The following is a 115,343-nucleotide window of genomic DNA, read 5'->3' as shown; positions in this document are numbered from 1 at the left end:
CAGCGCCCTCACCGCGTGCGATGGCAACCATCGGTACGGGTTGGCTACGAGAAGCCTGTCGACCGCCGGGCTCTCGAGCAACCGCGACAGCAGCCGGTCGGGGGGACGCATCATGCCGCGACTGACGGCATCCGTCCAGGTCTCGTAGCTGAAGGTGAAGACGACATCGTGCGGCGCTGTGCTCACGAGCTGTACTCCGTCGCTGCGACGGCCCCCGGCAGGGAGCGGATGATGCGGGCGGGGATGCCTGCGACAACGGTTCGCGCTGGAACGTCGGTGCGCACAACGCTGAGGGCACCGACGACGGCCCCTTCTCCGATGGTGACGCCAGGCATGATTATCGCGTTCTGACCGATCCAGGCGCCCCGCTTGATGCGGACGGGGGCGACCCGGTCGAGCGGCTGGTCACGGATGAAGACGTCGGGCAGCTCGAAGCCGTGGCTGTGGTCGGAGATATACACCCCGCGCGCGATCGCCACACCATCCTCGATGACGACGCTCGACACGGCAGAGATCTGCGTCTGGTTCATGCGGACCCTGTCGCCGATGACGATCGTCGGGGACGGCGAGTCCTCGACGGGGATCATGAACCACGAGTTGGAGCCGATCAGGCAGCCATCACCGATCGCGATCTTCTCACCGTGCGCCACCCGGAACGGCAGGAGAATACGGCTCCGGCGCCCAAAGCTGTGGAACCCGGAGCGGACGGTGAGGCTGAACAGAGCGTCGCGTATTCGCTGCAGTGCCGTGAGCGCAGTCAACCCGTTCACAATCCTCCTCTGAATGCCTGATGGCGATGAGAACTCACGCCCGCTACCAACATAGCGCGCAGTGAGGATTTGTCACATTCTCCGGTCGGAACTTCACCTGACCGAAACATCCGGGGTACGTGAGGTCGCCGGTGTTGCGCGGTATTGTCAGGTGTCAGAGGGGGAACTCGAATGGTGGCTCCAGATACGCACGCGCGCAATGCGCTCGGCCAGACAACGCCAACGCCAGCGCCGACGGAGCGCGGCGGCGCAGAGGGCAGCCGAACCACACGGCGGTTCTCCCTTGGCACACTCCTTGTCACTGGCCTCGCGACGGCCATCGTGGCGAGCGTCGTGACGGCATCCGTCTTCACTGCCAGCAGCAGGGAGGACGCCCTCGAACAAGAGATCGAGGCGCTCACCGTGCAGTTGGCCGCCGCGGCGCAGACCCTCGAGGACTGCCAGGGTTCACGGCAGGCGATAACGGATGCCGTCACCGAGATTGCGGCCGCCCGCAACGATATGGACAGCGCACTCGGCGCATATGACGCGGGTGCGTCGATCGACGTGACCAGGCAGGCCATCGTCGCCGCGAACGCGCGCTACGCCGGCGCGCTCGAGGACATCGAAGCGATCCCCGGCTGCGGCTAGCGGGTCAGCTCGAGAACCGCTGCCGTTGCGGCGAGGACTTCTTCCGCGCGCTCAGGCTTGTCGTTGAGAGTGACACCGTAGCTCGGGATCATCGACCTGAGCTGCGGCTCCCACCGTTCGAAGTCATCGGGGAAGCAGGTCTTGAGCACATCGAGCATGATCGGGACCGCTGTCGACGCACCGGGGGACGCACCGAGGAGTCCGGCGATGGTGCCGTCTTTCGAGGCGATGACCTCGGTGCCGAACTGGAGGACGCCACCCTTTTTCGCGTCCTTTTTCATCACCTGGGCCCGCTGGCCCGCCGTGATGAGGTACCAGTCCTTCGGGTTCGCGGTCGGCATGAAGGTACGCAGCGCCTGGAACTTCTTCGACTTGCTCGCGACGAGCTCGCCGACGAGGTAGCTGATGAGGCTGGGGTTGTCTTTGGCGACGGCGAGCATCGGGATGAGGTTCGACGGGCGAACCTGCGTGACGATGTCGAGGATGGACCCGTTCTTGAGGAACTTCGGGCTGAATCCCGCGTATGGGCCGAAGAGGAGGCTGGCGTCTCCGTCGACAACCCGCGTGTCGAGGTGGGGCACGGACATCGGCGGCGCGCCGACGGCGGCCTGGCTGTAGACCTTTGCCTTGTGCTCAGCGACGATCGCAGGGTTGTCCGTGCGCAGGAACTGGCCCGAGATCGGGAAGACGCCGTAGCCCTTGATTTCCGGGATCCCCGACTTCTGCAGAAGCTTGAGCGCCCAGCCACCGGCACCGACGAAGACGAAGCGGGCGCTCGTTTGTCCGGGGGTTCGGCCGACGAGTTCGCGGTGACGGATCAGCCACGTTCCGTCCTTCTGCTTCTTCAGAGAGCGCACCTCGGTATTGAGCCGAAGTCTCGCCCCGGCATCCGTCACCGACTCGAAGAGCTGGGACGTGAGCGCTCCGAAGTCGACGTCGGTCCCTGACACCGTGCGCGTTGCCGCGAACGGCTCACCCTTGAGCCGCTTCTTCATGAGCAGGGGTGCCCACTGGTGGATGACCCGCGAGTCTTCGGAGTACTCGATGTCCTCGAAAAGCGGCTGCTTCTTGAGTACCTCGTAGCGGCGGCGGAGGAAGTTCACGTCCTTCTCACCGCGCACGAAGGTCATGTGCGGGGTGGAGTTGATGAAGGTCTTCGGCTCCCGGAGCACGCCCTTCCTGACGAGCGAAGACCAGAACTGCCGGCTCAGCTGGAACTGCTCGTTGATGCTGATCGCCTTGGACGGGTCGATCGAGCCGTCTTTCGACTCCGGCATGTAGTTGAGCTCGCACAGCGCGGCGTGGCCGGTACCGGCGTTGTTCCACGGGTTCGAGCTCTCCTGGGCGACCTCGCCGAGTCGCTCGAAAATCACGACCTTCCAGTCCGGCTGGATCTGCTGAATGAGGGAAGCGAGAGTAGCGCTCATGATGCCGCCACCGATGAGGGCGACATCGACCGAGGCGGAGGAAGTCATGCTTCTAGTTTAGGCGGCAGCGCGGGCCCACTGGCCACGCGCGGCACACGCGAACGGATGCGACGAATGCGCTTTACCCCGATTCTTCCGGCGCCTGACCGAACCGCTTCGCAGCGATGTCCTGGTGGGCGAGCCGCCGCATGGCAATAATCACCGGTTCGTGGAGCGCCGTGCCGAGCACCGCGTACTCGATCGGACTCAGGTCGCTCCCGCCCATACCCGCCATGTCGAACTCGGCAATACCCCTGACCTGCCGGGCGTACAGGTCGAGCCGCTCATCGCTCAGCCCTACCCCGGCCTCTTCCGCAGCCTCGAGCGCGTACTCAAGCTGCGCCGTCGCGGCGTACTCCGGGTCGTAGACCTGGCCGAGGCGCTCAAGCACGGCCCGTGCCCGGGGATAATCGGGACCCGTCTGATCGCGGTAGGGAGGCAGGCTGCCAACCGCGCGACCGAGGGACGAAAAGAGGTCGTCGCCCGGGTTGTCGATGAGGTCCAGAACTATTTTCACTTTGGACAGGGGAAGACCCGCAACCGAGGTCAGTGCCTTGATCACCCGCAGGCGCCGCACATGGTCCTCGGTGTACTGAGCCTGCGTAGCACCGGTGGAGATTCCGGCGGGCAGGAGTCCCTCGCGGAGGTAGAACTTCACTGTCGCGCGTGGCACACCGGTTCGCTCAACGAGAGCAGAAATTTTCACGTTCCCCCTTGTGTTGGATTGCTTCAGTATCCAAAAATGGATACCCCTACTATCCCTCTTGGAGTCTACCGTGCACGCAGCAAACCTCATTAACGCCGGAATCGTCCTCCTCACCGTGGTTGCCATCGAATCCGGAGGCGTGTTCCTCCTCAGGGTGGTGGGAGGACGACAACGCGCGAACGACCTGCAGAAGAGCTTTTACCGGGCCGGCCACGCTCACGCCGGCGTTCTCGTGATCCTCGGGCTCGTCACGCTCCTCCTCGTCGACGGAAGCGGCGCAAGCGGACCTGTGGTGTGGGCCCCGACCCTCGTGCTTTCCGCGGCCATCCTGATGCCCGCCGGATTCTTCCTCTCCGCGATCGGCGATGATCCGAAGAAGCCGAACCGGTTTGTCGTGCTTCTCTTCATCGGGGCGGCTGTTCTCGCCGCTGGCCTCATACTCGGAGGGGCCGGCCTGATCATGGAGGGGGTCGCAAACGTCGGTTGATCCTCACTCGGGTTTCCTTGTGAGCAGCCTCCCCCTCAGCTGGCTACGACGAGGCGCTGCTCGCGGCGGAGGTCGCGACCCGCGAGCCCGCGGCAGCACGCGCTCGAGCGCAGGCAGCGGTCGCAGCCTCGAGCAGCGCATCGAAATTGTGCTCCTCGGAGAAGGAGTCGCTCGTGCCGATGCTGACGCCAAGCCGAAATCCCTTCTTGCCCGCCACGGTCACACCGACGAGAGCGTCGAGCAGTTCGAGTGCACGTCGCTCGCCGTCCTGTGGCTTGGGAGAGATTCCGACGAGCGCAAAGCGTCCGGCCCCCCGGTACCCGATGAGCGTCGTTGGATAGAGCTGCTCTCGGAGGAAATCGGCGAGTGCCCTGATGACGTCATCCCCGAACGCGGCGCCATAGGTGATGTTGATCTCCTCGAGGCCGTTGATCTCCACCACGAGCACCGCTGAGTTCTCGCCGTAGTTTTTCACGCGGGCGACGCGGTCACGAGCGCCGGGGACGAACGCTCGCCAGTCCAGGACCCCCATCGCGAAGGTCGTGACTGCGCTTCGAAGAGCCGCATTCCCCATCCGCGCCGCCGCCAGCATGGCCGTCGTGAACGCGACGATCGTGTAGGTGACGAGGCAGACGAGCGCCGTCGTCGTCGCGTTGAAGTACTCAACGAACACGGGGTGATCAGGGCCGGCGATCGCAAATGTTGCGAGCCTCGCCGCGGTCCAGGCAGCCCCGATCGAGCACACGATGGTGATGACACGGCCGTTCACCCGCTTCGCCAGGTCTCCCCTGAGGCTCTCGATGCCGCTGGCGATGGCCAGCAGGATGATGGCCGCCATCGTCACAGAGGCGCCGGCCCATTCGCCGAGCTCGGGGACCTCAATGGCGGTGACGACCCCGGTCGCCAGGAAGAACACGCCGACGACGAGAAGTCGGGGGCGACGCGCGTTGAAGGCCATGCACCCGCTCCAGAGTCCGCCGACGGCACCGACCGCGGCCACGTTCGGCACGATGTTGAGCGCGGACTCCGGGCTGAGCCACGGGGCGAACGCGGCGGCGACAACGCACAACGCGGCGAAGACATACATCATGCTCCACGCCTGCATGAGCCTCACCTTGGAGGTCATAGCCACGTTGAGCATGGCCGCGGCACCAATCGCCAGCACAACGGCAACGCTGACCACGATTACTGCATCATGCACGGGAGTACTCCTCGGGGTGACCGACGATCACGTTGCCGCCCGCCGCGCGCCCTTCGTCGATGAGCAGCGACACTCGCCGGGCCAGACTGGCGAACCGCTCACCTGGCTCCGGAACAGCGAGCGCGATCGTCACGCTCGCTCTGAGGCCCTGGGATTCATCGATGGGAGTATCGACGAGCAACGAACGGATCTGCTGTGCTCGCTCCAGGGAACGGTCGAGGTCGTCAAACAGGAGACCGTCGAAGCCCGCACGGGTTGTGTGGCCGAGAAGAGCGGATGCCGGGGCGACGGCCCGGAGCGTCGAGCCGACCAGACGTGCGGCTGTGGCGGTGAATGAGTGCCCGAACGCCGTGTTCATCTCCGCCAGGTTGTCGATCTCGATCCGCACGAGCACGCAGGTTTCACCCGGACTCTCGAGACGCTCGAGGCGGTCATCAGCGACGCTGGCAAACTGGTCAGGGGACGCGAAGCTGCCCAACTCGCGGGGGGCGTCGGGGTGTGCTCGCCGCGTTTGAGTGCCTTCGGTCCGGAGCACAGCCATGGAGGTCGACGCCGTGATGACGAAGAGAATAGTCACGAAAGTCGTCACATCAGAGTCGAGATACGTGCGGAACACGAAACTGTCTGGCCCGCTCGAGGCAAACACGACGGCGCGGACGGCATAAAAACCGCCAACCACCGACATGACCACCGCGAGCATCCGTGCGTTGAGGCTCCGTCGCATCCGGCCCGAGAACGACTCGACAGCGGCGAGCAGGGCAAATACCGTGACGCCGAGAAGGAACACCAGACCGCCGGCCCAGCCGCCCGCGGCCGCGTCGACCCAGGCAGCGATGACAACGACGAGGCCGCCGGCGATGCTCACAACGTACAGGGGCCTTCGGCCGTTGAAAGCTCTGCTCCCCGACCAGACGAACCCCATGGACATGGCCAGGGCACCGTTTCCGATACCGACCGAAATCATCGCATCGGGGACCACCGCCCAGACGGCGTAGGACGTCATCGTCGTGACGCCCAGAATGAACGCCGCGGACCATAACCGGCTGGCAACATCGTTGTGCTGCATCACCGTGCTGAGGATGAAGATCGTGCCGCACAGTGTGACGACGAGGCCAGTCGCCAACAGGAGCGTCGGCAGGTCGAGGGAGACCGGACCGCCCATGAACGCGCGCATCACTCGGCCTCCGACGGTACGCGGGGAAGCGTGATGACCATCGTGGTTCCGGCAGGGCTCGACGCAGACATCCGTATGTTCCCGTCGTGTGCCTCAACGATTTCCTGGCTGATGGCCAGCCCGAGCCCGGTTCCATGAATACTCGAGTTACGCACCGACTCCGCGCGGTAGAACCGCTGGAACAGACTCTTCTGCTCCTCGGCCGTCATCCCGCTGCCTGTGTCAGACACGAAGATCTCCACCTCGTCGTCATCCCCGATGACCGCCACGCTCACGCGGCCTCCCGGGTGGTTGTACTTGACGGCGTTCGACAGCAGGTTGTCGATGACCTGGCGGACGCGGAACTCGTCGGCGTAGACGATCGGTGAGCCGATGGAGGTGAGCAGCAGCGAAATCCGCCGCTCGTCCGCCATCGGCTTGAGCGATTGGATTGACTGCTTGGCGAGAACCGCCAGGTCGGTCGGCGCGAAGTTCAGGAGGAACCCGGCGTTCTCGTTCTGTGAGGCGCGCAAAAGGTCGCTCACGATCGACAGCAGCCGATCCGCGTTGTTGAGCGCGACATCCACGTATTCCCTGTCCTGCCCCTTCAGCGAATCACCGTCGAGCACAAGCTCGAGATAGCCGAGGATCGAGGTGAGCGGGGTGCGCAATTCGTGAGAGACGGATGCAACGAGGTCGTCTCGGGCGCGGATCGCGGCGAGCTCTGCGGTGAGATCGCGGGAGACCATCACCGCGCCCTCGCGTTTTCCCTCGGCGTTGGTGAACGGGCGACTGGTCATCCCCAGCGCGAGTCGCTTCTCCCCCGGCTCGCCGTACCAAACGATCAGGTTCTCAAAACTCTCGCCACGCAGCATCCGTTCGAGGGGGCGCTCTCCGACCGGGAGTGGTGTGACGCCGTCCTCGCGATAGCCGACGGCGGGGAAGTACGACGACGATGGCGTCCCGAAATCATCGAGCCAGCGCCGGTAGGTCCGGTTGACTATGGTGTGACGCCCGAACCTGTTGGTTGCGACAACACCGAAAGACACGGTATTCATAACCTGGTCGAGGGTCCGCTCGTCGCGCCGTGCCCGATCGAACGCGCTCTCGAGGAGTTCGGCCTGCTGCCGGAGAAGAACCCGCTGCGCCTGGGTCTTTCGCGTGCCGATATAGGTCGCCGTTGAGACGAAGATCAGCACGACAGGGATGATCAGAGCGCCGATCACTCTCGTGCCGGACGACGGGTCCTGCACGACGAAAAGACCGGCGATGAGCAGGACCGTGGACATCGCCGGTCCGGCGATCGCACCGGCCAGGCCGAAGTATGTCGCCATCCAGAGCACGGGGAAAACCAGGAAAAGCCCTGCACCGAGCGCGGGTTCCGCCACCCGCAGCACGACGATGGCAACGATGTCGAGCAGGGGCACGAGGACGGTCCACTTCTTGCCCAGTCTGCCCCACGGAACCACCCCCGCCCCCGCTGTCGTGACGAAGACAAACGCGACCCCGAGAAAGAACAATTCGGGATTCGAAACGGTGCTGGGGATTGTCAGAGCAATGCCGACGAGCAGGAGGACTGCGCCGGCGAGGAGGAGTTGCCACAGGAAAACGGAACGCTCGAGGTGCCATCGGCTCGACGGCGAAGCCTTCGTCAGGGGCAGTGACATGGCTCTGAGACTAGCAAGCTCCCGCGGTGCTCCCCGACACGAACATGCGGAACCCCTGGTGCGCCCCCGCCATTGGTCTGGGCTGCCGACCAGCGTTGGTCAGGCCCGGGCAGCATCCCCGAGTTTTGCTGCGACGAGTTCGGCGATCTGCACAGCGTTGAGCGCGGCGCCTTTGCGGAGGTTGTCGTTCGAGATGAACAGGGCGATGCCCTTGTTCTTCGGTGCGCTGAGGTCGGCGCGGATCCTGCCGACGAACGAGGGGTCCTTGCCCGCTGCTTCGAGGGGCGTCGGGATGTCTGCGAGCTCGACGCCCGCGGCATCCGTCAACAATTCGGTCGCACGTTCCGGGGTGATCTCGCGCGCGAACTCGGCGTTGATCGACAGCGAGTGGCCGGTGAAGACGGGCACACGAACGCAGGTGCCCGAGACCAGCAGGTCGGGCAGCTCGAGGATCTTGCGGCTCTCGTTGCGGAGCTTCTTCTCCTCGTCGGTCTCGTTGCTGCCGTCATCGACGATCGAGCCGGCGAGCGGGACGACGTCGAATGCGATCGGGCGCTGATAGATCGTCGGAGCGGGCATCGTGACCGCTGAGCCATCGTGCACGAGCTGGAGCAGGTTTTCGTCCTGTACCGCGGTGCGTACCTGGGTGGCGAGCTCGCGTGCCCCGGCGAGGCCTGAACCGGAGACGGCCTGGTAGGTGCTCACGATGAGACGCTCGAGTCCCGCCTCATCGTGCAGCACCTTGAGCACGGGCATCGCTGCCATCGTTGTGCAGTTCGGGTTGGCGATGATTCCCTTGGTCGCTTCATCGATGGCGTGCGGGTTCACCTCGGAGACCACGAGCGGAACATCCGGGTCCATCCGCCAGGCACTGGAGTTGTCGATCACCGTAGCGCCAGCGGCCGCGAACCTCGGGGCCTGGGCGCGGCTGCCTGTCGCTCCCGCCGAGAAGAGGGCGATATCGAGCCCGGTCGGATCCGCGGTTGCGGCATCCTCGACCGTGATGTCTTCGCCACGGAACGTTATCGTGCTCCCGGCCGATCGCGCGGACGCAAAGAACCGGATGCTGGCAATCGGGAACTCCCGCTCCTCAAGCAGCCTGCGCATCACGGCGCCAACCTGCCCGGTGGCTCCGACGATCCCGAGGTTCACTCCGTTGGCCATGGTTCTCTCTCCTGTGCGTGCCGGCTTCTTCAGCCGGGTGTGACGAAAGGACAATTCTCCCAAACCGCGCCGGAAAGAGCGATGCCTGGTGGGTGCAGGGAACGGTCAGCGACCGGTTCCGCCGTGGACGACCGCCTCAGTGGCGCTGTCGAGCCCGAACGCCGCGTGGACGACGCGAGCGGCCTCCTTGACGTTGTCGGCGCGGGTGATCACCGAGATGCGGATCTCACTGGTCGAGATCATTTCGATGTTGATGCCGGCGAGGTGCAGCGCTTCGAACAGTCGAGCTGACACGCCGGTGTTCGCCTTCATGCCGGCTCCGACGAGCACGAGCTTGCCGATCTGGTCGTCGTGCTGGAGCGACTCGAATCCGACGTCGTCCTTACGCTCGAGCAGCGCGGCGATCACCTGTGGCGCTTCGTCCTGCGGCAGCGTGAAGGAGATATCGGTCAGGCCGGTCGCTGCGGCAGAGACGTTCTGCACGATGATGTCGACGTTGGCTTCGGTCGAGGCGATGATCTTGAAGATCTGCGCGGCCTTGCCCGGTACGTCGGGCACCCCGACAACGGTGATCTTGGCTTCCGTGAGGTCGATCGCGACGCCGGTGACGATGGGCTGTTCCATCTCTTCGCCCTCTTTCGGGTTGATGACGAGGGTTCCCTCGTTGTTGTTGAACGATGATCGCACGTGCAGTTTCACGCCGTGCCGACGCGCGTATTCGACGGCGCGAATGTAGAGCACTTTCGCGCCGTTTGCGGCGAGTTCGAGCATTTCTTCACTCGTGATTGTGTCGATCTTCTTTGCCAGCGGAACGACGCGGGGGTCCGAGGTGAAGATGCCGTCGACATCCGTGAAAATCTCGCACACCTCGGCGTGAAGCGCGGCAGCGAGGGCGACAGCTGTGGTGTCTGACCCGCCCCTGCCGAGGGTGGTGATGTCTTCGGTCTCGTCGTTGAAGCCCTGGAAGCCGGCGACGATCACAATTGCCCCCGTGTCGAGGGCCTGGCGGACCCGGACCGGGTTGACGTCGACGATGCGGGCAGAGCCGTAGTGCTTGTCCGTGCGCATGCCCGCCTGAAGGCCCGTGAACGAGCGCGAGTCAACGCCAAGGTTTTTGATGGCCATGGCGAGCAGCGACATCGAGATGCGTTCACCGCTCGAGAGCAGCATGTCCATCTCGCGCGGCTCGGGCGGGAGCGGAGAGACGGCGCTGGCCAGGTCGAGGAGTTCATCCGTCGTGTCGCCCATGGCGCTCACGACGACGACCACTTCGTTGCCGGCCTTGTGCGTCTCGACGACGCGCTTCGCGACACGCTTGATGCTCTCGGCATCCGCGACGGATGATCCGCCGAACTTTTGCACGATAAGGCTCACGTGTACTCCTGGGGGGTGGATCGGACAAGACCGATATCTCATCCTAAAGGCGCTCGCATGCCGGGTTTGCTATGTGACGGATGCCCCGGTGCAATCCTCACGGAATCCGTGCAGCATCCACTCGGCGCACGTGCGCTGGTGCCTCACGGCGCCCGACCGCCTGCGCACGGCAGGGCGGGCGACATCTCGAGGGTCAGCGAGAGACGACAGTGCGGCCCTCGAACGCGCGGCCGAGGGTGACTTCGTCCGCGTACTCGAGGTCGCCGCCGACGGGCAGGCCCGACGCGAGTCGCGTGACGCGAATCTCGAGGACGGTGAGCAGCCGGCTCAGGTAGGTCGCCGTCGCTTCGCCCTCGAGGTTGGGGTCTGTGGCGATGATTACTTCCTGCACGACGCCGTCTGCGAGGCGCTGCATGAGCTGGCGGATGCGGAGGTCATCGGGACCGATGCCGTCGATGGGGCTGATGGCGCCGCCGAGCACGTGGTAGAGGCCGCGGAACTCGCGGGTGCGCTCGATGGCGACGACATCTTTGGCCTCTTCGACGACGCAAATGCTCGCCGGGTTGCGACGGGGGTCACGGCAGATCGAACAGGTGGGCTGTTCGGCGACGTTGCCGCAGATTTCGCAGAAGTGGACCTTCTCCCTCACCTCGACGAGGAGTTCGGCCAGGCGCGACACGTCGAATGTCTCCGTTTGCAGGATGTGGAACGCGATGCGCTGCGCGGACTTCGGGCCGATTCCCGGGAGACGGCCGAATTCATCGATGAGTTCCTGGACTATGCCTTCGTACATGTGTGTTTAGTCCCTGTTGAAACGTGTGGGTGGGGTGTGTGGTTGTTCCTCGATGAAACTGGCCCCGAGGATTTCCCGCACAACCGATTCGCCGTAGCGAGTGGATGCTTTGGGGTGCGCTGGTGTGAAGACCCTCGACTGTGGCTCCGTCTGCTGCTGCGTTGCCCGTTGCTGCGGTTTTTGCTGTGGCGCGGGCGTAGCTGGTGCCGGGCGCGTGACAGTCGGGGCGATCCGTGCCGTGACGTCGCCGATCGCGACCGGCTCCGCGTATGGATCGCCATATCCGTCCGGGTACGGCGGCTCGTCGTCTGCGGGAGGTGCATCGTCGTCGCTGGGGAGTGACGGATCGGTGCTGACGGGGCGCGCTGGCGCCTGACGTGTGGCCGGGGCTGCGGTGGACGGCGCTGGGACGGACGGCGCTGCGGTGCGCTGAGCGGCGGGTGCGGGCGCGGCGGGTGCTTCGACGGGAGCACCTGAGCCAGGAATCGCGACAACGGCCCAGCCGCCATCAGCGTTGAGCGGCGCTGCCTGCGGTTCCGGTGCGTCGGTCTGGACGGGGCCCGGTGTAGCTGGCGGAGTTGCCGGTGCTGCCGGAGTTGGCGGAGCGGCCGGAGCTGCCGGAGCTGCCGGAGCTGACGTCGAAGCCGGTGGTGCCGGTGGGGTTGCAGGCACAGCGGGGGCCGTTGGCGCGGCGGACTCGGCCGAGCGCTGCGGAACTCCCGGAACCACCCACTCCGTGGGGATCGCATCGCGGGCGGCGCGGGACTCGGCGTCTGCACCGACCACCTGACCGACGACGACGGTCGGCCAGGCCGGAGGTGCTGGTGGAGTCTTCGGCGCGACGTCGCTCTCGGCCGTGGTCGACGCAACGGCAGGAACAGTGTCCGTTCCACCGGACGCATCGGTCGACGCCCCATCGCGGGCTTCGGCGACTGCGGTGCCGGTACCTGCTGTACCGGCGACTGCTGTACCGGCGGGCACTGAACCTCCTTGCGAAGCCTCAGTGGCGGACACCATCCCTGCGACCTGCTGGCCCGTACCTGCAGCCGGCGCACCCTCGGTCTCGCGATCGGCGGCTACCCCCTGGGTGACGTTGGCCGAGTCGGCATCTGCCTGTGCTGCGTTTGCCTGTGCTGCGTCGGTTGGGCGATCTTCGGTCGGCGACATGCCGGGTGCGGCGGGCGACGCGGGCGGAGCATCCGTTGTTGACGATCCACCGTGACCATCGCCCGGAGGCGCCACCTGGGCAATGAATTTCACACTGACGCCGAGCACGTCGAGAATCGCTTGCCGCACGTGCGACGAAACGCCCTCGCCGGCGTTGAGCTTCTTGAAGTCATCGACGTCGGTCTGGCTCGGGAAGGCCAGCCGCAGGACGAGGTCGTCGCCGAAACCGCGGATGGATGCCGTTGTCGCAACGAGCCAGGAGGAGCGCTTGGTCTTGGCCACGCGATCCAGGATCTCCGGCCAGGCGTCTTTGAGCTGCTGCAGTGAGACAGGTCCGATGGGGCGGACGGTCACCGGTTCGGCCGGAGCGGGCGTCGCGGCCTCCGCCGCAGGGGCCTGACGTGATGGCGCGGACCCGGCCGGCTCGGCGGCTGTTTCGACCGGGCGCTGTGCCGCTGGCGTTGCCGTGGGAGGCGCGGGCGCCGCGGCCACCGCTGCCGGTTGCGCGGGCGGAGCGAGAACGCTGTCACCCATGCCGACGCGACGCTCGAGCCTCTCGACTCGGGCGAGGGCGCCCCGCGCCGTGTCGTCCATCGACGGCACGAGCACGCGCGCCACCATGAGCTCAAGGTGGAGCCGGGGCGAGGTGGCGCCCGTCATCTCGCTCAGCGCGGTGTTGACGATGTCGGCTGTCCTGCTGAGTTCCGCCTGGCCGAAGCCCGTCGCCTGCACAGACATGTGGTCGAGTTCGTCTTGCGGGATGCCGCGGAGCACGGCAGATGCGTCGGCTCCGGTCGCGCCGACGACGATGAGGTCACGGAGTCGCTCGAGCAGGTCGTCGACGAAGCGCCGGGGATCCTGGCCGGTCTGGATGACCCGGTCGACGGCGGTGAACGCCGCGCCAGAGTCACGGATGGCCAGTGCGTCGATGACCTCGTCGAGCAGGGCCGAGTGGGTGTAGCCGAGCAGCGCGACGGCCCGCTCGTAACCGACGGTGTCGCCCTCGGAGCCGGCCATGAGCTGGTCGAGCAGCGAGAGCGTGTCTCGGGCTGAACCGCCACCGGCGCGAACCACCAACGGCAGCACGCCAGCTTCGACCTTGACCCCCTCGCTCTCGCACAGGGACTGCACGTACTCGAGCATTTGCGCGGGCGGAATGAGGCGGAACGGGTAGTGGTGGGTGCGCGAACGGATGGTGCCGATGACTTTGTCGGGCTCGGTCGTCGCGAAGATGAACTTGATGTGCTCCGGCGGCTCTTCGACGATCTTGAGCAGGGCGTTGAAGCCCTGCGGCGTAACCATGTGCGCCTCGTCGAGGATGAAGATCTTGTACCGGTCGCGGGCCGGAGCGAAGACAGCACGCTCGCGAAGGTCGCGGGCATCGTCGACGCCGTTGTGGCTTGCCGCGTCAATCTCGACGACGTCGAGCGAGCCACCGCCATCACGGCTGAGTTCGACACAGCTCGGGCAGACACCGCACGGGGTATCGGTCGGACCCTCAACGCAGTTGAGGCAGCGAGCGAGGATCCGGGCCGAGGTCGTCTTGCCGCAGCCGCGCGGGCCGCTGAAGAGATAGGCGTGGTTGACCCGGTTAGTGCGAAGTGCAGTCATGAGCGGATCGGTCACCTGAGACTGACCGATCAGCTCGGCAAAGGACTCTGGCCGGTAACGGCGATACAGGGCGGTAACCACCCCCTTATCGTAGTCGCCGCCGCCGACAACAAGCCGAGCTTCTCCACAGTGGCCGTCCCGATCCGGTGGGCCGCACCCTTGCGCGCGCCTCACCACCCGCGCACGCCTCACGCCCCGGGCCCCGCGCTCGTGCCCCGGGAGGAGAAACACAGCCCCCGTCGACGTATCGGCCCCACACCCCAGGGTTCTCCTCCCGAAACGACGACATCCGGTTGTCCGCGGTCCCCCGAGCTCGAGCCTGCGCCCGGCGCTCGTACCCCACGGCGCGGCGCCTCCGCCGTGGCCGTGCTTGACGCCCCGGGCCCGGCGCCCGTGCCCCGGGAGGAGAAACACAGCCCCCGTCGACGTATCGGCCCCACACCCCAGGGTTCTCCTCCCGAAACGACGGCATCCGTTATCCACAGCCCTCCGACGCTGAGAAAGTTCCCCACCGGTTTGGTCGCGGGACGGCGGCCAGCCGCGAGCACGGGCCACCCTCGGGTCATGACCGACGAATTCAGCATCCTTGCCCGGCGCGGCGGACTCGCGCACCTCTCAGTCCTGGAGTCTGACGGCGCCCGCCGCGTGCATCTGCAGCGCATGGTCACCGCCGGGATACTGCTCCGCCCGCGGCGCGGGTGGTACGCGGTCCCCGACATCGACCCACTACTCCTCCGGGCCAGCACACTCGGCGGCATGATCACCTGCGTCAGTGCACTCAGAAGGCTCGGGGTGTGGTGTGAAAACGACCATGCCCTTCATCTTGCTGTTCCAGTCAACGCGGGTCACGGGCCCCATCGAGCCGACGGGCTGGTCACCCACTACTCGCTCCCGGCAACCCAGACTGCGGGGCTGCCGACGGTCTCGGTCCTCGACGCACTCATCGACCAGTTCGGATGCCAGAGCAGCGAGAACGCCATAGTCGCGATCGACTCAGCACTCAATCGGCGCCTGATTGGACGATCCGACCTGCCCGAGCTGCGGTCCCGGGTACCCCGGAGGTACTGGCCGCTGATCGAGTGCGCCGACGGCAGGTGTGAGTCAGGACTCGAGACGAAGGTGCGGCTGAGACTCCGACGCCGCGGCATCCGTTACCGCACGCAGGTGTGGATCCGCGGAGTAGGCCGGGTCGACATCCTGATCGGAGATCGGCTCATCATCGAGACCGACGGCATGGAGTTCCACACCGGCGAGTCGGCGACGAAAGACCGCGAGCGTGATCTTGTGCTCCATCGACTGGGTTACATCGTCATTCGCGTGACCTACGCCATGGTGATGTATCGATGGGCGGAGGTCGAGTCGGTGATCGGCGAGTACGTCTCCCGCCGTGAGCACCTGTGGGCCGCGCGCCACATCCGCGCGGGGTTGGCGCGCTGAGACGGCGGACTCGCAGGTCGGGCCGCCGACACGTCAGCCCGTCGACCCCTTAAACCATCGGAACGGCGTGCGTAGCACGTGTGTTTCGGGCGGAGGATGCGCGGGCCCTGGCCGGTATGGGCGCCGGCACCCACGATTTACCTCCCGAAGCATCTGCACCCGCCCGAGTGTCGGCCGCCGAACCCGAGCGAGAGACACCTCCGACTCCGACACGACACCGCAGGACGCGCGGCGGAACGATCCACTCGGGCGCGCAAGTGCGTCGTCGCGTCAGCACCTCGGGCCGTCGCACGTGAGTTTCGGGCGGAGGATCCGCTGGGCCTGGCCGGTATGGGCGCTCGGACCCACGATCGACCTCCCGAAACATCGAGCCGTGGCACTCGAGTTTCGGGCGGAGGATGCCCGGTCCCTGGCCGGTATGGGCGCTGGCACCCACGATTTACCTCCCGAAACACCAGCACCCACCGAAGTGCGGCCACAGCCACCCGGACGCGATCGAGCGGATGCCGCCCACGCTAGGCGGGGCGGCATCCGCTCCAGGCCGACGCGCTAGAGCGGCGGCCCGCCGGGCGCGCCCGGATCGTCTGTCGGATCGTCCGCCCAGAAACAGGTCAGGACTGCTGAGGTGCGGTAGAACACGATTTTCGCATCGGTCGTGCGTGCCATGTCTCCACCCGGCCAATCTCCGCCCGCGCTCTGGGTGCCCGGCGGAAGACACCCATTGGAAGCGACCGCAAACACCGGTCGCTTCGGGGCGGTCCAGTCCCCTTCCTGGTCGCCGGGACACCCGCTGCAGGGGTCGGGCACAGGAATGAACGCCGGCAGCGAGAAGTAGCAGGCGACGAGAAGTGACCCGCCGTGTCGCACCACCGTGTAGGTCGTCGTGTGAATGTCGACCGGTGGACCCGCGGGCAAGTAGGTCCCGTAGTAGCAGTCACCACCCTCGTCGAGGTCAGCGCCCGCGTTGTGATCCGCGAGCGCCGGGGCAGCTCCCACAAAGACCAGCGCGAGAGCTGCGAAAAACGTCACCAGAATTTTGGTCAGTCTGGACACAGCATGTCCCCTTTACTGAAGGCCGCTACGGAACCGGCGTGACGGGAGGGCCGCCGGGCGCACCGGGGTCGTTGGTCGGATCGTCCGCCCAGTAGCAGGTGAGAACGGCATGGGTCCGATAGAAGATAATCCGAGCGTCAGTGGACCGCGCCGACTCGCCGCTCGGCCACTCTCCGCCAGGGCTCATGGCCCCCGGCGGCACGCATGCACCTTGTGCGATGTACTGGACCGGCCGGCTCGGGGCAACCCAGTCGTCTTCAACATCGCTGCCGCAACCCAGGCAGTCCTCATCAGCCGGTATGACGCGGGGCAGCTGGAAATAGCACGCGACGAGCAGCGAGTCCCCGTTCCGGATCAGCTTGTATGTCGTCGTGCGGATGTCCTTGGGCGGGCCGGGCAGCAACTGACCGTAGTAACAAGAGCCGCCCTCATCGAGGTCCGCCCCCGCGTTGTGGTCGGCGAGCGCCGGGGCTGCGCCCGCAAAGAGCAGAGCGAACGCCGCAAAAAACGTCAGCAGAACTTTCGTGAGCCGTGACACGGAGCACCACTCCCCTACGGCACCGGCGGCCCACCGGGCGCGCCGGGGTCGTTCGTCGGGTCGTCCGCCCAGAAGCAGGTCATCACCGCGTGGGTCTTGTAGAACACGATCCTGGCATCCGTCCACCGCGCGGTGGGCTCGCCGCTCGGCCAATCGCCGCCCGGGCTCATCGCACCCGGTGGCACACAGGCACCCGGGACGTTGTAGTAGAGCGGCCGGGTCGGGGCAACCCAGTCCTCTTCATCACAGCCCATGCAGTCATCCTCAGCGGGAATCTCACGGGGCAACGGGAAATAGCAGACGACGAGCAAGGACTCCCCGTGCCGGATCAGCTTGTACGTCGTCGTGCGGATGTCCTTGGGCGGACCCGGCAGCAACTGGCCGTAATAACAGTCACCGCCCTCATCGAGGTCCGCCCCCGCGTTGTGGTCGGCGAGCGCCGGGGCCGCGCCCGCAAAAAGCAGGGCGAACGCCGCGAAAAAAGTCAGCAGAACCTTCGTGAGTTTTGACATGGAGCACGACTCCTTCGTCGAAATTTGCGCACAAGTTAACCCCTGAGGATTCCTCATGTCAAGGCACCGGACAGCTGCGTCTCCGCCATCGTGCCCCCGACGTCGCTACCGTGGCGCCCGACCCCGGCACCACGAACTCAGCGAGCGCCGGGCCTCATCACAAAACGGCGAGGGTCTGGCGTGCGATCTCAAGCTCTTCGTTGGTGGGGATGACCAGCACATCCACCCCTGAATCGTCGGTCGAGATCCGGCGGGGATCCCGCGATCGCTCCTCGTTGCGGTCATCAGACAGCCGGATGCCGAAAGCCTCAAGCCCCGAGAGCGCCGCCGCGCGCACCTCTGGCGAGTTCTCACCAACTCCCGCGGTGAACGAGATAACGTCCACCCGCCCGAGCTGGGCCATGTAATTGCCGATATACCCCTTGATCCGGTGGGTGTAGACATCGAAGGCGGCGCTGGCAACCTCGTCGCCGGCGTCGGCGCGCTCCTGAAGGTCACGCATGTCGCCGACGCCAGCCATGCCGAAGATGCCGCTCTTGCGGTTGAGGAGGGTGTCGAGTTCGTCGAAGCTCATACCGGTGCGCCTGTGCAGGTGAATGAGCACGGCGGGGTCGAGATCGCCGGACCTGGTGCCCATCACGAGTCCCTCGAGCGGAGTGAGTCCCATCGAGGTTTCCACCGACCGCCCACCCGCGATGGCGGATGCCGATGCACCGTTGCCGAGGTGGAGGACGATCTGGTTCAGCTCGCCGAGCGGGCGGTACAGAAACTTCGCTGCTTCCTCCGAGACGAACTTGTGGCTCGTGCCGTGAAAACCGTACTTCCGCACCCGGTGCCTCGCTGCGAGTTTGGCGTCGATGGCATAGCTGTACGCGGCGGGAGGAAGGGTCTGGTGGAACGCGGTGTCGAAGACCGCGACGTGCGGCACGTCGGGAAAGGCACGCTGCGCGGCCTCAATCCCCTGCAGGTTGGCCGGGTTGTGGAGCGGCGCCAGTTCGGCCAGCTCCTCGATGTTGATCTTCACCAGGTTGTTCACGACAGTGGCCTCGAAGAAGCGCTTGCCACCGTGCACGACGCGGTGTCCGACTGCCCCGAGCGGGTGGCGGCTGAGCGACGGCCCGTGCGTTTCGAAAGCCTCGAGCATGACCCGGAACCCGGCCGTGTGATCGGCGATGGGAAGGATGCGCTCGGTCGTCTGCGGGGCGTTCGAGCGCTCGACCGACGGAACGGCATCCCACGGGATCGTGTGCACCGAGCGTCCTGACGCTTCGCCGATCCGCTCCACCAGGCCGGTTGCGAGCATCTGCTCGGTGTCCATGTCGATCAGCTGGTACTTGAACGACGACGAACCCGAATTGACGACGAGGACGGTGCTCATGCCGAATCGCCCTGGGCCTGGATTGCCGTGATCGCGACTGTATTGACGATGTCCTGCACGAGCGCACCGCGCGAGAGATCGTTGATCGGCTTGTTGAGGCCCTGAAGCACTGGCCCAATGGCCACGGCGCCCGCCGAGCGCTGCACCGCCTTGTACGTGTTGTTGCCCGTATTGAGGTCGGGGAAGATGAAGACCGTTGCCCGGCCAGCCACCTCTGAACCGGGCATCTTCGACGCGCCGACCGCGGCATCCGCTGCTGCATCGTACTGAATGGGACCTTCGACGAGGAGATCGGGTCGGCGAGACCTGACCAGAGCGGTCGCCTCGCGCACCTTCTCAACGTCGGCACCCTTCCCGGACTCGCCCGTCGAATACGACAGCATGGCGACGCGGGGATCGATACCGAACTGGAGCGCCGTCTCGGTGGACGAGATGGCGATGTCGGCGAGCTGCGAGGCATCCGGGTCAGGAATCACGGCGCAGTCACCGTAGACGAGCACCCGGTCCTGGAGCGCCATCAGGAACACCGACGACACCACGTTGACGTCTGGCTTCGTCTTGATGATCTCGAACCCTGGGCGAATGGTGTGCGCTGTCGTGTGCATCGCACCGGACACCATGCCGTCGGCGAGCCCCAGGTGCACCATCATCGTGCCGAAGTACGAGACGTCGGTGACCTGGTCGCGGGCCTGGTCGAGGGTGACCCCCTTGTGCGCTCGCAACCGCGCGTACTCCTCGGCGAACCTCTGTCCGAGTTCCGGGTCATGCGGCGAGAGCACCTCGGCGCGGGAGATATCGAGCCCGAGTTCGACGGCGCGGGCACGCACCTCGGCTGCCTCACCGAGAATGGTGAGCTGGGCAACCTCCCGGGCGAGGAGGGTGTGCGCGGCGCGGAGGATGCGGTCGTCGCCACCCTCGGGCAGCACGATGTGCTTCTGGTGGGCGCGCGCCCGATCGAGCAGGCCGTACTCGAACATCAGCGGGGTGACCACCTCGGTACGGCTGACCTCGAGGAGCTGCAGAAGAGCGGATGCATCGACGTGCTGTTCGAAGAGAGCGAGCGCGGCATCGTACTTGCGCTGAGAATCGGCGGCGAGCCTGCCGCGGGTGCGGGTGATCGCGACGATGGTGTCGTAGGTGCCGAGGCCGGTGCGGATGACCGGGAGTGTCTGCGGCAGGCCGTCGAGCAGCCGCTCGACCGGCTCGGGCAGTTCGAAGCCGCCGTTGAGCACCACGCCGGCGATCGAGGGGAAGGTACCCGAACTCTGGGCCATCATCGCGGCGAGGAGGACCTCGGTGCGATCACCGGCGACGACGAGGACGGCGCCCTCGATGAGCCGGGGAAGCACGTTGACCATGCTCATCCCGGCGACGACGACACCGAGCGCCTCGCGGGACAGCAGCGCGGGGTCGCCCTTGATGAGCGTCCCGCCCGTCGCCGTCATGATCGACTCCATGCTCGGGGCAATGAGGTAGGGATTTTCGGGGATCGCCCACACCGGAACGCCCGGCTCGGTGCGCTCGATCGCGGCCGTAATCTCGGCGAGTTTGTCCTCGTCGGCGCGGTTGGCGATGATCGCCAGGAGCGTCGCGTGGGCGTGCCGGAGTTCGGAGAGCGCGAGTTCAGCGAGGTCGTTCATTTGCGCGGGTGTGCGGGGGTCCGCCTGGCCGAGGCGCTCGCCGGAACCCTGGCTGCTGCGGCCGCCGAGCACGAGGAGGACCGGAGCGCCGAGGTTTGCGGCGATTCGGGCGTTGTAGCTGAGCTCGGTCGGGCTGCCGACGTCGGTGAAGTCGGACCCGAGGATCACGACGGCGTCGCACTGCGCTTCGACTGCCTTGTACCGCTGCACGATGGTCGCGAGGGCAGCGTCCGCGTCGGAGTGGACGTCGTCGTAGGTAACGCCGATGCACTCGTCGTAGTCGAGCTGGACGCTGCTGTGGCCGAGCAGCAGCTGCACCACGTAGTCGCGCTCGCCCGTTGAACGGGCGATCGGGCGGAAGACGCCAACGCGCTCCACCGAGTGAGAGAGGGTGTCGAGCGTGCCGAGCGCGATAGTCGACTTGCCGGTCTGTCCCTCAGCGGACGTGATGTAGATGCTTGTGGCCACGGTCCAAGACTACGACCCAGCGGGCCGGGCCGTAGTCGCGAAGGTCCCACCGCTCAGCTGTTGTCGCCCCCGGTCTCGTCAACCCGTTCCTGCGCGTCCTCCTGCGATACACCGGCACCCTCGCCTGCCCATTGCCACTTCGCAACCTCGGGAATGTCCTCGCCGTGGTCCCTCGTGTACTGGCGCGCGGCGAGCCGCGCATCCTCCATCAGCTGCCGCAGCCCGGCCGAGCGTGTACCGATCCCGGGAACCCGGTCGATCACGTCCATGACGAGCCGATACCGATCGAGGTCGTTGAGCATGACCATGTCGAACGGGGTCGTCGTCGTACCCTCTTCCTTGTACCCGCGCACGTGGATGTTCTCGTGGCCGTTCCTCTTATACGCGAGACGGTGGATCAGCCACGGGTAGCCGTGATACGCGAAGACGATGGGCCTGTCGACGGTGAAGAACGAGTCGAACTCCCGGTCGCTCAGCCCGTGCGGGTGCTCGGACTCGTTCTGCAGCCGCATCAGGTCGACGACATTGATCACGCGCACGCGCAGTTCCGGCAGGTGTTCACGAAGAAGGGATGCCGCCGCGAGCGTTTCGAGCGTCGGAACGTCGCCGGCGCACGCCAGGACGACGTCAGGTTCGGTGCCTGGCTGCTCGGATCCCGCCCAGTCCCAGATCCCGATGCCGCGAGCGCAGTGCGCGATGGCCTGGTCCATGGTGAGCCAGTTTGCCTGCGGCTGCTTGCCGGCGACAACGACGTTGACGTAGTCCACCGATTTCAGGACGTGATCATACGTCGACAGCAGGGTGTTGGCATCCGGTGGCAGGTACACCCTCACCACGTCGGCCTTCTTATTGACGACGTGGTCGATGAAGCCAGGGTCCTGGTGACTGAACCCGTTGTGGTCCTGCCGCCAGACGTGGCTGGAGAGCAGGTAGTTGAGGCTCGAGATGGACCGGCGCCACGGAATCTCCGACGTCGTCTTCAGCCACTTGGCGTGCTGGTTGAACATCGAGTCGATGATGTGGATGAACGCTTCGTAACAGTTGAACAGGCCGTGCCTGCCGGTGAGGAGGTACCCCTCGAGCCAGCCCTGGCACTGATGCTCGCTGAGCATCTCCATCACCCGCCCGGCCCTCGCGAGATTCTTATCGACCGGGAGGATCTCGGCATCCCACTGTTTGTCGGTGTGCTCGTAGACAGCGGGCGCGAGCCGGTTGGATGCCGTTTCGTCCGGGCCGAAGATACGGAAGTTGTCGGGATTGTCGCGAATCACGTCGGCGAGCCAGACCCCGAGCACCCGCGTCGCCTCCGCGGTGGTTCCGCCGGGAACAGGGACGTCGACGGCGTAGTCGCGGAAGTCGGGAAGCTCGAGTTCCCGGCGCAGCACCCCACCGTTGGCGTGCGGGGTCGCGCTCATCCTCAGGTCGCCGGCCGGGGCGAGCGAGGTGACCTCAGCGACAGGACGACCGGTTTCGTCAAAGAGTTCGTCGGGGCGGTATCGCCGCAGCCACTCCTCGAGGATTTTCGTGTGCTCTTTCGTGTCGCGCGCGTTGGCAAGCGGGACCTGGTGCGCGCGCCAGGTGTCCTCCACCAAGAGGCCGTCGATCTCGGCGGGGCAGGTCCAGCCCTTGGGCGTGCGCAAAATGATCATGGGCCAGCGCGGGCGGGTCACGTCCTCCCCCGCGTCGCGCTGCTGCCTCGCGGTGCGCTTGAGCTCGTCGATCTCATCGAGGACCGTGTCGAGCGTTTTTGCCATCCTGGCGTGCACGAGCATCGGGTCTTCACCGTCGAACCCGCCGGAGACGATGTACGGGTTGTGACCGTAGCCGCGCATGAGGGCGAGCAGTTCATCCTCGGGGATACGCGCGAGCACCGTCGGGTTGGCGATTTTGTACCCGTTGAGGTGCAGGATCGGGAGGACGACGCCGTCTTCGAGCGGGTCCACGAACTTGTTCGAGTGCCAGCTGGTTGCGAGCGGTCCGGTTTCGGCTTCACCGTCACCGACGACAGCGGCAACGAGCAGGTCGGGGTTATCGAACGCGGCGCCGTACGCGTGACTGAGCGCATAGCCGAGCTCTCCGCCCTCGTGGATCGAGCCGGGCGTCTCCGGCGCGACGTGGCTCGGGATGCCGCCGGGGAACGAAAACTGGCGGAACAGCCGCTTCATTCCTTTTTCGGTCTGCGAGATACGGGAGTAGATCTCGGAGTAGGTGCCGTCGAGCCAGGCGTTCGCCACCATACCTGGACCGCCGTGGCCAGGGCCCGTGATGTACAGGGTGGACTGTTCCCGCTCGGCGATCACGCGGTTGAGGTGCGCGTACACGAAGTTGAGCCCCGGGGTCGTTCCCCAGTGTCCGAGAAGCCGCGGCTTGATGTGATCCTTGGTCAGCGGCTCACGGAGAAGCGGATTGTCGAGGAGGTAGATCTGCCCGATGGAGAGGTAGTTGGCCGCCCGCCACCATGCATCGATCCGGGTGAGCGTCTCTTCGCTGACCGAGGTTGGTTCTGCCGTAGTCGTGCCTGCCGCTGTCGTGGGTGCCGTAGTCGTGTCTGCCGTTGACGAGGTCATGGGGTCATCCTAGGAAAGGGCACGCCCGTCCGATAGGGGCTGTCCCTCGGGCCAAACGCGGGGGCCAAGCGCGCGGGCCAAACGTAAGAGCCGGCGGGAGCAGTCACTCCCGCCGGCTCGTACGACCGAATTACCTGGCTGCGCGGCGCGACCGGACCAGTGCTGCTCCTCCGAGCAGCAGCAGCATCCCGATCAGTGCCAGAGGGGCGACGTCGGCTCCCGACTGGGAGAGACGGTCAGCGCCTGCACGGTCAGCGCCTGCACCCTGCCCGCCCGCACCGGGCTGAGATCCAGCACCGGGTTGCTGCGGTCCGGCACCCGGCTGCTGCGGTCCAACGGCCGCAACCGTCACGGTGAGAGGAGCCGACGCACGCGCCACCCCATCCTGCAGCGCGGCGATCTCATAAGCGCCGGCAGCGGTGTCCGCCGGGATGGTAACCCGGGCGAATGCCTCGCCAGCGGCATCCGTCGTCACCGTCGCGAGGACTGCCGGGACCTCGAGAGCGAGAACCGAGAATCCTGCCGTTTCAGGTGCGGCTGGCTCCCGCAGCTGGAGCGCAACCTCGACTCCCGGATCGAACCCGCTGAGTTCGACGTCGACCGTGTTGCCGGCGACGACAGACTCGGGCGAAACCGAGATCATCGGCTGTGAGCCCTCGACCGCTGACACGAGCTGAGCCACTCCCCAGCGCGCTGTCGACTGGTAGCCGGCGCCTGACGGGTCTGCCCAGTTGCGGATGCCGGTGCGAGCGCCGTTCGAGGCGTCGTTGACCTGCAGGTCGAGTCCTTGGAAGGACCCGGCCCCGCCGGATTCGAGCAGGCTGACCGCAACTTCAACGCGGTAGCCGGTCTCGGTCCGTGCGGTGGCGGATGTGACCCGGTTCCGCTGGAACGCCTCGTCACCGGTTCCGAACGACACAACGTTCTCTGCGCTGATGCGGATCTGTGTGTCGTCGTAACGGTATGAACCGTTCTTCAGGTTGCCCGGATCCACGTAGATCTCGACCGAGTCCTGGATCCAGGGGTCGGATCCGGACACGTCGACGGTCGGGTCGGTGACCTCGGCGAGCAGATACAGCATGTTGTCGCGCCACAGCGTGCTGAAGACTGCGGATGCTCCCGCGGTGCCCTCTACCTGCTTGAGGGTCTCGACGGTTCCGGCGGAGCTCCACGAGTCGTCGACGACGCCGTCGATCGTGGGAGCGGCGTCAGTCTCGACGACTTCCTGGTACGACAGCGGTTCGAGCAGTGTCAGGGTCCCGACCGTTCCCGCGGTGTTCCACCCGGTCACTGTGCCGTTGTTCTGAACCCGGACATCGAAGGCAACGGTGTCCCCCTGCTCCGCGGCTGTCAGCGGAAGGTGCGCCACGATGCTGTAGCCACCATCGGTCTCGGTGACGACACCCTCGACGTCACCTGTCCCGTCGCGGCCGAACGTCGCGGTCTCCTCGCCCCACGTGAACTGGATCTCGTCAGCGGCATCCGCTGTCGCATCGTCGACCTGGACGAACACGGTCAGGTGATCCGGTTGCCAGCGCAACTGGAACCCGGCGCTCTGCTCGATGGTGTGCAGCGGGAGTTGCTGCCACGCGAGCGCGGTCGTCGCCTCAGCGTCGAGTGGAACGTCGCCCTGGAACACGTTCGCTGTGCGCAACCGTGCGGGCAACTCGCCGTCGACGATGCCGTAGTACGCGGGCTTGGCCGCAAACGCGTCGTTGAACACGAGCGGCGCACCCGAGCTGTTGCGCCAGCTGCGTCCGTCGGTCAACCCCCAAACCGTGACCGAGAACAGGTCAGCGGCGTGTGCGCGGAAGATCCGGAACGCGTCACGGTAGTAGTACCCCTGGTCGACCAGTTTCGCCTGGGTCACCGGGGTGCCCGTTGTCACATCGAGTTCGGTGACCGCCTGGGTGAGCCCGAGGTCGGTGAATGCCGACAGGGCGGTTTCGAGCGCCTCGACCGGGGTCGAGAGGCTCACGTGGAACTGGTGGCCGACACCGTCGACCGGTACTCCGCGCTCCAGCATCCGTTCAACGAGTGCGTGCAGCCGCTGCTGTTTGCCGTCCTGCTCGGTGTTGTAGTCGTTGATGAAGAGCGTCACCGGCCGGTTTGCGCCAGCGGCAGCGAATTCGTCGTTAAAGGCTTCATCCGCATACTGGAATGCCAGGTCGATGAAGTCCTCACCGAGGATGCGGAACCACTCGCTGCGGCGGAGACCGTCGGCGTTTTCGTTGCCGTCCGAGACGACCTCGTTGACGACGTCGAAGGCGTTGAGCGGGTTGGAATCGCTGCCGAATTCGCCGTAGGTGTCACTGAGGTGTTCGGCGACGTTGAAGATGTGCGTGCGCATGCGGTCCCGCAGGATCTGCTGGTCGGCAGCGCTGGTGGTGAGTGCGACGCCCGCTTCGTTCTGGAAGAACCACGCCGGAGTCTGTGAGTGCCAGACCAGAGTGTGACCGTAGACCGCGAGGTCCTCATCCTGGGCGAACTGCATCAGGGTGTCGGCCTCGGCGTGCGGGGTGAACTCACCGTCGGCGTTGTACCAGGCCTCTGGCTTCATGTAGTTCTCGGAGGTGACCTGGTCGAAGTGCCTTGTGAGCAGGTCAGCCGCGGTACCCGTGGTCTCGCGACTGTCGATCGCTGCGCCGACGGGGAAGCTCACGGTGTCCTTGATCGGGGTGAGGTCCTCGACCTCGCCGCCGGTCGCGGGAACAGCGACGCTGATGTCGTCGATCAGGAAGGAGGAGGTGTTGCCGCCGTTGTACGCGGTCTCGAAGTAGAGCAGCGCCGAGTCGGCTTCACCCATCTGGAAGGTCTGGTTCACCTCGACCCAGGTGCTGTTCGACATTCCGGTGAACTGGCCGAGCGTGGCGTACGACGTGGATTCGCCCGTTGTCCTGGCGAGGCTCAGCCAGACGTCTCCGGGCGTCTCGCCCGCGGCGAACTTCACCCAGGCAGAGAGCTCATAGGTCTGGCCAGGGAGCAGGATGCCCGTGACATCGTGCCCGATGCCCTGGCCCTGCGATGTGCGGCCGGACACCAGTGCGGCCTGCGCTCCACTGTGGGCGTCACTGGTCGAGACGGTGACCGAGGCGGGGCCGCTGGCGTCGGCTCGGGGAACCCACCCGCCAAGACCATCCTCAAAGCCCGTGTTGAGCGACGAGAGGTCTGAGTTGCCGGGCGGGGTGGGGTCGGTCGGCGCGTCCACACGCACCGCGGAGACAGAGATGTCGTCGACGAGATAGCTGTAGCTCGACTTGTCGGGGAGGTCGTCCGTACCGATGTACGCCTGCAGCGCCGTGGCATCCGCGCCCTGCGGAATTTCGAAGGTTCCCTCGACCGTCGACCAGGCGTCGGCGGTGAGAGGGGTGTTCCCGATCCAGTTGTAACCCGGTTTCATCACGAATCGGATGTTGACCGGGGCGGGGGCTGGCTCAGCGAGGCGCGCCTTCATGGAGAAGGTCACGGTGTCCCCGGCCTCGAGGTCGGCGAACAGGCCAGCCGGTGTCTGGATGCCGGCGAAGTCGGTCGTCCGATCGCCGACGCGCAGGGCAGTACCGCCTCCGTCGGCTGGCTCGTAGGTGAGAACCGGGGAGCCGCTCGACTCCCAGCCACCGAGCGTGCTGTCCTCGAAGTCGGCGGAGATGAGCGTCTCAGGCTCCGCTGCCGCGGCAGGCGACGTGAGAAGAGGAACGAGCAGTCCGGCGGCGATGGCGCCCACCAGGATTTTGCGGGACACGGGTCTTACTTTCATGACGCTCCTTTGCGCGAAAGTGAGGTGAGCGAGCACGAGTTCGAATTTTTCGAAAACGTTGTCGAAACCGCTCAAGTGCTCGAAGCCTATTCGGGGGGCCTTTTGTTGTCAAGACCTACAAATACGAATTTCGGATGCTGTTCAGCACCGGCGGTCGGACCGCCCTCGCGGTGCGATTTAACAGGAGATCACACGTTTATCAGGACGGGATCAGCCCTCGGCATCCTGCTCTTCGCACGATGTCCTGCGAATCTCGCGGCCCGGCGAGTAGCTGGCAAGGGGCGACGGACCAATCGGGCGAAGGGCCAATGGGGCGAAGGACCCGTTAAAGAGAAAAGACCCCTCGCGCACCTCGGCGAGTGGCGCTGTCCCGGTTACCCGACGGACCCGTTAAAGAGAAAAGACCCCTCGCGCACCTCGGCGAGTGGCGCCGTCCCGGTTACCCGACGGACCCGTTAACGAGAAAAGACCCCTCGCGCACCCGCCAGAGCCCGGTTACCCTTGCTACGTTTCCGTCCTGGGGGAGTTGGCCTGGATGGCGCCACGCGAGGAGCCGTCACCCATTCTACAGACATTGGGCTGAGTTGTTTGCCGCTTGAGCCACACGCGGTCGGATGCCGCCTCAAGGCACGATAGGATAGCTGAGGTTGATTCGCTGCGGCGATGACACCGGCTAAGGAGAATTCGCCTAGTGGCCTATGGCGCACGCTTGGAAAGCGTGTTGGGTTAACGCCCTCGGGGGTTCGAATCCCCCATTCTCCGCCAGACACACAGAATCGCCCGCCCGCCAGGACGGGCGATTTCTGCATTTCCCCACGGTGTCGATTCGCGAATCGGGCACCTGCGAAGGCTCGCTAGCAGAACGCGGCGCCTCTTCGCAAAGCCCCCCGGGTGTCCCCCAAAGAGTGGATAGTGTTGCAGCACCCGACAGGAGAGACTTACTCCCGGGGGACGCGGAGACAATGACGGCGACAACAGATATGACCGGGGTGACGGTCAGAGTTCGCCGAAGTCTTCTGGCGCAGGGCATTATCGCCCTGTTGGCGCTCAGTGTCCCGATCATGATCGTGCTGTACTGGCTGACGATTCCAGCGGGAACCTGGGGCTGGGTCGGTGCCGCCCAGTTCGCCGTGCTCGTCGCCGTTCTCATTGCCGGGTACCGATATACCCGGGTGAGCATCACGGCAACTCCCACCTCACTGTTCGAGGTCCGCTTCTTCGGCGGGGTGACCCGCACGAACATCTCAGATATCGAACGCGTGATCATGCTCGAGATGCACCGCACCATGGCGTCACAGTCGCGACTGCAGATGTTCGTCCTGAACCCGTCCGGAAAGCCCGTTCTCCGCATGCGCGGGGAGTACTGGACCCGCAACAGCATCAACCGCATCGCCGCTCAGTTGAGTGCCGTGCCCGTTGAGCACATCGATCACCCGGTCACGCTCGATGAACTCCAGACCACGCGCCCGGAGATGCTCTACTGGTTCGAGCGTCGACCGATCAGGTTTCCCTGACCACTGGCATCCGCCGGAACAGAAATCGGCATGCCGTACGTCGTCGCTGACGGGGTACTCGAGGCGAGCCTGGTGAAACCCAGCCGCTCGTAGAAGGCCCCGGCGTTCGCGTTGTCCGCGCCCATCGTGAGATGCAGGCCGGGGATGCCGCGTTCGGCGAGGGCGGACCGAAGCGTGTCGACCAGCTGTCGGCCGAGTCCCTGCCCTTGCGCTTCGGGGAGGAGGTCGATGTGCAGGTGCGCCGGGTACTCATCCACCTCGTCGATGAGCATGCGCCCAGGATTCCCGGCGCCCTCGATCACCTGTGCCTCAGCAGGAGCAGCGCCGGCGTACTTCGGTTCCACGGTCGGCCACCAGGTCTCCGCGAACCACAGCGCGAAATCGCGGGTGTCGGCGGTCGCGATGACGTAACCGACCACGCGCTCTCCGTTGTCGACGACGAAGGCCAGTTCTGGTTCGCCGTCGACGTAGGGCAGTGCGTAGATGTCGGGCAGCAGGTCATCGCTGGAGTACAGTCCCGTGGCGTCGAGGCCGGTCCTGCCGGTGCGCACGCAGACATCGTAGATATCGGCCCTGTCGGCGGGGCGGTACGGTCGGATCGTCATCACGGTGCCGATTCTACGCACACCATGCTCGGGCCCGACAGCGGTCACGCTGCACCGGTGTGACCACCTCGATAGGGTGGCGGGATGACCAGCTGGCGCGCGGCATCCGTCGATGAGGTGCTCACCCGCTGGGCGCTGGAACCGCTGGGACCCGCGTTCAGCACACCATCGTCACACCTCCAGCCCGTGCGGAGGCGCGGAGAGCGCGCCATGCTCAAGGTCGCCCGGATCGAGGAGGAAGCGAACGGATGCCGGCTCCTCGCCTGGTGGGACGGCACGGGAGCGGCCCGCGTGTTCGAGCACGACGACACGGCAGCGGTGCTCGCGTGGGGTGGTTCGTCACTCGTCGACGTCGCGGTCGGTGGTGACGACGACCGTGCGACGCGCGTGCTGTGCTCGGTCGCTGAGCGGCTCCACTCCGTGTCCCGCCGGAAGTTCGATGACCGGCCGGACGGATTGATTCCGCTCGACGTGTGGTTCCGTTCGCTGTTCCTGAAGGCCGGAACCGGGGGCTTCTACGGGCGCTCGGTAGAACTCGCCAGGCGCCTCATCTCCGGCGGGAGTGACCTGTCCGAGCTCGTGGTGCTTCACGGCGATCTTCACCACGACAACGTGCTCGACTTCGGTGATTCGGGCTGGCTCGCGATCGACCCCAAGTACGTCGTGGGCAACCGGGTCTTCGACTACACGAACATTCTGTGCAACCCGACTCCGGACATTGCGGAGTCTCGGTTCGATCGACGGGTGAGTCTCATTTCGGAGCTCGCTGGCATCCCGGAGAGGAGCCTCCTTGAGTGGACAGTGGCGTGGACGGCGTTGAGCGCGACCTGGGCCGCTGACGACGGTGACGCTGAAGCCGAACGACGCACCCTCAGGATCGGTGCCATCGCGGAAGCGTCGCTCGGGCGCTGATCCGTCAGCCGCCGTGGTGCGGGCGCGGGAGCGCCGCTGCCGCCGCCGATTCCTCGGCAGCGTCTCGCGCGATCGCCGTGGTCTCGTCGGCTGCGGCCTGTGCGTCGGCGGATGCCGCGGATGCCGCGTTTGACGCGGCATCCGTTGCCTGTTCCTTGGCGGCTGTGGCAGCCGAAGCAGCGGACCGTGCAGCGACCGCCGCGCGGTCGCCGTCCGCCGAGGCGCGGGCGAGCGCCTCGGCGGCCTGCGCCTCGGCCGCGCGCTTCGCTTCAGAAGCGGCGTCCTCGATCCGGTGCAGCGCGGCATCCGCCTCGGCCTGGGCGTTGGCTTGCGTCTCGGCGAGTGTTTCGGCCGCTCGTTCTGCGCCCAGCGGCTCGGCGGGCTGGGCTGGCTGGTCGGTGGCGTCGCTCATGCAGTGAGCCTAGCTCTGCTTCGGGAGGAGAAACGTGGGGGCCGTCTCCGAATAGGGCTTCGGCACCACGATTTTCCTCCCGAAACGCGCGGGTGTGCCACAGCCAGCGCCTGTGCCCGGGTGGGACGCGCGGGCCGGCACCTCTGCTTCGGGCGGAAAAACGTGGGGACCGTCCCCGAATAGGGCTTCGGCACCACGATTTTCCTCCCGAAACGCTCGGGTGGCGAGGACTTAACCCGCGGGAAGCAGCTTCTGCTCGAGGAACTCGTTGACGAACACACGATCGGGGTCGAGCCGCGCGGCGAGCGCCCTGAAGTCGTCAATCCGCGGGTAGAGGCGCTCGAGCGACTCACGGCCGGCAGTGAAGACCTTGCCCCAGTGCGGTCGCGCGTCGAACGGCGCGAGCGCGGCCTCAAGCTCGGGCAGAAATGCCTCCACCTCGGCCTGCTTCTTGAACCAGGTGAAGTGAAGCCCAACGGCATCCGTCTCGAACGCGGAACTCAGCCACAGCGTGTCCGCGGCGATCGTCCGCACCTCGCACACCTGGAGGAGCGGCGCGATCTTATCGGCCAGCCCGCGCACGGCGGCGAGCGCCGCGACAGCGTTACGACGCGGCACGAGGAACTCGGACTGCAGTTCTTCACCGTTCGACGGCGTGAAGTCCAGCCGGAAGTGCGGCAGGCGGTCAAGCCACGCACCGGGCACGCCCATCTGCGCCGTGCAGTTGACGGCGGAGATTCCGGGCAGCGGATGCCGGTCGGCCGGCGCGGGCACCGCACCGAACAGGTCGGCGGGAGGAGCGGCGTCGACATCCGGGCGACGCTTCAGCCAGACCTGGTCGATGACGTCGGGGTTCCGCCAGGTCGTGAAAAGGGAGACGCTGTACGCGGCGCCCGTGATGGCGTCGAAGTTCGAGGTGGCGGCATCGAACGGCAGTCGCTCGAACACTGTCTGCTCGATGTCGTAGGTCGGCTCGATGTCGAGTGCAACCCTGGTCATGACGCCGAGTGCGCCGAGGCTCACCACGGCACCGTCGAAGTCAGCGTCGCCGCGGCGCAGTTGAACGACGTCACCGCTCGCCGTGACGATTTCCACCGCAGCGACGGATCCAGCGAGCGACCGCACGCCGTTGCCTGATCCGTGGGTTCCCGTAGCGATCGCGCCGCCAACGGAGATGTGCGGAAGGGATGCGAGGTTGGCCAGGGCCCACCCTTGTCGCTGCAGTTCGCCGGCAAGCTCCCCGTACCGCATTCCCGCCCCGACCGTCACGAGCCGTTCATGCTCCTGGATGTGCGGCGCGAAGACGAGGTTCGACGTCGACAGCAGAAGGTCTGCCGAATCCGCGATCGGGTTGAACGAGTGCCGCGTGCCGAGAGCACGCACCGCCGTCGCGTCTGCGACCAGCCGCTGCACGTCTTCGACGCTCGACGGCGCCTCGATGCGCCTGGCCCGGTAGGCGTGGTTCGCTGACCAGTTGGTTCCGATTTCGGCAGACATTTCCAGAGACACAGTGCCCTTTCGCTAGCTCGCCGGCAGCCAGACCCGCATGCCGCCGGGGCCACGATTGCCCCAGCGCGCGTACGGCACCGCCGACACGTCCATTCTGCCGGTCACGCCGGAGGGTCCGTCACGCCACTCCGGGTACGGGTCGCCGGGCACGTCGCTCCGCCGACTGCCCCGCAGCGTGACCAGCGGCATCCCGAGCACGGGGTCAACAGCACCGAGGGTGCCGCCAGCGGCAGGGTCGATGACGAGGTCCTCGATCGCGAGGTCGTCCGGCAGGTCACTCTGCTCGACGGCGTACACCACAGGCCCCCGCGTCACGGCAACACAGCCCCTCACCGCGTCGATGAGCGGGTGCGGCTGGTGCACGACGACAGGCATATCCAGGGTCAGGTCGAGCGAACGGATGCCGTCACCGGCGACCCGCAGGTAGCCATCGGTTTCCGTCGCGTGCGTCAGCACCCCATCCACGGCGAGGGTGAACGACTCGGCCCAGCCGGGGATCCGCAGCGACAGCTCACCGCCGGAGAAGGGCGCGTCGAACTCGACGCGGATGCCGCCGTCGAACGGGTATCCCGTCGTGATCGTCGCCGTCGTCGCGTCGCCGCCGACGGCCCCGAGCCGCACCGTGCCCGACTCGTAGAGGTGCAGCTGCAGCCCGCCGTCCGCCGTTGTCGCCGCGTACGAGTGCAGCGACGCGATCAGCCGCGCGAGGTTCGGCGGGCAACAGGCGCAGGCATACCAGCCGACCCGGCGGGCGGGTGCTTGCGCGTGGGCTCCCCCGCGCTCCGTCCGCACCTGCAGCGGGTTCGAGTAGAAGAAGGTGCAGCCGTCGGGACTGGTCGATGTCGCGACAGCGTTGTACAGCGCGCGCTCCGTCTCATCGGCAAAGCGTCCTTCTCCGGTGATCAACAGCATCCGCCAGTTGAACATGACGCTTGCGATCGCGGCGCAGGTTTCCGCATATGCACGGTCGGGTGGCAGCTCGAACGGATCGCCGAACGCCTCGTCGCGGTGCCGTGAGCCGACGCCGCCTGAGATGTACATCTTGCGACCGGTCATGTCGGTCCAGATCCGCTCGAGCGCCGCGAGAAGTTCGTCGTCCCCGTTTTCGACGTAGGCGTCCGCGACCCCGGCGGCAAGGTAGAGCTGCCGCACAGCGTGCCCCGCCGCCCCGTCGACCTCGCGGACGGGAGCGTGGTCCTGGAAGTACTCGAACCCGAAGGGGTCAGACCCGACCAGCTGGTGACCGCGGAGGTCGATCATGCGCTGGGCGAGGTTCAGCCAGCGCTTCTCACCGGTGAGGCGGTACACCTCCACGAGGGCCGTTTCGATTTCGGGGTGGCCGTCGACGGCATCCGTGTGCCCATCACCGAGGGTGTCGTCGACGAGGGAGGCGAATCGGAGCCCGATCTCGAGGAGGTCGCGGCGAGAAGTCGTTCGAGCCCAGGCGACACCGGCCTGCAGGAGGTGGCCGAGGCAGTACAGCTCGTGACTCCAGCGAAGCTCGGCGAACTTGTCACCCGGCTGGGTGATCTGCACGTGCGAGTCGAGGTATCCGTCGCCGTCCTGCGCTGCCTCGAGCATCTCGATTGTGTCGTTCACGAACCCGTTGAACGCGCTGACGTCGCGGCGGCCCGCCTCCCAGCCGATCGCCTCGAGCACCTTGTAGACGTCAGAGTCAGCGAACTGGAATCCACGGAAGTCGCCGGTGATGCGGCCGGCGGCGATGCGCAGGTTGTCGAGGGCACCGGATGCCTCCAGTTGCGACACACAGTGAGCGAGCGTGGAGTCGGCGTTGGTTCGCTGCCAGGCGGTAAGCATGCCGTCGCCGGTGAAGGTCACGGCGTCGAACGGGAGCGGGTCGAGTTTCGTTCGGTCGCCAGCGAGCGGGGCGACAGGACCTGCGGTCACGAACCCTCCTTATTACAACGTTGTATCACCGAGTCTCGAGACCGCGGGCGCGGGTGTCAAGGCTCGCCCGCTCGACAATGACCCGACTGCGGCTCAACAGCGGCTCAAGATCACTCGCCCCGGTCGAGAACACCCGGCATGACGAGTGATCTTGTCCGGGACGAGTGAACCGGGCTTCGGTCGGGCCCCGCACGCACGACGAAGGCCCTCCCTCTGGAAGGAGGAAGGGCCGTTCGTCGAGAGCGGGTCAGCGGGTGGCGGGCGATTCGTCTCCACGAGTCTTGCTGGCGCTGACCGAATCCACGTCGACCGCACCGGCGTCGACCGGGGTAGCACCGACCGGGGCGTCACCGGCCGGGGTATCCGGCGTGTCGGTCGGGGTCATGCCCTCCTGCACGATCGTCGTTGCGAGCGGCACTTCCTTGACGAAGCAGAGCAGCACCGCCGCGACCAGGATCAGCGGCGTCATGTAGAGGAACACCGGCGTGAGTGAGTCGTTGTATGCACCGACCACGATGTCCTTGACCGGGCCGGGAAGCTCCTTGACCATCGTCGGGGTGAACGAATTGGTGTCGGTCTCCGGAGAACCGGCAGCCCCCGGCATCCGCTCGGCCAAAAGGTCGGTGAGGCGGGCGACGAACAGGCTGCCAACGATCGCGGAGCCGAGCGAGGCTCCGATCTCGCGGAAGTAGTTATTCGAGGCCGTCGCGGTGCCGACCTCTGACGCGGGGAACGTGTTCTGCACGACGAGCACGAGCACCTGCATGCTGAGCCCGAGACCGAAGCCCATGATGGCCAGGTAACTGCAGAGCACCCAGATCTCCATGTCAGGAGTCATGGTGGAGAGCAGAACGAGCGAGACCGCGACGATGAGGGTACCGAGGATCGGCATCCACTTGTAACGACCGTACTTCGTGATCAGGAAGCCCGATCCGATCGACGCAACGAGGAGCGCGGCAAGCATCGGGATCATCAGGTAGCCGGCCTGGGTCGCGTTGACGCCGCTGACCATCTGCAGGTAGGTCGGGATGTAGGCGAGCGCACCGAACATCGCGATACCGATGATGAGGCCGGCGATCGTCGTGAGGTTGAAGTTGCGCTCGGCGAACAGGTGCAGCGGCATGATCGGCTCGACGGCCCTGCGCTCGACGACCACGAACCCGACGGCGGTGAGAACTCCACCGACGATGAGCGAGATGATGATGAGCGAGTCCCACTCGTAGGTGTTTCCGCCCCAGGTGGTGACAAGCACGAGGCAGGTCGACGCGATCGCGAGGAGGATCATCCCGGCGACGTCGAGCCGCGGCTTGCCGTTCTCGTTCTTCGGCAGACGGAGGAACAGAACGGCGGCGAGGATGGCGAGACCACCGAGCGGGAGGTTCATCCAGAATGCCCAGCGCCAGCCGATGCCCTCGGTGAACCAGCCACCGAGCAGCGGCCCGGCGATCGAGGAGAGGGCGAAGACCCCGCCCATGACCCCCATGTACTTGCCGCGCTCACGAGCGGGAACGACGTCGGCGATTATTGCCTGCGACAGGATCATGAGTCCACCGCCACCGAGGCCCTGCACGGCGCGACCGGCGATGAGCCAGCCCATGTCGCCGGCGAGGCCGCCGATGACGGAGCCGGCGATGAAGAGGCCGATCGCCGCGATGAAGAGCCCCTTGCGACCGACGAGGTCTCCGAGTTTCCCGTAGACGGGCATCACGATCGTCGTGGCGAGGATGTACGCCGTTGTGACCCAGAGCATGTGATCGACACCGTTGAGCTCGCCGACGATGGTCGGCAGCGCGGTGCTGAAGATGGTCTGGTCGAGGGACGCCAGGAGCATCGTGACCATGAGGCCGATGAACACAAGCATTACGTTGCGCTTGTTCTCACGCAGGTCAGGATTCTCGGTACTCATCCGAATACTCTTGCAGACGGTGCAAGTTTGCACAAAAGGCAAGCTTGCGTTGCGCGATGCTACCCGGCGGCGGTGACGCTACCGGGTGATCACCCGTGTGGGCACGAGTTCCAGTTCGCGAACGAGGTCGGTACGCACGCTCACTCCCGACCCTGGCCCGGTCGGCACCGCGAGCCGCCCGTTCGAGAGCACGAAGGGCTCGGTGATGTCTTCGCGGTAATAACGGTCAGACGCACTGGTGTCGCCCGGGAGCGTGAACCCGGGCAGGGCCGCGAGCGCGACGTTCATCGCGCGGCCGATGCCGGTCTCGAGCATCCCACCACACCAGACCGGGATGTCGCGTTCGACGCACGCATCGTGGATGGCGACGGCCGGGAGGTAGCCACCGACCCGCCCCGGTTTGATGTTGACCACCGACGTCGCCCCGCGCTCGATCGCGTCGATGGCGACGCCGACGGACACCACTGATTCGTCGAGGCAGACCGGTGTCTCAATGGCCTCGGCCAGGGCGACGTGCGAGGCGATGTCCTCCTCGTCGAACGGCTGCTCGATGAGGAGCAGGTTCGCGGCATCGAGTTCCTTCAAGCGCGGGATGTCGTCCCGTACGTATGCCGTGTTGGCGTCGACCTGCAGCGCGGCATCCGCACCGATCAGGTCACGAACACGACGCACAGGCTCGAGATCCCAGCCCGGCTTGATTTTGAGTTTGATCCGCAGGTACCCGGCATCGACGTAGCCCTGCACTTCGTCGAGCAGCGCGTCGATCGAGGTGCTGATGCCGACCGAGACCCCGCAGTCGACCTCCGACCGAACCGCGCCCAGATAACTCGCGAAGCTGACCCCGGATGCCCGCAATTCGGCATCGAGGACGGCCGCCTCGAGCGCCGCCTTGGCCATGCGGTGGCCCACGACCCCGGACAGCAGCCGCCCGAGGTCGCTGGCCACCACATCATCCGCGGCAAACAGACGCGGAGCGAGGTGATGTTCGATCACGTGCGCGCACCCGTCCACGTACTCGGAGCTGTAGCCGGGAGCCGAGCCGGCCACGCACTCGCCCCAGCCATCGCCGGTGTCGGTTTCGAGGTGAACGAGCAACACGTCACGTGCACTCTCGCGGCCGAAGCTGGTTTCAAACGGGCGCACGAGCGGCATCCCGACGCGGTGGAGGGTGATCGATCTGACCTTCATCCGCCGAGACTACCGCTCGCGCCGCCCGCGCGACGCGCTATCGGCCACCGGCGACCGGCCGGTTCCGCTGCTTCACGCCGGCTGTGCCATACGGGTAATCGTCCATCACTGGCGCGCTGGCATCCGTCAACCGGTCAAGCTCCTCAGCGCTGAGCTCGAGGTCGACCGCTGCCATGTTGTCGTTCAGCTGCTTGACGGTGCGCGCACCGAGGATGACCGACGTAACGGCGGGCTGCGCCCCGAGCCACGCGAGGGACACCTGTGACGCACTCACGGAGTGGGCCTCGGCGATCGCGGCCACCGCATCGAGGACCCGCCAGGTGCGCTCGCTCGCGTTCCGCGCCTCCCAGGCCTCCATTCCGCGCTCCGGGTTCTCGCCGAGCCTCGTCGATCCGGTTGGCGGGACGTCCCGCTCGTACTTGCCGCTCAGCCAGCCACCGGCGAGCGGCGACCACGGCAGCAGTCCGATCCCCGCATCGAGCGCAGCGGGCACAACTTCGTGTTCGATATCGCGCACGAGCAGGTTGTATTGCGGCTGAAGCGTGACCGGCGCCGTGAATCCCGATGCGGATGCCGTGTGCACCGCTTTGGTCAGCTGCCAGCCCAGGTAGTTCGAGAAGCCGTAGTAGGAAATCTTGCCGGCAGTGACGGCATCGTCGAGAAAGCGCAGCGTCTCGTCGATCGGCGTCAGGGCGTCCCAGGCGTGCATTTGGTAGAGATCGATGTGGTCCACCTGGAGTCGTGTGAGTGACGCGTCGAGCGCCGCCCGCAGGTGACGGCGAGAGAGGCCGACATCGTTGGGCCCGTCGCCCATGGGGAAACGTCCCTTGGTCGCCAGCACAATCTGTGCCGCCTCGGTGGGGTGCGTGCTGAGCCATCGCCCGATGATCTCTTCTGAGACGCCAGCCGAGTAGACGTCGGCCGTGTCCACGAACGTGCCCCCGCGCTCGGTGAACGCCGTGAGGATCTCTCCAGAGGTTTCCTCGTCTGCTTCTGCGCCGAACGTCATAGTGCCGAGAGCCTGCGCCGAGACGACAGCGCCGGATCGGCCGAGAGTGCGAAATTCCATAGGTGATCTCCTTCGATTCAGCCCCGACATTACCCACGTAGCCGTCAACGCCACAGGGGTTGCGTCAGGGCACATCACGGCCACCGGTTTCGAGGCTCAGGGCTCCGGGGTGCGCTGAACCTCGGTCGGCGGCGTGAAAATGTAGCCGCCGTCCTCGAACGTCACGGTGAGCCCCTCGGCGAACGCCGGCTCGAAGACCGCGCGCGACGCGGCCCGCAGCTCTGCCGCGGCATCCGGGTCGCTCTGTCGAAGCGCCTCATAATCGGGATGCAGTTCCAGGCGGATGCCCGTTGCAGCAGTGCCGAGGTCGGGTTGCGGCCCAGGCGCACCGGTGAGCGCCCGGTCAATGGCCTGGGCGACCTGGAGGGAGTCGAGCTGCCAGCTCACCTCGAAGCGGTCGGTCGAGTCCGTTCCGGAGATTGCGTCATCGAGCACGCCGTAGAAGTCGGGGAGGTACGCCCGCACCGTCGCCCCGAGCTTCTCCAGGTTGAGGTGCGCGTTGCGGCGGATCAGCGGGTCGAACGTCCAGCGCACTTCGGTGACCCCGTGCTCGAGTGCGAGCGCCCGCTGCGCCAGCTTGAGGGCAAAGCCCACTCCCCCTCGTGCCGATGGCCGCACCGCTGTGGAGTGCGAGTGCACGTGGAGTCCATCGTCCCAGCCCAGCACACCGAGAAGCGCCCCGACCACTTCGTCGTCGCGAGAGGCGATCAGGACCGTGTTGCCCGCGTGGGCAACGGCCTGAATGAATGAGGGTTCGGGACCGGTGCCGCGCCCCCAGGTCTCGTCGAAGAGGCTGGCGATTGCCGCATAGTCATCGAGCCCCGACGCCGACCGAACGAGAACGCCAGCGGCATCCGCCGCCGAAGTCGCGTGGTCCGCGGCCTCGGTCACAGAACCGGTTCCTTGCTGTCAGGCACCGCCGCCGATTTCTTGCCTCTCGGTTCACCGGAGATTCGCGACGCGAACGGCGCCCAGAGGATCAGCACAACGCCGGCGCCGAGCAGCGCGCCGCCGACGGTGTCCGTGAGCCAGTGCACGCCGAGATAGGTTCTGGAGAACATCATGAGCGCCACCCAGATGGCGCCGGCGGCCCAGACCCAGACCCGCGGGAAGATGATCCCGAGCGCGACGGCCATGGTCGCAGCGTTGGCCACGTGCCCCGAGGGGAATGAACCGAAGTCGCTCGTCACGAGCATCTCCTCGGGTCGTGCGCGACCAACGAGGCTCTTGAGCAGTTGGGCGACGCCAACGCTCACGAGCGACGCGACGGCGAAGAACAGCGATGACCACGGACGCTTGATGAGCAGCAACACGATCACGATGAGTATCGGAAGGATGTAGGTTCCGAAGATCCCGCCGCCGATCCAGTTCATGCCATACGACAGCCAGTCGAGGAACGGCAGGCGCTCCTCGAACACTTCCTCGCTCCACTCGGAGTCAAGCTCGAAGGGCAGTGTGTTGCCGCGCTGCGCGATGAGGAACGCGAGGACGACACCGAGGGCCAGGGCGATTCCGCCCGAGATGTATGGCCAACGGCTGGTGACGCGTTTCGCCGCGGGGTCTGCGTGTATCTCTGACATTGGTTAATCATGCCCTGCACAGCCCTTTTGCGCGCGGCGCACGCAACCGTTGACTTTCCCACCCACGCTGTGCTTCGCCGGGCGTGGGTGGGAAAGAAGGCAGATTCAGCCCACGGTAGCCGCGAGGGCGAGGGCTGCGACCTCAACCTGGACGTAGCGCGGGGATGCCGTTGTCACGAGCGCCTTGTCCCCCGTGATTTCCAGTCGAGCCTCGGTTTCGCGCGTGTCGCAGGACGGCCCGACCCAGAGTTCCACGGCACCCGGTTCGACGATCCGCTGCATCTTCGCGTCCGAGAACGCGAGCCGTGCCGTCGGCACCTGGAACTCGACACTGACTGCTTCTCCCGGCTTGAGGACGACCCGGGAGTAGCCGAGCAGCTGTGCGACCGGGCGGGTGACGCTCCCGTGCACATCCCGCGCATAGAGCTGTACGACATCCGCCCCCTCGACGTCGCCCGTGTTCCGCACGACGACCCGAGCGGTGAAAGTACCGCCAGCGGCGACGGTTGGCGCGCCAACGGTGAGCTGGCTGTGTTCGAACGAGGTGTACGACAACCCGTGGCCGAACGGCAGCACCGGTGCGCTCGATGCGCTCGTGATCTCCGACGGGCCACCCAGAATCGGGTGGAGGTAGGAGTACGGCTGCGCGCCGGCGGAACGGGGAAGAGAAACGGGCAGCCGCCCGGAGGGCACGACGCGCCCGCTGAGCACACCGGCAATCGCGCCAGCGCCCTCTTCTCCGGGGAAGAACGCCTGAACCACGGCACGTGGGGCCGTCGTTCCACTCACCGCCCAGTCGATCGCGTACGGGCGACCGGTGAGCAGCACGAGAACCACGGGGGTCCCTGTCGCGACCACGCGTTCGATCAGCTCGCGCTGCACGCCGGGGAGCTCGAGGCTCTCCACGTCGTTGCCTTCACCGACGGTTCCTCGACCGAACAGACCGGCGCGGTCCCCGGCGACGACCACAGCGACCTCGGCTCTGCGTGCGGCCTCAACGGCCTCGTCGATCGCCGATGTGTCTCTGCCTTCGACGTCACAACCGCGCGCCAGGACGATGTCGCTCCCGCCCAACTCGACACCGAGTGCCTCGGCGAGGGTGGGGATCTCAAACCCGAGGGGAACCTCGGGATGGTGTGCGAGGACGTGGTTTGCGAAGGAGTAGCAACCCATGAGCGCTTCGGAGGACGCTGCGTTCGGCCCGATGAGGGCAATGCGCTTCGGTGCGTCGGCTCCGCGGCCCAGGGGAAGCGTTCCGTCGTTGGTGAGGAGAACTAGCGATTCCTCGGCAAGCCTCCGAGCAACGTCGCGGTGAGCCGGTGAGTCCAGGTCGACGGCCTCTGGAGGCGAATCGAAGGTCTCATCGAGGAGCCCGAGCTCTTCCTTCTGCGACAGCAGCCGCAACACAGCGCGGTCCACGATTGCGACATCGGTGACGCCGCTCCTGATGCGCTCGGCAAGCGGCTCGAGGAAGGCATCCCCCGTCGGAAGTTCGACGTCGATACCGGCCTTCAGGGCGATCTCCGCCGCGTGGCCGAGGTCTTCGGCGACGGCGTGCATCACCTGGAGGAATGCAACCGAGAAGTAGTCGGAGACGACGACTCCGTCGAAGCCCCACTGCCCGCGAAGCACGTCGGTGAGGTAGGACTCGTCGGCAGCAACGGGGATACCGTCGATTTCGGCGTATGAGTTCATGACCGAACGCACGCCGCCGTCGAGCACGGCCATCTCGAAGGGAGGGAGCAGGACGTCTGCGATCTCGCGCCGTCCGGCATGCACCGGTGCGTGATTGCGCCCGCTCTGCGATGCGGAATAGCCGACGAAGTGCTTGAGCGTGGCGTGCACGCCCTCGGACTGCAGGCCGCGAACGTACGCCGTCGCGATGGTACCGACAACGTACGGGTCTTCGGCGATGCACTCGTCCACGCGCCCCCACCGGGCGTCGCGAATGACGTCGAGGACGGGGGCGAGCCCCTGGTGGATGCCGAGCTCACGCATCGACTGTCCGATGAGCGCGCCCATCTCCTCGACCAGGTCCGGGTCGAATGCGGCGCCCCACGCCAGCGGCGTTGGGAAGGTTGCCGCCTGCCATGCGGCGAGGCCGGTGAGGCACTCCTCGTGGACGAGGGCGGGGATCCCGAGTCTGGTCTCCTCGCGCAAGCGCCTCTGCTCCGCCCACAGCCACCCCGCGCGCTCGGTCGGTTCGACCGGACGGGTTCCGTACACACGGGTCAGGTGCCCGAGGCCGTGCGTCGTCGCATCCGAGTACTTGCCGGTACTCGCCATCTCGCCCTGCATCGGTGCAACGATGTCGTCGCCCTGGTCGACCCAATAGCCGACCAGCTGGGCAAGCTTCTCTTCCAGTGTCATCCGGGCGTGCAGCTCGCGCACGCGCTTCGATGTTTCAGGCACGCCCGAATACTCCATTACTGTCTCTCTTCTGTGTTTCCTGGTGCGAGCGGGTCGTGCGGCGTGGGAATCGAACAGTCGATCATCCCTTGACGGCGCCGGTCAACCCACCGACGATGCGACGCTCGAAGAGGCTGAAGAAGATGAGCGCGGGGATCATCGACAGCGACGTGAACGCGAGAACCTTCGCCGTGTCCACCGAATACTGCGAGGCGAACGACTGCACTCCGAGCGGCAGGGTGAACGACGCTTCGTTGTTGAGGATGAACAGCGGCAGGATGTAACCGTTCCAGCTGCCGATGAAGGCGAGGATGCCCGTTGTGATCACGCCGGGTACGGCGAGCGGCACAACCATGCGCCAGAAGAAACCGATCCGCGAGCATCCGTCAATGAATGCCGCTTCTTCGATCTCATCGGGGATGGCCCGGAGGAACGGCACGAGGATGATGATCGTTGTCGGCAGGGCGAACGCGATCTGGGGCAGGATGATGCCACCGAGGTTGTTCATCAGGCCGAGGTTCTTGATCACGAGGTACAGCGGGGTGATCGCGACCGTCATCGGGAACATCAGTCCCGCAGCGAACAGCGAGTACAGGATGCCCCGCGCGTTGAACTTGTACCGGGCGATGACGTAGCTCGCCATGAGGCCGAGAGCCACGACACCGATGGTGGTGGCACCAGCGGCGATCGTGGAGTTCAGCACCTGGCGCCAGAAGACCGACCCGACGAGCACGTCGATGTAGTTGCCGATGTTCCACGGCGCGGGGAAGCCGGACGGATCCGTCGAGATCTGCGCGTTGGTGCGGAAACCACCGAGGATGATGTACGCAACCGGCGCCAGCAGGAGGACGATGACAACGGCGGCGAGGACGTAAATACCGGGGTTTCCCCACGGCAGCTTCGGCTTCAGCTTCGAGAGGAGAGGACGGGGAGCGACAGCTGTTGTCGTGGTCATTTGCTGCTCTTTTCGGTGAGGGCACCGTCAGTGTCGCGCCGCAGCACGAAACGCTGGTAAATGAGGGCAACGGCGAGTGAGATCAGGAACAGGACGACGGCGACGGCGTTTCCGTAACCGAAGTTGCCGGAGGTCCGGCCGTTCGCGACCATGTACGTCGCCATGGTCGAGGTTCCCGCTGTCGACGCGATGTACTGGCCCCAGATGATGTAGACGAGGTCGAACAGCTGGAGCGAACCGATGATCGAGAGGAAGGCCCAGATACGAAGTGTCGGGCCGAGCAGCGGAAGGGTGATCTGGCGCTGGATCTGCCAGAAGGACGCTCCGTCGATCTGCGCAGCCTCGGTGAGTTCGTCGGGGATTCCCTGGAGACCGGCGAGGAAGAGGATAACGGCGAAGCCGATGTACTTCCAGGTGATGATGAGCATCAGGGTCCACATGGCGATGTCGGGATTCGAGAGCCAGTCCTGCTGGAGGAATCCGAGGCCAAGCTTCTCGAGCATTCCGTTGACGGCTCCGTTTGTCTGGAGCATGAGGCTCCAGCCGGTTCCGACGACAACCTCGGAGATCACGTATGGAACGAAGATCAGGACGCGAATGATCGACTGGCCGCGCATCTTCCGGTTGAGCAGCAAAGCCAGGAAGATCGCGGCTGGTCCCTGAAGGACGAGCGAGAGGACGACGATGATGCCGTTGTGGCGGACCGCGTCGATGAACGTCGGGTCCTGAAGGATCGTGATGTAGTTCTGAAACCCGACGAAGTCTGTTGCGGGTCCGTAGCCCTGCCAGCGGAAGAAGCCGTAGTACGCGGCCATGACGACGGGGAAGATAACAAAAGCGAGGAAGACGATCAGGGCCGGTCCGACGAGAAGGGCGATCTCAATGCGGGTCGCCCAGCTCATCTTCCGCCGGCGAACCGGGAGCGACGTGACGTCGCCCCCGGTTCGACCGTCACCCGCGGTCACCCGAAGTTCTGAGGGTGATTGGGTGCGAGTGGTCATAATGCGGCGAACCTAGCCCTTCTTGGCTGCGTCGTTGACGGCAGAGACGAGGCCCTTGGCGTCGGTCTTGCCGGCGAGCAGGTCGACAACGGCCACGTTCAGCGCGTTACCGATGTTGAGTCCGTAGACGGTGTCGAGCCACTGCGAGACGTACGGTGCTGCGTTGTACGTTTCGAGGATCTGCTTCAGGTACGGCTCAGTAACGGCTTCCTGGGCAACAGTGTTGACCGGAGGAGCGTTGAATGCTGCGTAGTACTCCTTCTGCACGTCAGCCGTAGCGAGGTAGTTGAGGAAGTCAACACACTCGGCCGGCGCGTCAGCACCACACGAGTAACCGTCAACACCACCGAGGACCGAGCCGGGCTCGCCCTCTCCACCCGAAACCTCGGGGAACGGGAACCAGGCGAGGTCGGCAAGCGGCTTCTCGTCGGGGGTGAGCGAAGCGATCACTCCGGGGTTCCATGCGCCCATGAGCTCCATGCCGGCCTGGTGGTTGGCGAGGAGTCCAGCTGAGCTGCCAGCGCCCTGCTGGGCGGAGGTGGTGAGGAAGCCGTCGTTGAACGGTTCGGTTCCGGCGAAGTCAGCCAGCTCCTGAGCTGCGTCTTCCCAGCAGGATGCCGTGAAGTCCTTCTCGTCTGCAGCCTTGGCCAGGGTCTCGGGCGAGCAGGCGCGGAGTGCGAAGTGGTAGTACCAGTGCGCTGCAGGCCATGCGTCCTTGGCGCCAAGGGCGATCGGCTGAACGCCGCTTTCCTTGAGCTTGGTTGCAGCGACCTCGAGGTCTTCGATGGTCGTAGGCGTCTCGGTGATGCCCGCTGCAGTGAAGAGGTCCTGGCTGTAGAACAGACCGCCGGGGAGTACGGCGACGGGCATTGCGTAGATCTTGTCTTCGAGCGTGTTGGCCTTGAATGATCCCTCGGGGATCTCTTCCTTTGCCGTGTCAGACAGCTTGTCGGTCAGGTCCATGAGCTGTCCGGCAGCCACCATGGCGGCCATCTTGCCGCCTCCGCGCTGCAGGAAGATATCCGGAGCGTCGCCCGAGTTGAGCGCCGTCTGGAGCTTTCCGTCGAGGTCTTCGTTCTGGATCGACTGGATCTTGATCTTTACGCCGTCGTTCTCCTTCTCGAAGTCGGCAACGGTCTTGTCCCAGAATTCTTTTCCCGGGCCCGTTGTCGAGTTCTGCCACAGAGTCATCTCGACGGATCCGTCGCTTGACCCGGCATCTGCGTTTCCGCATGCACTCAATGCGAGCGCGGCAGCCATCATGACTGCGGACCCGGCGAGGACTTTACGTGTCTTCATTTCTCACCTGTTCTCTTCTTTGAGCGACGTCCGCCATGGACGCCGTCGGTGCTTCACCGGCTGGGGTTGCCGGAGTTTCTCACTGCCGCGGTCCTTTGCTGTGGATGCGACGAGAGCCCGACCGCCTGGCATGTGGTCGGGATGCCGACGGAATCCCAACGGAAATCACGACGGTCGTACCCATGCTGAAGCGAACGAACCCTCGAAGTTTTGCAAGTCCCGAGCTCAGTGTCAAACGTTTTCGAAAACCTTTTCCACGGGTGCTAGTGTCTGCCCTATGACTCGACGAGCGACAATCCACGACGTAGCCAGGGAGGCAGGCGTCTCGGTCGCAACCGTGTCGAAAGCCGTCAACGGCCGGTACGGGATCGCGGTGGACACGTCGCGACGGGTCATGGATGCCGTGGAGAAGCTGGGGTACGCGTCAAGTCTCGTCGCGAGCAGCATGCGGTCACGGCGCACCGGCGTTATCGGAGTGCTCGTGGCCGACTTCGAGCCGTTCAGCGCTGAGATCCTCAAGGGCGTCAGCATCGCGCTCAAGGACTCCGAACTCGATCTGCTCGCATACAGCGGGTCGCGACAGCGCGACAGCGCAGGCTGGGAGCGCCGTTCACTCTCCAGGCTGAGCGGAACGCTCATCGACGGCGCCATCATGGTCACCCCAACGGTCCTCGGCGCATCCTCCGACATTCCCATCGTGGCGATCGACCCGCACGCCGGTCCCGCTGACCTTCCCACCGTCGAGTCCGACAACTTCGGCGGCGCGCTGCTCGCGACACGGCACCTGATCCAGCTGGGGCATCGGCGCGTCGGGTTCGTCGCCGGCAGGCCCGACCTCCGGTCATCACGACTCCGCGAGGCCGGTTACCGCCAGGGCCTCAAGGAGGCCGGCATCCCGTTCCGGCAGGACCTCGTCCGGGTCGGGTTCTACCAGCAGGACACGGCGAAGGAAAGCACCGCATCGCTCCTCGGCGGTCCGGAGCGGCCGACGGCGATCTTCGCGGCGAACGACCTGTCCGCCATCGCGGTTGTTGAGACGGCCGCAAGCCTCGGTCTCACGGTGCCAGGCGACCTCTCGGTTGTCGGCTTCGACGACATCCCCGAGGCGGCGAGGCTCTCACCGCCACTGACGACGATCCGCCAGTCCATGCAACAACTCGGCGAGGATGCCGTTGGCCTCCTGCTCGCGCTCATGGAGGGTCAGCACCCCGCCGAAATGCACATCAGGCTCCCGACCGCACTGGTCCGACGAGCGACAACGGCTGCTCCCGGCGCGTAGGCCACAGCCACACCGACTGGTCGACCCGAACTCGAGCGACATAGCCGAGCGACATAGTCGATCCCCGACTCGCACGTGTCAAGCCCGCGACATGAGCAATTCTCAGTCGCATACTTGCTGACCACGACCCGTTCAACCCGAGGCGATCCGTGAGTCGCCGTCTTTCCGCACGCAATCCACCCGCGTGCAGGGGAACGTTCGTCGTGCCTTCGCCCAGGCGAAGAACCCTGCCCGGCACCGGGTAGGGACAACGAGGAAATGAGAACGAAAATGATTGATTCGAACGCAACCGGCAGCCTGATTGGCGCAACAGTCCTCGACCCCAACGGGCACAAGATCGGAAAAGTCGGACAAATCTACGTCGACCCGCAGGATGGTCACCTGGAATGGGCGAGCGTCAGCACCGGGTTGTTCGGCACATCTGAGTCCTTCGTTCCACTGGAGGACGCAACGTTCGCTGGTGAACAGGTTCACGTGTCGTACGACAAGGACTTCGTGAAGGATGCTCCGCGCATCGAACCAGAGGGAGCTTTCAGCCCCGAGGAGGAGCAGCAGCTGTACACCTATTACAGCCGGGACTACACCCCGGCGACACAGTCGAACGACACCGAGTCTCGGAACACGGATGCAACGGTCGGGCACGACACCTCGGGACCCAACACCGACTCCGCGATGACGAGGTCAGAGGAGCAGCTCCACGTCGGGACCGAGCAGGTGCAGACGGGGCGGGCGCGACTTCGCAAGTACGTCGTTACCGAGGAGCAGAATGTCACTGTTCCGGTCACACACGAAGAGGTCAGGCTCGAGCGTGAGCCGATCACGGACGCCAACGCGGCCGATGCTCTCTCCGGTCCGGACATCAGCGAGGAAGAGCACGAGGTCGTGCTCACCGAGGAGCGCGTAGTCGTCGAGAAAGAGACGGTGCCGGTCGAGCGCGTAAAGCTCGACAAGGAGCGCGTCACCGAACAGCAGAACGTCAGCGAGAACGTTCGCAAGGAAGAGATCGAGCTCGACACCGACGGTCGCGACACAACGACCAGGTAAGTCACCGCAGGTCGAGCACCTGCCGGTACACACAACGTGGGCTCCAGACCCGGCAGGGTCTGGAGCCCACGTGTGCGGCTACCGATCAGGCGAGAGCCACCGCCGACCACGACACGGGCGGCAGCGTCACCGTGAGAACGCCGTCAGCGAGCACCGCACCATCGAGCTCGCGCAGCCCGACCCGCTCGCGGTCATCGATCGTGTTCTTCGCGTAGACGTCGTCATCGTGGAGCGTGACCGCCTCGGTGATGGTGGCGGCGTTCAGTGACGCGAGGTCGACGCTCACCTCGATCGCCTCGGTCTGGCTCCGGTTGACGAGGAACAGCGCACTCGTGCCCGACTCGCCATCGGCGGTGGCAACCGCGTCGACCAGTGGCGCCGCGCCATACACCTCGGTGTCGTACGTTCCAACGTCGATCCGCGGGCGCAGGACATCACCCTTCGCGAGCCGGGACGTGACGGAGAACGGGAAGAACGTCGTCTGGCGCCAGGCTCCCCCACCCGGCTCGGTCATGATCGGGGCGATCACATTGACCAGCTGCGCGAGAGATGCGGATGCCACGCGGTCGTGGTTCTTCAGGAGCGTGATCAGGAGGTTTCCCAGCACAACGGCATCCGCAACCGAGTACACGTCTTCCAGTTGCCGGGGCGCATAACGCCACTCGTCGTTGACCTCATCCGACGCCTGATGCTCGTCAAGGTACCAGACGTTCCACTCGTCGAAGGAGAGCTTGATCTTCTTCTTGCTGCGCAGCTTGTTGCCGACGTGGTCGGCGGTCGCGACGACGGTTTCGATGAAGTACTGCATCTCGAGCGACGAGGCGAGGAACGAACCGAGGTCGCCCTTGCGCTCCTGGTAATAGGCGTGGCAGGAGATGTAGTCGACGTGCTCGTAGCTGTGCTCGAGAACCGTGCGCTCCCAGTCGCCGAAGGTCGGCATGCTCGAGCCGCTCGAACCGCAAACCACGAGTTCGAGGTCCTTGTCCGCAGCCTTCATGGCCTGCGCGGTCCGTGCGGCGAGCTTGCCGTAATCATCCGCGGTCATGTAGCCGGTCTGCCAGGGGCCATCCATCTCGTTGCCCAGGCACCACATACGGATGTTGTGGGGCTCGGGGGATCCGTTGGCCACGCGCTGGTCGCTGAGCGCCGTGCCCGACGGGTGGTTGGCGTACTCGAGCAGGTCGAGGGCAGCGTCAATCCCGCGGGTGCCGAGGTTCACGGCCATCATCAGTTCCGAGCCGGTGAGCCTGCACCAGCGGGCGAACTCGTCCGTGCCGACCTGGTTGGACTCGAGAGCGTGCCAGGCGAGGTCGCGGCGCACCGGGCGGCTCTCCTTCGGACCGACACCGTCTTCCCACCGGTAGCCGGAGACAAAGTTGCCGCCGGGATAACGGATGGTGCTTGAGCCGAGCTCCTTGACCAGCTCGACCACGTCGAGGCGGAAGCCGTCGTCGTTGGCTGTCGGGTGCCCTGGTTCGTAGATGCCGTCGTACACGCACCGGCCCAGGTGCTCGACGAACGAGCCGAAGATGCGGCGGTTGAGTGGCGCGACGACCGCTGTTCGGTCGATGGCAATTCGTGCGGTGGTCACTGGATGACTGCCCTTCTATACAACGTTGTAAATGCAGTACCCATAGTGGCGGCGCGTGAGCGGATGGTCAAGTGTGCCTGCGGTACTCGCTTGATTCCGGCTGGTGCGCCGCGGAACGCTCACACGGCGGTTGACTCCCGTGGGATCACCCGGAAGTCGGTCAGGTACCGCCGGGGCGTGTGCGGCTCCAGCCGGTTATCGATGCGCTCGGCCAGCACACGCACGGCGGTGTCGGCGATCTCATTGCGACCAGGGTCGATGGTCGACAGCGTCGGCAGCGAGTATTTCGCCTCGTCGAGGTCGTCGAATCCGATCACGGCGACGTCGGCGGGAACCCGGAGCCCCGCCTCCTGGAGCACCCTCATCGCACCGAGGGCGAGCGTGTCATTGAGCCCGAAGACCGCGTCGAAGCGAACGCCGGACGCGAGCATCGCGCGCATCGCCTCCGCTCCATTGCGCCGGTGCCAGAGCCCCGCGTAGCCGATGAGTCCCTCGTCGAACGGGATGCCGGCGTCGGCGAGCGCCTCCCGATATCCCCGCAATCTCAGCGAGGCTGACCCGACCAGTTCCCCCTCGTGCGCTCCGAGAACGGCGATCCTCGACCGGCCGGCGTCGATCAGGTGCCTGGTCGCGGCCTTCGCCGCCTCGACGTTGCGCATGGTGACGTGATCGGCGGGGCCGTCGAAAATCCGCTCGCCGAGCAGCACGAGCGGGTACGGCACATCGAGCAAGGCGAGGTCGTCCGGGCCCATGCCAAGCGGGCTGAAGATGAGGCCGTCCGTCAGCTGCAGCCGGGGGCTCGAGAGCATTTCGATCTCCCTGGTGCGGTCACCGCCGGCGGTCTGTTCGATGAGCACGACCAGGTGGCGACGTTCCGCAGCCTTGATGACGGCATCCGCGAGCTCCGCGAAGTAGCTCAGGCTGAGTTCAGGCAGGGCAAGACCGATGACGCCCGTCCGCCCCGACCGCAGACTACGTGCGGAGAGGTTCGGCTTGTACCCGAGCTCGGCGATGGCCTTGAGGACCCGCTCGCGTGTGGCGGGCCTGACGTGTTCATAGTCGTTGACCACGTTCGACACGGTCTTGATCGAGACACCGGCGAGGGTGGCGACGTCGTGCAGTGTTGTGGCCATCGAAGCCCGCCCTCCCCCGGAACGCTGCCCGTGAACCGTCATCTGCTAAAGAACCTACAACGTCGCACGTCGTCCCGGTGCGTGTACCGTGCCCGGCGGCATCTCCGCAGGCCACAATGGCCCCGGTGAGCGCACGTGCTCAGCAACAGCGCCCCTGCGGCTCACGGTCCCTGACGTCGTCGCGCTCCCGCCAGAACAGCTTCTCCGGCATCGGTGGGACGCCGGGGTGGGCGCTCCGGTGGTGTGCGACGTACACCTCGTATGCGTTATCGCCCATGACCGCGCGGACGTAGCGGACGATCGAGGCCAGGCCGTTGTGCACCATCGCACGCACCGCGGGCGCCCTGGCCACCAGCGAGCCGGCCATCAGTGCTTCGCCTTCTCTCGGCGCTCGGCGGCCGGCAGCTCGTCCCAGAGCTTCTGGATGCGCTTCTCCGGTTTCGTCGTGATCAAGCCGGACGGCCCGAAGATCCTCGAGGGAATGGCGGGGTCCTCGGTGTTGACTCCTCCGCCGTTCTGGAACGCGCGCACCGTCCGGAACACAGCGATCGCGATGACGATGACCGTCAGGACGACGAACAGAATGGACAGGGTGCCCTGGACGACCGTGTTGCGCACGACCGCCTCCATCGCCTCTCGACTCGTCGCCGTTCCGAAGGTCTCCTCCCCCGCGGCGAGCGCCTCCCTGAACGCCGCGTTCTGTGCCCAGTAACCGACGGCGGGGACCGGTGAGAAGATCTTGAACAGCGACGCCGTCACGGTGACCACCGTGGCGAAGGCGAGGGGAAGCGCCACGACCCAGAGGTATTTGAAGTAGCCGCGGTCGGCAACGATGGCGAGGCAGACGGCGAGGGCGATCGCGGCAAGCAACTGGTTCGCGATGCCAAACAGCGGGAACAGGGTATTGATGCCGCCAAGCGGGTCGGTGACCCCCATGATCAGGATCGCTCCCCACGCCGCGACCATGATGGCGGTGCAGATCCACGCTCCGAGCGTCCAGCTCGCGTCCTTGAACTTCGGGAAGATGTTGCCGATCGAGTCCTGCAGCATGAACCGGGCGACCCGGGTGCCGGCGTCGACGGCTGTCAGGATGAACAGCGCCTCGAACATGATCGCGAAGTGGTACCAGAAGCTCATCAGTCCGACGCCGCCGATGAGTTGCTGCATGATGTGCGCGAGCCCGACGGCGAGGGTCGGCGCTCCACCGGTGCGGGAGACAATGCTCTCCTCACCCACGTTCCTCGCGGTCTCCTCGAGCAGCTCCGGCGTGAGGTTCACTCCGGTCAGTCCGAGCGAGTTCACGTAGGCGACAGCCCCCTCGACGGTACCGAGGGTGTTCGCCGCCGAGATGTTCATGGCGAAGTAGAGCCCACGGTCGATCGAGATCGCCGCGACGAGCGCCATGATGGCGACGAAGCTCTCCATGAGCATCCCGCCGTAACCGATGAACCGGCTTTGGCGCTCTTTCTCGAGGAGCTTCGGTGTGGTACCGGATGCGATCAGCGCGTGGAATCCGGAGAGCGCGCCACACGCGATGGTGACGAACAGGAACGGGAACAGCGACCCTGGCACGACGGGACCACCGGCCGGGTTGCTGGCGAACTCGCTGAACGCAGGGACGGTGATCTCGGGGCGGACGATCACGATGGCAAGGGCGAGCATGAGGATCGTGCCGATCTTCATGAACGTCGACAGGTAATCGCGAGGCGCGAGCAGCAGCCACACCGGGAGGATCGCGGCGATGAAGCCGTAGATGATGATGCCCCAGGCGATCGTGGTGCGGTCGAGGGTGAAGACCGCTGCGCCCCACGCGGTGTCCGCGACCATGCCGCCGCCGATGATGGCGGCGAGCAGGAGCACGAAACCGATGATCGAGACCTCGGTGATCCTGCCCGGCCGAAGGAACCGCAGGTACACGCCCATGAAGAGCGCGATCGGGATGGTCATCGAAACGCTGAAGACACCCCACGGGCTCTCGGCGAGAGCGTTGACGACGACGAGCGCCAGGATGGCCACGATGATGACCATGATGACGAGTGTGGCGATGATCGCCGCGGTCCCGCCGACCCTGCCGAGCTGATCGCGAGCCATCTGGCCGAGCGATCGCCCGCCGCGGCGGGTGGAGAAGAAGAGGACGAGGTAGTCCTGCACAGCCCCGGCGAGGATGACGCCGACGATGATCCACAGCGTGCCGGGCAGGTAACCCATCTGCGCGGCGAGGACGGGACCGACGAGCGGGCCGGCTCCGGCGATCGCAGCGAAGTGGTGGCCGAAGAGCACACGGCGGTCGGTCGGGACGTAGTCCTTGCCGTTGGCTTTGTATTCGGCGGGAGTTGCTCGCCGGTCGTCCGGCCTCGTGATCACGCGCTCGATGAACTTGGAGTAGAACCGGTAGGCGATGAGGTAGGTGCACACGGCGGCGAAGACGAACCAGATCGCGTTGACGGTTTCACCCCGCACGATGGCGAGCATCACCCACGCCAGTCCACCGAGCAGCGCAATGGCTACCCAGAGGATGATCTTCGGCGGCGTCCACCTGCGCTCGTCGGCTTCGCGTTCGTCGTCGGGAACGGCGACGGGTGGGAGCGCCGGGTCCTGCTGGAGAACGGCGGAATCCGGCGATTCGCCCGATAGTCCTGGACCGTTGCCCGTGCGGCTTGTCCTGTTGCGCTTGCTCTGGCCGGCGTCGTTGCCCATCGGAACCCCTCGGATCGCAGTGTCGGTGCTCGCCCGTCCCGCACAACGGCGTGCGGATATTCCGATGGTACAACTCGACAGCCCCCGAACGGGTGACTCCCGGCGTGTCTCGCCAAGCCGGTGGCCGACGCGCTAGCCGGCGAGCGCCGGGACCGTCCGTGGGCGCACAATGAGCCACACCGAAGCGACGGACACGAGGGCCGTCGCGAGCATGACTGAGCCCATCGGGACCGCTGAGTCGATACCGAGCACACCGACGATCGGTGAGATCAGTCCGGCAAGGCCGAAGTTGAGAGCACCGAGGAGCGAGGCTGCAGTGCCGGCTTCGTGCCCGTGGTTGACGAGCGCGAGAACCTGCACAGCGGGGAACCCGAAGCCGGCGGCCATGATGAAGAAGAACAGCGGAATCAGGACGCCGAGGAACCCCCCACCGGTCTGTGCCAGCACGATGATGGCGAGGGCAGTCAGCGCTTGAACAGCTGTCGTTACCGCGAGAATCCACTGCGGACCGATGGAGCGCATGAGCCTCGACGAGACCTGCACACCGATGACGATGCCGATCGAGTTGATCCCGAAGAGGAAGCCGTACTGCTGTGGGTCGAGCCCGTACAGGTCCTGGAACAGGAACGACGAACTCGACAGGTACGCGAACAGGCCGGAGAAGCTCATTCCGCCGATCAACGCGACGCCGACGAACACCCTGTCGGTGAAGACCGATCGGTACCGGTCGCGCACCGTCGAGTGGCCCGAACCGTGCCTCTTCTCCGGGGGCAGCGTCTCCACGATGAACACCGTCACAGCGAGGATCACGACGACGCCGTACAGCGCCAGGAAGACGAAAAGACCACGCCAGTCGAGGAAGAGCAGCAGCTGTGAACCGATCACCGGTGCCAGTACAGGAGCGAGGCCGTTCACGAGCGCCAGGCGTGACAGCATCCGTACCAGCGGTTTTCCACCGAACAGGTCGCGCACCATGGCCATGGCGACGACACCGCCGGCAGCGGCACCGGCGCCCTGCAGCACCCGGAAGATGCTGAGCCAGAGGATGTCCGGCGCAAAGGCCGCGCCGACGCTCGCAGCGATGTGCACGCTCGTCGCGAGGATGAGCGGAAGCCGTCGGCCAACCTTGTCGCTCCACGGCCCCATGAACAGCTGCCCGAGGGCGAAGCCGATGGTGGTTCCGGTGAGGGTCAGCTGGATGAGGGATGCCGGAACGTCGAGTTCCGATTCGAGCACGGGGAACGCGGGGAGATACAGGTCGATGGTGAACGGCCCGAGCGCGGTCAGCGCACCGAGAACGACGATGTAGACGAGTCGCTGACGGCGGGTCAGCGCGTCACCGGGATGCACAACGGTAGAGGTCACTTGAGAGGGGTCCTAGATCTTCAGCGGGCCGAGCATCCCACGGGCGAGAGTGCCGGGACCCTGACCGTAACCGCGGCGGGACGGCGGGTTATTCCCAGCGTCGGCAATAATATCGAATCGATTCGATCGGGGGAAACCCTTGACGACGGCGGGTCCGGAATTTATCGTCACGAACGGACACAGGAAGCCCCAGCGTGAGCGGGCCCTTGTGGTCAGGCGGTCCGGGCTGCGAGCCGGGCGGGGTCCTCGATGAGAGGCTCGAAGGCAAGCTGCGCTGCGCCAATCAGCAGCAGGTCCGGGCCCAGTTGCGCGCGCACGATCCTGACCGATTCGTAGGAGGCGGCCAGGGTCTGTTCAGCGACGAGTGCTTCGAGCAGGTCGGGGTCGAACGCGTGCAGCGACGCCAGGAATCCACCGAGCACGACGAGTTCCGGGTTGAGCACATTGATCGCGTTGCGGAGCGCGATGCTCAGGATGCCGAGCTGGCGCACGGCTTCGGTGCGCAGCTCGGGCGACGTCGATGAGAAGAGCGCTTCCTCGAATTGAGCCGGGTCCGCCGACCGCAACTCGAGCAGTTCGAGCAGGCGGGCGCGGTTGACCTCGTCCTCGAGTGCGCCACCCGTTGACGGCTGGCCCGGACCATCCGGCGCCGTGACGAGGTTGTGTCCGAACTCCCCCGCGTATCCGCCGACACCGCGAAGTGGCGCGCCGTTCACGATGACACCGCCACCGATGCCCGAGGCGCCACCGTTGAGGTAGATCAGGTCGTCCACTCCGCGGCCAGCGCCGAAGGTGTGCTCCGCCAGCGCGCCGAGGCTCGCATCGTTGGCTGCTCGCGAGACGTACCCCGTGGCATCCGACAGCAACGACGCGACCGGCTCGTCGACCCAGCCGAGGTGAGGGGCAAGCCGAACGACGCCGTCTCCGGACCTGACGAGGCCCGGGACGGCAACACCGACCCCTGCGACGACGGCGTCCGCTGGCAGGCGCGACCGCAGTTCGGCGATGAGGCCGGCGGTCACGCGCACCGTCTCGTCGACCCCGAGCGGCGCGTCGATTTCGTGGCGGATCCGCTCGACGACGGCACCGTTCATCCGCACGACACCGATGCTGATGGCATCCTGCTCGGGGTTGACCGCGAAAGCAACACAATCGGGGTGCGGGCGAACGACGGGCGACGGGCGCCCGACGCCACGATTGACGTCCGGTTCAGCCTCGACGACCAGCCGCAGTGCGGTGAGCTCCGTGACGAGTGCGGCAACGGTCGACCGGTTGAGCCCCGTCTCGCGGGTGAGCGTCGACCGCGAGAGCGCGCCCTCCCGGTGAACGAGTCCAAGGATTCGCGACAGGTTGTACCGACGGACGGTATCGAGGTTGGTGCCGCGATTATTCACTGTCAGCTCAGGATTCTGTGGCTCCTGCCACGTTCTGCGTACGAGAGCGCGCTGTCGGGAGCGAGCGTCCGAGGTGTCATTCCTTCATCGAACGATACCAACGTCGTGGGATCGCCGGACGCCTGGTCCCCATAGTCGGGAAAATGACCACGCTTCGCGCCATCCGGCGTCGCGGGCGCTCACAGGTCGGCCTGTCGTTCGTTCGCGGTCACCACCTCGCCGCCTGCCCGGCGAGCGCGGAAGGGAGCATCCGCATCGCTTGTCACCGTGAGGGCGTCGCCGCTCGCGGTGACGGTGAGAGCGACGGATGTTCCATCCAGCGGGTTCTGGACGTCGACAGTTGTCGTTCCGGTGAAGCCCGGATACACGGTGACGAGTGCGTCGTTCGTGTAGTCGTAGTCCGGCCGGTCGGAGCGGGATCCGGTGACGAGCACGGCACCGCCGCGCACCCAGAGCGGAATGCTGTCGAACGCGTGGGCCTCCCGACGCCATTCCGGCCCTTCGACGGTTTCGCCGGTGAGGTAGTTCGTCCAGGTTCCCGCCGGAAGGTAGTACTGGACGTCACCGGCCTCGCTGAACACCGGCGCGACGAGCAGGTCTGGTCCGAGCAGGTACTGCCGGTCGAGGTAGTCAACGGCGGGATCGCCGTCGAACTCGAGCTGCATCGGCCGCATGAACGGTGTGCCCGTGCGGTGCGCCTCAAGGCCGACCGAATACAGGTACGGCATGAGTTCGAGCTTGAGTTTCGTGAACCTGCGGGTCACATCGACGGCGCTCTGCCCCTCGGCCTCGGTGCCGTCGTCGAACAGCCACGGCACCCGGTAGCTCGTGGAGCCGTGCAGGCGGGAGTGGCTCGACATCAGGCCGAACGCGACCCAGCGCTTGAAGACAGCGGCGTCAGGCATTCCTTCGAACCCGCCGATGTCGTGGCTCCAGTAGCCGAACCCGCTGAACGCCAGCGACAGACCGCCGCGCAGCGTCTCAGCCATCGACTCGAAACTCGACGAGTTATCTCCGCCCCAGTGCACGGGTTGCTGCTGGCCGCCAACGGTTGCCGACCGCGCGAACAACACGGCGTCGCCCTGTCCGCGGTACTCCTCGAGTACCTCGAACACCGCTTTGTTGTAGAGCTGGGTGTACCAGTTGTGCATGACGTCGGGTGAGCTGCCGTCGTGCCACACCACATCCGTTGGAATGCGCTCGCCGAAGTCGGTCTTGATGGCGTCGACGCCCTGTTCGAACAGGCGGCGCAACTTGGATTGGAACCAGGCCGTGGCATCCGGGTTGGTGAAGTCAACGAGGCCCATTCCGGCCTGCCACATGTCCCACTGCCAGACGTCGCCGTTGGGCTTCTTCACCAGGTAACCGGCGTCGCGGGCTTCGGCAAAGATCGCCGCGTGCTGGCCGATGTACGGGTTGATCCAGGCCGAGACGTGGAGGTTCTTGTCGTGGAGACGCCCGAGCATGCCCTCCGGGTCGGGGAAGACCCGGGGGTCCCACTCGAAGTCGGTCCAGTTGAACTCGCGCATCCAGAAGCAGTCGAAGTGGAAGACGCTGAGCGGCAGGTCGCGGTCGGCCATTCCGTCGATGAAGCTTGACACCGTTGCCTCGTCGTACTGCGTGGTGAACGAGGTGCTCAGCCAGAGCCCGTACGACCAGGCGGGCACCCGTGCGGGGCGGCCGGTGAGGCGGGTATACCGCTCGAGTACCTCTTTCTGGGTGGGTCCGTAGATGACGAAGTACTCGAGGGCGTCGCCCGCAACCGAGAACTGCACCTCTTCGACACTCTCGGTTCCGACCTCGAACGAGACGTGCTCGGGGTGGTTGACGAGCACGCCATAGCCGCGGTTGGTGAGGTAGAACGGGACGTTCTTGTAGGACTGCTCGCTCGAGGTTCCGCCGTCGGCATTCCAGATGTCGATGGTCTGGCCGTTCTTGACCAGCGGGCCGAAGCGCTCGCCGAGTCCGTAAACAAGTTCGCCGACGCCGAGCGACAGTCGTCCGTGGAGGTATTCGGATGCCGGTGCGAGTCCGGTGGTCGTGACGCCGGAGACTCCGGCGGGTTCCGTGGTGACCGGCGCGTCGGTCGCGAGGGTGAGGTGTCCAATCGACTTGTGGCCGCTCGAAGTGAGCGTGCGTCCGTTCGCCTCGAAGCTCAGGTTCCACGGTGCACCCTGTGCGATGCGAGCGGTGAGCGGTCCTGCAGTCAGTGAGCCACCGGCATCCGTCGTCTCGATAACCACCTCAGGATCGGTCGCTCCGACGAGCTCGAAACCGGGCCCTGTTGCGGCCCCCGTGTTCTTTTCGATGCGAACGCGGACAATGCCGTCGAGGGGCGAGGACAGGGTCACGCTCAAAACCGCGCGGTTGAGAACATCACCGCGACGCTCGATCACCTTCGTCGGGGCTGTGATGCGGATGGCATCGCCATCGGCGTCGATGTCGTACGCCTCTGCGGCGTAGAGCGCGGAGACGCCGGGTCGGGTGTGCCAGAATCCGTCGGTGAATTTCATAACTACTTGACTGCTCCTGCGGTGATGCCTCTGGTGAGGGTGCGTTGGAAGATGAGGAAGAAGATGAGTGTCGGCAGCAGGCCGAGGAGCGCCGATGCGCTCGTCGTGGTGACGTCCATCAAGCGGTCCCCCTGCAGGACGGCGATGGAGACGGGAACCGTCTGCGCTACGTTCGACACGAGGAAGGTAAGCGGGATGAGGAACTCGTTCCAGGTCCAGATGAAGAAGAAGATGAGGAGCACACTCAGTGTCGGTCGTGAAATAGGAAAGACAACTCTCCAGAGAATCGTCCACCTGCTCGCACCGTCGATCGCTGCCGCCTCGAGGATCTCCTTCGGAAAAGTGCCGTAAACGGATGCCAGGAGGTACGTTCCAAACGCACTCTGGATCACCACGAAAATGATGATGACCGCCCACTGGTTGTCGTAGAGACCGACCGACTTGAACATGAAGTAAAGCGGGTAGAGCAGCACTTCCTGCGGCAACATGTTGGCGAGGAGCACAACGAGCACGATCCAGGTGCGGCCCTTGACCCGGCCGATACCGAGCGCGTACGCGTTCAGCATCGAGATCCCGACCGCGAGAATGGCGACAACCGACGAGATGAAGAAGCTGTTCCAGAGCTTCTCGGGGAAGTTCACGCGTTCCCAGAAGTTGACTATGCCGTCGACGTACAGCTCGGTAGGCAACGACAACGGGCCGGTTGCGTTGTAGTCGGCGGGCGATTTAAACGAGTTGATCAGGATCAGGAAGAACGGGACGGCGATGAGGAGCCCGAGGGCGATTGCAACGGCGAGGATGAGCCAGTCGGACGGCGTCTTGCGAGTCATCCCACCGCGTGGTTTCGCGGGTTTCTTCGGCAGCAGGGTCTCCTGCGGGATCAGTGTTGTCGACATCAGCGTTCCTCGTCTTTACGCTCGAGCCGGGTCTGCGCGATGATGAAAACAATCGAGACGGCGGCGATGACAATGGTGAGGGCCGTGGCGATGGTTGCGCCGTATCCGACCTGCTGGGACTGGAAGAACTCGCTGTATGCGTAGTACGCCGGAACGATCGTCGATGTGCCGGGGCCACCACCGGTGAGCGCGTAGATCGGGCCGAAGACTTTGAGGGCCGCGATGGTGCAGGTCAGGGTGACAACGAAGATCTCGGGCCGGATGATGCTGACGGTGATGGCCTTGAACCGCTGGAACCAGTTCGCGCCATCCAGTTCTGCCGCTTCGTAGAGTTCAGGGTCGACGCGCTGCAACGCGGCCATGAAGATGACGATGGGGTAGCCGAGCTGCACCCAGATCATGATGACCATGATGCTGGGAAGCGCTGTACTCGGGTCGCCGAGCCAGTTGGAGGCGAGGTTTCCGAGCCCGATGCCCTCGAGCACCTGGTTCAGCGCCCCGTTCTGTGGGCGAAGGATCCACCCGATCACGATCGCTGCGATCACGCCGGGGAGGATCTGCGGGAGGTAGTAGGTGGCACGGAGGAAGCTGGCGAGCTTTCCACCGAACTTCTTGCCGATGAGGTCAAAGAGCATGGCGGCGAGCACAAGACCGAGCAGCGTCGGCACGATCACCATGGCGAGAATCATCGCAATGGAGTTGCCGAACGAGGTCCAGAAGGTTCCATCGCCGGCGAGCTTGATCCAGTTGTCGAGGCCCGTCCACTCCGGTGGGCGGATGCCGCGGTAGTCGGTGAAGGTGAGGTAAACGTTCCAGACCAGCGGAACGAGGATGATCACGGTGAGAAGCACGAGCCCTGGGATGAGGTACGGCCAGAAGGCCGATGATCTGCTCCCCGGGACGAGGCTCTGCGGCTTGTGTTTCGTCCTTGCACGTGCGGGGGCATCGATCGATGCTGTCGCCATGCTGTGTCCTTTCGTGCTGGTTGTGGCAGGGGCCGGGGTCACCGGCCCCTGCCGGAGGGTGTTGCTGTTAGCCGATGATGTCGTCCACACCGGACTGGTAGTTCTCACCGAGTTCGGTCTGAACGTCCTTCGGCGACTTCGATCCGTTGACCAGTTCCTGCAGGCCGGCGTTGAGTTCGTCGTAGAATGTCGCGGTGGGCCAGTCAGGGTAGTAGGCGATGCCGTCCTGCTCGGTCAGCGTGTTGAAGTGGCCGATGAGCTCCTGGCTCTTCGGGTCGGTGATGTCAGCCGTGTCGGCGGCGACAGGGATACCACCGTTGTTACCGATGAGCGCCTGGATTTCCGGGCGCATGGTGATGTCGATGAACTCGTACGCGAGCTCCTTGTTCTTTGCGTTCTCCGGAACAGACCACATGTTGCCTGCGGAGCCCGGGGAGAAGTCAGCCTCGGGGAAGAGGAATGTTCCCCACTCAAAGCCATCGGCCTCCGCGGTGAATCTGCTGTGCCACCAGCTGCCGGAGACGAAGATCGGGTGGGTGCCGTTGATGAATGCCGTACCGGCGTCCTCGGCCTTGAGCCCGGTCGAATCCTTCGAGATATATCCGGATTCGGTCCAGTCAGCGATCGTCTCGGTTGCGTACGAAATTTCTTCGCCCTGCCAGTCGACCTCACCCGTGTAGAGCTGGTAGTCGTCGATCCACGACCGATCGGCCTTGGTCAGCGCAAGCTGGTACCAGAGCTGACCGAGTGGGTACTCCGCAGCCGCCTCGGCGAGGGGTGTGACGCCCTTGTCGACAAAGGACTGCATGACGGTTTCGAGTTCGGCGACCGTTGTGGGCACCTCGAGGCCGTTCGCTGCGAACATGTCCTTGTTGTAATACACCTCGACGAATTCGCCATAGTTCGGAACCCCGTACCACGAGCCGGAGCCCATGATGCCGTCTTCGTCGTAGCGTGCTGTGGTCTGGAGCGAAGGGGCGAGCATGTCGTCCCAGCCGAACTCCTCAACCGCGTCATCGAGCGGAGAGAGCAGCCCCTGGCTTGACAGTAGACCGGCCGTGGCGTTTCCCTTGTTGTACTCGAGCACGTCGGGTGCCTCGTCGGAATTGAGCACCTGGCTAGCGGTCGAACGAATCTGCTCGAAGCTCTTCGCTTCGAATTCGACGGTGGCGCCGGTCTCCTCTTCAAAGACCTTGATCGCTTCTTCCCACGCGATGCCCATCGCGCTGGTGTCGCTCTCGAAGTGCCAGAGCTTCAGGGTGTTTGAATCCTCTTCTGTGGCGCCTGCGGAACAACCGCTGAGCAGCAGCGCACTCATCCCGAGGGCTGCGATGCCACTCAGATATTTCTTGTCGATTTTCACGGGGTACTACCTCCTTGTAGAGCGGGCTCGGCCCGCGGATTCTGGTGCAGGGTAGAAACTGTCGAAACGTTTCGATAGACGTTGCTCGAACGGTCCTTTCGTGTTGGCCTAAGGGGATCTTCGGGGTGACGTTGAGCCGAGTTCGACATAGGTCGGCTCGATGAGCTCCACGTGGGGATCCACATCGCCAGCGAGCTGCGCCATGGTGAGGGCGATCGCGCGGGTGCACGATTTGTCGGCAGGCAGTGGGATGACGTCGAGGGGCGGGTTGAGGTGGTCCGTGTCGAAGGTCGAGCACGCGGAAATAATCGACAGGTCCGCGGGAACACGGATGCCCCGCTGCCGCAGAATCTCAAGCACCATCGACTGCACAGGCTCGTTGCAGTGCATGACGAGGGCGGTCATCCGTGGAAGAGCGGCGCTGATCCGGTCGAAGGCAGCGGCGACACTCGCGGAATCTTCCTCGGTGGGGGCAAACGTGACGTGCGCGCCGAGCCGTTCGCCCGCCCGAGCGAACGAGCTTCGGAACCGCGGAGGAAAGTTCGACCCGCGCTTGTAGACGAGAGGCGCCTGGCCGAGCAGACCGATGTCGGTATGGCCCAGTTCGACGAGACGCTCGACGCTCATTTCAGCCGCACGCTCGAAGTCCAGGTCAACGCAGGTTAGGCCATGAGTGTCAGCTGGCACGCCAATAACCGTCGCTGGCAGTCCCAGCGAACGCACCAGGTCGGTGCGCGGGTCTTCGTTCGACACGTCCAGGAGGATGATGCCGTCAACGAGAGAGCTCTGGGCGACGCGGGTGATGCCGCTCACGGCCTCGTCCTGGGTGAGCAGGAGCACGTCGTAGTCGTGCTCCCGGGCGGCCGTCGCCACCGAGAGCACAAACGTCATGTGCGCCGGCGCGTAGGTCCCCGCGTGGAGGGGGGCGCTCACCGCCAGGATGTTGGTGCGCGAGCCCTTGAGCATCCGAGCACCGGCGTGAGGCAGGTAGTCCAGCTGACGGACCGCATCGTCGATACGTCGACGGGTGGAATCCGCAATCGATCGCTTGCCACTCAGCGCATAGGAGACGGTCGAAATCGACACACCGGCGACACGAGCGACGTCGTGGATGGTGGCCATAGCGGACTCCGTTGTCTGAGGGACATACTCAAGAAGGCGAAACGTTTCGACTACTTCGACGCTTAGCCTAAATCAGCGATTCAACTCACGCAAGAGATATGTGGCGTTTGCCTACAAATCGGCTTCGAACGCCCCTGCTCCTCCCCTGCTGTTCGGGCAACTCGCTAGTCTTGATCCGCTTCCAGCCCCACTCGAGAGGTCCAACGATGTACGTCGACATGCCCGCGTCCGAACTCCCCGATTACCGCAGCAGCCAGGTCGACCCTGACGACTTCGATGAGTTCTGGGACGTAACGCTGACGACCTCGCGTGCCGCGGCATCCGCTGTTCGCATTGAACCGGTAGAATCGGGCTTGACCACGATCGATGTCTTCGACGTGACCTTCTCCGGGTGGAACGGCCAGCCGGTTCGGGCATGGCTGCGGATGCCGAAGGGTGCGACGGGTCCGCTGCCCGCGATCGTGCAGTTCGTCGGCTACGGCGGCGGCCGCGGCCACTACCTCGAGAACCTGCTCTTCGCCTCATCGGGCTTTGTCCACTTCCAGATGGACACCCGCGGACAGGGCAGCGGCTGGTCGCTCGGCGACACACCCGACCCCGACGGCACCGGCCCGCAGATCCCCGGTGTGATGACGCGCGGAATCGACAGCCGCGAAACGTATTACTACCGGCGCCTGTTCACCGATGCCGTCCGCGCCGTCGAGACGGTACGCGAGCTGGCCGAGGTCGACCCGTCGCGCGTCTCCGTCTTTGGCGGCAGCCAGGGCGGTGGCATCGCACTCGCGGTCGCCGGTCTCGTGCCTGGGCTCGCCGCCGTTGCCCCGTGCGTGCCGTTCCTCTGCGACTTTCCCCGCGCGACGGTGATGACCGATGCCTACCCGTACAAGGAGATCCGCGACTATCTGGCGGTGCACCGGTCGAAGGTCGAGGCTGTCGCAGAGGTGCTCCGCTACTTCGACGGCGTCAACTTCGCGAAGCGAGCGACGGCACCCGCCCTGTTCTCGGCGGCCCTGATGGACGCCACCTGCCCGCCGTCGACGGTCCACGGCGCGTACAACGTGTACGGCGGCGAGCGGTCGATGTCGCTGTGGCAGTACAACGGGCACGAGGGCGGCGGCATCATCGATGAGCAGCGCGCGCTCGAGTTCTTCCGCGGAATCGTCGGGAACGCCTGAGCCGGCGCTGCTGAGCCGGGCTGTCGACGCGAGAGCATCACTTCCGGTCGAAACCATCCCGCGCACCTGGTGCGCTGGACCGGAACTGATGTTTTCGCCGCGGCACCCGCATACGGTGCCGGATGCTGCGGCACGGGCAACCCTGACGGCGCACAGGCCGGCTCACGCCGGCGCGGCGGCCCACACACGCGAGAGCATCACTTCCGGTCGAAAACATCCCGCACACCTGATGCGCTGGACCGGAACTGATGTTTTCGCCGCAGCACCCCCGCCGGGCGAGATTCAGCCGCGGTGAGCGCCAGCGCTGCCGCGCACGAAACCGGCCGGATCGTCCAGCAGGCCAGCGAACGCGAGTTCTGCGGCACCGACCAGGAGCAGCCGTGAGCCGAGGCTGGCGCGCTCGATCTGCACAGTGTGCCCGACGCTCGACATCGAACGGATGCTGACGGCATCCACGAGTCGTTCCCGACCGACGGAGAGCAGCGAACCGAGAAAGCCGCCCAGGATCACCATCTCGGGGTCGAACATGTTCACGAAGTTCGAGATTGCCTCCGACAGGAGGTCGAGCTGCCGCTGCACCTCGGCGAGGACAGCGGGGTCGCGGGAGACCCCGAGGGCAATGTCGAGCTCGTCCACGTCGGCGCGCGGCAAGCCGAGCACCGCAAGAAGGCGGAACATGCTGACCTCGGTCTCGAGGCATCCGATACGGCCGCAGTGGCAACGCGACCCGACGCTGTTGACGAGGGTGTGCCCGAGCTCACCGGCGTAACCGCTCGTGCCGCGGAGCGGCGCCCCGCCGATGATGAGTCCGCCGCCGATGCCCGACGCGCTTCCGTTGAGGTACACGAGATCGTCGATGTTCTGGGCGACGCCGAAGAGACTCTCGGCGATCGCGCCGAGGCTTGCATCGTTGCCGGCGTGAACCGGATAGCCCAGCGCCTTCTGCAGCGCCGTGGCGACTGCAGCGTCGCGCCAGCCCAGGTGCGGCGCGACGAGGACCCGGCCGTCGGTCACGTTCACGAGGCCGGGCACGGCGACCCCGACTCCGGCGATGCGGTAATTTCTGTCGATCTCGCCGCGCAGGCCGTCGACAATGGCGCGAACGGCGTTGACCGTCTCGTGCACGCTCGCAATCCGCGTCGTATCGAAGCGGATGCGACGGATCACTTCGCCGCCAAGCCCGACGAGCCCGACGGTGACCGCGTCGATCTCGGGAGTGACCGCGATGGCCGCAATTCCGGGGTTGGGGAACACCTGCAGGCTCGGCCGGCCGACCCGGCCGATGGCGCTCTCCGGTTCACCCTCGAAAACCATGCCGAGGTCGCTGAGTTCTGCGACGAGGGCAGCGATCGTCGACCGGTTGAGCCCGGTGCGCCTCGTCAGCTCGGCGCGGGAGCAGCCGCCGGCGTGGTGAAGCATCGTCATGACCATCGAGAGGTTGTAGCGCCGGAGCTGGTCGTTGCTCGTGCCGCCGCGGATACCGAGGGTGGATGGCGCGATGCTCACCACTCGTCACCACCCCTCGATATTCTCGCTGCGCGGCGCCGCGCAGCGTCAGTTGCCGCCGGAACGTCGCTTGTTGAAGATGTCGAACGCAACGGCGAGCAGGAGCACGAGCCCCTTGATGGTCTGCTGCCATGCGGCGTCAACGGAGAGGATCGACAACCCCATGTTGAGCACACCCATGACAAGGCCGCCGATGACGGCCCCGACAACAGTACCAACGCCGCCCTGAACCGCAGCGCCACCGATGAACACCGCTGCGATCGCGTCGAGTTCGTAGTTTCCACCGGCGGATGCCACTGCGCCGCCCGCGCGCGCCGTTGACACGACGCCCGCGAGTCCGGCAAGCACACCCATGTTGACGAAGATGAAGAAGTTGACCCACTTGGTCTTCACCCCGCTCATGACCGCGGCGAACAGGTTGCCACCCATCGCGTACACGTGGCGGCCGAACACTGTGCGGTTGAGCACGAAGGTGTAGAGCAGAATCAGCACGGCCAGAATAATGAGGATGATCGGCGTTCCGCTGTAACCGGACAGCAGCCAGGCGAACCAGAGAATGGCGACGGCGGCGATTCCGGTCTTGATCCACATCGACGCGATCGGCTCACGCGGCAGGTCGAGTTTTTTGAGCACAGCACGACTGCGAAGTTGCTGGATGATCAGGGCAGCAGCGGTCAGGATGCCGAGGGCCAGCGTGAGCACGTCGCGTCCGCCGATCTCGCCGAGGAATCCCGGCAGCCATCCACCACCGATCGCGAGGTACTCCCGTGGAAGGCCCGAGATCGTGCCACCGGTGAGGAGGACGAGGGTGAGGCCGCGGAAGATGAGCATCCCGGCAAGGGTGACGATGAACGCCGGGATTCCGACGAAGGCCACCCAGAACCCCTGCCACGCCCCGACGGCGGCACCCACTCCGATCGCGAGGATGACGGACAGCCACCACGGCAGTCCCCATGTATTCATACTGATCGCGGCGACGGCGCCGACCATGGCGACCACCGAACCGACGGAGAGGTCGATGTGTCCAGCGATGATCACGATGACCATGCCGATCGCCAGGATGAGAACGTAGGCGTTCTGCTGGATCAGGTTGTTGACGTTTCCCGGCAGCAGAAGTCGCCCGTCGGTCAGGATCTGGAACAGGATGACGATGATCGCGAGGGCGGCCAGAATGCCGTACTGGCGCAGGTTGATCGAGAGCTTGGGGACGCGACGCCTGGGCGGTGCGGCCGGCTCGGTTGGTGTGGTCGTTGTTGTCGTGCTCATCGGGACTCAGTCCTTTCCCGCGGTCATGTAGTGCATGAGTTGCTCCTGGGACGCGTCCTCGCGGGCCACCTCTCCCGTGAGCTTGCCTTCGGAGATGGCGTAGATCCGGTCGGCGAGGCCGAGTAGCTCCGGCAGCTCCGACGAGATCACGACGACGGCCTTACCCTGGGCGGCGAGCTCGTTGATGATGCCGTAGATCTCGTATTTGGCGCCGACGTCGATTCCGCGCGTCGGTTCGTCGAGGATGAGGACGTCCGGGCCGGTGAAGATCCACTTCGACAGCACGACCTTCTGCTGGTTTCCTCCCGACAACTTGCCGGTGATCGACGACACACTCGGCGCCTTGATGTTCATCTTCTGCCGGTACGAGTCCGCGACCTTGTATTCGCGGTTGCGGTCGATAACGCCGAACCTGGCGAGCTTGCCCAGGGCGGCAGCGGACACGTTCACCGCGATGTCACCGATCAGGTTGAGGCCGTACCGCTTGCGGTCCTCGGTCGCATAGGCGAAGCCCTGGGAGATCGCTTCGTCGACGGTGCGCAGCTGGATCTCTTTCCCGTTCTTGAAGACGGTCCCGGAGATGTTGGTGCCGTATGACCGGCCGAACAGGCTCATCGCGAGTTCGGTGCGGCCAGCGCCCATCAGGCCGGCGAAACCGACGATCTCGCCGGCGCGGACGGTGAACGAGGCACCGTCAACGACCTTCCTGCTGGTGTCCACCGGGTGGTGCACCGTCCAGTTCTCGACCCTCAGCACCTCCTCCCCGATCCGCGGGTCGCGCGGCGGGAACAGGCTGCTGAGATCTCGACCCACCATCGAGCGGATGATTCGTGCCTCGGTGGCATCCGGCCCCGCCATGTCAATGGTCTCGATCGTCTTGCCGTCGCGCAGGACCGTCACCGTGTCGGCGACGCGCTTAATCTCCTTGAGCTTGTGGGAGATGATGATGCACGTGATGCCCTGGCCGCGGAGCTGCTCGATCAGGCCGAGCAGGTGCGCGCTGTCCTCGTCGTTGAGAGCGGCGGTTGGCTCATCCAGGATGAGCAGCTTCACCCGCTTCGAGAGCGCCTTGGCGATCTCGACGAGTTGCTGCTTCCCGACTCCGAGCTCGAGGATCTTCGTTGCCGGATTATCACTCAGTCCGACGCGGGCGAGCAGCAGCGCGGCTTCCCGGTTGGTCTTGTTCCAGTCGATCACGCCCCGCTTCTGGTTCTCGTTGCCGAGGAAGATGTTCTCCGCGATCGACAGGTATGGGCTGAGCGCCAGTTCCTGGTGAATGATGACGATGCCGTCGTGTTCGCTGTCATTGATCGATCGGTAGGCGACTTTCCTGCCCTCGAACTCGATGTCGCCGTCGAAACTGCCGGCCGGATAGACGCCGGACAGCACCTTCATGAGCGTCGACTTTCCCGCGCCGTTCTCGCCACAGATACCGTGGACCTCGCCGCGGCGGACGTCGATGGACACCCCGTCGAGCGCTTTGACCCCGTTGAAGTCCTTGACGATGTCGTTCATCTTGAGAATGGTCGTGCCCGCCATAGCCGCCTCCGTTCTTTTGCTCACTGCCGCGCCCCCGGCATCCGGATTCACTGCACAGTGCGGATGCCCCGTCGGGGCCTTGTCTTCACGCCGGTGCGACCGGCCCCACCGGGATGGCGGAGCCGGTCGCGCTCGCGGTGCGGGTCAGAGCCCGACGTCCTCCGCCTTCACGAAGCCGGAGTCGACGAGCTTGGACTGCACGTCCTCCTCGACGACGACCTCTGGCTCAAGCAGGAACGAGGGAACGACCTTCTCGCCGTTGTCGTAGGTCTCCTCATCGTTGACCTCGACCTCGTCGCCCGCGATGATCTGTTCGACCATGGTGAAGACGCGGTCACCGAGCGTGCGGGTGTCCTTCCACACGGTCATCGACTGTTCTCCGTCGAGGATGGCCTTGACGTTGGCTTTATCGGCGTCCTGACCGGTGATGAGCGGGTAGTCCTCACCGGGCACGTATCCCGCCGACCGCAGCGAGGCGATGATGCCGACAGCGAGGCTGTCGTTCGGGGACAAGACAACGTCGACCTTCTCGTCACCGGAGTAGAACGACGACAGGCGGTTGTCCATCTCGGACTGCGCCCGGTCAGACAGCCAGCCCTGGATACCGATCGACGCCCACTCCTCGTTCGAGGCCGGAGCGTTGCCCGACGGAACAACGAGCTGTCCGCTCTCCACGTATGGCAGCAGCACGTCCCACGCGCCGGAGAAGAAGAACTTCGCGTTGTTGTCGTCAGGGCTGCCGGCGAACGGTTCGAGGTTGAAGGGACCTGCGCCACTGGCGAGGTCGAGCTGCTCTTCGATGAACTGGCCCTGGAGCTGGCCGACCTGGTAGTTGTCGAAGGTCGCGTAGTAGTCGACGTTCTCGGTGCCGTTGATCAGCCGGTCGTACGCGATGATCGTGGCATCCTGCCCCTTGGCCTCTTCGAGCACCGGCGCGAGCACCTCGCCGTCGATGGCGGCGATCACGAGGATCTTGGCGCCACTGGCGATCTGATTCTGGATCTGGCTGATCTGCTGGTCTGTTTTGTTGTCTGCGTATTGCAGGTCGACGGTGCAGTCGGCTTCTTCGAGCGCCTCCTGCAACTGCTCACCATCATTGATCCAGCGTTCGAGGCTGCGGGTGGGCATCGAGATACCGACGTTGCAGTCGCCGCCACCGTCGGCAGCGCCTCCGCCCCCGCCACCGCCGGTGTCGTTTGAACATGCTGCGAGCGACAGGACTACCGCGCCTGTCGCCGCGACCGCGAGAATTTTACGGGTCATGGACATGTGGTTGCTTTCCTCTCTGAATGCTTCCGGTTCTGCCAGCGCGCCGGGCAAAACGGGCGGCAGTTACCTCGTCGTGCCTGTGCCGCTGCATGATGCTGCGACGACCCACGACCTTTGTTGACGGAGAGAACATAACCCACTCCCGGCAGCCCGTCCAGCGTTTTCTGAGAAATTCTCGACCGGCGATGGCGGCCCCGGCGAGCGTTCAGATCCGCACGCAGGGGGTCGACCATGTGCCGATTGTGGAATATGTTTTGGGCTGAAACTTTTCACCCGGATGCCGTCGACCGGCTGGCCAAACGGCATCCGTTGTGTAATATGTTTCTACATCCAACAAATCATCAACGATGCTGAATGGGAGCACCACATGAGCCTCACCCCCACCCGCGACGACAAATTCTCCTTCGGCCTCTGGACCGTCGGCTACAACGGCGCCGACCCCTTTGGCGGACCGACCCGCGCGCCGCTCGACGTCGTGCACGCCGTTGAGAAGCTCTCCGAACTCGGCGCATACGGCCTGACGTTCCACGACGACGACCTGTTCGCATTCGGTTCGACCGACGCTGAGCGCCAGACGCAGATCGACCGCCTCAAGAAGGCCCTCGCAGACACCGGCCTCATCGTGCCGATGGTCACCACCAACCTCTTCTCGGCCCCCGTCTTCAAGGACGGCGGCTTCACCTCGAACGACCGCAACGTGCGCCGGTTCGCCCTCCGCAAGGTGCTGCGCAACATCGACCTCGCCGCTGAGCTCGGCGCAAAGACCTTCGTCATGTGGGGCGGCCGCGAGGGCGCTGAGTACGACGCAGCGAAGGACATCCGCGGCGCTCTCGAGCGGTACCGCGAGGCCGTCAACCTGCTCGGCGACTACGTCACCGACAAGGGTTACGACATCCGTTTCGCCATCGAGCCGAAGCCGAACGAGCCGCGCGGTGACATCCTGCTGCCGACCCTCGGTCACGCCATCGCGTTCATCAACACCCTCGAGCGCCCCGAACTCGTCGGCGTGAACCCCGAGGTTGGGCACGAGCAGATGGCCGGGCTCAACTTCACCGCCGGTATCGCGCAGGCGCTGGATGCCGGCAAGCTGTACCACATCGACCTCAACGGCCAGCGGGGCATCAAGTACGACCAGGACCTCGTCTTCGGTCACGGCGACCTGCAGAACGCGTTCTCCCTCGTCGACCTCCTCGAAAACGGTGGCCCGAACGGTGGACCGGCCTACGACGGCCCCCGCCACTTCGACTACAAGCCGAGCCGCACCGAGGATGAGACCGGCGTCTGGGACTCAGCAGCGGCCAACATGCGCACCTACCTCCTGCTCAAGGAGCGGGCCGCGGCATTCCGCGCCGACCCCGAGGTCCAGGAAGCACTCGCCGCTTCTCGCGTGACCGAGCTCAGCGACACCACGCTGAACCCGGGCGAGAGCTACGACGACCTGCTCGCTGACCGCAGCGCATTCGAGGACTTCAACGCCGATGAGTACTTCAACGGCAAGGGCTTCGGATTCGTTCGCCTGCAGCAGCTCGCACTCGAGCACCTGCTGAACGCACGATAAAAAACCGCGGGGCGCGGATGCCGCGGCACTGTACGTTTCGTACCGGGCCGCGGCATCCGCTCTCCCTCACGACCGAGTGGCGGACTCCGACGCATTGGCGAGCACCAGGAGTCGGGGTCCGCGCTCTTTACACGGCATAACTCCCACCGAAAGGCACCCCCATGACCCTCGTCGCCGGCGTCGACTCCTCGACCCAGAGCTGCAAGATTGTGATCACGGATGCCGATACCGGCGAGATCGTGCGCTCCGGCCGCGCACCGCATCCGTCAGGAACAGAGGTGGCGCCATCGGCGTGGTGGGACGCGCTGAACACGGCGATCGCCGAGGCAGGTGGACTCGACGATGTCGCGGCGATTTCGGTCGGCGGGCAGCAGCACGGCATGGTGGTCCTCGACGAGGACGGCCGGGTCATCCGCGACGCACTGCTCTGGAACGACACCCGCAGCGCGGCCGCCGCGCGGGACCTCATCGCCGAGGTAGGCGCCGACGTGTATGCGTCGCGGATTGGCGTCGTCCCCGTGGCGTCGTTCACGGCGACCAAGCTGCGCTGGCTGCGTGATGCTGAGCCGGAGAATGCCGCCCGCGTCGCCGCCGTCGCGCTCCCCCACGACTGGCTGACCTGGCGTCTCCGCGGGTTCGGTCCTGTCGACGAGTCCGAGCTCGGCCCGGTGCTCGAGGAGCTGACGACCGATCGATCCGACGCCTCAGGAACCGCGTACTGGTCGGCCGTCACCGGCGAATACGAACTCGACTTCTTCGAACGCGCACTCGGCCACTCCGCGATCCTGCCGCGGGTTCTCGGGCCTGGCGAACAAGCCGGGCTGATGACAAACGGCACCCTCGTCGGACCAGGCGCCGGTGACAACGCAGGCGCCGCACTCGGGCTTGGCGCGGCATCCGGCGACGTCGTCGTCTCGATCGGCACGAGCGGTACCGTCTTCGCCGTCACCGAAACGCCGGCAACGGATGCCACGGGCACCGTCGCAGGATTCGCGGACGCCTCCGGACTGTTCCTGCCGCTGATCGCGACCCTCAATGCCGCGCGCATTCTCGACGCGATCGCGGGCCTGCTCGGCGTGAGCCACGACGAGCTGGGCGAACTCGCCCTGTCGGCTGAGCCCGGTGCGAACGGCCTCGTGCTTCAGCCGTACTTCGAGGGCGAGCGCACGCCCAACCGTCCCGACGCCACCGCGACCCTATTCGGAATGACCCTCGGGTCGACCACGCGGCCCAACCTGGCGCGTGCGGCGATCGAGGGCCTGCTGTGCGGACTCGCCGACGGGCTCGACGCTGTGCGGGCGCAGGGCGTCGTCGCGGAGCGCATCCTCATCGTCGGTGGGGCCGCCCAGAACCCGGCCGTTCAGCAGATCGCCGCGCAGGTCTTCGACGTTCCCGTCGTCATCCCCCGGCCGGGTGAGTACGTCGCGGCGGGCGCTGCGGCACAGGCCGCATGGGCGCTGACCGGCGAGCGTCCGGACTGGCCGCTGTCGATCACGGCCGAGCCGCCGGTCGACTTCCGCCCGGTGATCCGCGAGCAGTACCGCGCGCACTGAGCGCGGTCGGCGGGCACGCTTCCGCGCGCACGCTTTCCTTCCAGTTGCGCGATTACGTCGAAAGAGCGCGCTATTCCCTGTAATCGCGCAACTGGAACGGCGGCCACGTCGGGCAGGCGCTCTTCATCTGACGCAAAAGCACGGAGGGTGCGATCCCTCCGTGCGTTTGCGTCCACCGAACGGATGCCGTCACGGTGACGTGACCGCGGCATCCGTTCGGGTGATGTGTCTACTTCATGGTCCCCTGGCTGACGGATCCCTGCAGCTGGCGCTGGAAGATCACGTAGGCGATGAGCACGGGCACGATGGTGATGACAACGGCGGCGAACAGCGCGCCGAAGTCGACGGCGTAACCCGCTGACGACGCGAACGACGCCATGCCCTGCGAGAGAACGTAGTTGTTCTTGTCGGTGTTCAACGCCACGGGCAGCAGGAACTGGTTCCACAGGCCGAGGAAGTTGAAGATCGCGACGGATGCCATCCCCGGTTTCGCCATCGGCAGCATCACCTGGAAGAAGGTACGCCACTCCCCCGCACCGTCGATTGCCGCGGCTTCTGCGATCTCATCCGGCAGCCCCTTAAAGAAGGAGTACAGGAAGAACACCGTGAACGGCAGCGCGAATGCCACGTAGGTGAGGATGAGGCCGGGAAGCGTGTTGAGCAGCCCGATGTTGCGGAGTACGAAGAACAACGGAACGATCGCCAGGAACACCGGGAAGGTGAGTCCCGCGAGCATCAGGTAGTAGATGGCCCTGCTTCCGAAGAACCTGTACCGGGCGAGCACGTACGCGCACATCGCGCCGAGGACCATGACGATGACGAGCGCGAACCCGACGACGATCACCGTGTTGAGGAAGTAATTACCGATGCCCTCTCGCGTCCAGGCGGAGACGTAGTTGTTGAAGTTCCAGTCGGCGGGGAGCGAGAACGGCGAGGCGAAGATCTCCTTCGTGGTCTTGAAGCTCGTCATGAGCGTCCACAGCAGCGGCAGAATGACGATGAGCGACCAGATGACGAGCGCGGTGTGGGAGAGAACCCCGACGGCTTTGTCTCCCGGTGTATTCACCGGTTTGCGCGAGAACCCCGGTGAACGGTCGGGGCGCGATACGCCCCGTGTGGTGACGGCTTCGGTTGTCATGCGCGGCCCCTCTCTTCCTTGCCGCCGGTGATGCGGTTGACCGTGAAGACCAGTGCCGCAAAAATCAGGGTCACGATCGCGAGCACAACACCCATGGCACTCGCCTGCCCGAACTCGCCCTTGACGAACGCCGTCCGAAACAGCTGCTGGCTCATCACGAGCGTCGAGTTGTTGGGACCGCCGCCGGGGTTGAGCGCCTGCATGTAGACGAAGGCGTCGAGCGCCATGATTCCGAGATAGATGTACGCGGTCTGGATGTTGTCACGAATGAGCGGGATCGTGATCGAGAAGGCCGTGCGCATGCGCCCTGCCCCATCGATCCTGGCCGCCTCATACGTTTCCGCCGGCACGCCCTTGATCGCCGCGACGAAGAGCACCATGTAGAAACCGACGAAGCCCCACACGATCACGAAGATCGTTGCGCCCATCGCGGTTCGCTCATCGCCGAGCCACGCGAACGACTCGAACATGTCGAGACCGACGAGTCCGAGGAGCCCGTTGAGCAGGCCAGCCGGGTTGTAGATCTGACCCCAGAGGATGCCGGTGACGATGGCGGGGATCACGTACGGGAAGAAGGAGACGACCCGGTAGAAGCTCGAGTTCCGCAGGCCGCGGATGGGACCGTGGCTTGGTCCACCGACGGTGACCATGGTGGCGAGCGCGAGCGCGAGCACGATGGTGACGAGCGGAACGACGATGGCGAGCAGAACGTTGTTGCCGAGCGCCGTGAGGAAGATGTCGTCGCTCAGCAGCCGGAGGTAGTTGTTGATCCCGACGATGTTCATCTCGGGACTGAACCCCGACCAGTCGGTGAGGGAGTAATACACCGCCTGGACAAATGGCCAGATCACGAAGATCACGAAGATTGCGAGGGGCAACCCGAGGAAGACCACCATGAACGACACGTAGTCGAAGGTGGCCTTCCTCTTCCGCGGCCGGGCAACCTTTTGGCTGCCCGGCGTCGTGTTGGCGAGTGCCGTATCGATCACTTGATCTCGATTTTGTCGATCGAGTCGTCGTTCCTCACCCTGTCGGTGATTTCCTGAAGGCTCGAGGTGAGGGTGGCGACATCGGACTTGCCGTCGAGGAAGGAGTTCCAGACGACGAGCTGGTCGGCGTTGGTGCCGTACAGGTCGACAAAGCCCCAGGTGAAGATGTTGTCGCCAGCGGCATCCAGCATCTCGGTCTGCGACACGAGCGCGGTCGATCCGAAACCGTCGGCGGGCACGAGTCCCTTGACGATGGTCGGAGCGAGCTTCGTCTTCGCAAAGTTCGTCGCGGCATCCTTCGACAGCATTGTCCGAAGGAGTTCCTTGCCGCCGGCCACGTTCTTGCCCTGCGACGGAACGATGAACGGCTCGCCCGCCGTTGAGTGCAGCGCCTCGACCGGCATTGCGGAACTCGCCGAGACCACCGGTGCAGGGAAGCCCTTCATGGCGAAGCCCTCCGCGGTGTTGTCCTTCATTTCGTTCTCGATCCAGGACCCTGACGGGTACAGGATCGCATCCATGTCGTTGCTCCACTGCGCCTGAGCCGCGGTGAACTGCGTACCGGCTCCACCGGGCTTCATGTAGCCGGCGGCGACGATGTCGTGCATCGCCGTGAAGACGCTCTGTACCGCCGGAAGTGACCAGCAGCCTTCCTCGAGGTTCTCGAGAGCGAGACGGACCTCGTCTCCACCTTCCTTGATCGCCGACTCGATGGCCATCGTCTGGTAGTAGGTTGCCGCTTCCTTGCCCCAGACGAAGAGGTACTTGCCCTGGTCCTTTGCCTTGGCACCGAGGTCCATCATCTCCGCCCAGGTGGTTGGAACAGTCCAGCCGTTCTCCTCGAACAGGCTCGACGAATACCACGTGCCGTAGACGGTGAGGACGTAGTTGAGGGCGGCGAGCTTGCCGTCGTAGGTGCCCGGGGTGAGCACTCCCCCGTAGAGCGTGTCGCGGATCTTGTCGCCCTCGAGGTTTTCGGCGTCGATGACATCGGTGAGGTCCTCGAGCTGGTCGAGGATTGTGTTCATTCCGATCAGGCCTGAACCTGAATTGTCGACGAGGTCAGGCGGGTTGCCCGCGACGAAGCGAGGCTGGAGTTCCTGGGCGATCTGCGTGCTCGACGCGACCTTGGCTGTCGAGCCCTCGTGGTTCTTCTCGAGGATCTTGGCCGCGTACTCGACGTAGTCAACGCCGTAGCCGCCGTCGAAGATGACCGAGTCGATGGTGGAGTTGTCTGCCATGCCGAACGGGTTGTTGGCCGAGACGGTTCCTGCCGCGCCGCCCGTGCCACCGGGTCCTCCCGTTGCGCAGGACATCAGCGATCCGCCGAGCGGGATCAGTACTGCAGCGGCAATAGCGCCCCTGAGCACATTGCGTCGGTCGATGACCACGTTATCTATATTCATCATTGTGATGTGCCTTCCAATTTGCTGGGATTGCCGAACCGGGTTGGGGCCCCTGATCAGCGGGTGGGGGTTGGGGTTATGCGAGTCTGCGGATTTTTCCGCGGTACTTGTCTTCGAGTGCGCTGTTGTGAGCATCCCCTGCCGGGATATTCGCCGAGATGTACAGGGGCGGAACTTCGTCCCTCTCGGTAAACCGGCGGGAAACCTCGACGGTCAGCATCTGCGCGATGAATGCCGATGTGATCGAAGAGATGGCACCAACGCCGACACCGCCGGGAAGCTCGAGGGTGGTGTCTCCGAAGGGCGCCAGGTTGTCGATGACGACGTCAGCGACGTCGCTGAGCCGCATGCCGCTCGGATGCTTGGGCTCGACTGCGTTCGTGTGCTCGAGGCTCGTCACCGCGATGAGCTTGTGACCGCGTTCCTTCACGGCGAGCGCAAAGCCGACGATGGATCCGTTGACTCCCGAGTTCGACGCGATCAGGAACACGTCCTGCGGGTTGATGACCGACACCTCGATGAGCTCGTCGACCACAGCGGAGTCACGCTCGAGGGTCGATCCACCGAGGTCTCCGACATCCCTCCCTCCGTACAGCACGAGGTCCTGGAGCGAGATGCGATTGGTCGGGATGAGGCCGCCGGCACGGCCGGCGATTTCCATGGCGAATGCCTGCGAGTGGCCGGTGCCGAACGCCTGGAGCACCCCGCCGGCGTCGAGCGCATCGACGCAGAGGTCGACGGCAGCATCGAGTCCGCCGGATGCCGCGAGTTCCGCAAGCCGCTCCAGCCGGGTTGTCGCCTGGATGAGCAGCTGGTGAACAAGGTCCGTCATCGGCCCCCGCCTTTCGTTGTCGTGGTTCGGGCGTCGCGCCCCGCGGGACGGCGGTGTTCGGATACCGCCATGGCGCTGGCCGCGAGCTTTGCCGCGGTTTCGGCCGAATTGTGCTGGGCGACGAGCAGATAGAGCAGGTCGAGCACAAAGAGTTGCGAGTGTTTCGCGGAGAGATCGTCTGGCTGCAGGAACTGTTCGGGCGCTGCGGTGACGACATTCACGTCGGCAACGGTGGCGAGCGGCGACCTGGAGTTGTTGCTCAGGGAGATCGTGAACGCGCCGGACGACTTCGCCTGGGACAACATCTGGATGGTTTCCTCGGTGCGACCGGTGTTCGAGATTCCGATCGCCACAGCCCCCTCGCCGAGAATCGCCGCGCTCGTGAGTCCCGCGTGAACCTCGGACCAGCAGTGGGCGTTGATGCCGATGCGATACAGGCGTCCCTGCATTTCAAGCGCCATGCCGGCGCTCCCGCCGATGCCGTAGATGTCGAGGTGCGGCGTCGTCGCGATCGCACCGGCGATCGCGGTGACGGCGGTGAGGTCCATCTGCCGCGCCGTGGTTTCGAGCGATCGGACGTGCGCGTTGAGGAGGGTACTCAGCACCTCGCCCGGGGTGTCCTCTGGAGCAAAGGCCCGGCCGATATCGGCGCGCCAGGACTCGGCGGCGTCGCCCCTGCCGCTGTCGCTCGCGACGCCGACCCGGAACTGCACGTAGCCGCTGAAACCGATTTGTCGGCAGAACCTGGTCACCGTCGCGGCTGACGTCCCCGCCCGCTCGGCGAGCTCGGTGATCGACAGCTCGAGCGGCAGAGTGGGCTGCTCGAGAAGAAGCTCGGCGATTTTCACCATAACGCTCGACATTTGTGGCAGGTTGGCCTGAATGCGAGTCGACATACGCAATGCCTCTCTGCCAGATGTCATCGTCGACATGAAAATCCGTTTCAGTGGCTTGGAGCTTTGTTGAAAACTATTCTTACCAGCGAGGAAGAGCAATGTTGCAATCATCACGAAGTCGTAACGAATGATTAACGTTCTCGCAATAGACGCCGGTGGCACATCCACGCGTGCCGTCCTGCTGGATGAAACGGGTCATTGCCACGGCTATGGATTCGCCGGAGGTGGAAACCCCGTGTCGTCCGGACCCGAGCGCGCCGCCGCGTCGATCACCGCGGCCGCGGAGGCGGCGAGTGACGCTGCCGGACGGCCGTCGGGCGACATCAGTCACGTCCTCATCGCGATGGCGGGTATGAGCGTTTCCGGGCCGATCGACTGGGTGACCACACCGCTCGCTGCTCGCGGGTTCCCTGCCACCGCTGGCGTGGCATCCGATCTCCTCGCCATCTACTTCTCCGGAACGTGGGAACCGGACGGCTATGCGATGGTTGCCGGCACCGGGTCAGCGGGAATCCGTGTGCGCGACGGCATCACCGAGGCGACCGCCGATGGACTGGGCTGGTTGCTCGGCGATGCGGGCTCCGGCTATTGGATCGGCCACCGGGTTGTCGGTGCCGCCGTCGCGAGCCTCGACGGGCGCGCCGAACCGACGGCGCTCGTGCCACTGGTCCTCGAGGCTGCCGGTATCGAGGAGTCGGGCGAGCGCGGACCGGACGGTCGCCCCTCGTCGCTCCGCGCGCTGGCCGAGGCGCTGTACGGCCTGCGTCCCGTCGAACTGTCGCGGTTCGCCCCGCTTGCCTTCGCGGCGGGGTCGGATGCCACAGCGCGCGCGATACTGGACGACGCGATCGTCGCACTCGCTCGGTTGTTCGACGCGATTTCGGTTCCGGACCTCCCTGGCCCGCTCGTACTCGGCGGAAGCATCCTGACCTCTCAGCCGCTGGTGAGCGACGGCGTAGCCGACATCATCCGCAGGTCGGGGTTTCGTCCGGAGATCAGGACTGTCCCTGACGGCGTCGTCGGCGCCGCGGTACTCGGCCTGCGCTCCGCGGGTGTCGACGTGACCGCCGACGTGTTTGACCGGATCCGGTCGACGCTCAGCCACCTGCGCTGACCGGGATCCGGCTTCCACCGACCTCTGCGGCAGACCCCGAGCGGGTACGCTCGACCCAACCGACGACGAAAGGCACCCAGATGCAGATCCGCTCGACCCCGTCCATCCGGCCCGGCCTGTGCTCGATCACACTGCGCGAGTCGAGTGTCGACGAGGTCATCGCCCTTGCGGCCGCTGCCGGGCTCGAGTCGATCGAGTGGGGCGGCGACGTGCACGTGCCGCCGGGCGACGTCGAGATCGCACGGGAGGTCGGCGAGCGCACCCGCGCTGCCGGCCTCGACGTGGCATCCCTCGGCTCCTACTATCGCTGTGATGAGGTTGGCGACTTTCCCTCAGTGCTCTCCTCGGCCGCGGCGCTCGGGGCCCCGCGCATTCGTGTCTGGGCCGGCGAGAAGGCGTCCGCGGATGCCTCCGCCGAAGACCGTGCGCTGGTCACCGCCCAGCTCGACTCCGCAGCGCTGCACGCATCCGAGTACGGCATCGAAGTCGCTCTGGAGTTCCACGACGGCACTCTGACGGACACCGCCGAATCAACGCTCGACCTGCTCTCCGGCATCACAGCGACCAACGTGTCGTGCTACTGGCAGCCACCGGTCGGCGCTGATGACGAGGCGGCTCTCGCCGAGCTGTCGCAACTGGCCCAGTGGGTGTCGACGGTTCACGTCTTCTCGTGGTCGCCCGAACGCGAACGGATGCCATTGGACAGCCGGGAAGCGCTGTGGACGCGTGCCCTCGCCTTTGCTGGCACCCTGCCAGGCGTCACCGATGCGCTCATCGAGTTCCTGCCGAACGACGATCCGGCGCTCCTGGCCGGCGAGGCCGCGACGCTCGCGTCCTGGCTCGCCTGAACTCTGTCGCTGCCCGCTGAGTCGCACGCCCGCTCACACGCCCGCCCGCCCACGCGCCGAGAGCATCACTTCCGGTCGAGCGCATCAGTTCCGCGGGATGTTCTCGACCGCAACTGATGTTCTCGGTCTGTTCGACCCCGGGAAACCGGGCTCAGCCTGCGACGGCGGCGAGCCGCGCGCCCGCCTCACGGAGCCAGAGCCGCGTGTCCGCCATCGCTGACTCCGCACTCCCGGCGAGCTCGGTGAGCGAAACGACAGCGTCGAAACCGATCGGGTCGGCGGTGACCGCGCCGGCGACGAGCATCGCCCGCGCCGATCCGACCCCGGCGAGAGAGCGGACGTACGACGGGACCTTTCCGGCATCCGACTGTCCGTCAAAACGTCCTTCACCGGTCACGACAATCGAGGCGGATGCCACGGCGTCGGCCGCGTGCACGACCTCACCGACCGCGTCGGCGCCGGCTGCAAGCGTTGCGCCCCAGGCCAGCAGCCCGAACCCGGTGCCGCCCGCGGCACCCGCGCCCGGCGTGGACGCGTCAGCGGGCAGGAGCGCCGCCAGCCGGGCGAGCCCGGCATCGAGCACGGCGACATCGGCGGCGGTCGCGCCCTTCTGCGGGCCGAAGACCGCCGCGGCGCCGCCCGCACCGAGAAGTGGGTGGGTCACGTCGCTGAGAATGATCGCCCCGCCGGTCGGCAGGGTGCGAAGCCCGGTGAGGTCGACCGCGTCGAGGCGTGCGAGCCCACGCCCGCCGTTCGCGATCGGGGTGCCGTCGCCGTCGAGGAAACGGCCACCGAGGGCGGTGAGCGCGCCGACGCCGCCGTCGGTCGACGAGCTGCCGCCGATCGCGAGGTAGACCCGCTCGACGCCAGCGTCGAGCGCGGCGGCGATGGCCTGGCCGAAGCCAAACGTGTGCGCGTCGAATGGCAGCAGCGGATCGAGCAGGGTGATGCCGCTCGTCTCGGCGAGCTCGACCACCGCCGAATTGTCGGGCAGCCGGATCCAGCTCGCGTCGACGCTGCGGCCGTCTGGGCCCTGCACCGTGACGGGCACGCGCACGGCTCCGGGGACGGCGACCTCGAACGCGTCGAGAGTTCCCTCGCCACCGTCGGCGAGCGGCATCCGCACCAGGACATCATCGGGGCGAACGGATGCCCACCCCTCGGCGAGCGCGTCGGTCACCTCGATCGCCGTTGCCGTGCCCTTGAACGAATCGGGCGCGATCACAACGGTGTGGGGTGTCATGGGTCCACTCTGCCAGAGCGACGGCGGACGGCGTGGGCGTGGCGGCGGGGCCGCTCGTGACGGATCGTGGGGCCAGCTCCCGCGTCACGCCTGCCTTAGCAGGGCCGCGGTTGAGTTTCGGGAGGTAGATCGTGGGGCACATGCCGCTCTAGGCCCGCCGACCGCAGGTTCTCCTCCCGAAACGACGACACACCCCGTTCAGCACTCGCGGCGGACTCAACGCGAGAACGGCTGTCGCCAGTCGGCGGCGTCCGCCGGACACGCCCCGTCAACGCCCGGCCCGGCCACCCCGCGGCGGCTCGGGTGCACTTCAGGCGGCAAATCGTGGGGGTCGGGCCCGCACTGCGCGTGGACCCGCCGGTTTTCCTCCCGAAACGACCGCTCACCAGGTTCAGCACTCGCGGCACGTTCAACGCAAGAAACGGATGCCGTCGGCTCGGCTGCATCCGCCCGACACACCCCGTCAACGCCCGGCCGGCCACCCCGCGGCGGCTCGGGTGCACTTCAGGCGGCAAATCGTGGGGGTCGGGCCCGCATTGCGCGTGGACCCGCCAGTTTTCCTCCCGAAACGACAGGCACACGCACCCAGCCCACCGAAGCGGCTAGCCGAGCCGCTGGTGCGTCGCGGCAGCACCGGGCGAGGCGACCACGCGCACAGGCGGCGGCGGGCCAGCCGACTCGCGCACGACGAGGGACGGCAGAATGCGCGGAAGGTCGGCAGCGTCCTCATCGCGGAGCACGGCCAGGAGTTCGGTCATGATGTCACGGCCGAGCCCGTCGAAGTCCTGCCGGATCGTGGTCAGCGGAGGAGCAAAGTGCTCAGCCTCAGGAATGTCGTCGAAGCCGATGACGCTCACGTCGGCGGGCACACTGAGGCCGGCCGAACTGAGGGCGTGGATCAGCCCGAGCGACATTTGGTCGTTGCCGACGAACACCGCTGTCATGTCGCGGTCGGCAGCGAGCGCGAGGCCGTGCCGGTACCCACTCGCCGGGGTCCAGTCGCCGACGAGGTGCTCGCGCGCCGGCAGGCCGGCGGCGGCGAGGGAGTCGCGCCAGCCGCGGAGGCGCTCGGTGGCATCGGTTGAATCGAGTGGTCCGGAAATGTGCCGAATCTCGCGGTGCCCGAGGCCGACCAGATGATCGACGGCCGCACGCGCGCCCGCGTACTGGTCGAGCGCGACAGAGTGAACGCCCGGCCTTCCGCCCGCGTCGACGGCGATGAACGGAACCCCCAGCTCGATGCTCAGGATGGCCTCGAGCGCGCCGGCGTGCGCCGCAATGAGCACGATCGCCTCGACATTCTGTCGCAGCAGCAGTTCGACGGCTGCGCGCAGCGAATCCGGGTCTGAGTCGAGCATGCTCGCCATGCTCACCGCGTACCTGGCATCCCGAGCCGCGTCGTTGAAGTGCAGCGCCGTCGACGACGGCCCGAAGTCCGGCCCGCCCGTCGTGATCAGGCCGATCGTGCGCGACCGCCGGGTCACCAGCGCGCGCGCCGCCTGCGACGGCGTGTACCGCAACTGCTTGATCGCCTTCTCGACGCGCTCCCGGGTCGCGGGCCGCACATTGGGCAGGTCATTGAGCACCCGGGACACGGTCTGGTGCGATACCCCGGCGAGGCGAGCGACGTCGAAGATATTGGCGACGCGCGCCTTCTCATCCTCGTTCGTCACCACGTGGGTCCGCTCCCGCCCGGCGACTCTCGCCCGTCCATTCGATTATCTCGTCACTCTGACCGCACTGTGAACATAAGCCACACCGGTCTCACTGTGTCCCCCGGCGGCATCCGTTCGCCCGTGTGCAACGGATCCCGGGTCATGTCCGTCTCGCGGTCAGCACCTTCTGAAGGAAGATGAACACGAGCAGGAGTGCCCCGATGAAGATGCTGGTCCACCAGGACGTGAGGTTGCCGTCGAAGGTGATCAGGGTCTGGATGGTGCCGAGCACCAGCACGCCGAGCACCGAGCCGAGAACGAACCCGTACCCGCCCGCGAGCAGGGTGCCGCCGATCACCACAGCGGCGATGGCGTCGAGTTCAGTTCCGATGGCTGTCAGCGCGTACCCCGACAGTGTGTAGAAGCTGTAGAGCACACCGGCGAGACCGGAGCAGAACCCGCTGATGACGTAGACGAGCACCTTGGTCCGTGCGACCGGAAGACCCATCAGAACACCGGATGCCTCGCTGCCGCCGATTGCATACACGGTTCGTCCCAGCCGCGAATAGTGCAGTACCACCACGGCAACGATGACGAGCCCGATCGCGAGGATCACGCTCGGGGTGATGCTGAGCCGTGGGGCGAGGGGAATCCGGGTCTGCGCCAGGGCGATGAACACGGGATCGGTGATCGAGATCGTCGTCTTGCTGATCACATAGCAGAGGCCCCTCGCGAGGAACATCGCCGCGAGGGTCGCGATGAATGGCTGGATCTGGAAGTAGTGGATCATCAGGCCGACGGCGAGGCCGAGCAGGGAGGTGGCCACGAGGATCAGCGGGATGATCACCCCGGGCGGCCAGCCGGCCTGGAGCAGGCTCGCCGCGATCATGGTCGACATGGCGAGGACCGCCCCGACCGAGAGGTCGATGCCGCCGGTGAGGATCACGAATGTCATCCCGACGGCGAGCACGATGAGGTACGCGTTGTCGATGAAGAGGTTGGCGATCACCTGCGGGTTCGTGAACCCGCGATACCGGGACGCACCGGCGATGAACATGCCGACGAGCAGCACGGCGGTGACGATGACCGGCCCGTACTTCGGGTTGGTCAGCCAGCCACGAACACGGCCGACTGCCGAGCTGATCGGAGAGCCATCGGTCACGACTGTTGCGGTCATGCCGTCACCGCCCTTTCGCGGCGTCGCGCGTTTCGGCGGCGCGCCGACTCAATCAGCTGGGTCGTCCGTGGCGACTGGAGCAGGCAGACCACGGTGACTACGGCGGCCTTGAACACCATGGTCACAATCGGCGGGATGCCCACCGTGTACACGGTGGTGACGAGGGTCTGGATGACGAGCGCACCGATCAGCGTGCCGAAGAGCGAATACCGCCCACCCGCGAGCGACGTGCCACCGATGACCACCGCGAGGATGGCATCCAGTTCGATGAAGAGCCCTGTGTTGTTGGCATCCGCCGCCGTTTGATTGCTCGTAAGGACGAGGCCGGCGATCGCGGCGCACACCGCGGTGAAGACATAGACGGTGATGAGCAGGCCCCTGGCGCGAACGCCGGCGAGGCGGGATGCCTCCGGGTTGATGCCGACGGCCTCGATCATGAGACCGAGCGCCGTTCGGCGGGTGATCACGAGCGCGAACACGAAGATGACAGCCGCGATGAGCACCGCGATCGGCAGGCCGAGGAAGAACCCTGAGCCGATCGCCTTGAACGGAGGGCTGTTGACCGTGAGGATCTGCCCCTCCGTGATGAGCATGGCGACCCCGCGCCCGGCCGTCATGAGAATCAGTGTTGCGATGATCGGCTGGATGCCGACAACCGCGACCAGGAATCCGTTCCACAGCCCGAGGACGAGGGAGATGAGGAGGGAGACGACCACCGCGACCGCGACGGTGCCCGGGTTGCCGGGATCGGACGAGCCCAGGATGATCGAGCAGGCCACGGCGCCCGAGATCGCGCAGACGGCGCCGACGGAGAGGTCGATACCGCGGGTGGCGATGACGAGGGTCATGCCGACGGCGATCATCAGCGTCGGCGAGCCGTTGCGCAGGATGTCGATGAGGCTGCCGAAGAGGTGACCGTCGCGGACCTGCACCGAGAAGAACCCGGGGAACGCGATGAGGTTGATGCCGAGGAGCACGATGAGCATGACCACGGGCCAGAACAGCCGGTTCGCCATGAGCGTGTTGAGGTTCATGCGACGACCTCCGTTGCGAGCCCGTCGGCAATGATGGCGAGCAGGGTGTCTGTGGTGAGGCCGTCGTTCTCGATGTCGGCCACGAGCCTGCGGTCGCGCATGACGGCGATGCGATGACTCAGCCGAAGCACCTCGTCGAGCTCTGCCGAGATGTAAATCACGCTCATGCCGTTCTCGGCGAGGTTGGACACCAGCTTCTGGATCTCAGCCTTGGCGCCGACGTCGATACCGCGGGTCGGCTCATCGAGGATGAGAAGCCTGGGCGCTATCGCCAGCCAGCGGGCGAGGAGCACCTTCTGCTGGTTGCCGCCCGAGAGATTTTTGAGGAGCGCATCCGGGTTCGCCGGTCGGATGTTGAGCGCCGAGATGTAGCTGTCGGCGAGTTCGTCCTGCCTCTTCTTCGGGATCGGCCGGAACCAGCCGCGGTCGGCCTGCAACGCGAGGGCTATGTTGTCGCGAACCGTGAGTTCGTCGACGATTCCCTCTTCGCGACGGTTCTCACTCGAGTAGATGATCCGTTCGTGAATGGACTGGCGTGGGGTACGGATGCGACGCAGCTTGCCCTCGATCTCGAGCGCACCGGCATCCGGCCGATCAACTCCGGAGAGAATCCGAGCCAGCTCGGTGCGGCCGGAACCGAGCAAACCGGCGAGGCCAACGACCTCGCCCTCGTAGACGTCGAGGTCGGTCGGCAGGACCGAGCCCTTTCGTCCGAGTCCGACGGCGCGCACGTACGGGGTGACTTCGACGTCGTCGATGCTCTGCTGCCTGGTCTTGCGTTCGAGATCCTCGAGCACGGTGAGTTCCTTGCCGATCATCTTCTGCACGAGCTCGATGCGCAGGATCTCCTCGGTCAGGTACTCGCCGACGAGTTTGCCGTTGCGCAGAACGGTCAGCCGGTCGGAGATTTCATACACCTGGTCGAGGAAATGCGAGACGAAGAGGATGGCGACGCCGTCGTCTTTGAGATCCCGGATGATACGGAAGAGTTCCTGCACTTCGTCGGCGTCGAGGCTCGAGGTCGGTTCGTCGAGGATGAGGACCCGCGCGTTGATGTCGGTCGCGCGCGCGATGGCGACGAGTTGCTGCACGGCGAGTGAGTGGGAGCCGAGCCGTGAGTTGGGATCGATGCTGAGGTGGAGTTTCGCCAGAAGCTCTGCCGCGCGCGCCCTGGTCGCTCGCCAGTCGATGAACCCGAATCGCCGTGGTTCCCGGCCGAGCATGATGTTCTCGGCGACGGTGAGGTTGGTCAGGAGGTTGACCTCCTGATAGACGGTTGAGATTCCCGCGGCCTGGGCCTCCGCGGTGGTGGAGAAGGACACCTCGGTGCCGGCGAGCGTAATCACGCCGCTGTCGATGCGATAGACGCCGGTCAGCGCCTTGATCAGAGTTGACTTTCCCGCCCCGTTCTCGCCGAGGAGCGAGTGCACCTCGCCGGGAAACATCCGGAAACTGACGCCGTCGAGGGCCTTCACCCCGGGGAATTCGATGGATATGTTCTCCATGCTGACGGCTGGTTGCTGTTCGGTCATGACCCTGCTCTCTGCGCTGAGGAAAGATGTGTCGGGCGTTCCGGGTCCGGATTCATCGGACCCGGAACGCCCGAGGTGGGTGTGCCTAGTACTTCCTGTCGGGCAGCGCTTCGATCGCCTGCTCCTGGGTGAAGGTCGTTTCCTCGGTGATGATCCGCTTCTCAACGTCTTCTCCCGCGACGACCTTTTCCACAATCTCCACGAGCTGGCTGCCCAGGAGCGGCGAGCACTCGACGATGAAGTTGATCTTGCCGTCGGCGAGGGCCTGCATGCCGTCCTTCACGGCATCCACCGTGATGATCTTGATGTCGGTGCCCGGCACGAGTCCGGCCGCTTCGATCGCTTCGATCGCGCCGAGACCCATGTCGTCGTTGTGTGCGTAGATCACGTCAACGTCGGGATTCGACTTGAGCAGCGCCTCGGTGACCTGCTTGCCGCCGGCGCGAGTGAAGTCGCCGGTCTGGGACGCGACCACCTGGAACTTGTCGTCAGCGGCGATGACATCGGCGAAGCCCTCGGCCCGGTCCAGGGCGGGGGCTGCTCCCGTCGTTCCCTCGAGCTGGATGATGTTCACCGGCTCTGTCGACGAGGAGTACTCCTCGACGAGCCATTCCCCGGCCTTCTTGCCTTCCTCGATGAAGTCGGAGCCGAGGAAGCTCACGTAGAGCGAGTCGTCCTCGCTATCGACGGCGCGGTCGGTGAGGACAACGGGAATCTCGGCGTCCTTTGCTTCCTTGAGCACGGCATCCCACCCCGATTCGATGACCGGCGAGAACGCTATGACATCGACGCCCTGCTGGATGTACGAGCGGATCGCCTGAATCTGGTTCTCCTGCTTTTGCTGGGCGTCGGAGAACTTGAGCTCGATGCCGGCGTCCTTGAACGCCGCCTGGATGTCTTTGGTATTCGCGGTACGCCATCCGCTCTCGGCGCCGACCTGAGCAAATCCGACGATGATCTCGCTCGGGTCCTTGGGCCCGTCTGCCGAGCCTCCGCCCGACTGTGCACACCCGGTGAGCGCGAGGAGCAGGGCTCCAGCAGCTGCAATCGGCGCAAGTATCTTCTTCACAACCAAACCTCCTTGTTCGGCCGGCGCGACGTGGTCCGATGCTGTGTCAGCTGCCGGTTGACCAGTCCGTTCTGGTCATGGCTGTGATGTTAGCGCTCACAATTATGCGAGCACAACGCTTCAATCAAAGTCCGTTACCAAATTGTGAGCGATCACAGTGGGACCCATCTCAATGAGCGGATGCCGTTCGGCTGGCGGCATCCGCTGCGGAGACGTCGGGCACGACCGGTGCCGCGGCGTCGGGCGGTAAATCGCGGGGGCCATGCCCGTAGAGCCCGTCGACCCTGCGAATTTCCTCCCGAAGCAACGCCGCAGCCTGGGTGTCGAGCACCGGCGAGCACGACGTGCACCGGCACCGCGCGTTAACGCGAGAAGCGGATGCCGCCAGCTGGCAGCATCCGCTTCGTGGGTCGCGAGTTGACTCGGCACCGAGAACACCACTTCCGGTCGAGAACATCAGTTGCGCGGGATGTTCTCGACCGGAGGTGATGGTCTCGGCGGGGTGGGCGCCCTAGAACCCCTGCGCGAGCCTGTAGTACGCGTTGTTCCAGCGCACCTCGCGCGAGAACCCGTCGAGTGTTGTGTCGTTGTCGATGACGAGCAGCTCGGTGCCGGCGATCTCCGCGAAGTCACGGAACACGTCGACACCGACAGCGGTCGACATCACCGTGTGGTGGGCCGCACCAGCGGTGAGCCAGGCCGTGGCCGAGACGGCGAACGACGGCTCCGGCTTCCAGACGGCACGACCGACCGGCAGCTTCGGCAGCGCCTCAGCAGGCTCGATCACGTCGACGACGTTGGCCACGAGCCTGAACCGGTCGCGCATGTCGCTCATCGCGACGACGACGGCCGGACCAGGGTCAGCGGTGAAGACAAGCCTGACCGGGTCTTCCCTGTCGCCGATTCCCAGCTCGTGGATCTCGAGCGTCGGCTTCGCCGTCGTGAGACCAGGGCTGACCTCGAGCATGTGGGCGCCGAGGATCTGCTCCTCCCCCGGCACCAGGTGGTACGTGTAGTCCTCCATCAGCGAGGCACCGCCGGGCAGTCCTGCTCCCATAACGGATGCCGCGCGCACGAGAACGGCGGTCTTCCAGTCGCCCTCAGCACCGAAGCCGTAGCCCTCCGCCATGAGCCGCTGCACGGCGAGGCCCGGCAGCTGCTTGAGCGCACCGAGGTCTTCGAACGACGTGGTGAACGCGCCGAAGCCACCCTCCTCGAGGAACGACCGCAGTCCGATCTCGATCGCCGCACCGTCGCGCAGCGAGGAGTGACGGTCGCCACCCTTCCGCAGTTCGGGGACGACGTCGTAGAGCTCTTCATATTCAGCAACGAGCGCGTCGATGTCGCTCTCCGACGCCGCGGCGACGGCATCCGCCAGCTCATTGACGCCCCAGGTGTTGACCTGGACGCCGAACTTCAGTTCGGCCTCGGTCTTGTCGCCCTCGGTGACGGCGACGTAACGCATGTTGTCGCCGAAGCGGGCGAGCTTGAGCTCGTGGGTGGCTGCCCAGCCGGCGGCTGCGCGCATCCAGGTGCCGACCTGTGCGGTGACGGCGGGGTTCGAGACGTGGCCGACGACCGTCTTGCGCGAGACGCCGAGTCGGGTCTGGATGTAGCCGAACTCCCGGTCGCCGTGGGCTGCCTGGTTGAGGTTCATGAAGTCCATGTCGATGCTGTCCCACGGCAGCGCAACATTGGCCTGCGTGTGCAGGTGCAGCAGCGGCTTCTGCAGGGCGTCGAGACCCGCGATCCACATCTTGGCCGGCGAGAACGTGTGCATCCACGCGATGAGGCCGATGACGCGATCGTCGGAGTTGGCGTCCAGCATCGCCCGCCGGATCGACGCGGAGTCCTTGAGCACCGGCTTCCAGACGACCTTGACGGGAACATCGGATGCCGCGCCAAGCGTTCGCGCGATCTCCTGCGACTGCTCAGCGACCTGCTGAAGCGTTTCTTCGCCGTACAGGTTCTGGCTTCCGGTGAGGAACCAGACCTCGTAGGCGTCGAGCGAGGTGGTCAGCTTAGGCATGTGTGTCTCCTTGGGAGTCGGCGAGAGCGCCCTGCGGCGCCTGGCCGTAGACGTTCTGGTAGCGGTCGAACAGGGAATCGATGGCGGGCTGCGGGATCGGAACCGGCTCACCGAGCTGGCGGGAGATGTGCACGGTGCGGGCGACGTCTTCAACCATGACGGCGGCCTTGACGGCATCCTTCGCGTCCTTGCCGATGGTGAATGGACCGTGGTTGGCCATCAGGACGGCGCGGCTGCGGTGGCCGGTCAGCGTCTCGACGATGCCACGGCCGATCGAGTCGTCGCCGATGATGGCAAACGGCCCGACCGGGATCTCGGCGCCGAACTCGTCGGCCATCGCGGTGATGACACACGGGATCGGTTCGTTGCGCGCGGCCCAGGCCACCGCGTAGGTGGAGTGGGTGTGCACGACGCCCCCGACCTCCGGCATATTCCGGTACACGTATGCGTGTGCCGCTGTGTCGCTCGACGGCGACCGATCGGAACCCGGCGTGCCCGGAAGCACGTTCCCGTCGAGGTCGCAGAGGATCATGTTCTCGGGCGCGAGGTCGTCATAGCTGACACCGGACGGCTTGATCACGAAGAGATCGGCGCCTGGGACCCGGCCCGAGACGTTTCCGCCCGTCCAGACCACGAGGCCATACCGCACGAGTTCTCCATGGAGTCTCGCGACATCGGCACGGACCCGCGCGATGGCGACCTCAACCTCGGGGGAATATCCGCTCACGCGAGAGCCTCTCTCTTCAGCTGACGCAACCGGTGCATCACGTCGTTGCCGCCTCGACCAAAGTAGTCATGCAGTTCGCGGTATTCGGCGAACAGCCTGTCGTAGGCCTGGGCCGCCTTCTCGTCCGGGGTGAACACGTTCTTATTGACCTTGCCCATGACCTGGCCGGCCGCCTGCACATCCGGGTACGCGCCGGCTGCGACAGCGGCGTGAATGGCGGAGCCGAGCGCAGGACCCTGGTCGCTCGCGATGGTGGAGATCGGCATCCGCAGGACGTTGGAGTATGTCTGCATGAGGAACGGGTTCTTCTGCAGGCCGCCCGCGACGATGAACTCCGTCACGGGCACGCCGGACGCGTTGAAGGTCTCGACGATCACCCGGGTACCGAAGGCCGTGGCCTCGAACAGTGCCCGGTAGATCTCCTCGGTGCGGGTGGTCAGCGTGGTGCCGAGCACGACGCCGGAGAGTTCGTGGTCGACGAGCACCGAGCGGTTGCCCGACTGCCAGTCGAGCGCGACGAGACCGTGTGCGCCGACCGGCTGGTCCTCGATGAGGCTCGTCAGGTACTGGTGGATGCTGACGTCGGCTTCCTCCGCCGCTTCGTAGTAGGCGCTGGGAACCTGGTTCTTGACGTACCAGGCGAAGATGTCGCCAACGCCGGACTGCCCGGCTTCGTACCCGTAGAGACCGGCGACGATACCGCCGTCGACGACGCCGCACATGCCAGGCACCTCGACGAGCTTGTCGCTGTTCATCACGTGGCAGGTCGACGTCCCCATAATGGCGACCATCTGGCCGGGGAGCACTCCGCGCGCTGCGGGGGCTGCGACGTGTGCGTCGACATTGCCGACGGCGACGGCGATGCCCTCCGGCAACCCCGTCCAGGCGGCTGCTTCCGCGGAAAGCCGGCCAGCGGCATCCCCCAGCTGACCGATCCGGTGCTCGAGCTTCGACTCGACGAAGTCGGCGAAATCAGGGTTGAGAGCGGCGAGGTAGTCGCGGCTCGGGTATTCGCCGTCCTGGTAGATGCCTTTATAGCCAGCCGTGCATGCGTTGCGCACGTACTCACCGGTCAGCTGCCAGATGATCCAGTCGGCTGCCTCGACCCAGTGGTCCATGCGGTCATACAGTTCGGGGTCTTCCTCGAGCAGCTGCAGGCCCTTTGCGAACTCCCACTCGCTCGAGATGAGGCCGCCGTAACGGGGCAGCCAGCTTTCCCCGCGGGATGCCGCGAGCTCGGTGATGCGGTCGGCCTGCGCCTGTGCGGCGTGGTGCTTCCACAGCTTCACATAGGCGTGCGGGCGGTCCGCGAACTCCGGCAGCTCGTTGAGCGGTGTGCCGTCTGCGAGTGTAGGAACCATCGTGCACGCGGTGAAGTCAGTGCCGATGCCGATGACGTCCGCCGGGTCGATCCCGGCGATCTTCACCGCCTCAGGAACCGCTGATTTGAGCACGTCGACATAGTCCTGCGGCACCTGCAGCGCCCAGTCCGGCGGCAGTCGCCTGCCGGTCGCGGCGAGCGTCGTGTCCATCACGGCGTGCGGATAGTCGAGCACCGCACTGCCCAGTTCGGCGCCATCGGAAACGCGCACGACGACCGCGCGGCCGGACAGGGTGCCGTAGTCGACCCCGATCACGTAGCGCTCGGCGGCCTGGTTCTCTGCTCGATCGGTCACCGTCTCGACTCCTTCGTCTGGATTCCGCCCGGTTTCGGGCTCTTGCTGCACTGCCACGTTCTTCTCGATTCTAACGTTGTATATCGGTACGGATGCTGAGGGCCGCGAGGCCGCGAAGCGTCACGTCCCTGCCGGAAAGTTCCGTCGTGAGGTGGGTGCCGTGCTGCGCGAGGATGCGGTTGCTCAGCCCGAGAAGCTGAGTGGGGTCTGCCGCCTCGACGAGCACCGCGGTGCCAGCCGCGGCGATCGCTTCGATGAGCGAACGCCGCTCGTCGCGCTCGGTCGGGCCGAGTCCGGAGAACGGCTCGGTGATCAGTGCCACCCGCGGTGGCGCCGCCGCCCACCCCGCCAGGACCTCGTTCATGTCGCTCGTCGACGGCCGGGACCTGGCGCCGGGAAACGCCTCGAGCAGCATCGACGGTGCCCGTCGCGGGACATAGGTGCGCCGCGGGTCGATCAACCCGGTCCGGGCCAGTCGGGCGAGCGATTCCCCTGACACGCTCGTCGGCATCCCGCCGATGAGGCCGATGTCATAGGCCGGCGGGTGTTCCGAAATGAACAGCACCCGCGCCGCTATGGCTTTCGCCACGGTCGTCAGGTCGACCGGCTGACCGTCGAGCCGGATCGTGCCGGTCACCGACCCGCCCGACGACGCACCGAACACCCCGAGCACCAGCGACTCCGCCCCGGCGAGGCCAACAATTTCACCGGCGCGGACGGTGAGATTCGCGCCTTCGACGACCGCGCGCCGGCGCTGGATCGGATGGGTGACGCTGACCGACTCGAGCTCGAGTACAACCGGCCCGAAGACCCGCTCCACCGGTGCCGGCTCATCGACGTCCCCGGCCAGAAGGTCGAGCAGCGTGGTGCTCTCCTGGGGCCTCGCGACACCGGCGACCGCCCCTTCCCTCATCACCAGAACGGCATCGATGGGCGCGGGAACGAGCCGCAGGTCAGCCAGCGACTGAACGGCGACCAGGATCGGTGTCGCCGCAGAGGCCCTGGCGACGGCGGCATACCAGCGAACGGCCTCATCGGCATCGAACAGCGTCCACCGATCGTCGACCAGAATGACGCCGGTACGCCTCGCCAGTGCCCTGGCGAGTTCAACGACCCGCTGGTCGACGGCGTCGAGATCGAGTATCGACGTGGCGGGCGCGACGTCAAGGCCGACAACCTCGAGGAGTTCGCGCGCGCGGCGCTCGAGTACCCGCCGCCGAGTAAAGAAACCGCTCGCCGACTCCGATCCGAGCAGGACATTGTCGCCGACGGTGGAGAACGGGATGGTGAGCGATTCAGCGCCGATCAGCGGGATCCCGTGAGCCTCGGGCACACCACCGAGCACGGCGACGAGCCGTGCTCCGTCCGGCAACAAACCGACCAGGTGCATCTGGTTCTCCTGAAATGCGGCAGGGGTCGTCACACTGTGACGACCCCTGCGAGGTGCTACTTGCCGCCGGAGCGACGCTTGTTGTAGACGTCGAAGGCGACGGCCAGGAGCAGCACGAGACCCTTGACGGCCTGCTGCCACTCGATTCCGAGGCCGAGGATCGACATTCCGTTGTTGAGGACACCGATGATGAGACCACCGATGATCGCTCCGCCGATGGTGCCGACACCGCCCTGGACTGCAGCTCCACCGATGAACGCCGCCGAAATGGCCTCGAGCTCGAAGCCGTCTCCCGCCTTCGGGCCTGCGAGGTTGAGTCGCGCGGTGAAGATGAGTCCGGCAAGTGCGGCGAGCACACCCATGTTGACGAAAAGCAGGAAGTCGGTCTTCCGGGTCTTGATTCCCGAGAGCTCGGCGGCGTGGCGGTTTCCACCGATCGCGTAAACGTGGCGGCCGAAGACACTCCGGTTCATGATGATGCCGTAGATCAGCACAAGCACAGCGAGCACGATGAGCGTCACGGGAATGCCCTTGTACGACGCGAGTGCGTAGGCGAAGAACCCGATGGCCGCGGTGATGAGCACGAGCTTGGCGATGAACCAGACGATGGGCTCGACATCCTGGCCGTACTTCTGGCGGCCGGCCCGGGTGCGGAACTGGCCGACGATGAGGGCGACGACGGCCGCGGCAGCGACGACCAGTGTCAGCGGGTCAAGATCGAAGTCACCGAACAGGTCGCTCAGGAAGCCGTTACCGAGAGCGCGGTACTCGGTGGGGAATGACCCGATGTTGGCGTTGCCCAGCACGACGAGCGCGAGCCCGCGGAAGATGAGCATACCGGCGAGCGTCACGATGAACGCCGGTATGCCGACGTAGGCGATCCAGAATCCCTGCCACACACCGACGAGCGCGCCGATTCCGAGCGACATGATGATGGCAAGCCACCAGGGCAGGCCCCACGTCACCGCGAAGACGCCGGAACAGGCACCGACGAAAGCGGCCACCGATCCGACCGAGAGGTCGATGTGACCGGCGATGATGATCATCACCATTCCGATCGCGAGCACGAGGATGTACCCGTTCTGGACGATGAGGTTCGAGATGTTCTGAGGACGAAGCAGGATGCCGTCGGTCACGACCGTGAAGAACAGCACCACCGCGAGCAGCGCGATGAAGATTCCGTTCTTGCCGAGATCGGAGAGCAGGTGGCTGAGCCAGCTGGTGAACTTGTTGTCGACCGGGTGGATCGCGCCGCCTGCGGCGGTTTCCTCGGTCACCGGTGTCTGTGTGTTTGACATGTCAGGGTTCTCCTTGGTGGTGCCGGGCGCCCTAGCGCGGCTTTTCCATGGTCATGAGCTTGAGAAGGGATTCCGGGTTGGCGTCCTCGATGGGAAGCTGGCCGGTGATACGGCCCTCGCTGAGGGCGTAGATGCGGTCGCAGATCCCGAGCAGTTCTGGCAGTTCGCTCGAGATGACGATGACGCCTTTGCCCTGGGCCGCAAGCGCGTTGATGATCGCGTAGATCTCGTACTTGGCGCCGACGTCGATGCCACGTGTTGGCTCATCGAGGATCAGGACGTCGGGGTCGGAGTAGATCCACTTCGACAGCACGACCTTCTGCTGGTTGCCGCCGGACAGCTTGCTCGTCTTTGCGAGCACCGATGGAGCCTTGATGTTCATGCTCGACCGGTAGCCGTTGGCGATCTTGTATTCCTCGTTGTCGTTGACGAGGCCGTTGCTCGAGAGCTTGTCGAGGGATGCGAGGGCGATGTTGCGCTTGATGTCCTCGAGCAGGTTCAGGCCGTAATGCTTGCGGTCCTCGGTCGCGTACGCGAGGCCGTTGCCGATGGCTTCCGAAACCGTGCGGGTCTTGATCTCCTCGCCACGCATGAAGACCTTGCCGGAAATCTTGCTTCCGTAGCTGTGGCCGAACAGGCTCATCGCGAACTCGGTCCGCCCGGCACCCATCAGCCCCGCGATGCCGACGATCTCGCCAGCGCGCACGTTGATGCTGACGTTGTCGACAACGACCCGCGTCGGGTCCTGCGGGTGGTGCGCCACCCAGTCCTCGACCCTCAGGATTTCCTCGCCGATGTTGGGCGTGTGGTCCGGGTACCGGTGCTCGAGGTCGCGACCAACCATGTCCTTGATGATGCGCTCTTCGGTGACATCCGTTTTCTGGATCGTCTCGATCGCCTTGCCGTCGCGGATCACTGTGACGGTGTCTGCGACCTTTTTGATCTCGTTGAGCTTGTGACTGATGATGATCGACGTGATCCCCTGCTGCTTGAGGTTCAGGATCAGGTCGAGCAGGTGGTCGGAATCCTCGTCGTTCAGCGCGGCGGTCGGCTCGTCGAGGATGAGGAGCTTCACGCGCTTCGAGAGCGCCTTGGCGATTTCGACGAGTTGCTGCTTGCCGACGCCGATATCGAGGATCTTCGTTGTGGGGTTTTCCTTCAGCCCGACACGGGCGAGGAGGGCCGCCGCCTCCTGGTTCGTCTTGTTCCAGTCGATGAGACCGAACGGGCCGGTCTGCTCGTTGTTGAGGAAGATGTTCTCGGCGATCGACAGGTACGGGCTGAGCGCCAGTTCCTGGTGGATGATCACGATGCCCTTGGCCTCGGAGTCCCGGATGTCCTTGAACTCGACGACGTCGCCCTCGAAGACGATGTCACCGGTGTACGTGCCGTGCGGGTAAACCCCGGACAGCACCTTCATCAACGTTGATTTGCCCGCACCGTTCTCACCGCAGATGGCGTGGACTGTGCCGCGCTCCACGTCGAGGGTTACGTCCGATAGCGCTTTGACACCGGGAAATGTCTTGGTGATGTTGCGCATCTCGAGGATGTTTGTGGTCACTTTCGCACCTTCTCCATACCGAACCTGCTTCATTGCATTCGAGTGCCGGTGGGAGAGAACCTACTCTCCCACCGGCCTCGATTAAGAAGGGGTGTTAGCCGATCTGTTCTTCTGTCCAGTAACCGGACTCGACGAGCACCTCGTTGACGTTGTCCTTGACAACGATCTGCGAGTCGAGGAGGTACGACGGCACAACGAACGTGCCGTTGTCGTAGTCCTCGGTGTTGTTCACCTCGGGCTCGTCCTCGTTGAGCACGGCCACCGTCATTTCGACCGCGGCTGTCGCCAGCTTGCGGGTGTCCTTGAAGATGGTCGCGAACTGCTCACCCGAGTTGATCGCCTTGACCGAGTCGAGCTCAGCGTCCTGGCCCGAGATGGTCGGCCATTCCTCGCCGGTCGTGTAGCCGGCGTCGGTGAGTGCCGAGATGATGCCACGGGAGATTCCGTCGTACGGCGAGAGGATGCCGTTGACCTGCGTGCCGTCCGAGTAGCTGGACGTCAGGATGTTCTCCATGCGCTTCTGCGCGGTTTCGCCGTCCCAGCGAAGCGTCGCCGCCTGCTCGAAGTCGGTCTGCCCGCTCTTCACAACGAGGGTGCCAGCTTCGATGAACGGCGCGAGGGTGTCCTGGGCGCCTTCCCAGAAGAAGGTGGCGTTGTTGTCGTCCGGCGAGCCTGCGAACAGCTCGACGTTGAACGGGCCGGCGGGTGCACCCTCGACGGGCGCGCCCTCAAGGTCGACGAGTCCGAGTCCGTTGAGTACCGAGTTGGCCTGCTGGACGCCGACCTTGTAGTTGTCGAACGAGGCGTAGTAGCTGACGTTCTCGGTGTCGCGGATGAGGCGGTCGTATGCGATGACCGGAATGTCCGCGTCAGCGGCGTCCTGGAGGACCTGCGTGAGCGTGGTGCCATCAATCGACGCGATGATCAGCGCCTCGGCGCCCTTGGTGATCATGTTCTCGATCTGGTTGACCTGGGTGGGGATGTCGTCTTCTGCGTACTGCAGGTCGACTTTGTAGCCCTCGGCTTCGAGCTGCTCCTTGACGGCGTCGCCGTCCTGGATCCAGCGCTCGCTCGACTTGGTGGGCATTGCGACGCCGACAAGCGCGCCTCCGCCTTCTCCGCCTTCTCCGCCGCCCGAACCGCCCGACGAACATGCCGCGAGTGACACGACCATTGCGCCGGCCGCGAGTGTCGCGATGAGTACTTTCTTCACTGTGTTACCTCTCTGTAATCGTGCCATGGACGTCATTGTCGCCTGAGATTCCAGACAGGGGGTGGTGTTCCGCTCGGGCAGGGCTGCGTCCATGAACGCCCTGTTCGCTGCGGCTGCCGAAGCGAACCGCGTACGGGTAACCGCGAAAAACTCGTGAGGGACTTCTTCGTCAGCCGGTTTCGATTTCCGATCCCGGCAGGCAATGTGACCGTTCACATTGTTGTCACATGTTACGCAGAACACCAGCGAAGTTGTCAAGCTCGAAGGTCTCAGTTTGGTAACCACACCGATCCCGCGGGCCGGGAAGCCTCAGAACGCCGGTCTCCCGGTCGACGCACGCACCACGAGTTCGGGCTGGATCCGCCCCGCGTAAGCATCCGGCCAATCACCCATTGTCCCCAGCAGTTGCGCGACGCAGCGGCGGCCAAGCTCCAGGAAGTCCTGCCTGACCGTTGTCAGGGGCGGCCAGAAATGTGCGGCCTCGGGAATGTCGTCGAATCCCACAATCGACACGTCCCTCGGGACATCATGGCCGACGTCGCGGATCGCGTGCATGAGGCCGAGCGCCATCTGGTCGTTCGAGGAGAAAATCGCGGTGAAGTCACGGACGCGCATGAGCTCGCGGCCGGCGTAATAGCCGAAGTCCGCCGACCAGTCGCCGAGGATGGGCGCTGTCGTCGCGACATCCTGCGCGTTCATCTCCTCGAGGAAACCACGCATCCGCGCCTCTGCCTCGATCCAGTCCTGCGGGCCGGCCAGGTGGTAGATGTGCCTGTGCCCCTGTTCGATGAGGTGCCTGGTGGCGAGGCGGGCGCCGGCCACCTGGTCGACGGCGATGGCATGGTCGTCGCCCTCGCTCGTATTCATGGTGACGAACGGAACCCTGAGGTCCAGGCTCGAGATCGCCCGCAACACCCGCACCTGCGGCGCGATGATCACGAGGCCCTCGATCGCCTGCGCGTTGAGATGATCGAGCGCCGTGACGATCGACTCCTCGTCTGTCGCCGTGATGTTCGCGGTCGACACCAGGTAGCCGGCATCCTGCGCGGCAGTTTCGATACTCTGGATGATGCTCGACGGCCCGTACTGCGAGCGCTGCGAGGCCAGCACGCCGAGCGTGCGGGACCGGCTGGTCACGAGGGCACGCGCTGCCCGGTTGGGGCGATACTGCAGCTCGTTCATCACGTCGAGCACGCGCTGCTTCGTGGCTTCCCTGATGCTGGGGTGGTCGTTCAGAACTCGGGAGACGGTCTGGTGACTCACTCCGGCAAGGCGCGCGACGTCGCGGATGTTCGGCGCTCGGCCTTTGTCAACGCTGGGTGTCACCGGGATGCCCCTGACTAATGTGCACGGTCACATCCGCGCTGGTACGTCAATTATGCACACCCCTGCCGACGAATAGCACGCCAGCGAGGGCCGCGGGCTGTGGGGCCGAGGCATCGACGCAGCGTCGGTGCGACGGACGCGCTGATTGCGATGTGACAGCAATGTGACAGGGAGCGGATGCCATCGGAGCGCTGTCACACTCTGTCACATCGCCAGCGCCGCGCTGGCAAACCGGGCGCGGTCAGGATGCGCGCGGGCCGTCGTTGGCGGCAACAGGTCGAACACCGGTGCCGACGCGGGACCCGAGCCCGAGGGTGACCACCGAGATCGCGGCCGCGAGAAGAAAACAGCCGGCGAACGGCCAGGCGCCGCCCAGCCCGAGCAGGGCCGCGAACACAATTCCGGTCGAGGCCAGCGCGAGGGCACCACCGAGAGAGTCCGAGATCGACAGCGCCGAGCTGTTGAAACCCTGGTCGCGATCGCTCGAGTATGACAGCGTCATGACGCTGAGCCTCGGGTACATGAGTCCCATGCCACCTCCACCGAGCAGCCAGCCGCCGATAACAACGAGCGGTGACAGCTCGAACGCGGCGGTCGCCACGGCTGAGAGGATCGCCAGCAAGACGAGGACCGTCCCGATGCGCATGGCGTTCACGGAACTCAGCGTGGAGTCGAGCCTGCCCTGAATCCACGAGGCACCAGCCCAGGTGAGTGCCGCCCCGGTGAGCGCCAGTCCTGAGAGGGCGGCCGAATAGTCGTACCGATCGGTCAGCAGGTAGGGAATGTACACCTCAGTACCGAAGAAGGCCGCCGAGATAAGTCCGCGCAGCAGGATCACGCTCGGCAGCCCGCGCTCCGCGCGGAGCGTACCGGTCGGCAGGAGGGGGCGAACGGCCATGAGCGCGAGCACGACAGCGGCAACCGCGACGATACCAATGAGGACACCGTCGAGCCGGGCCGAAAGATTGAGACCGAGCACAGCGGCCGCGGCGAGCACAGCCCACCCGATCTTGCCGATCGCCCAGGCCGGTCGCCTGGCGAGATCGGTTTGCTCGCCACCCTGCAGCATCCGCAGGGCGGGAACCACCATGAGCATGGCGATGAGGACGAGGACAACGACGCCAAGGAACACCCAGTGCCAGCTCGTGAGTTCCGCGACGACACCGGCGGCGAACGGACCGACGAGCGAAGGCACGACCCACGCCGCGGCAAACCCGGCGAAGATCCTGGCGTGGAGCGCAGCCGGGTAGATCCGCGCCACCACGACGTAGAGCGCGACGCTCATGGCTCCGGAGCCGAGTCCCTGCACGAGGCGCCCGAGAAGGAACACTGTCATGTCGGGCGCGAGCCCGGCGATGATCAGTCCGACGATGAACAGCGCAACAGAGGTCAGCAGCGGCGCGATGGGGCCAATGCGGTCTGACCAGTTTCCGGCGACAACCATGCCGATGACGCCGGTGGCGAGCGGACCGGCGAACGCGAGCGCGTAGAGCGCAGCACCGTCGAGGTCAGCGCTCACGAGCGGCATGATCGTCGTCACCGCGAGCGACTCGAATGCGCTCAGAAAGACGAGCGCACACGATCCGATCGTCGCCCAGAGGTACCCGGCCGAGAAAATCCCGGCTGCAGCGGGACGCCGGGGGTCGTGCGATCCGGTTCGGGGCCCGGCGTCAGAAGTCACGCGAAGAGCCTAGCCCGGCGGTCAACGCTTCTTGAGCGCCTTCCCGATCGCCCGGTCCACATCGGCGAGCAGATCGTCAATGGTTTCGAGTCCGACCGAGAGCCGGATCACATTGGCGGGAACCGCGAGTTCGGTTCCGGCGACCGAGGCGTGGGTCATCTCAGCGGGGTAGTTGACCAGCGACTCGACACCGCCAAGCGATTCGGCCAGCTGGAACACCCTGGTGCTCTCGGCGAATCGTCTCGCCACCCGCTCGCCGCCCGCGAAGGCGACGGACAGCATCCCACCGAACCCCGACATCTGGGTCGCCGCAAGCGCGTGACCCGGGTGAGATTCGAGTCCGGGGTAGTACACGGTCTCGACGGCGGAGTGCTCGGCGAAGTACTCGGCAATCGCCTGCGCGCTCTCGCTGTGTCGCTGCACGCGCACGTCGAGGGTCTTGATTCCCCGCGAGGTGAGGAAGGCATCCATCGGCGATGACACGGCACCGGCGGCGAACTGCATGAAGCGCGCCTTCTCGTGCATGTCGTCGTCGTTGAGGACGAGCGCGCCACCGATCACGTCAGAGTGGCCACCGAGGTACTTCGTGGTCGAGTGCACGACGACGTCGGCACCGAGGACCAGCGGCTGCTGGAGGGCCGGTGACGCGAATGTGTTGTCGACGACAACGGTGAGACCGGCGGCGTGGCCGATTTCTGCGAGTTCCGCGATGTCGGTGATTTTCATGAGCGGGTTCGACGGAGTCTCAACCCAGAGGATCTTCGTGTCAGCGGTGATCGCTGACTGCACCGTGCGGAGGTTCGACATGTCGACGACGGTGTGGGTGACCCCCCACGCGCCGAAGATCTTGTTGATCAACCGGTAGGTTCCGCCGTATGCGTCGTTGCCGAGGACGATGTGGTCGCCGGGCTTGAGGATGCCGCGAAGCAGGGCGTCTTCGGCGGCGAGGCCTGACGCGAATGAGATGGCGTGCTTTCCGCCCTCGAGCGCTGCGAGCTGCTCCTCAAGTGCGTTCCGGGTCGGGTTTCCCGCGCGGCCGTACTCGTAGCCGTTGCGCAGCCCGCCGATGTGCGTCTGGACGAACGTCGATGACTGGTAGATCGGCGGGATGACGGCACCGGTCGTCGGGTCGAATTCCTGGCCGGCGTGGATGGCCCGCGTCGCGAACCCGCGCTTCTTCGTGGTCTTGTCGCTCATTCTCGGTCCTCTACTCGCTCAAAAAGGTCAGGAGGTCCTGACGGGTGATGACGGCGTTCGGCTTGCCGTCGTGCATGACCAGGAGAGCGTCGGATGCCTCGAGTGCTGTACGCGCGGATTCGAGCGATTCTCCGGAGCCGATCAGCGGAAGCGGTGCCCGCGTGAGTGTGGAAACGGCATCCGTCACCGTTGCCGAACCGGAGAGGATGCTCTCGAGGAGCGAGCTCTCCGACACCGAACCGATAACCTCACCGAGAACGACGGGCGGTTCGGCGGAGAGCACGGGCAGTGCGGAAACACCGGTCTTCGACAGCAGGGCCGCCGCGCTCTGGACCGTGTCGTCGGGGCGGACGTGTGGCAGGGACTCTGCGGTGTCGCCCTTCGCCAGGACCAGGTCGCCGACCGTTCGTTCGTCGGTCGTTGAACCGATGAAACCGTGCCTGCGCATCCACGTGTCGTTGAAGACCTTCGCGAGGTAGCCGCGTCCGCCGTCGGGCAGGATCACCACGACGACGGCATCTGCGGGGAGGGAGCGGGCTGCCTTGAGCGCGGCAACGACGGCCATGCCGCTCGAGCCGCCGACCAGCAGGCCCTCTTCGAGCGCGAGGCGACGGGTCATGGTGAACGATTCGGCATCCGATACCGCGATGACCTCGTTGACCACGCCCGGGTCATATGCCCCCGGCCACATGTCTTCGCCGACGCCCTCGACGAGGTAGGGCCGGCCGGTGCCGCCGGAGTAGACCGAGCCCTCAGGGTCTGCGCCGATGATGCGAACGCCGCCGTTGGAGACCTCGCGGAGGAATCGCCCAGTACCCGTGATCGTACCCCCGGTGCCAACGCCCATGACGACGTGGGTCACGGTGCCGTCTGTGTCGTTCCAGATCTCGGGGCCGGTGGTCTCGTAGTGGCTGAGCGGGCCGTTCTGGTTGAAGTACTGGTTGGGCTTGAATGCGCCGGGGATTTCGGCGGCGAGTCGGTCGGAGACGCTGTAATAGGACTCGGGCGAATCGGGCGCGACGCTCGTCGGCGTGACGACGACCTGGGCGCCGTACGCGGTCAGTACGTTGCGCTTCTCCTCGCCGACCTTGTCCGGCACGACGAAGATGCACTTGTAGCCGCGCTGCTGGGCGACGAGCGCGAGGCCGACACCGGTGTTGCCGCTCGTCGGTTCGACGATCGTCCCGCCGGGCAACAGGTCTCCGGATGCCTCGGCGGCGTCGATGATGCGCGTCGCGATGCGGTCCTTGATCGAGCCACCCGGATTGAAGTACTCGACCTTCGCGAGCACGGTGGCGGCGATGCCGTCGGTGACGCTGTTGAGCTTGATCAGCGGGGTGTTCCCGACCAGATCGACGATGGTCTCTGCGTACTTCACGGGTTTGTCCATTCGGGGAGTGCGTGCGTGGCCGGGGTCCGGGTCGGGTCGGTCTCGTGACGGGTTATGGCCGTCTTATCGAGCCTAGCCGCTGCTCCGGGAGTGTTACAGGGCGCGCGTGACGCTCGCGGCGGCATCCTCTTCACATAAAGCTGTGAGGATGCGGGCCATACACTATGAAAGGCAGCCCGGCGCACACTCGTGGTCGACCGCTGACCCCGACGATCACCAACGAGAGGCCCACGTTGACCCCCCGAGACGATTCCCCCACAGGCACCGCGAACAAGAGCGGTAACCCGGCGAAGCAGTTGACCATCAAAGAGCAGCGCGCAGAGCAGCGTGCCGCGAAGGTGGAGGCGTTCAAGCGGGAACAGGCCAGAAAGCGCCGCAACAAGCGCATCGGAATCGGAGCCGCCATCATCGGCGGCATTGCCGTCATTGCCCTGCTCGTTACCAGCATCGTGCTGACGATGCCGAAGAACGCCACCTATGAAGCCGGCGGCTCAGGTGCCGAAATCGAGGGCGTCGAGACCTTCAAGAACACGAACAACCACGTGGAGACCACCGTGGAGTACCCGCAGACTCCCCCGGCCGGCGGCGACCACAACCCGGCCTGGCTGAACTGTGGCGTGTACACCGAGCCTCAGCAGAACGAGAACGCCGTGCACTCGCTCGAGCACGGGGCTGTCTGGGTCACCTATGACCCGTCGATCTCCGACGAGGAACTCGACGCGCTCAAGGAAAAGGTCCCGTCCACCTATGCGATCCTCTCTCCGTTCGAGGGCCTCCCGACGCCCATCGTTCTCTCCGCCTGGAACGCGCAGCTCCAGGTCGACGAAGCCTCTGACGAGCGCATCGGCGAGTTCTTCGAGGAGTACTGGCAGAGCGAGAACGTCCCCGAGGTCGGCGCTGCGTGCACCGGCGCTATCGACGGACCGGGCAAGGCGTAATTTTGGCGGCAGCTGAACTGACTGACCTCGAGACGGATGCCGCGGCATCCGTCTCGAGACCAGATCCGACTCCCCGGCGCCGGTCACCCCTCGCACTGCTGGTCGTCGGTCTCGTCGCGGTTGTCATCGTGGGCATCGTCGCGTTCTCAGTGGGACGGCTGTCAACGCTCGGCGACCCGACCCCGACGACGGAGAGCGCCGAAGCCGGTTTCGCGCGCGATATGCAGACGCACCACAACCAGGGCGTTGAACTGGCGATGATCATCCGTGACCTCACGGATGATGCCGAGGTTCGGTTGCTCGCCTACGACATCGCGACGACGCAGTCTGCGCAGTCGGGCATGATGAAGGGCTGGCTCAACGTGTGGGGGCTGTCCGGGTTCTCGTCGGAGCCCCCGATGACGTGGATGACGACGCCGACGCTGGACGGGGACGGGCACAACCACGGTTCCGGCGACAGCGCGCACAAGCCAGGTGAACCGATGCCGGGGCTGGCCACGCCCGAGCAGATTGCCGAGCTCAAGGGTCTCAGCGGTGTCGCGGCCGAGCGCCTGTTTCTCGAGCTCATGATCGAGCACCACAAGGGCGCCATCGAGATGGCCGAAGCTGTGCTCGACCGGAGCACGAACTCGACGGTGCGGACCTTCGCCACCGGAGTGGTGAAGAGCCAGGACGCGGAGATCGACCTCATGACGTCCATGCTCGAGGAGCGGCCGGCGCCGTAGCTGCCTGCGCCCCGGCGCGCCCGCACCGCACCGCCCGGCATCCGTTCGGCTGTCACAAACGCACGCCATAACGCTCCACCGCGTGCATTTGCGACCACCGAACCGCCGCACCGCCCCACCGTCGTGCCCCTGTGCCCCCGCGCCACGGCATCCGTTCGCGTTCTCGTCGCCGCAGCGCCGCCCTCGTCCGTCACAAACGCCCGCCTCCCTCTGCAAAACCCGACACTCACGCCAGACGAACCCCGCACCCGACCCCGCGGTGCCGGTCATCCGTCACAAACGCCCGCCTCCCTCTTCAAAACCCAACACTCACGCCAGACGAACCCCCGCACCCCACCTTGCAGCGCCAGTCATCCGTCACAAACGCCCGCCTCCGTCTGCAAAACCCAACACTCACGCCAGACGAACCCCGCACCCGCCGTCGCCACCACCCCCGATCGCGTGCTCGCGAAGTGCCGGAGCGCTGCACTAGTCTCTGCTCACAGCGACGGGCGATAGCCGTCGGCCCGAGAGGACTCCGTGGGAACAAAACGTCAGGGCGTCGCCGCCGCGTGCGCGGTGATCGTTTCGTCCGCCCTCCTCCTTTGCGCGTGCAGTTTTGCGAGCGACCCGCAATCGTCACCGGTGGCGCTGGCCTCGCCGAAGACATCCGTTGTCCCCACACCGACGGCATCGACTGCCCCGCCGGAGCTCGAACTCGGAGCGGTGGTCGCAACAGGGCATCTCGTCGGTGACCCGCTCATTTCTGGTGACGTCGACGTCCGAGTCGGGCGCAAAGGGGCGTTCGCACTCCACCTGCTGAACTTCACGTCCGAACATCCCGGCGAAATCTCTCTCGGCGTGTCACCACGGACTGTGGAACCGGGCACCAAGTGCACCAGCTCGATCATGACGATGGACTATGGTAACCCAGCCCAGTACGCGGAACCGGTTTTCCCTCTCCTGGAAGACTTCACACACGGCGATCCGACCTTCCTCCGCACTGTTCTCATCAAACTGTTCGACCCGGTTGCGTTCGCAGACGGATGCTATGTCTCGGTGCTGTCGAGTGCGGTCCTCACGTGGACCCTGCCCGACATGCGCCCCGGCCTGGTTGTGGCAGACTCCGGCAAAACCGGCGGCGCGAACGGCGACGTGACACTCGTCGACGGCATTCCCGTGACATATACCGTCGCGCCCGATGATGTCGCGGCAGAGGTCGCGGCGCGATTAGGCATCACGGTGGACGACCTCTTTTACCTCAACCCGACCCGCACGACGAACATCGAATACCCCCTGTTTCAAATTGGAGAAGTTCTCAACATCAGCAAGGCCCACCGGTAGGCCGAGAGCTGCCTCCCACTTTTCCACAAGCACTTCCCCTCTCCACAGTTCCCGCACATGACGAACTCACTCGTTCATCAGCTGGAACCATGAGCGCATGCGTACCCCACGACCGCTTCCCGTTGAGCTGCCTCCCGCGTTCACGTATGCCCACGCCCGCATGCTGGGCGTCGGTAGATCACGGCTCGAGGCCCACGATCTCGAGCGGCCGTTCCATGGAGTACTGGCGCGAGTGGAGACCACCACAACCGACATGATTGACACCGACCCGGCAGAGCGGGCGCGAACTGACATTGAGCGTCTGGCTCGCGCGTACGCGACACGGATGCCTCCGGTCGAATTCTTTAGTCACCGTACGGCCGCGATTCTCTGGGGCGTGCCACTTCCCGTCAGCGGCGGTGATCAGCTCGTCGATGTGTCCGTCCATCGACCACGCCGGGCCCCTCGCGGTAAAGGAGTACGCGGGCATGAGCTGGACCCACGACTCGTCCACCTCACCGTCCGCGACGGCCTCCGCCTCACAACGCCGGCCTCGACGTGGGCGAGCCTCGGTCGACTCCTTCATCCCTACGATCTGGTCGCGGCGGGTGACGCAATCGTGTGCCAACGCACCTCCGCAGGCGGAAGCGGTTTTGGGCAGGCACCGCTCGCAACGCTGGACCAGCTTCGCGCAGCAATCGATGCCGGTCGACGCCCCGGGGTCGGCGCTCTCCGCGACGCGTTCGGTCGCATCCGCACCCGCTCCTGGTCGCGGCTCGAGACCTGGGTGCGGCTCATCCTGGTCGATGCAGGCCTTCCGGAACCCGCACTCAATTACGACGCATACGACGACGCGGGCAATTTCCTGGGATGCATCGACCTTGCCTACCCGGAACTCAAGATCGCCATCGAATACGAGGGCGCGCACCACTGGCAAACGGCCGAGCAGTTCCACCGTGACATCGACCGGCTGAATCGTCTCATCGAAGCCGGGTGGCGGATCGTGCGACTGACGAGTCGCCACGTCTTCTCTACCCCGTCCGAGGTCGTGCGGCGGGTGTCCCTGGCCCGTGCGCAGCGGGGCGCCACCGCGTGAAACGACGGGCGAACGAAGCGTCGAACCCGCAACGCTGGCCCATCCGACGCAAATGCATGCAACAACCCAAACTTCCGGACATATGCGACGGACGAACGAAGCGTCGAACCCCAACGCCAGCCCATCCGACGCAAATGCACGCAACGACCCGCACATCTCCCCATATGCGACGGACGAACGGACGTGCGCACCCGCAGCGCCAGCCCATCCGACGCGAATGCCCGCAACGACCCGCACATCCCCACATATGCGACGGGCGAACGAAGCGTCGCACCCGCAACGCCGGCCCATCCGCCGCAGATGCCCGCAACGACCCAAACTTCCCCACATATGCGACGGACGAACGGACGTCCGCACCCGCAACGCCAGCCCATCCGCCGCAAGTGCACGCGCGGCAGGGCACAACAGAGTCGCTCACTCCACGAGCGCGCGCCCTCCGAGCTGCTCCTCGAACATCCGTGCGTACGTGCCGCCCCGCGCGAGCAGTTCCGCGTGCGTCCCCTTCTCGGCGACCCGCCCCGCCTCGATCACGAAGATCACGTCGGCCTTCACGATCGTGGACAGCCGGTGCGCGATCGCGATCGTGGTCCGACCAGCGGATGCCGCCTCCAGCGCGCGCTGGACGACCCGCTCCGAGATCGTGTCCAGGGCGCTTGTCGCCTCATCGAGCACCAGCACGGCGGGGTCCTTCAACATCACCCGGGCGATCGCGATCCGCTGCTTCTCACCACCGGAGAGGCGGTACCCACGCTCCCCCACCACCGTGGCGTAGCCGTCTTCGAACGACGCGATCGTCTCGTGGATGTTCGCAGCACGTGCCGCCGCTTCGAGTTCTGCGTCCGTGGCATCCGGTTTCGCGTATCGGAGATTCTCGGCGATCGTCGCGTGGAAGAGATAGGTCTCCTGGCTGACGATCCCAATGTTCGAGACGAGCGACTCGGCCTGCAGGTCACGCACGTCGGTGCCGGCAAACAGCACTCGCCCCCCTGTCGCGTCGTAGAAACGCGGAACCAGGTACGACACTGTGGTCTTGCCCGCCCCACTCGGACCAACGAAAGCCGCGAACTGGCCCGGCTCGATCGAGAACGACACGTTGTCGAGAGTGGGCCGCGAGTCGTCGGCTGCGTCGGGGTACCGGAAGGTCACGCCCTCAAACTCGACGCTGCCCAGCCGCGGGTTCGCGCGCGATACCGGCACGGCATCCGGCCGGTCGGCGATCGACGGGGTGAGATCGAGGTACTCGAAGATCCGGGCAAAGAGAGCTCCGGATGTCTGCAGGTCAAGTCCGACCCGCATCAGGGCCATGAGCGGAAACAGCAGTCGCGACTGCACGGTCGTGAACGCGACGATCGCCCCCGCGGTGATATCCGCAGCGCCGCCGGAGACCAGCAGCCCGGCGACCAGGTAGACGATGGCCGGGATCGACGACAGGAAGATGTTGACCATCGCGAAGAACCACTGGCCGCTCATGGTCTGCTTCACCTGCAGGTCGACCTGCTCCTCATTCGCTCCGCTGTACCGCTGAATCTCGGCCGGCTGCTGGTTGAAGCTCTTCGACAGCAGCACGCCGGACACGCTCAGGGTCTCCTGCGTGATGGCCGTCATGTCGGAGAGCGACTCCTGCGTCTTAGTCGCGATACGCGCACGCACCTGCCCGACGCGACGCTGCGCGATCACGAGGATCGGCATGAGGATGAGCGCGACGATCGTCAACTGCCAGTTGATCAGCACCATGGCGACGAACGCGGCGATCACGGTGACCGTGTTGCCGAGCACGCTCGAGATCGTGTTGCTCAGCGCTCCGGCCACCCCACCGACGTCGTTTTGCAGCCGCGACTGGATCACGCCGGTTTTGGTGCGCGTGAAGAAGCTCAGCTCCATCGCCTGAAGCTTACGGAACAGGGAGACCCGCAGTTCGCCCATCACCGTGTTGCCGACGGTCGCCGTCAACCAGGTCTGCCACACACCGAGCCCGGTCGCGACCACAAAGATCCCGATCATGATCGCGACGATGCGGGTGAGCGCGGGCAGGTCAGGGCCGCCCTCCGGCGGGAACAAGCCGACATCGAAGGCCTGCTCGACCAGCAGCGGCGGGATGACGCTGAGCGCCGCCCCGATCAGAACCAGAATCACCGTGAGCGTGATCTTTGCCCGGTGCGGCGCGAACAGAGCCATCACCCGTTTGAAGAGGTGGGGCACACGTGGGGCGCTCGCGTTTACCGCACGCTGCGCCTCTTCGTCACCGCCACCGCGCATCCGTCCGCCGCCAGCTCCACTTCCGCCACCGCGGCCATGCATACTCATAAAATCACCCTAAGCCCGGCATACGACGTGCGGATGCCGGGCTTAGGGTGATCAATCAAACGGATGACCGTGCTGCGGAGTTATCCCTTCGTCGCGCCGGCCAGAAGCCCGCGAACGAAGTACCGCTGGAGGCTGAAGAAGACGATCAGCGGAATGATGAGCGACACGAACGCCGCGGCGGTCAGTCGCTGCCAGTCCTGCCCTCGCGTACCGGTCAACTCGGCCAGCCTCTGTGTCAGCGGCGCGACATCCGGTGTGCCGCCGGAGAAGATCAGCGCGACAAGCAGGTCGTTCCACACCCAGAGGAACTGGAAGATCGCCACCGATGCGATCGCCGGCAGCGCGAGCGGCAGGACGATCCGGAAGAAGATCTGGCCGGGGCTCGCACCGTCGACGCGTGCTGCCTCGATGACCTCGCCCGGGATCTCCGAGATGAAGTTGTGCAGCAGGAAGATGATGAGCGGCAGACCGAACATCGTGTGCGCGATCCAGACGGGCAGGTAGTTCTGCTCGGGAATCATCGGAATGACCTCGTGCAGGCCTTCCTGCAGCGGCCGCAGGAAGGTGGTGAACATCTGCAGCAGCGGCAGGAGCGCCATCTGAAGCGGGACGATCTGCAGCGCGAAGATCAGGATGAACAGCCAGTTCGAGCCCTTGAACTTCATCCACGCAAAGGCATATGCCGCCATCGCGCCGAGGATCAGCGGGAAGATCGTGCCAGGGATCGCGATCGCCAGCGAGTTCACAAAATAGGAACCAAGCTGCGGCGACGACGCCGATGACGACAGGAGTACTTCCTGGTAGTTCTCGAGGGTGAAGCCCGGGTTCTGGAAGATCGTCCACCAGCCCGTCGACTGGATGAGCTCCGCCGGCCGGAACGACGAGACGAAGAGCCCAAAGGTCGGGATCGTCCAGATGACGGCGATGATCAGGGCGGCAAACGTTGCACCGCGCGAGGTGAGCCGACGCTTGACGCGTTTCGATTTGGTGCCGAGATCGATCGCTTCACCGCGCTCGATTTGTTCGAGGGCTTCAGCGTTGCCCGTCGTGGGAATGATCGGTGTGCTGCTCATCGGATTTCCCTCTGCTGCTTCATGAGCCTGATGTTGTAGATGACGATCGGGAGGACCAGGACGAACAGAACGAGCGCGAGGGCTGAGCCTCGCCCCGGCTCTGCGGCCCGGAACGCCTGGGTGTACATCTCATTGGCGATGACGCTGGTGTTGAAGTTTCCCGCCGTCATGGTTCGAACGATGTCGAACACCTTGAGCGTCGCAATCGAGATTGTCGTGATGACCACAACGAGCGAGCCACGGATGCCGGGCAGGGTCACGTTGGTGAACCTCTGCCATGCGTTCGTGCCATCAATCTCGGCGGCCTCGAGTTGCTCCACCGGAACCGCCTTGATCGCGGCGGACAGCACGACCATGGCGAACCCGGTCTGGATCCAGATCATGACGATGAGAAGAAGGAACGTATTGATCGGCGAGGTCTGCAGCCACTGAACCGGCTCGCCTCCGAACCAGATCACGATCTGGTTGAGCAGGCCGATCTGTTCGTCGCCCGACTGGCGGTAGTCGTAAACGAACTTCCAGATGATTCCGGCGCCGACCATGGAGATCGCCATGGGCATGAACACGAGGGCCTTGAAGAACTTCTCACCCCGCGACTTATCGATGAACACGGCGTAGGCGAGGCCGACGATGGTGGACACCGTCGGGACCAGGAGCACCCAGATCACCGTGTTGAGGAGCGTGCTCAGGATCGCTGGCTGAGTGAACATCCACACGAAGTTGTCGATGCCGTTGAAGTCGCCCTGGTTGTTGGTGAACGCAAGGAGGCTCGTGCGGATGGCCGGATAGATCAGGCCGAGCAGGACGAGGATAAACGCCGGGGCGAGGAAGACGACGAGCTGAACCCAGTCTTTGCCACGCTTCGGAGCCTTGTCGAGGAAGAAGAACAGCAGGCCAACGATGGCGGCGAAAATCGCGAGGCCACCCACAACCTGGATGATTTTGCCGATGAGGTCAGCGGTCGTCATGAAACAACGCCTTTCGGAACGAGGGAAATCAAGGGCGAGGCCACCGTGAGGCGACCTCGCCCTTGAGAGGCGGTATCAGCTAGTCCTGCGGCCAGCTGGCTTCGATCGTGTCCACGGTCTCCTGGGTGCTGTCCCCGGAAACCCAGGCAACGATGCCCTTGAAGAACGAGTCGGCGCCAACGGCAGCCGGCATCAGGTCGGATCCGTCGAAGCGGAAGACCGTGTCTTCGCCCTGGAGGATCTCGATGCTCTCCTTGAGCACGTCGCTTGACGCGTTCTCCGGGTCAAGTCCCTTGTTCGCGCTGATCACACCGCCGAGTGAAACCCGGATGTTTGCCCAGGTGTCGCTCGAGAGGTAGGTACGGACGGCGTCAACTTCTTCGCCCTCGTTGAAGGCAACGGGGAACTCGCCGCCACCGGTGACAGCGGTTTCGCCGCCGGCCTCAACCGAAGGAAGGAGGAAAGCGAAGACGTCTCCGTCGGGGCTGACCTCGGTTCCCTCGGGCCAGAAGCCCTCGTAGAACGATGCCTGGTGGTGCAGTGAGCACTCGCCGTCGAGGATCGGAAGACCACCGTCAGCCATCTCGGTGGAGATGACGCTTGACACGTCACCGAGGCCACCGTTGACCATGTCGGGGTTCTTGATGATCTCACCGACAGCATCGAATGCTGCAACGATCTGCGGGTCGTTGAACGGGATCTCGTGGTTGATCCACTGGTCGTACACGTCAGCGCCAGCATGGCGGAGCACGTAGTCTTCAACCCAGTCGGTTCCCGGCCAGCCGGTGGCGTCGCCCGAGCCGAATCCAACGCACCACGGCTTCTGGCCGTCTGCGACGATCTGCTCGCTCAGAGCCGTGAGCTCGTCGAGGGTCTCGGGGACTTCGTAGCCCTTCTCCTCGAACTCGGTCGGTGAGTACCAGACGAAGCCCTTGACGCTGGCCATCAACGGCGCTGCGTAGAACGTCCCGTCGTAGCTGCCGTAGGTCTTCCAGTCTTCGCCCCAGAACTCGTCGACGTTGGCTTCAACGGCCTCAGGTGCCGGCTGGAGCCAGCCGCCGGTAGCGAGTCGCTGCAGCAAGCCTGGCTGCGGCACGATTCCGATGTCGGGTGCGTTGCCAGCCTCGGCAAGCACCGCGATCTGCGCTTCGAATTCCTTGGTGCCCTGGTACGAGATGTCGATGCCCGTGCAGGTCTCGAAGTCACTCCATGACTCGAGGAGACGGTCGGCCTCGGCGTCAACGATCGTTCCGCTGATGCTGACCTCGCTGCCGTCGAAGGTTCCGTACGTCTCATAGTCGGAGCAGTCCGTGTTCTCCTTGTCGCCTGCGGCGACGTCGCCGGTGCAACCGGTCAGTGCCAGGCCGAGAATGCTCGCCGCTGCAAGCGGCGCGAGCACCCGGCGATGGGTTTTCTTCAAGCTCATCTGTGTCTCCTCGTTGAGTGTGATCGTGAGGCGAGTTCGTCGCCTCAGCACTGCAGGTGCGGGTCCGGCGCCACATAGGGAACCGGTTCCATGCACAAACTACGGCACACCGGCGAGATGCACAAGCCGGGCTTGTCCGACGCTTATCGGCACGTGTTCGCGCTCTCACGGCTATCGCTGTCGCGCTGAGGCGACACTCGCTGTGACGCGGGGATGGCCGGGACACCCCGCTTTGTGTAACCGGTTCCATAAGGCCCGTCTATGGGCTAGCCTGTGACCGACCGCATCCCCCAGCGAGGGTGGGTCCCTCTTTCACCGGCGATCGGAGGCCCAGTGTCGAGTGCCATCGCTGATGTTGCCGCCAGGGCCGGGGTGTCGAAGGCCACGGCGTCGCGTGCGCTCTCCGGCAACGGTTATGTCGCGGAGGCAACCAGGCTGCGCGTGATCGCTGCCGCCGAGGAGATCGGTTACGTCGCGTCCTCGAACGCCGCGAGCCTCGTGACCGGGCAGACCAAAAACATCGGCGTCGTCATGCCGTTCATCAACCGGTGGTTCTTCGGCGAGGTCCTCGACGGGATCGAACAGGCGCTCCTTGAGCGCGGGTATGACATGACCCTGTACAACCTGCACGCCGGCTCCCCCGACCGTCAGCGGGTCTTCGACTTCTTTCTCGCTCGCAAGCGCTTCGACGGCATCATTCTGATCGGCGTTGAACCGACCGAGGCAGAACACCAGGCACTCACCAGACTCGCGATCCCACTCGTCGGGATCGGATTCCCGACCGACGGCATCCCGACGCTTGCGATGGATGACAGGGGCGCAGCCAGAAGAGCCACCGAGCACCTGATCAGCCTCGGGCATCGCCGCATTGTCCATATCGGGGGCGAGGATGCCGATGAGTCAGAATGCTCCGTGGCCGCGCAACGGTCCGCCGGCTACCGCGAGGCGATGGCCGCCGTTGGTCTGAAGTCCGAGTCAAGGATCGAAACGACGATCATGAGCCTGCCCGGCGGTTACGACGCAGGCGCGAACATTTTGAGCAGTGCCCAGCGGCGGCCAACGGCAGTGTTTGCCGCCTGCGACGAGATCGCCATTGGGACAATGATCGCTGCGAGGCGACTCGGGCTCCGCGTGCCGGACGATCTCTCGGTCATCGGCATCGACGGCCACGAGTACGCCGAAATGTTCTCGCTGACCACGATCGAGCAACGCCCGTGCCAGCAGGGCGGCGACGCGGTCACAGCGCTTCTCGACGCGATCGCCGGAAACGCGGTACAAGCCGCCGTTATCGACGTTCCCGCCCGCCTGATCGTCCGAACCAGCACTGCACCGTTTGCCCCGGCGCGGACCGGGCTGCCCGCTGTCGTCGAGCGGGCGCCTGCAGGACCACAGTCGGCTTAACAAACGAATGACGCCGCTCCGTGAGGAGCGACGTCATTCGGTTCGACCCTGACGGATGCCGAAGCACACGTGTCAGGGACGGTGGAGCATTTCGACCGCGCAGAACTATCCGCGCGGGTCACGCCACAAGTAAGAGCCCCGAGGGGCGCAAATTACTTGAGGTTGACGGTTGCGCCGGCTTCTTCGAGAGCAGCCTTTGCCTTCTCGGCGGTCTCCTTGTTTGCACCTTCGAGAACGGGTCCCGGTGCACCATCGACGACGGCCTTGGCCTCGCCGAGGCCGAGCGAGGTGAGCTCGCGGACAGCCTTGATGACCTGGATCTTCTTGTCGCCGACAGCCTCGAGGATGACGTCGAAGGAGTCCTTCTCTTCAACCTCTTCTGCAGCAGCACCGGCAGCAGCCGGTCCAGCAACAGCGACGGGTGCAGCCGCGGTGACCTCGAAGGTCTCCTCGAATGCCTTGACGAACTCGCTGAGCTCGATGAGCGTGAGTCCCTTGAACTGCTCAAGCAGCTCTTCAGTTGACAGCTTTGCCATGATTTTCTCCCTTAGATTTCTTTGGTCTACTCACCGCTGTCCCAGGTCTGAACCTAGGAAGCGGACTCCTGCTTCTCACGCAGCGCGTCGACCGTGCGAACGGCCTTCGACAGCGGTGCGTT

At 65.4% G+C, this 115,343-nt stretch carries 92 protein-coding genes, 1 tRNA gene and 1 other RNA gene (2 of these 94 only partly in view); 18 read left to right on the top strand and 76 right to left on the bottom strand.

What is annotated here, in order from left to right; all coding sequences use genetic code 11:
* Both AC1C2N_RS01920 and AC1C2N_RS01915 read right to left on the bottom strand, forming a co-directional pair.
* On the bottom strand, positions 1-186 hold the start of the coding sequence (locus tag AC1C2N_RS01920) for a glycosyltransferase family protein (protein ID WP_495432638.1). Its footprint begins 1,038 nt before the window's first position; 186 of the gene's 1,224 nt are visible here — the first part of the coding sequence; it begins with the start codon at positions 184-186; its stop codon lies off the left edge, out of view.
* Complete coding sequence (locus AC1C2N_RS01915; protein ID WP_495432637.1) at positions 183-770, bottom strand: acyltransferase; 588 nt, start codon at positions 768-770, stop codon at positions 183-185. Before AC1C2N_RS01915 ends, AC1C2N_RS01920 begins: the two co-directional genes overlap by 4 nt.
* Positions 771-941: 171 nt before the next feature.
* On the opposite strand from AC1C2N_RS01915, the gene AC1C2N_RS01910 reads away from it, so the two are divergent.
* A complete protein-coding gene (locus AC1C2N_RS01910; RefSeq protein ID WP_483405337.1) occupies positions 942-1,400 on the top strand; it encodes a hypothetical protein in 459 nt (152 codons plus the stop codon).
* On the opposite strand, the gene AC1C2N_RS01905 is transcribed toward AC1C2N_RS01910, so the two are convergent.
* Positions 1,397-2,875, bottom strand: a complete 1,479-nt coding sequence (locus AC1C2N_RS01905; RefSeq protein WP_483405336.1) for a malate:quinone oxidoreductase — start codon at positions 2,873-2,875, stop codon at positions 1,397-1,399. The two genes, AC1C2N_RS01910 and AC1C2N_RS01905, sit on opposite strands and share 4 nt — an antisense overlap.
* Positions 2,876-2,948: 73 nt before the next feature.
* On the bottom strand, positions 2,949-3,572 hold the full coding sequence (locus AC1C2N_RS01900) for a MerR family transcriptional regulator (RefSeq protein WP_483405335.1): 624 nt from the start codon (positions 3,570-3,572) through the stop codon (positions 2,949-2,951).
* Between the two features lie 70 nt (positions 3,573-3,642).
* Here AC1C2N_RS01900 and AC1C2N_RS01895 point away from each other — a divergent pair, with 70 nt between their 5' ends.
* Positions 3,643-4,059, top strand: a complete 417-nt coding sequence (locus AC1C2N_RS01895; protein WP_483405334.1) for a hypothetical protein — start codon at positions 3,643-3,645, stop codon at positions 4,057-4,059.
* 43 nt (positions 4,060-4,102) lie between these two features.
* Here AC1C2N_RS01895 and AC1C2N_RS01890 read toward each other — a convergent pair whose 3' ends face one another.
* The 7 genes from AC1C2N_RS01890 to AC1C2N_RS01860 form a co-directional block, all read right to left on the bottom strand.
* Complete coding sequence (locus AC1C2N_RS01890; RefSeq protein ID WP_483405333.1) at positions 4,103-5,260, bottom strand: GGDEF domain-containing protein; 1,158 nt, start codon at positions 5,258-5,260, stop codon at positions 4,103-4,105.
* Positions 5,253-6,437, bottom strand: a complete 1,185-nt coding sequence (locus AC1C2N_RS01885; RefSeq protein WP_483405332.1) for a GGDEF domain-containing protein — start codon at positions 6,435-6,437, stop codon at positions 5,253-5,255. The genes AC1C2N_RS01890 and AC1C2N_RS01885 overlap by 8 nt, the downstream gene beginning before the upstream one ends.
* On the bottom strand, positions 6,434-8,080 hold the full coding sequence (locus AC1C2N_RS01880) for a sensor histidine kinase (protein WP_483405331.1): 1,647 nt from the start codon (positions 8,078-8,080) through the stop codon (positions 6,434-6,436). The genes AC1C2N_RS01885 and AC1C2N_RS01880 overlap by 4 nt, the downstream gene beginning before the upstream one ends.
* Before the next feature lie 99 nt (positions 8,081-8,179).
* A complete protein-coding gene (locus AC1C2N_RS01875; RefSeq protein WP_483405330.1) occupies positions 8,180-9,244 on the bottom strand; it encodes an aspartate-semialdehyde dehydrogenase in 1,065 nt (354 codons plus the stop codon).
* Between the two features lie 105 nt (positions 9,245-9,349).
* A complete protein-coding gene (locus tag AC1C2N_RS01870) occupies positions 9,350-10,618 on the bottom strand; it encodes an aspartate kinase (protein WP_483405329.1) in 1,269 nt (422 codons plus the stop codon).
* 193 nt (positions 10,619-10,811) lie between these two features.
* Positions 10,812-11,411: a recombination mediator RecR gene (gene recR / locus AC1C2N_RS01865; protein WP_108390211.1), complete on the bottom strand. Its 600-nt coding sequence runs from the start codon at positions 11,409-11,411 to the stop codon at positions 10,812-10,814.
* 6 nt (positions 11,412-11,417) lie between these two features.
* Positions 11,418-14,270, bottom strand: coding sequence for a DNA polymerase III subunit gamma and tau (locus AC1C2N_RS01860; RefSeq protein WP_483405328.1), 2,853 nt, complete (start codon positions 14,268-14,270; stop codon positions 11,418-11,420).
* Positions 14,271-14,753: 483 nt separating this feature from the next.
* Between AC1C2N_RS01860 and AC1C2N_RS01855 the strand changes: the two genes are divergently transcribed.
* Positions 14,754-15,626: an endonuclease domain-containing protein gene (locus AC1C2N_RS01855; RefSeq protein WP_495432636.1), complete on the top strand. Its 873-nt coding sequence runs from the start codon at positions 14,754-14,756 to the stop codon at positions 15,624-15,626.
* Between the two features lie 549 nt (positions 15,627-16,175).
* Here AC1C2N_RS01855 and AC1C2N_RS01850 read toward each other — a convergent pair.
* The 8 genes from AC1C2N_RS01850 to ffs all read right to left on the bottom strand — a co-directional run bounded on the left by AC1C2N_RS01850 (position 16,176) and on the right by ffs (position 28,094).
* Positions 16,176-16,655: a hypothetical protein gene (locus tag AC1C2N_RS01850; RefSeq protein ID WP_495432635.1), complete on the bottom strand. Its 480-nt coding sequence runs from the start codon at positions 16,653-16,655 to the stop codon at positions 16,176-16,178.
* Positions 16,656-16,704: 49 nt separating this feature from the next.
* Positions 16,705-17,217 carry a hypothetical protein gene (locus AC1C2N_RS01845; RefSeq protein ID WP_495432634.1) on the bottom strand — a complete coding sequence of 171 codons (513 nt, stop codon included), beginning with the start codon at positions 17,215-17,217 and terminating at the stop codon, positions 16,705-16,707.
* Between the two features lie 14 nt (positions 17,218-17,231).
* Complete coding sequence (locus AC1C2N_RS01840; protein ID WP_495432633.1) at positions 17,232-17,729, bottom strand: hypothetical protein; 498 nt, start codon at positions 17,727-17,729, stop codon at positions 17,232-17,234.
* Positions 17,730-17,886: 157 nt separating this feature from the next.
* Positions 17,887-19,107 carry an acetate/propionate family kinase gene (locus AC1C2N_RS01835; protein ID WP_495432632.1) on the bottom strand — a complete coding sequence of 407 codons (1,221 nt, stop codon included), beginning with the start codon at positions 19,105-19,107 and terminating at the stop codon, positions 17,887-17,889.
* Positions 19,104-21,215 carry a phosphate acetyltransferase gene (gene pta / locus AC1C2N_RS01830; protein ID WP_495432631.1) on the bottom strand — a complete coding sequence of 704 codons (2,112 nt, stop codon included), beginning with the start codon at positions 21,213-21,215 and terminating at the stop codon, positions 19,104-19,106. The genes AC1C2N_RS01835 and pta overlap by 4 nt, the downstream gene beginning before the upstream one ends.
* A gap of 53 nt (positions 21,216-21,268) precedes the next feature.
* Complete coding sequence (locus AC1C2N_RS01825) at positions 21,269-23,782, bottom strand: phosphoketolase family protein (RefSeq protein ID WP_495432630.1); 2,514 nt, start codon at positions 23,780-23,782, stop codon at positions 21,269-21,271.
* Between the two features lie 130 nt (positions 23,783-23,912).
* Positions 23,913-27,536 carry an endo-1,4-beta-xylanase gene (locus tag AC1C2N_RS01820; RefSeq protein WP_495432629.1) on the bottom strand — a complete coding sequence of 1,208 codons (3,624 nt, stop codon included), beginning with the start codon at positions 27,534-27,536 and terminating at the stop codon, positions 23,913-23,915.
* A 461-nt stretch (positions 27,537-27,997) separates the two neighbouring features.
* Positions 27,998-28,094, bottom strand: an RNA gene (gene ffs, locus AC1C2N_RS01815) — signal recognition particle sRNA small type.
* A 119-nt stretch (positions 28,095-28,213) separates the two neighbouring features.
* On the opposite strand from ffs, the gene AC1C2N_RS01810 reads away from it, so the two are divergent.
* A tRNA-Ser gene (locus tag AC1C2N_RS01810) sits at positions 28,214-28,301 on the top strand.
* Positions 28,302-28,498: 197 nt separating this feature from the next.
* Positions 28,499-29,050 (top strand): hypothetical protein, encoded by a 552-nt coding sequence (locus tag AC1C2N_RS01805; RefSeq protein WP_483405319.1) that lies wholly within the window; start codon positions 28,499-28,501, stop codon positions 29,048-29,050.
* Here the strand turns inward: AC1C2N_RS01805 and AC1C2N_RS01800 are convergent.
* Positions 29,014-29,655 (bottom strand): GNAT family N-acetyltransferase, encoded by a 642-nt coding sequence (locus AC1C2N_RS01800; RefSeq protein WP_495433069.1) that lies wholly within the window; start codon positions 29,653-29,655, stop codon positions 29,014-29,016. The genes AC1C2N_RS01805 and AC1C2N_RS01800 overlap by 37 nt on opposite strands.
* Before the next feature lie 84 nt (positions 29,656-29,739).
* Between AC1C2N_RS01800 and AC1C2N_RS01795 the strand changes: the two genes are divergently transcribed.
* Positions 29,740-30,567, top strand: a complete 828-nt coding sequence (locus tag AC1C2N_RS01795; RefSeq protein WP_495432628.1) for an aminoglycoside phosphotransferase family protein — start codon at positions 29,740-29,742, stop codon at positions 30,565-30,567.
* Positions 30,568-30,571: 4 nt separating this feature from the next.
* Here the strand turns inward: AC1C2N_RS01795 and AC1C2N_RS01790 are convergent, their stop codons facing one another.
* The 12 genes from AC1C2N_RS01790 to AC1C2N_RS01735 form a co-directional block, all read right to left on the bottom strand.
* A complete protein-coding gene (locus AC1C2N_RS01790; protein WP_495432627.1) occupies positions 30,572-30,979 on the bottom strand; it encodes a hypothetical protein in 408 nt (135 codons plus the stop codon).
* Between the two features lie 231 nt (positions 30,980-31,210).
* On the bottom strand, positions 31,211-32,476 hold the full coding sequence (locus AC1C2N_RS01785; RefSeq protein ID WP_495432626.1) for a D-arabinono-1,4-lactone oxidase: 1,266 nt from the start codon (positions 32,474-32,476) through the stop codon (positions 31,211-31,213).
* Positions 32,477-32,500: 24 nt separating this feature from the next.
* Complete coding sequence (locus AC1C2N_RS01780) at positions 32,501-34,396, bottom strand: glycoside hydrolase family 127 protein (protein ID WP_495432625.1); 1,896 nt, start codon at positions 34,394-34,396, stop codon at positions 32,501-32,503.
* Between the two features lie 247 nt (positions 34,397-34,643).
* Positions 34,644-36,302: an MDR family MFS transporter gene (locus AC1C2N_RS01775; protein WP_495432624.1), complete on the bottom strand. Its 1,659-nt coding sequence runs from the start codon at positions 36,300-36,302 to the stop codon at positions 34,644-34,646.
* 78 nt (positions 36,303-36,380) lie between these two features.
* Entirely contained in the window at positions 36,381-37,490 is a 1,110-nt protein-coding gene (menC, locus tag AC1C2N_RS01770) for an o-succinylbenzoate synthase (RefSeq protein WP_495432623.1), read from the bottom strand.
* Positions 37,491-37,527: 37 nt separating this feature from the next.
* Positions 37,528-38,559, bottom strand: coding sequence for an aldo/keto reductase (locus AC1C2N_RS01765; RefSeq protein WP_483405313.1), 1,032 nt, complete (start codon positions 38,557-38,559; stop codon positions 37,528-37,530).
* A 96-nt stretch (positions 38,560-38,655) separates the two neighbouring features.
* Positions 38,656-39,450 (bottom strand): GNAT family N-acetyltransferase, encoded by a 795-nt coding sequence (locus AC1C2N_RS01760; RefSeq protein WP_483405312.1) that lies wholly within the window; start codon positions 39,448-39,450, stop codon positions 38,656-38,658.
* Positions 39,447-40,139, bottom strand: coding sequence for a phosphatase PAP2 family protein (locus AC1C2N_RS01755; RefSeq protein ID WP_483405311.1), 693 nt, complete (start codon positions 40,137-40,139; stop codon positions 39,447-39,449). The genes AC1C2N_RS01760 and AC1C2N_RS01755 overlap by 4 nt, the downstream gene beginning before the upstream one ends.
* 105 nt (positions 40,140-40,244) lie before the next feature.
* A complete protein-coding gene (locus AC1C2N_RS01750; protein ID WP_483405310.1) occupies positions 40,245-42,566 on the bottom strand; it encodes a beta-xylosidase/alpha-l-arabinosidase in 2,322 nt (773 codons plus the stop codon).
* Positions 42,567-42,630: 64 nt separating this feature from the next.
* The gene (locus tag AC1C2N_RS01745) at positions 42,631-43,503 is read right to left on the bottom strand and encodes a carbohydrate ABC transporter permease (protein WP_108390188.1); all 873 of its coding nucleotides are present in this window, start codon (positions 43,501-43,503) and stop codon (positions 42,631-42,633) included.
* A complete protein-coding gene (locus tag AC1C2N_RS01740; protein WP_108390187.1) occupies positions 43,500-44,504 on the bottom strand; it encodes a carbohydrate ABC transporter permease in 1,005 nt (334 codons plus the stop codon). Before AC1C2N_RS01740 ends, AC1C2N_RS01745 begins: the two co-directional genes overlap by 4 nt.
* A 12-nt stretch (positions 44,505-44,516) precedes the next feature.
* Positions 44,517-45,803 (bottom strand): ABC transporter substrate-binding protein, encoded by a 1,287-nt coding sequence (locus AC1C2N_RS01735; protein WP_483405309.1) that lies wholly within the window; start codon positions 45,801-45,803, stop codon positions 44,517-44,519.
* Between the two features lie 277 nt (positions 45,804-46,080).
* Here AC1C2N_RS01735 and AC1C2N_RS01730 point away from each other — a divergent pair, with 277 nt between their 5' ends.
* Together AC1C2N_RS01730 and AC1C2N_RS01725 are read left to right on the top strand one after the other, a co-directional pair.
* Complete coding sequence (locus AC1C2N_RS01730; protein WP_483405308.1) at positions 46,081-47,082, top strand: LacI family DNA-binding transcriptional regulator; 1,002 nt, start codon at positions 46,081-46,083, stop codon at positions 47,080-47,082.
* A 270-nt stretch (positions 47,083-47,352) separates the two neighbouring features.
* On the top strand, positions 47,353-48,126 hold the full coding sequence (locus AC1C2N_RS01725) for a DUF2382 domain-containing protein (RefSeq protein WP_495432621.1): 774 nt from the start codon (positions 47,353-47,355) through the stop codon (positions 48,124-48,126).
* 85 nt (positions 48,127-48,211) lie between these two features.
* On the opposite strand, the gene arfA is transcribed toward AC1C2N_RS01725, so the two are convergent.
* The 11 genes from arfA to AC1C2N_RS01670 all read right to left on the bottom strand — a co-directional run bounded on the left by arfA (position 48,212) and on the right by AC1C2N_RS01670 (position 63,165).
* Positions 48,212-49,717, bottom strand: coding sequence for an arabinosylfuranosidase ArfA (arfA, locus tag AC1C2N_RS01720; RefSeq protein WP_495432620.1), 1,506 nt, complete (start codon positions 49,715-49,717; stop codon positions 48,212-48,214).
* Between the two features lie 119 nt (positions 49,718-49,836).
* Entirely contained in the window at positions 49,837-50,850 is a 1,014-nt protein-coding gene (locus AC1C2N_RS01715; RefSeq protein WP_483405305.1) for a LacI family DNA-binding transcriptional regulator, read from the bottom strand.
* 139 nt (positions 50,851-50,989) lie between these two features.
* Positions 50,990-51,217, bottom strand: a complete 228-nt coding sequence (locus tag AC1C2N_RS01710) for a YbdD/YjiX family protein (RefSeq protein WP_483405304.1) — start codon at positions 51,215-51,217, stop codon at positions 50,990-50,992.
* The gene (locus AC1C2N_RS01705; protein ID WP_495432618.1) at positions 51,217-53,547 is read right to left on the bottom strand and encodes a carbon starvation CstA family protein; all 2,331 of its coding nucleotides are present in this window, start codon (positions 53,545-53,547) and stop codon (positions 51,217-51,219) included. The genes AC1C2N_RS01710 and AC1C2N_RS01705 overlap by 1 nt, the downstream gene beginning before the upstream one ends.
* A 132-nt stretch (positions 53,548-53,679) precedes the next feature.
* The gene (locus tag AC1C2N_RS01700; protein ID WP_495432616.1) at positions 53,680-54,912 is read right to left on the bottom strand and encodes a multidrug effflux MFS transporter; all 1,233 of its coding nucleotides are present in this window, start codon (positions 54,910-54,912) and stop codon (positions 53,680-53,682) included.
* A 212-nt stretch (positions 54,913-55,124) separates the two neighbouring features.
* Entirely contained in the window at positions 55,125-56,306 is a 1,182-nt protein-coding gene (locus tag AC1C2N_RS01695; RefSeq protein WP_483405301.1) for an ROK family transcriptional regulator, read from the bottom strand.
* A gap of 179 nt (positions 56,307-56,485) precedes the next feature.
* Positions 56,486-58,819, bottom strand: a complete 2,334-nt coding sequence (yicI, locus tag AC1C2N_RS01690) for an alpha-xylosidase (protein WP_495432614.1) — start codon at positions 58,817-58,819, stop codon at positions 56,486-56,488.
* Between the two features lie 2 nt (positions 58,820-58,821).
* The gene (locus AC1C2N_RS01685) at positions 58,822-59,715 is read right to left on the bottom strand and encodes a carbohydrate ABC transporter permease (RefSeq protein WP_495432612.1); all 894 of its coding nucleotides are present in this window, start codon (positions 59,713-59,715) and stop codon (positions 58,822-58,824) included.
* Positions 59,715-60,680 (bottom strand): carbohydrate ABC transporter permease, encoded by a 966-nt coding sequence (locus AC1C2N_RS01680; protein WP_495432611.1) that lies wholly within the window; start codon positions 60,678-60,680, stop codon positions 59,715-59,717. The genes AC1C2N_RS01685 and AC1C2N_RS01680 overlap by 1 nt, the downstream gene beginning before the upstream one ends.
* A gap of 67 nt (positions 60,681-60,747) precedes the next feature.
* The gene (locus tag AC1C2N_RS01675) at positions 60,748-61,998 is read right to left on the bottom strand and encodes an ABC transporter substrate-binding protein (protein WP_483405888.1); all 1,251 of its coding nucleotides are present in this window, start codon (positions 61,996-61,998) and stop codon (positions 60,748-60,750) included.
* A gap of 153 nt (positions 61,999-62,151) precedes the next feature.
* Positions 62,152-63,165, bottom strand: a complete 1,014-nt coding sequence (locus AC1C2N_RS01670) for a LacI family DNA-binding transcriptional regulator (protein ID WP_483405297.1) — start codon at positions 63,163-63,165, stop codon at positions 62,152-62,154.
* A 206-nt stretch (positions 63,166-63,371) separates the two neighbouring features.
* Here AC1C2N_RS01670 and AC1C2N_RS01665 point away from each other — a divergent pair, with 206 nt between their 5' ends.
* Positions 63,372-64,340 (top strand): acetylxylan esterase, encoded by a 969-nt coding sequence (locus AC1C2N_RS01665; protein ID WP_495432609.1) that lies wholly within the window; start codon positions 63,372-63,374, stop codon positions 64,338-64,340.
* Positions 64,341-64,622: 282 nt separating this feature from the next.
* Here AC1C2N_RS01665 and AC1C2N_RS01660 read toward each other — a convergent pair whose 3' ends face one another.
* From AC1C2N_RS01660 to chvE (AC1C2N_RS01645), 4 genes are all read right to left on the bottom strand, one after another.
* Positions 64,623-65,846: an ROK family protein gene (locus AC1C2N_RS01660; RefSeq protein ID WP_495432607.1), complete on the bottom strand. Its 1,224-nt coding sequence runs from the start codon at positions 65,844-65,846 to the stop codon at positions 64,623-64,625.
* 48 nt (positions 65,847-65,894) lie between these two features.
* Positions 65,895-67,112, bottom strand: a complete 1,218-nt coding sequence (mmsB, locus tag AC1C2N_RS01655; protein WP_483405294.1) for a multiple monosaccharide ABC transporter permease — start codon at positions 67,110-67,112, stop codon at positions 65,895-65,897.
* Between the two features lie 6 nt (positions 67,113-67,118).
* The gene (gene mmsA / locus AC1C2N_RS01650) at positions 67,119-68,651 is read right to left on the bottom strand and encodes a multiple monosaccharide ABC transporter ATP-binding protein (protein ID WP_495432606.1); all 1,533 of its coding nucleotides are present in this window, start codon (positions 68,649-68,651) and stop codon (positions 67,119-67,121) included.
* Between the two features lie 144 nt (positions 68,652-68,795).
* Entirely contained in the window at positions 68,796-69,920 is a 1,125-nt protein-coding gene (chvE, locus tag AC1C2N_RS01645; protein ID WP_495432605.1) for a multiple monosaccharide ABC transporter substrate-binding protein, read from the bottom strand.
* A gap of 367 nt (positions 69,921-70,287) precedes the next feature.
* Between chvE (AC1C2N_RS01645) and xylA the strand changes: the two genes are divergently transcribed.
* Entirely contained in the window at positions 70,288-71,478 is a 1,191-nt protein-coding gene (xylA, locus tag AC1C2N_RS01640) for a xylose isomerase (RefSeq protein WP_483405291.1), read from the top strand.
* 161 nt (positions 71,479-71,639) lie between these two features.
* Positions 71,640-73,031: a xylulokinase gene (gene xylB / locus AC1C2N_RS01635; protein WP_495432604.1), complete on the top strand. Its 1,392-nt coding sequence runs from the start codon at positions 71,640-71,642 to the stop codon at positions 73,029-73,031.
* A gap of 229 nt (positions 73,032-73,260) precedes the next feature.
* Here the strand turns inward: xylB and AC1C2N_RS01630 are convergent, their stop codons facing one another.
* The 5 genes from AC1C2N_RS01630 to AC1C2N_RS01610 all read right to left on the bottom strand — a co-directional run bounded on the left by AC1C2N_RS01630 (position 73,261) and on the right by AC1C2N_RS01610 (position 78,292).
* Complete coding sequence (locus AC1C2N_RS01630; RefSeq protein ID WP_495432603.1) at positions 73,261-74,169, bottom strand: carbohydrate ABC transporter permease; 909 nt, start codon at positions 74,167-74,169, stop codon at positions 73,261-73,263.
* On the bottom strand, positions 74,166-75,155 hold the full coding sequence (locus AC1C2N_RS01625; RefSeq protein WP_495433068.1) for a carbohydrate ABC transporter permease: 990 nt from the start codon (positions 75,153-75,155) through the stop codon (positions 74,166-74,168). Before AC1C2N_RS01625 ends, AC1C2N_RS01630 begins: the two co-directional genes overlap by 4 nt.
* Positions 75,155-76,564, bottom strand: coding sequence for an N-acetylglucosamine/diacetylchitobiose ABC transporter substrate-binding protein (gene ngcE / locus AC1C2N_RS01620; protein WP_495433067.1), 1,410 nt, complete (start codon positions 76,562-76,564; stop codon positions 75,155-75,157). Before ngcE ends, AC1C2N_RS01625 begins: the two co-directional genes overlap by 1 nt.
* Positions 76,565-76,640: 76 nt before the next feature.
* Positions 76,641-77,396 (bottom strand): sugar isomerase domain-containing protein, encoded by a 756-nt coding sequence (locus tag AC1C2N_RS01615; protein ID WP_495432602.1) that lies wholly within the window; start codon positions 77,394-77,396, stop codon positions 76,641-76,643.
* Positions 77,393-78,292, bottom strand: coding sequence for a MurR/RpiR family transcriptional regulator (locus tag AC1C2N_RS01610; protein ID WP_483405287.1), 900 nt, complete (start codon positions 78,290-78,292; stop codon positions 77,393-77,395). Before AC1C2N_RS01610 ends, AC1C2N_RS01615 begins: the two co-directional genes overlap by 4 nt.
* Positions 78,293-78,419: 127 nt before the next feature.
* Here AC1C2N_RS01610 and AC1C2N_RS01605 point away from each other — a divergent pair, with 127 nt between their 5' ends.
* Positions 78,420-79,406 carry an N-acetylglucosamine kinase gene (locus AC1C2N_RS01605; protein WP_495432601.1) on the top strand — a complete coding sequence of 329 codons (987 nt, stop codon included), beginning with the start codon at positions 78,420-78,422 and terminating at the stop codon, positions 79,404-79,406.
* Between the two features lie 80 nt (positions 79,407-79,486).
* Positions 79,487-80,254, top strand: coding sequence for a sugar phosphate isomerase/epimerase family protein (locus AC1C2N_RS01600; RefSeq protein WP_483405285.1), 768 nt, complete (start codon positions 79,487-79,489; stop codon positions 80,252-80,254).
* 151 nt (positions 80,255-80,405) lie between these two features.
* On the opposite strand, the gene AC1C2N_RS01595 is transcribed toward AC1C2N_RS01600, so the two are convergent.
* The 18 genes from AC1C2N_RS01595 to AC1C2N_RS01510 form a co-directional block, all read right to left on the bottom strand.
* Entirely contained in the window at positions 80,406-81,497 is a 1,092-nt protein-coding gene (locus AC1C2N_RS01595; protein WP_483405284.1) for a glycerate kinase, read from the bottom strand.
* 602 nt (positions 81,498-82,099) lie between these two features.
* Positions 82,100-83,173: a LacI family DNA-binding transcriptional regulator gene (locus tag AC1C2N_RS01590; protein WP_483405283.1), complete on the bottom strand. Its 1,074-nt coding sequence runs from the start codon at positions 83,171-83,173 to the stop codon at positions 82,100-82,102.
* 139 nt (positions 83,174-83,312) lie between these two features.
* Complete coding sequence (gene yjfF / locus AC1C2N_RS01585; protein WP_483405282.1) at positions 83,313-84,329, bottom strand: galactofuranose ABC transporter, permease protein YjfF; 1,017 nt, start codon at positions 84,327-84,329, stop codon at positions 83,313-83,315.
* A complete protein-coding gene (locus AC1C2N_RS01580) occupies positions 84,326-85,363 on the bottom strand; it encodes an ABC transporter permease (RefSeq protein ID WP_495432600.1) in 1,038 nt (345 codons plus the stop codon). The genes yjfF and AC1C2N_RS01580 overlap by 4 nt, the downstream gene beginning before the upstream one ends.
* The gene (locus AC1C2N_RS01575) at positions 85,360-86,895 is read right to left on the bottom strand and encodes a sugar ABC transporter ATP-binding protein (RefSeq protein ID WP_495432598.1); all 1,536 of its coding nucleotides are present in this window, start codon (positions 86,893-86,895) and stop codon (positions 85,360-85,362) included. Before AC1C2N_RS01575 ends, AC1C2N_RS01580 begins: the two co-directional genes overlap by 4 nt.
* Positions 86,896-86,980: 85 nt before the next feature.
* Positions 86,981-87,964: an ABC transporter substrate-binding protein gene (locus AC1C2N_RS01570; protein ID WP_483405279.1), complete on the bottom strand. Its 984-nt coding sequence runs from the start codon at positions 87,962-87,964 to the stop codon at positions 86,981-86,983.
* Positions 87,965-88,133: 169 nt separating this feature from the next.
* Positions 88,134-88,295 carry a hypothetical protein gene (locus tag AC1C2N_RS01565; RefSeq protein WP_495432597.1) on the bottom strand — a complete coding sequence of 54 codons (162 nt, stop codon included), beginning with the start codon at positions 88,293-88,295 and terminating at the stop codon, positions 88,134-88,136.
* A gap of 180 nt (positions 88,296-88,475) precedes the next feature.
* Complete coding sequence (gene araA, locus AC1C2N_RS01560) at positions 88,476-89,993, bottom strand: L-arabinose isomerase (protein WP_495432596.1); 1,518 nt, start codon at positions 89,991-89,993, stop codon at positions 88,476-88,478.
* A complete protein-coding gene (locus tag AC1C2N_RS01555; protein WP_495432594.1) occupies positions 89,986-90,720 on the bottom strand; it encodes an L-ribulose-5-phosphate 4-epimerase in 735 nt (244 codons plus the stop codon). The genes araA and AC1C2N_RS01555 overlap by 8 nt, the downstream gene beginning before the upstream one ends.
* Complete coding sequence (gene araB, locus AC1C2N_RS01550) at positions 90,717-92,396, bottom strand: ribulokinase (RefSeq protein WP_483405276.1); 1,680 nt, start codon at positions 92,394-92,396, stop codon at positions 90,717-90,719. The genes AC1C2N_RS01555 and araB overlap by 4 nt, the downstream gene beginning before the upstream one ends.
* A 70-nt stretch (positions 92,397-92,466) precedes the next feature.
* The gene (locus tag AC1C2N_RS01545; RefSeq protein WP_495432593.1) at positions 92,467-93,786 is read right to left on the bottom strand and encodes a hypothetical protein; all 1,320 of its coding nucleotides are present in this window, start codon (positions 93,784-93,786) and stop codon (positions 92,467-92,469) included.
* A 56-nt stretch (positions 93,787-93,842) separates the two neighbouring features.
* The gene (mmsB, locus tag AC1C2N_RS01540) at positions 93,843-95,084 is read right to left on the bottom strand and encodes a multiple monosaccharide ABC transporter permease (RefSeq protein WP_483405274.1); all 1,242 of its coding nucleotides are present in this window, start codon (positions 95,082-95,084) and stop codon (positions 93,843-93,845) included.
* Positions 95,085-95,115: 31 nt separating this feature from the next.
* Positions 95,116-96,645, bottom strand: coding sequence for a multiple monosaccharide ABC transporter ATP-binding protein (gene mmsA, locus AC1C2N_RS01535; protein WP_495432592.1), 1,530 nt, complete (start codon positions 96,643-96,645; stop codon positions 95,116-95,118).
* A 94-nt stretch (positions 96,646-96,739) separates the two neighbouring features.
* Complete coding sequence (gene chvE, locus AC1C2N_RS01530; protein WP_483405272.1) at positions 96,740-97,885, bottom strand: multiple monosaccharide ABC transporter substrate-binding protein; 1,146 nt, start codon at positions 97,883-97,885, stop codon at positions 96,740-96,742.
* A 282-nt stretch (positions 97,886-98,167) separates the two neighbouring features.
* Positions 98,168-99,184 (bottom strand): LacI family DNA-binding transcriptional regulator, encoded by a 1,017-nt coding sequence (locus AC1C2N_RS01525; protein WP_495432591.1) that lies wholly within the window; start codon positions 99,182-99,184, stop codon positions 98,168-98,170.
* 241 nt (positions 99,185-99,425) lie between these two features.
* The gene (locus AC1C2N_RS01520; protein WP_495432590.1) at positions 99,426-100,865 is read right to left on the bottom strand and encodes an MFS transporter; all 1,440 of its coding nucleotides are present in this window, start codon (positions 100,863-100,865) and stop codon (positions 99,426-99,428) included.
* 21 nt (positions 100,866-100,886) lie between these two features.
* Positions 100,887-102,062, bottom strand: a complete 1,176-nt coding sequence (locus AC1C2N_RS01515) for a cystathionine gamma-synthase (RefSeq protein WP_495432589.1) — start codon at positions 102,060-102,062, stop codon at positions 100,887-100,889.
* Between the two features lie 10 nt (positions 102,063-102,072).
* Complete coding sequence (locus tag AC1C2N_RS01510) at positions 102,073-103,440, bottom strand: cystathionine beta-synthase (RefSeq protein ID WP_495432588.1); 1,368 nt, start codon at positions 103,438-103,440, stop codon at positions 102,073-102,075.
* A gap of 245 nt (positions 103,441-103,685) precedes the next feature.
* Between AC1C2N_RS01510 and AC1C2N_RS01505 the strand changes: the two genes are divergently transcribed.
* From AC1C2N_RS01505 to AC1C2N_RS01490, 4 genes are all read left to right on the top strand, one after another.
* On the top strand, positions 103,686-104,390 hold the full coding sequence (locus AC1C2N_RS01505) for a thioredoxin-like domain-containing protein (RefSeq protein WP_483405267.1): 705 nt from the start codon (positions 103,686-103,688) through the stop codon (positions 104,388-104,390).
* 2 nt (positions 104,391-104,392) lie between these two features.
* Positions 104,393-105,115, top strand: coding sequence for a DUF305 domain-containing protein (locus AC1C2N_RS01500; RefSeq protein WP_495432587.1), 723 nt, complete (start codon positions 104,393-104,395; stop codon positions 105,113-105,115).
* 519 nt (positions 105,116-105,634) lie between these two features.
* Entirely contained in the window at positions 105,635-106,438 is an 804-nt protein-coding gene (locus tag AC1C2N_RS01495; RefSeq protein WP_495432585.1) for a LysM peptidoglycan-binding domain-containing protein, read from the top strand.
* Between the two features lie 97 nt (positions 106,439-106,535).
* The gene (locus AC1C2N_RS01490) at positions 106,536-107,513 is read left to right on the top strand and encodes an endonuclease domain-containing protein (RefSeq protein ID WP_495432583.1); all 978 of its coding nucleotides are present in this window, start codon (positions 106,536-106,538) and stop codon (positions 107,511-107,513) included.
* A 414-nt stretch (positions 107,514-107,927) separates the two neighbouring features.
* On the opposite strand, the gene AC1C2N_RS01485 is transcribed toward AC1C2N_RS01490, so the two are convergent.
* From AC1C2N_RS01485 to AC1C2N_RS01470, 4 genes are all read right to left on the bottom strand, one after another.
* Positions 107,928-109,817 carry an ABC transporter ATP-binding protein gene (locus AC1C2N_RS01485; RefSeq protein WP_495432581.1) on the bottom strand — a complete coding sequence of 630 codons (1,890 nt, stop codon included), beginning with the start codon at positions 109,815-109,817 and terminating at the stop codon, positions 107,928-107,930.
* An 80-nt stretch (positions 109,818-109,897) separates the two neighbouring features.
* Positions 109,898-110,890 carry a carbohydrate ABC transporter permease gene (locus tag AC1C2N_RS01480; RefSeq protein WP_495432580.1) on the bottom strand — a complete coding sequence of 331 codons (993 nt, stop codon included), beginning with the start codon at positions 110,888-110,890 and terminating at the stop codon, positions 109,898-109,900.
* Positions 110,887-111,858 (bottom strand): carbohydrate ABC transporter permease, encoded by a 972-nt coding sequence (locus tag AC1C2N_RS01475; protein WP_495432579.1) that lies wholly within the window; start codon positions 111,856-111,858, stop codon positions 110,887-110,889. Before AC1C2N_RS01475 ends, AC1C2N_RS01480 begins: the two co-directional genes overlap by 4 nt.
* A gap of 79 nt (positions 111,859-111,937) precedes the next feature.
* On the bottom strand, positions 111,938-113,284 hold the full coding sequence (locus AC1C2N_RS01470) for an ABC transporter substrate-binding protein (protein WP_483405260.1): 1,347 nt from the start codon (positions 113,282-113,284) through the stop codon (positions 111,938-111,940).
* A 333-nt stretch (positions 113,285-113,617) separates the two neighbouring features.
* On the opposite strand from AC1C2N_RS01470, the gene AC1C2N_RS01465 reads away from it, so the two are divergent.
* A complete protein-coding gene (locus AC1C2N_RS01465) occupies positions 113,618-114,685 on the top strand; it encodes a LacI family DNA-binding transcriptional regulator (protein ID WP_495432578.1) in 1,068 nt (355 codons plus the stop codon).
* 152 nt (positions 114,686-114,837) lie between these two features.
* On the opposite strand, the gene rplL is transcribed toward AC1C2N_RS01465, so the two are convergent.
* Both rplL and rplJ read right to left on the bottom strand, forming a co-directional pair.
* Positions 114,838-115,221 (bottom strand): 50S ribosomal protein L7/L12, encoded by a 384-nt coding sequence (gene rplL, locus AC1C2N_RS01460; protein WP_483405258.1) that lies wholly within the window; start codon positions 115,219-115,221, stop codon positions 114,838-114,840.
* Between the two features lie 53 nt (positions 115,222-115,274).
* Positions 115,275-115,343 carry the 3' end of a 50S ribosomal protein L10 gene (gene rplJ / locus AC1C2N_RS01455; RefSeq protein ID WP_108390152.1) on the bottom strand. 447 nt of this gene lie beyond the right edge of the window, so the window shows 69 of its 516 coding nt (coding positions 448-516); its start codon lies off the right edge, out of view — the gene reads right to left on this strand; it ends in the stop codon at positions 115,275-115,277.

This window comes from Mycetocola sp. Y791 (assembly GCF_059445325.1).
The sequence above is the reverse complement of the archived record's forward strand: the minus strand, read 5'-3'. Positions and strand labels throughout refer to the sequence as shown.

Bases quoted from the DNA above. Each gene is read 5' to 3' on its own strand.
- AC1C2N_RS01910 (WP_483405337.1), top strand. From the start codon at position 942: ATGGTGGCTCCAGATACGCACGCGCGCAATGCGCTCGGCCAGACAACG.
- AC1C2N_RS01905 (WP_483405336.1), bottom strand. From the start codon at position 2,875: ATGACTTCCTCCGCCTCGGTCGATGTCGCCCTCATCGGTGGCGGCATC.
- AC1C2N_RS01880 (WP_483405331.1), bottom strand. From the start codon at position 8,080: ATGTCACTGCCCCTGACGAAGGCTTCGCCGTCGAGCCGATGGCACCTC.
- AC1C2N_RS01875 (WP_483405330.1), bottom strand. From the start codon at position 9,244: ATGGCCAACGGAGTGAACCTCGGGATCGTCGGAGCCACCGGGCAGGTT.
- recR (WP_108390211.1), bottom strand. From the start codon at position 11,411: ATGTACGAAGGCATAGTCCAGGAACTCATCGATGAATTCGGCCGTCTC.
- AC1C2N_RS01855 (WP_495432636.1), top strand. From the start codon at position 14,754: ATGACCGACGAATTCAGCATCCTTGCCCGGCGCGGCGGACTCGCGCAC.
- AC1C2N_RS01840 (WP_495432633.1), bottom strand. From the start codon at position 17,729: ATGTCAAAACTCACGAAGGTTCTGCTGACTTTTTTCGCGGCGTTCGCC.
- AC1C2N_RS01835 (WP_495432632.1), bottom strand. From the start codon at position 19,107: ATGAGCACCGTCCTCGTCGTCAATTCGGGTTCGTCGTCGTTCAAGTAC.
- AC1C2N_RS01825 (WP_495432630.1), bottom strand. From the start codon at position 23,782: ATGACCTCGTCAACGGCAGACACGACTACGGCACCCACGACAGCGGCA.
- AC1C2N_RS01820 (WP_495432629.1), bottom strand. From the start codon at position 27,536: ATGAAAGTAAGACCCGTGTCCCGCAAAATCCTGGTGGGCGCCATCGCC.
- AC1C2N_RS01805 (WP_483405319.1), top strand. From the start codon at position 28,499: ATGACGGCGACAACAGATATGACCGGGGTGACGGTCAGAGTTCGCCGA.
- AC1C2N_RS01800 (WP_495433069.1), bottom strand. From the start codon at position 29,655: ATGACGATCCGACCGTACCGCCCCGCCGACAGGGCCGATATCTACGAT.
- AC1C2N_RS01795 (WP_495432628.1), top strand. From the start codon at position 29,740: ATGACCAGCTGGCGCGCGGCATCCGTCGATGAGGTGCTCACCCGCTGG.
- AC1C2N_RS01790 (WP_495432627.1), bottom strand. From the start codon at position 30,979: ATGAGCGACGCCACCGACCAGCCAGCCCAGCCCGCCGAGCCGCTGGGC.
- AC1C2N_RS01785 (WP_495432626.1), bottom strand. From the start codon at position 32,476: ATGTCTGCCGAAATCGGAACCAACTGGTCAGCGAACCACGCCTACCGG.
- AC1C2N_RS01775 (WP_495432624.1), bottom strand. From the start codon at position 36,302: ATGAGTACCGAGAATCCTGACCTGCGTGAGAACAAGCGCAACGTAATG.
- menC (WP_495432623.1), bottom strand. From the start codon at position 37,490: ATGAAGGTCAGATCGATCACCCTCCACCGCGTCGGGATGCCGCTCGTG.
- AC1C2N_RS01765 (WP_483405313.1), bottom strand. From the start codon at position 38,559: ATGGAATTTCGCACTCTCGGCCGATCCGGCGCTGTCGTCTCGGCGCAG.
- AC1C2N_RS01755 (WP_483405311.1), bottom strand. From the start codon at position 40,139: ATGTCAGAGATACACGCAGACCCCGCGGCGAAACGCGTCACCAGCCGT.
- AC1C2N_RS01750 (WP_483405310.1), bottom strand. From the start codon at position 42,566: ATGGAGTATTCGGGCGTGCCTGAAACATCGAAGCGCGTGCGCGAGCTG.
- AC1C2N_RS01745 (WP_108390188.1), bottom strand. From the start codon at position 43,503: ATGACCACGACAACAGCTGTCGCTCCCCGTCCTCTCCTCTCGAAGCTG.
- AC1C2N_RS01740 (WP_108390187.1), bottom strand. From the start codon at position 44,504: ATGACCACTCGCACCCAATCACCCTCAGAACTTCGGGTGACCGCGGGT.
- AC1C2N_RS01735 (WP_483405309.1), bottom strand. From the start codon at position 45,803: ATGAAGACACGTAAAGTCCTCGCCGGGTCCGCAGTCATGATGGCTGCC.
- AC1C2N_RS01730 (WP_483405308.1), top strand. From the start codon at position 46,081: ATGACTCGACGAGCGACAATCCACGACGTAGCCAGGGAGGCAGGCGTC.
- AC1C2N_RS01725 (WP_495432621.1), top strand. From the start codon at position 47,353: ATGATTGATTCGAACGCAACCGGCAGCCTGATTGGCGCAACAGTCCTC.
- AC1C2N_RS01715 (WP_483405305.1), bottom strand. From the start codon at position 50,850: ATGGCCACAACACTGCACGACGTCGCCACCCTCGCCGGTGTCTCGATC.
- AC1C2N_RS01710 (WP_483405304.1), bottom strand. From the start codon at position 51,217: ATGGCCGGCTCGCTGGTGGCCAGGGCGCCCGCGGTGCGTGCGATGGTG.
- AC1C2N_RS01705 (WP_495432618.1), bottom strand. From the start codon at position 53,547: ATGGGCAACGACGCCGGCCAGAGCAAGCGCAACAGGACAAGCCGCACG.
- yicI (WP_495432614.1), bottom strand. From the start codon at position 58,819: ATGAAATTCACCGACGGATTCTGGCACACCCGACCCGGCGTCTCCGCG.
- AC1C2N_RS01685 (WP_495432612.1), bottom strand. From the start codon at position 59,715: ATGTCGACAACACTGATCCCGCAGGAGACCCTGCTGCCGAAGAAACCC.
- AC1C2N_RS01680 (WP_495432611.1), bottom strand. From the start codon at position 60,680: ATGGCGACAGCATCGATCGATGCCCCCGCACGTGCAAGGACGAAACAC.
- AC1C2N_RS01675 (WP_483405888.1), bottom strand. From the start codon at position 61,998: ATGAGTGCGCTGCTGCTCAGCGGTTGTTCCGCAGGCGCCACAGAAGAG.
- AC1C2N_RS01670 (WP_483405297.1), bottom strand. From the start codon at position 63,165: ATGGCCACCATCCACGACGTCGCTCGTGTCGCCGGTGTGTCGATTTCG.
- AC1C2N_RS01665 (WP_495432609.1), top strand. From the start codon at position 63,372: ATGTACGTCGACATGCCCGCGTCCGAACTCCCCGATTACCGCAGCAGC.
- mmsB (WP_483405294.1), bottom strand. From the start codon at position 67,112: ATGAGCACGACAACAACGACCACACCAACCGAGCCGGCCGCACCGCCC.
- mmsA (WP_495432606.1), bottom strand. From the start codon at position 68,651: ATGGCGGGCACGACCATTCTCAAGATGAACGACATCGTCAAGGACTTC.
- chvE (WP_495432605.1), bottom strand. From the start codon at position 69,920: ATGTCCATGACCCGTAAAATTCTCGCGGTCGCGGCGACAGGCGCGGTA.
- xylA (WP_483405291.1), top strand. From the start codon at position 70,288: ATGAGCCTCACCCCCACCCGCGACGACAAATTCTCCTTCGGCCTCTGG.
- xylB (WP_495432604.1), top strand. From the start codon at position 71,640: ATGACCCTCGTCGCCGGCGTCGACTCCTCGACCCAGAGCTGCAAGATT.
- AC1C2N_RS01630 (WP_495432603.1), bottom strand. From the start codon at position 74,169: ATGACAACCGAAGCCGTCACCACACGGGGCGTATCGCGCCCCGACCGT.
- ngcE (WP_495433067.1), bottom strand. From the start codon at position 76,564: ATGAATATAGATAACGTGGTCATCGACCGACGCAATGTGCTCAGGGGC.
- AC1C2N_RS01615 (WP_495432602.1), bottom strand. From the start codon at position 77,396: ATGACGGACCTTGTTCACCAGCTGCTCATCCAGGCGACAACCCGGCTG.
- AC1C2N_RS01610 (WP_483405287.1), bottom strand. From the start codon at position 78,292: ATGTCGACTCGCATTCAGGCCAACCTGCCACAAATGTCGAGCGTTATG.
- AC1C2N_RS01605 (WP_495432601.1), top strand. From the start codon at position 78,420: ATGATTAACGTTCTCGCAATAGACGCCGGTGGCACATCCACGCGTGCC.
- AC1C2N_RS01600 (WP_483405285.1), top strand. From the start codon at position 79,487: ATGCAGATCCGCTCGACCCCGTCCATCCGGCCCGGCCTGTGCTCGATC.
- AC1C2N_RS01595 (WP_483405284.1), bottom strand. From the start codon at position 81,497: ATGACACCCCACACCGTTGTGATCGCGCCCGATTCGTTCAAGGGCACG.
- yjfF (WP_483405282.1), bottom strand. From the start codon at position 84,329: ATGACCGCAACAGTCGTGACCGATGGCTCTCCGATCAGCTCGGCAGTC.
- AC1C2N_RS01580 (WP_495432600.1), bottom strand. From the start codon at position 85,363: ATGAACCTCAACACGCTCATGGCGAACCGGCTGTTCTGGCCCGTGGTC.
- AC1C2N_RS01575 (WP_495432598.1), bottom strand. From the start codon at position 86,895: ATGACCGAACAGCAACCAGCCGTCAGCATGGAGAACATATCCATCGAA.
- araA (WP_495432596.1), bottom strand. From the start codon at position 89,993: ATGCCTAAGCTGACCACCTCGCTCGACGCCTACGAGGTCTGGTTCCTC.
- AC1C2N_RS01545 (WP_495432593.1), bottom strand. From the start codon at position 93,786: ATGCACCTGGTCGGTTTGTTGCCGGACGGAGCACGGCTCGTCGCCGTG.
- mmsB (WP_483405274.1), bottom strand. From the start codon at position 95,084: ATGTCAAACACACAGACACCGGTGACCGAGGAAACCGCCGCAGGCGGC.
- chvE (WP_483405272.1), bottom strand. From the start codon at position 97,885: ATGGCACGATTACAGAGAGGTAACACAGTGAAGAAAGTACTCATCGCG.
- AC1C2N_RS01515 (WP_495432589.1), bottom strand. From the start codon at position 102,062: ATGAGCGACAAGACCACGAAGAAGCGCGGGTTCGCGACGCGGGCCATC.
- AC1C2N_RS01490 (WP_495432583.1), top strand. From the start codon at position 106,536: ATGCGTACCCCACGACCGCTTCCCGTTGAGCTGCCTCCCGCGTTCACG.
- AC1C2N_RS01485 (WP_495432581.1), bottom strand. From the start codon at position 109,817: ATGAGTATGCATGGCCGCGGTGGCGGAAGTGGAGCTGGCGGCGGACGG.
- AC1C2N_RS01480 (WP_495432580.1), bottom strand. From the start codon at position 110,890: ATGAGCAGCACACCGATCATTCCCACGACGGGCAACGCTGAAGCCCTC.
- AC1C2N_RS01475 (WP_495432579.1), bottom strand. From the start codon at position 111,858: ATGACGACCGCTGACCTCATCGGCAAAATCATCCAGGTTGTGGGTGGC.
- AC1C2N_RS01470 (WP_483405260.1), bottom strand. From the start codon at position 113,284: ATGAGCTTGAAGAAAACCCATCGCCGGGTGCTCGCGCCGCTTGCAGCG.
- rplL (WP_483405258.1), bottom strand. From the start codon at position 115,221: ATGGCAAAGCTGTCAACTGAAGAGCTGCTTGAGCAGTTCAAGGGACTC.